The sequence below is a fragment of the Streptomyces sp. TP-A0874 genome, assembly GCF_001748085.1.
Lineage (GTDB): Bacteria > Actinomycetota > Actinomycetes > Streptomycetales > Streptomycetaceae > Streptomyces.
Map to the genome: position 1 here is coordinate 114,421 of NZ_BBZK01000010.1, position 115,343 is coordinate 229,763.

93 protein-coding genes, 3 tRNA genes, 3 pseudogenes and 1 riboswitch (2 of these 100 only partly in view) are annotated in these 115,343 nt (G+C 72.5%); of the genes and pseudogenes, 60 read left to right on the plus strand and 39 right to left on the minus strand.

The features are described from left to right. Positions 1-513, plus strand: the 3' end of a protein-coding gene (locus BGP73_RS17790; protein WP_069816080.1) for a gephyrin-like molybdotransferase receptor GlpR. Its footprint begins 780 nt before the window's first position; only the last 513 of its 1,293 coding nucleotides appear in the window; its start codon lies beyond the left edge, outside the window; the stop codon is at positions 511-513. A 77-nt stretch (positions 514-590) separates the two neighbouring features. Continuing rightward, positions 591-664, plus strand: a tRNA-Ala gene (locus BGP73_RS17795). 334 nt (positions 665-998) lie between these two features. Here the strand turns inward: BGP73_RS17795 and BGP73_RS17800 are convergent. Then, positions 999-1,934 (minus strand): LysR family transcriptional regulator, encoded by a 936-nt coding sequence (locus BGP73_RS17800; RefSeq protein ID WP_069816082.1) that lies wholly within the window; start codon positions 1,932-1,934, stop codon positions 999-1,001. A 95-nt stretch (positions 1,935-2,029) separates the two neighbouring features. Between BGP73_RS17800 and BGP73_RS17805 the strand changes: the two genes are divergently transcribed. Then, positions 2,030-3,187 carry a nuclear transport factor 2 family protein gene (locus tag BGP73_RS17805; protein ID WP_069816084.1) on the plus strand — a complete coding sequence of 386 codons (1,158 nt, stop codon included), beginning with the start codon at positions 2,030-2,032 and terminating at the stop codon, positions 3,185-3,187. A gap of 225 nt (positions 3,188-3,412) precedes the next feature. Here the strand turns inward: BGP73_RS17805 and BGP73_RS17810 are convergent, their stop codons facing one another. Beyond that, a complete protein-coding gene (locus BGP73_RS17810) occupies positions 3,413-4,471 on the minus strand; it encodes a bifunctional NAD(P)H-dependent oxidoreductase/GNAT family N-acetyltransferase (protein ID WP_069816086.1) in 1,059 nt (352 codons plus the stop codon). 30 nt (positions 4,472-4,501) lie between these two features. On the opposite strand from BGP73_RS17810, the gene BGP73_RS17815 reads away from it, so the two are divergent. Together BGP73_RS17815 and BGP73_RS17820 are read left to right on the plus strand one after the other, a co-directional pair. Beyond that, entirely contained in the window at positions 4,502-5,020 is a 519-nt protein-coding gene (locus BGP73_RS17815; protein ID WP_069816088.1) for a MarR family winged helix-turn-helix transcriptional regulator, read from the plus strand. 423 nt (positions 5,021-5,443) lie between these two features. Beyond that, the gene (locus tag BGP73_RS17820; RefSeq protein WP_069816090.1) at positions 5,444-6,331 is read left to right on the plus strand and encodes a putative RNA methyltransferase; all 888 of its coding nucleotides are present in this window, start codon (positions 5,444-5,446) and stop codon (positions 6,329-6,331) included. Between the two features lie 72 nt (positions 6,332-6,403). Here BGP73_RS17820 and BGP73_RS17825 read toward each other — a convergent pair whose 3' ends face one another. Both BGP73_RS17825 and BGP73_RS17830 read right to left on the minus strand, forming a co-directional pair. Beyond that, complete coding sequence (locus tag BGP73_RS17825; protein WP_069816092.1) at positions 6,404-7,111, minus strand: ABC transporter ATP-binding protein; 708 nt, start codon at positions 7,109-7,111, stop codon at positions 6,404-6,406. Further along, entirely contained in the window at positions 7,108-8,205 is a 1,098-nt protein-coding gene (locus BGP73_RS17830; RefSeq protein WP_069816094.1) for an ABC transporter permease, read from the minus strand. Before BGP73_RS17830 ends, BGP73_RS17825 begins: the two co-directional genes overlap by 4 nt. Positions 8,206-8,475: 270 nt before the next feature. On the opposite strand from BGP73_RS17830, the gene BGP73_RS17835 reads away from it, so the two are divergent. Then, positions 8,476-9,819 carry a sensor histidine kinase gene (locus BGP73_RS17835; protein WP_069816096.1) on the plus strand — a complete coding sequence of 448 codons (1,344 nt, stop codon included), beginning with the start codon at positions 8,476-8,478 and terminating at the stop codon, positions 9,817-9,819. Further along, positions 9,816-10,454, plus strand: a complete 639-nt coding sequence (locus BGP73_RS17840) for a response regulator (RefSeq protein WP_069816098.1) — start codon at positions 9,816-9,818, stop codon at positions 10,452-10,454. The genes BGP73_RS17835 and BGP73_RS17840 overlap by 4 nt, the downstream gene beginning before the upstream one ends. 48 nt (positions 10,455-10,502) lie before the next feature. Here the strand turns inward: BGP73_RS17840 and trxA are convergent, their stop codons facing one another. Next, positions 10,503-10,910, minus strand: coding sequence for a thioredoxin (trxA, locus tag BGP73_RS17845; RefSeq protein WP_069816100.1), 408 nt, complete (start codon positions 10,908-10,910; stop codon positions 10,503-10,505). 211 nt (positions 10,911-11,121) lie between these two features. Here trxA and BGP73_RS17850 point away from each other — a divergent pair, with 211 nt between their 5' ends. Continuing rightward, entirely contained in the window at positions 11,122-12,597 is a 1,476-nt protein-coding gene (locus tag BGP73_RS17850; protein ID WP_069816102.1) for a dihydrolipoyl dehydrogenase family protein, read from the plus strand. A 19-nt stretch (positions 12,598-12,616) separates the two neighbouring features. Here BGP73_RS17850 and BGP73_RS17855 read toward each other — a convergent pair whose 3' ends face one another. Beyond that, positions 12,617-13,129, minus strand: a complete 513-nt coding sequence (locus BGP73_RS17855) for a GNAT family N-acetyltransferase (RefSeq protein ID WP_374701161.1) — start codon at positions 13,127-13,129, stop codon at positions 12,617-12,619. A 60-nt stretch (positions 13,130-13,189) separates the two neighbouring features. Between BGP73_RS17855 and BGP73_RS17860 the strand changes: the two genes are divergently transcribed. Together BGP73_RS17860 and BGP73_RS17865 are read left to right on the plus strand one after the other, a co-directional pair. Beyond that, positions 13,190-13,984, plus strand: coding sequence for an exodeoxyribonuclease III (locus tag BGP73_RS17860; RefSeq protein ID WP_069816104.1), 795 nt, complete (start codon positions 13,190-13,192; stop codon positions 13,982-13,984). A gap of 91 nt (positions 13,985-14,075) precedes the next feature. Beyond that, a pseudogene (locus BGP73_RS17865) lies at positions 14,076-14,780 on the plus strand (XRE family transcriptional regulator); the annotation flags it as partial. 537 nt (positions 14,781-15,317) lie between these two features. Here the strand turns inward: BGP73_RS17865 and BGP73_RS17870 are convergent. After that, positions 15,318-16,184, minus strand: a complete 867-nt coding sequence (locus BGP73_RS17870) for a MerR family transcriptional regulator (protein WP_069816106.1) — start codon at positions 16,182-16,184, stop codon at positions 15,318-15,320. Between the two features lie 157 nt (positions 16,185-16,341). Here BGP73_RS17870 and BGP73_RS17875 point away from each other — a divergent pair, with 157 nt between their 5' ends. The 4 genes from BGP73_RS17875 to BGP73_RS17890 all read left to right on the plus strand — a co-directional run bounded on the left by BGP73_RS17875 (position 16,342) and on the right by BGP73_RS17890 (position 20,073). After that, positions 16,342-17,883 carry a flavin-containing monooxygenase gene (locus BGP73_RS17875; protein ID WP_069816108.1) on the plus strand — a complete coding sequence of 514 codons (1,542 nt, stop codon included), beginning with the start codon at positions 16,342-16,344 and terminating at the stop codon, positions 17,881-17,883. Then, positions 17,883-18,887, plus strand: a complete 1,005-nt coding sequence (locus tag BGP73_RS17880; protein WP_069816110.1) for an alpha/beta fold hydrolase — start codon at positions 17,883-17,885, stop codon at positions 18,885-18,887. The genes BGP73_RS17875 and BGP73_RS17880 overlap by 1 nt, the downstream gene beginning before the upstream one ends. Continuing rightward, entirely contained in the window at positions 18,884-19,777 is an 894-nt protein-coding gene (locus BGP73_RS17885; RefSeq protein WP_069816112.1) for an SDR family oxidoreductase, read from the plus strand. Before BGP73_RS17880 ends, BGP73_RS17885 begins: the two co-directional genes overlap by 4 nt. 104 nt (positions 19,778-19,881) lie before the next feature. Beyond that, entirely contained in the window at positions 19,882-20,073 is a 192-nt protein-coding gene (locus BGP73_RS17890; protein WP_139134582.1) for a hypothetical protein, read from the plus strand. Positions 20,074-20,211: 138 nt separating this feature from the next. Here the strand turns inward: BGP73_RS17890 and BGP73_RS17895 are convergent, their stop codons facing one another. Beyond that, complete coding sequence (locus tag BGP73_RS17895) at positions 20,212-23,505, minus strand: S41 family peptidase (protein WP_069816116.1); 3,294 nt, start codon at positions 23,503-23,505, stop codon at positions 20,212-20,214. Positions 23,506-23,736: 231 nt separating this feature from the next. On the opposite strand from BGP73_RS17895, the pseudogene BGP73_RS23995 reads away from it, so the two are divergent. The 5 genes and pseudogenes from BGP73_RS23995 to BGP73_RS17920 all read left to right on the plus strand — a co-directional run bounded on the left by BGP73_RS23995 (position 23,737) and on the right by BGP73_RS17920 (position 28,940). Continuing rightward, positions 23,737-24,830 (plus strand): annotated as a pseudogene (locus tag BGP73_RS23995) (energy-coupling factor ABC transporter permease). Between the two features lie 2 nt (positions 24,831-24,832). Continuing rightward, entirely contained in the window at positions 24,833-25,597 is a 765-nt protein-coding gene (gene cbiQ, locus BGP73_RS17905; protein WP_069816122.1) for a cobalt ECF transporter T component CbiQ, read from the plus strand. Then, complete coding sequence (locus BGP73_RS17910) at positions 25,582-26,358, plus strand: energy-coupling factor ABC transporter ATP-binding protein (protein ID WP_069816124.1); 777 nt, start codon at positions 25,582-25,584, stop codon at positions 26,356-26,358. The genes cbiQ and BGP73_RS17910 overlap by 16 nt, the downstream gene beginning before the upstream one ends. A gap of 173 nt (positions 26,359-26,531) precedes the next feature. After that, on the plus strand, positions 26,532-27,695 hold the full coding sequence (locus BGP73_RS17915; protein ID WP_069816319.1) for a serine hydrolase domain-containing protein: 1,164 nt from the start codon (positions 26,532-26,534) through the stop codon (positions 27,693-27,695). Between the two features lie 447 nt (positions 27,696-28,142). Continuing rightward, positions 28,143-28,940 (plus strand): SDR family NAD(P)-dependent oxidoreductase, encoded by a 798-nt coding sequence (locus BGP73_RS17920; RefSeq protein WP_069816320.1) that lies wholly within the window; start codon positions 28,143-28,145, stop codon positions 28,938-28,940. Positions 28,941-28,971: 31 nt separating this feature from the next. Here BGP73_RS17920 and BGP73_RS17925 read toward each other — a convergent pair whose 3' ends face one another. The 3 genes from BGP73_RS17925 to BGP73_RS17935 all read right to left on the minus strand — a co-directional run bounded on the left by BGP73_RS17925 (position 28,972) and on the right by BGP73_RS17935 (position 33,207). Beyond that, a complete protein-coding gene (locus BGP73_RS17925; protein WP_069816126.1) occupies positions 28,972-29,457 on the minus strand; it encodes a YbaK/EbsC family protein in 486 nt (161 codons plus the stop codon). 86 nt (positions 29,458-29,543) lie between these two features. Beyond that, positions 29,544-31,217, minus strand: coding sequence for a penicillin-binding transpeptidase domain-containing protein (locus BGP73_RS17930; protein WP_069816128.1), 1,674 nt, complete (start codon positions 31,215-31,217; stop codon positions 29,544-29,546). A gap of 211 nt (positions 31,218-31,428) precedes the next feature. Further along, the gene (locus BGP73_RS17935; protein WP_069816130.1) at positions 31,429-33,207 is read right to left on the minus strand and encodes a dolichyl-phosphate-mannose--protein mannosyltransferase; all 1,779 of its coding nucleotides are present in this window, start codon (positions 33,205-33,207) and stop codon (positions 31,429-31,431) included. Between the two features lie 123 nt (positions 33,208-33,330). Here BGP73_RS17935 and rsmI point away from each other — a divergent pair, with 123 nt between their 5' ends. Beyond that, positions 33,331-34,182 (plus strand): 16S rRNA (cytidine(1402)-2'-O)-methyltransferase, encoded by an 852-nt coding sequence (rsmI, locus tag BGP73_RS17940; protein ID WP_069816132.1) that lies wholly within the window; start codon positions 33,331-33,333, stop codon positions 34,180-34,182. 74 nt (positions 34,183-34,256) lie between these two features. Here the strand turns inward: rsmI and BGP73_RS23650 are convergent. Next, a pseudogene (locus tag BGP73_RS23650) lies at positions 34,257-34,468 on the minus strand (RNA-guided endonuclease TnpB family protein); the annotation flags it as partial. A 36-nt stretch (positions 34,469-34,504) separates the two neighbouring features. Between BGP73_RS23650 and BGP73_RS17945 the strand changes: the two are divergent. From BGP73_RS17945 to BGP73_RS17995, 11 genes are all read left to right on the plus strand, one after another. Continuing rightward, positions 34,505-35,044, plus strand: a complete 540-nt coding sequence (locus BGP73_RS17945) for a hypothetical protein (protein WP_374701162.1) — start codon at positions 34,505-34,507, stop codon at positions 35,042-35,044. Positions 35,045-35,108: 64 nt separating this feature from the next. Further along, positions 35,109-36,035, plus strand: a complete 927-nt coding sequence (locus BGP73_RS17950; protein ID WP_079127634.1) for a TatD family hydrolase — start codon at positions 35,109-35,111, stop codon at positions 36,033-36,035. A 125-nt stretch (positions 36,036-36,160) separates the two neighbouring features. Beyond that, positions 36,161-37,144, plus strand: a complete 984-nt coding sequence (gene rsmA, locus BGP73_RS17955; protein WP_079127654.1) for a 16S rRNA (adenine(1518)-N(6)/adenine(1519)-N(6))-dimethyltransferase RsmA — start codon at positions 36,161-36,163, stop codon at positions 37,142-37,144. Next, a complete protein-coding gene (locus BGP73_RS17960) occupies positions 37,141-38,172 on the plus strand; it encodes a 4-(cytidine 5'-diphospho)-2-C-methyl-D-erythritol kinase (RefSeq protein ID WP_244501252.1) in 1,032 nt (343 codons plus the stop codon). Before rsmA ends, BGP73_RS17960 begins: the two co-directional genes overlap by 4 nt. A 114-nt stretch (positions 38,173-38,286) precedes the next feature. Continuing rightward, on the plus strand, positions 38,287-40,104 hold the full coding sequence (locus tag BGP73_RS17965) for an ABC-F family ATP-binding cassette domain-containing protein (protein WP_069816134.1): 1,818 nt from the start codon (positions 38,287-38,289) through the stop codon (positions 40,102-40,104). Between the two features lie 329 nt (positions 40,105-40,433). After that, a complete protein-coding gene (locus BGP73_RS17970; RefSeq protein ID WP_107474074.1) occupies positions 40,434-42,464 on the plus strand; it encodes an outer membrane protein assembly factor BamB family protein in 2,031 nt (676 codons plus the stop codon). 199 nt (positions 42,465-42,663) lie between these two features. Further along, on the plus strand, positions 42,664-43,353 hold the full coding sequence (locus tag BGP73_RS17975; protein ID WP_069816138.1) for a response regulator transcription factor: 690 nt from the start codon (positions 42,664-42,666) through the stop codon (positions 43,351-43,353). Between the two features lie 55 nt (positions 43,354-43,408). After that, on the plus strand, positions 43,409-44,470 hold the full coding sequence (gene galT, locus BGP73_RS17980; protein ID WP_069816140.1) for a galactose-1-phosphate uridylyltransferase: 1,062 nt from the start codon (positions 43,409-43,411) through the stop codon (positions 44,468-44,470). Further along, complete coding sequence (gene galE / locus BGP73_RS17985) at positions 44,467-45,492, plus strand: UDP-glucose 4-epimerase GalE (protein ID WP_069816142.1); 1,026 nt, start codon at positions 44,467-44,469, stop codon at positions 45,490-45,492. Before galT ends, galE begins: the two co-directional genes overlap by 4 nt. After that, on the plus strand, positions 45,489-46,640 hold the full coding sequence (gene galK, locus BGP73_RS17990) for a galactokinase (RefSeq protein WP_244501253.1): 1,152 nt from the start codon (positions 45,489-45,491) through the stop codon (positions 46,638-46,640). The genes galE and galK overlap by 4 nt, the downstream gene beginning before the upstream one ends. Before the next feature lie 458 nt (positions 46,641-47,098). Beyond that, positions 47,099-47,821 (plus strand): response regulator transcription factor, encoded by a 723-nt coding sequence (locus tag BGP73_RS17995; RefSeq protein ID WP_069816144.1) that lies wholly within the window; start codon positions 47,099-47,101, stop codon positions 47,819-47,821. Between the two features lie 83 nt (positions 47,822-47,904). Here BGP73_RS17995 and BGP73_RS18000 read toward each other — a convergent pair whose 3' ends face one another. Next, the gene (locus tag BGP73_RS18000) at positions 47,905-48,402 is read right to left on the minus strand and encodes a MarR family winged helix-turn-helix transcriptional regulator (protein ID WP_069816146.1); all 498 of its coding nucleotides are present in this window, start codon (positions 48,400-48,402) and stop codon (positions 47,905-47,907) included. Between the two features lie 130 nt (positions 48,403-48,532). Here BGP73_RS18000 and BGP73_RS18005 point away from each other — a divergent pair, with 130 nt between their 5' ends. Together BGP73_RS18005 and BGP73_RS18010 are read left to right on the plus strand one after the other, a co-directional pair. Further along, on the plus strand, positions 48,533-49,345 hold the full coding sequence (locus BGP73_RS18005; protein WP_069816148.1) for a trans-aconitate 2-methyltransferase: 813 nt from the start codon (positions 48,533-48,535) through the stop codon (positions 49,343-49,345). Continuing rightward, positions 49,342-49,707, plus strand: coding sequence for a VOC family protein (locus BGP73_RS18010; RefSeq protein WP_069816150.1), 366 nt, complete (start codon positions 49,342-49,344; stop codon positions 49,705-49,707). Before BGP73_RS18005 ends, BGP73_RS18010 begins: the two co-directional genes overlap by 4 nt. Before the next feature lie 146 nt (positions 49,708-49,853). Here BGP73_RS18010 and BGP73_RS18015 read toward each other — a convergent pair whose 3' ends face one another. Continuing rightward, entirely contained in the window at positions 49,854-50,546 is a 693-nt protein-coding gene (locus tag BGP73_RS18015; protein ID WP_069816330.1) for a TetR/AcrR family transcriptional regulator, read from the minus strand. Beyond that, the gene (locus tag BGP73_RS18020; RefSeq protein ID WP_069816151.1) at positions 50,546-51,541 is read right to left on the minus strand and encodes an acyl-CoA desaturase; all 996 of its coding nucleotides are present in this window, start codon (positions 51,539-51,541) and stop codon (positions 50,546-50,548) included. Before BGP73_RS18020 ends, BGP73_RS18015 begins: the two co-directional genes overlap by 1 nt. 462 nt (positions 51,542-52,003) lie before the next feature. On the opposite strand from BGP73_RS18020, the gene ppc reads away from it, so the two are divergent. Beyond that, on the plus strand, positions 52,004-54,682 hold the full coding sequence (ppc, locus tag BGP73_RS18025; RefSeq protein ID WP_069816332.1) for a phosphoenolpyruvate carboxylase: 2,679 nt from the start codon (positions 52,004-52,006) through the stop codon (positions 54,680-54,682). Between the two features lie 80 nt (positions 54,683-54,762). Here ppc and BGP73_RS18030 read toward each other — a convergent pair whose 3' ends face one another. From BGP73_RS18030 to BGP73_RS18055, 6 genes are all read right to left on the minus strand, one after another. Beyond that, positions 54,763-55,284: a hypothetical protein gene (locus BGP73_RS18030; RefSeq protein WP_069816152.1), complete on the minus strand. Its 522-nt coding sequence runs from the start codon at positions 55,282-55,284 to the stop codon at positions 54,763-54,765. A 132-nt stretch (positions 55,285-55,416) separates the two neighbouring features. Further along, the gene (gene pth, locus BGP73_RS18035) at positions 55,417-56,007 is read right to left on the minus strand and encodes an aminoacyl-tRNA hydrolase (protein ID WP_069816154.1); all 591 of its coding nucleotides are present in this window, start codon (positions 56,005-56,007) and stop codon (positions 55,417-55,419) included. A 160-nt stretch (positions 56,008-56,167) separates the two neighbouring features. Continuing rightward, the gene (locus BGP73_RS18040) at positions 56,168-56,755 is read right to left on the minus strand and encodes a 50S ribosomal protein L25/general stress protein Ctc (protein WP_069816156.1); all 588 of its coding nucleotides are present in this window, start codon (positions 56,753-56,755) and stop codon (positions 56,168-56,170) included. Positions 56,756-57,017: 262 nt separating this feature from the next. After that, complete coding sequence (locus tag BGP73_RS18045) at positions 57,018-57,995, minus strand: ribose-phosphate diphosphokinase (protein ID WP_069816158.1); 978 nt, start codon at positions 57,993-57,995, stop codon at positions 57,018-57,020. Positions 57,996-58,076: 81 nt separating this feature from the next. Beyond that, positions 58,077-59,531 (minus strand): bifunctional UDP-N-acetylglucosamine diphosphorylase/glucosamine-1-phosphate N-acetyltransferase GlmU, encoded by a 1,455-nt coding sequence (glmU, locus tag BGP73_RS18050; RefSeq protein ID WP_079127637.1) that lies wholly within the window; start codon positions 59,529-59,531, stop codon positions 58,077-58,079. 143 nt (positions 59,532-59,674) lie between these two features. After that, positions 59,675-59,746: transfer RNA gene (locus tag BGP73_RS18055), tRNA-Gln, on the minus strand. A 275-nt stretch (positions 59,747-60,021) separates the two neighbouring features. On the opposite strand from BGP73_RS18055, the gene BGP73_RS18060 reads away from it, so the two are divergent. Continuing rightward, positions 60,022-61,455: a sensor histidine kinase gene (locus tag BGP73_RS18060; protein WP_069816162.1), complete on the plus strand. Its 1,434-nt coding sequence runs from the start codon at positions 60,022-60,024 to the stop codon at positions 61,453-61,455. Positions 61,456-61,585: 130 nt separating this feature from the next. Here the strand turns inward: BGP73_RS18060 and BGP73_RS18065 are convergent, their stop codons facing one another. Then, positions 61,586-62,116: an SUKH-3 domain-containing protein gene (locus BGP73_RS18065; RefSeq protein ID WP_069816164.1), complete on the minus strand. Its 531-nt coding sequence runs from the start codon at positions 62,114-62,116 to the stop codon at positions 61,586-61,588. A gap of 1 nt (position 62,117) precedes the next feature. Continuing rightward, positions 62,118-62,660, minus strand: a complete 543-nt coding sequence (locus BGP73_RS18070) for a YwqJ-related putative deaminase (protein WP_069816334.1) — start codon at positions 62,658-62,660, stop codon at positions 62,118-62,120. 350 nt (positions 62,661-63,010) lie between these two features. On the opposite strand from BGP73_RS18070, the gene BGP73_RS18075 reads away from it, so the two are divergent. Next, on the plus strand, positions 63,011-63,985 hold the full coding sequence (locus BGP73_RS18075; RefSeq protein ID WP_069816166.1) for an SMI1/KNR4 family protein: 975 nt from the start codon (positions 63,011-63,013) through the stop codon (positions 63,983-63,985). 7 nt (positions 63,986-63,992) lie between these two features. Further along, a complete protein-coding gene (locus BGP73_RS18080) occupies positions 63,993-66,260 on the plus strand; it encodes an SUKH-4 family immunity protein (RefSeq protein WP_069816168.1) in 2,268 nt (755 codons plus the stop codon). Between the two features lie 104 nt (positions 66,261-66,364). Here BGP73_RS18080 and BGP73_RS18085 read toward each other — a convergent pair whose 3' ends face one another. Further along, a complete protein-coding gene (locus BGP73_RS18085; protein WP_069816170.1) occupies positions 66,365-66,583 on the minus strand; it encodes a hypothetical protein in 219 nt (72 codons plus the stop codon). A 236-nt stretch (positions 66,584-66,819) separates the two neighbouring features. Here BGP73_RS18085 and BGP73_RS18090 point away from each other — a divergent pair, with 236 nt between their 5' ends. Continuing rightward, entirely contained in the window at positions 66,820-67,752 is a 933-nt protein-coding gene (locus tag BGP73_RS18090; protein ID WP_069816172.1) for a hypothetical protein, read from the plus strand. 26 nt (positions 67,753-67,778) lie between these two features. Here BGP73_RS18090 and mfd read toward each other — a convergent pair whose 3' ends face one another. The 3 genes from mfd to BGP73_RS18105 all read right to left on the minus strand — a co-directional run bounded on the left by mfd (position 67,779) and on the right by BGP73_RS18105 (position 75,188). After that, complete coding sequence (gene mfd, locus BGP73_RS18095; RefSeq protein ID WP_069816174.1) at positions 67,779-71,321, minus strand: transcription-repair coupling factor; 3,543 nt, start codon at positions 71,319-71,321, stop codon at positions 67,779-67,781. Between the two features lie 508 nt (positions 71,322-71,829). Beyond that, the gene (locus BGP73_RS18100; RefSeq protein WP_069816175.1) at positions 71,830-74,403 is read right to left on the minus strand and encodes an ABC transporter permease; all 2,574 of its coding nucleotides are present in this window, start codon (positions 74,401-74,403) and stop codon (positions 71,830-71,832) included. After that, positions 74,400-75,188 (minus strand): ABC transporter ATP-binding protein, encoded by a 789-nt coding sequence (locus BGP73_RS18105; RefSeq protein ID WP_069816177.1) that lies wholly within the window; start codon positions 75,186-75,188, stop codon positions 74,400-74,402. The genes BGP73_RS18100 and BGP73_RS18105 overlap by 4 nt, the downstream gene beginning before the upstream one ends. A 371-nt stretch (positions 75,189-75,559) precedes the next feature. On the opposite strand from BGP73_RS18105, the gene BGP73_RS18110 reads away from it, so the two are divergent. From BGP73_RS18110 to BGP73_RS18155, 10 genes are all read left to right on the plus strand, one after another. Beyond that, positions 75,560-76,237 (plus strand): SurA N-terminal domain-containing protein, encoded by a 678-nt coding sequence (locus BGP73_RS18110; protein ID WP_079127638.1) that lies wholly within the window; start codon positions 75,560-75,562, stop codon positions 76,235-76,237. A 94-nt stretch (positions 76,238-76,331) separates the two neighbouring features. Beyond that, on the plus strand, positions 76,332-77,330 hold the full coding sequence (locus BGP73_RS18115) for a nucleoside triphosphate pyrophosphohydrolase (RefSeq protein WP_069816179.1): 999 nt from the start codon (positions 76,332-76,334) through the stop codon (positions 77,328-77,330). A 28-nt stretch (positions 77,331-77,358) separates the two neighbouring features. Then, positions 77,359-77,802, plus strand: coding sequence for a DUF6479 family protein (locus tag BGP73_RS18120; RefSeq protein WP_069816181.1), 444 nt, complete (start codon positions 77,359-77,361; stop codon positions 77,800-77,802). A 548-nt stretch (positions 77,803-78,350) separates the two neighbouring features. Then, positions 78,351-79,604 carry a cytochrome P450 family protein gene (locus BGP73_RS18125; RefSeq protein ID WP_069816183.1) on the plus strand — a complete coding sequence of 418 codons (1,254 nt, stop codon included), beginning with the start codon at positions 78,351-78,353 and terminating at the stop codon, positions 79,602-79,604. Positions 79,605-79,749: 145 nt separating this feature from the next. Beyond that, a complete protein-coding gene (locus tag BGP73_RS18130; RefSeq protein WP_069816184.1) occupies positions 79,750-80,703 on the plus strand; it encodes a LysM peptidoglycan-binding domain-containing protein in 954 nt (317 codons plus the stop codon). Between the two features lie 478 nt (positions 80,704-81,181). Next, a riboswitch (cyclic di-AMP (ydaO/yuaA leader) is annotated at positions 81,182-81,391 on the plus strand. 2 nt (positions 81,392-81,393) lie between these two features. Next, on the plus strand, positions 81,394-82,041 hold the full coding sequence (locus BGP73_RS18135) for a LysM peptidoglycan-binding domain-containing protein (RefSeq protein ID WP_069816186.1): 648 nt from the start codon (positions 81,394-81,396) through the stop codon (positions 82,039-82,041). Between the two features lie 406 nt (positions 82,042-82,447). Next, positions 82,448-83,734, plus strand: coding sequence for a phosphopyruvate hydratase (gene eno / locus BGP73_RS18140; RefSeq protein WP_170837872.1), 1,287 nt, complete (start codon positions 82,448-82,450; stop codon positions 83,732-83,734). Between the two features lie 97 nt (positions 83,735-83,831). Then, positions 83,832-84,290, plus strand: coding sequence for an FtsB family cell division protein (locus tag BGP73_RS18145; RefSeq protein ID WP_079127639.1), 459 nt, complete (start codon positions 83,832-83,834; stop codon positions 84,288-84,290). A 14-nt stretch (positions 84,291-84,304) separates the two neighbouring features. Beyond that, positions 84,305-84,892 (plus strand): DUF501 domain-containing protein, encoded by a 588-nt coding sequence (locus BGP73_RS18150; protein ID WP_069816188.1) that lies wholly within the window; start codon positions 84,305-84,307, stop codon positions 84,890-84,892. After that, complete coding sequence (locus BGP73_RS18155) at positions 84,889-85,842, plus strand: Ppx/GppA phosphatase family protein (RefSeq protein ID WP_069816190.1); 954 nt, start codon at positions 84,889-84,891, stop codon at positions 85,840-85,842. The genes BGP73_RS18150 and BGP73_RS18155 overlap by 4 nt, the downstream gene beginning before the upstream one ends. Before the next feature lie 37 nt (positions 85,843-85,879). On the opposite strand, the gene BGP73_RS22275 is transcribed toward BGP73_RS18155, so the two are convergent. Further along, a complete protein-coding gene (locus BGP73_RS22275) occupies positions 85,880-86,050 on the minus strand; it encodes a type II toxin-antitoxin system RelE family toxin (RefSeq protein WP_079127655.1) in 171 nt (56 codons plus the stop codon). 424 nt (positions 86,051-86,474) lie between these two features. Here BGP73_RS22275 and BGP73_RS18165 point away from each other — a divergent pair, with 424 nt between their 5' ends. Next, positions 86,475-87,872 carry an NAD(P)/FAD-dependent oxidoreductase gene (locus BGP73_RS18165; protein WP_079127640.1) on the plus strand — a complete coding sequence of 466 codons (1,398 nt, stop codon included), beginning with the start codon at positions 86,475-86,477 and terminating at the stop codon, positions 87,870-87,872. A 225-nt stretch (positions 87,873-88,097) separates the two neighbouring features. Continuing rightward, positions 88,098-89,474, plus strand: a complete 1,377-nt coding sequence (locus BGP73_RS18170) for an SAM-dependent methyltransferase (RefSeq protein WP_069816340.1) — start codon at positions 88,098-88,100, stop codon at positions 89,472-89,474. Positions 89,475-89,629: 155 nt separating this feature from the next. Here BGP73_RS18170 and BGP73_RS18175 read toward each other — a convergent pair whose 3' ends face one another. Beyond that, positions 89,630-92,185: an ABC transporter permease gene (locus BGP73_RS18175; protein WP_069816196.1), complete on the minus strand. Its 2,556-nt coding sequence runs from the start codon at positions 92,183-92,185 to the stop codon at positions 89,630-89,632. Positions 92,186-92,262: 77 nt separating this feature from the next. Further along, on the minus strand, positions 92,263-93,045 hold the full coding sequence (locus tag BGP73_RS18180) for an ABC transporter ATP-binding protein (RefSeq protein ID WP_069816198.1): 783 nt from the start codon (positions 93,043-93,045) through the stop codon (positions 92,263-92,265). 418 nt (positions 93,046-93,463) lie between these two features. Here BGP73_RS18180 and BGP73_RS18185 point away from each other — a divergent pair. Further along, a tRNA-Leu gene (locus BGP73_RS18185) sits at positions 93,464-93,549 on the plus strand. Positions 93,550-94,138: 589 nt separating this feature from the next. Next, positions 94,139-94,780 (plus strand): nucleotidyltransferase domain-containing protein, encoded by a 642-nt coding sequence (locus BGP73_RS18190; protein ID WP_069816199.1) that lies wholly within the window; start codon positions 94,139-94,141, stop codon positions 94,778-94,780. 710 nt (positions 94,781-95,490) lie between these two features. On the opposite strand, the gene BGP73_RS18200 is transcribed toward BGP73_RS18190, so the two are convergent. Next, on the minus strand, positions 95,491-96,666 hold the full coding sequence (locus BGP73_RS18200) for a UDP-N-acetylglucosamine--N-acetylmuramyl-(pentapeptide) pyrophosphoryl-undecaprenol N-acetylglucosamine transferase (protein WP_069816201.1): 1,176 nt from the start codon (positions 96,664-96,666) through the stop codon (positions 95,491-95,493). A 121-nt stretch (positions 96,667-96,787) separates the two neighbouring features. Between BGP73_RS18200 and BGP73_RS18205 the strand changes: the two genes are divergently transcribed. The 3 genes from BGP73_RS18205 to BGP73_RS18215 all read left to right on the plus strand — a co-directional run bounded on the left by BGP73_RS18205 (position 96,788) and on the right by BGP73_RS18215 (position 100,019). After that, positions 96,788-98,221, plus strand: a complete 1,434-nt coding sequence (locus BGP73_RS18205; protein ID WP_244501254.1) for a hypothetical protein — start codon at positions 96,788-96,790, stop codon at positions 98,219-98,221. 358 nt (positions 98,222-98,579) lie between these two features. Then, complete coding sequence (locus BGP73_RS18210) at positions 98,580-99,479, plus strand: Bax inhibitor-1/YccA family protein (RefSeq protein ID WP_069816202.1); 900 nt, start codon at positions 98,580-98,582, stop codon at positions 99,477-99,479. 204 nt (positions 99,480-99,683) lie between these two features. Then, the gene (locus BGP73_RS18215) at positions 99,684-100,019 is read left to right on the plus strand and encodes a hypothetical protein (RefSeq protein WP_069816203.1); all 336 of its coding nucleotides are present in this window, start codon (positions 99,684-99,686) and stop codon (positions 100,017-100,019) included. 81 nt (positions 100,020-100,100) lie between these two features. Here BGP73_RS18215 and BGP73_RS18220 read toward each other — a convergent pair whose 3' ends face one another. The 3 genes from BGP73_RS18220 to BGP73_RS18230 all read right to left on the minus strand — a co-directional run bounded on the left by BGP73_RS18220 (position 100,101) and on the right by BGP73_RS18230 (position 103,652). Further along, positions 100,101-100,949 carry a hypothetical protein gene (locus tag BGP73_RS18220; protein ID WP_069816205.1) on the minus strand — a complete coding sequence of 283 codons (849 nt, stop codon included), beginning with the start codon at positions 100,947-100,949 and terminating at the stop codon, positions 100,101-100,103. A 220-nt stretch (positions 100,950-101,169) separates the two neighbouring features. After that, a complete protein-coding gene (locus tag BGP73_RS18225; protein WP_069816207.1) occupies positions 101,170-102,390 on the minus strand; it encodes an acetyl-CoA C-acetyltransferase in 1,221 nt (406 codons plus the stop codon). Positions 102,391-102,500: 110 nt separating this feature from the next. Next, entirely contained in the window at positions 102,501-103,652 is a 1,152-nt protein-coding gene (locus BGP73_RS18230) for an SGNH/GDSL hydrolase family protein (RefSeq protein ID WP_170837873.1), read from the minus strand. A 176-nt stretch (positions 103,653-103,828) separates the two neighbouring features. Between BGP73_RS18230 and BGP73_RS18235 the strand changes: the two genes are divergently transcribed. Further along, complete coding sequence (locus BGP73_RS18235; protein WP_069816209.1) at positions 103,829-105,217, plus strand: cystathionine beta-synthase; 1,389 nt, start codon at positions 103,829-103,831, stop codon at positions 105,215-105,217. Positions 105,218-105,284: 67 nt separating this feature from the next. Here the strand turns inward: BGP73_RS18235 and BGP73_RS18240 are convergent, their stop codons facing one another. Next, positions 105,285-105,698, minus strand: coding sequence for a hypothetical protein (locus BGP73_RS18240; protein WP_069816211.1), 414 nt, complete (start codon positions 105,696-105,698; stop codon positions 105,285-105,287). A 216-nt stretch (positions 105,699-105,914) separates the two neighbouring features. Continuing rightward, positions 105,915-106,088, minus strand: coding sequence for a hypothetical protein (locus BGP73_RS23170; RefSeq protein ID WP_170837874.1), 174 nt, complete (start codon positions 106,086-106,088; stop codon positions 105,915-105,917). A 420-nt stretch (positions 106,089-106,508) separates the two neighbouring features. Between BGP73_RS23170 and BGP73_RS18245 the strand changes: the two genes are divergently transcribed. Further along, entirely contained in the window at positions 106,509-107,393 is an 885-nt protein-coding gene (locus tag BGP73_RS18245; RefSeq protein WP_069816213.1) for a MurR/RpiR family transcriptional regulator, read from the plus strand. 48 nt (positions 107,394-107,441) lie between these two features. Here BGP73_RS18245 and BGP73_RS18250 read toward each other — a convergent pair whose 3' ends face one another. The 3 genes from BGP73_RS18250 to BGP73_RS18260 all read right to left on the minus strand — a co-directional run bounded on the left by BGP73_RS18250 (position 107,442) and on the right by BGP73_RS18260 (position 111,909). Then, positions 107,442-108,923 carry an MFS transporter gene (locus tag BGP73_RS18250; RefSeq protein WP_069816215.1) on the minus strand — a complete coding sequence of 494 codons (1,482 nt, stop codon included), beginning with the start codon at positions 108,921-108,923 and terminating at the stop codon, positions 107,442-107,444. Between the two features lie 233 nt (positions 108,924-109,156). Next, positions 109,157-110,518, minus strand: coding sequence for an APC family permease (locus tag BGP73_RS18255; protein ID WP_069816217.1), 1,362 nt, complete (start codon positions 110,516-110,518; stop codon positions 109,157-109,159). Between the two features lie 26 nt (positions 110,519-110,544). Continuing rightward, entirely contained in the window at positions 110,545-111,909 is a 1,365-nt protein-coding gene (locus tag BGP73_RS18260) for a diaminopimelate decarboxylase (protein WP_069816219.1), read from the minus strand. A gap of 263 nt (positions 111,910-112,172) precedes the next feature. Between BGP73_RS18260 and hutU the strand changes: the two genes are divergently transcribed. The 3 genes in view from hutU to BGP73_RS18275 are tightly spaced (at most 53 nt apart) and all read left to right on the plus strand, a layout consistent with a single transcriptional unit that may run on beyond the window. After that, on the plus strand, positions 112,173-113,876 hold the full coding sequence (gene hutU / locus BGP73_RS18265; RefSeq protein WP_069816221.1) for a urocanate hydratase: 1,704 nt from the start codon (positions 112,173-112,175) through the stop codon (positions 113,874-113,876). 53 nt (positions 113,877-113,929) lie between these two features. Then, complete coding sequence (locus tag BGP73_RS18270; protein ID WP_107474081.1) at positions 113,930-115,117, plus strand: allantoate amidohydrolase; 1,188 nt, start codon at positions 113,930-113,932, stop codon at positions 115,115-115,117. Next, a protein-coding gene (locus BGP73_RS18275) for a formimidoylglutamate deiminase (RefSeq protein ID WP_069816224.1) crosses the window boundary here: on the plus strand, positions 115,108-115,343 show its 5' end (the start). 1,123 nt of this gene lie beyond the right edge of the window; 236 of the gene's 1,359 nt are visible here — the first part of the coding sequence; its start codon is at positions 115,108-115,110; its stop codon lies beyond the right edge, outside the window. Before BGP73_RS18270 ends, BGP73_RS18275 begins: the two co-directional genes overlap by 10 nt.

Consider the following 115,343-nt stretch of genomic DNA (forward strand, 5'->3'; position numbering starts at 1 on the left):
CGCGTCCAGCGCGGCGCGCGCCAGCAGCGGCCCGCCGCCGCGGAGAGCCGCTCGGCCGAGAAGTCGTCCGACCGCAAGGTCGAGCCGCCGGCCCCCGAGCCGCAGCAGCCGGCGCCCGAGCCGACCTCCCCGGAGACCGCCGGCCGTCGGGCCCTGGTCGAGGAGACCGACCACGCCGAGTGGGTGGACCAGCAGCGCTACAGGGGCGGTGAGGGGGAGAGCTGGGAACCGGTGCCGGTGCCGCTGCCGACCTACGTGACGGCCCCCGTCGCCCCCCGCGCCGCCGGACCGCTCGACCTCGAAGCACCCGACGCCTGGAGTTCGGGGCGAGCCACCGCGCCGGAGGCCGCGGCCGCCGAGGCCCGCCCGGAGCCCGTCCAGCCGGCCGCGCCCGAAACGCCGGCGCCCCGGGCCGTTCGGCGCCCCGCGGCCCGCCGCATCCGTGAGCGCGGCCGCACGCCGCTGTTCGACCAGTACGCCGAGGAGGACCGCCCGCGGGCGGCGAACGAGTGAGTCCTTCTCGGGCTGACCAGCGGGAGAACGGATTTCCAAGCAACCCGGCGGAGGTGCTAGAGTTTCACTCGCTGCAAGGGCCTGTGGCGCAGTCTGGTAGCGCACCTCGTTCGCATCGAGGGGGTCTGGGGTTCAAATCCCCACAGGTCCACGCACGACTCTCCTTGAGTTGACTCAGAGAGTTCACGAGATCCCGTCGATCATCAGATCGGTCGGGATCTTCGTCGTTGTCAGTGTCCTTCGAGACCGTCCGGGGCGGTGGAGGGCGGCCTGGGACTCGTGCGCATGCGGGGTAGGTGTCCTCCCCGACCTCTTGAGTGAGGCTCTCCCGACCCTTGGCCGGGGCGGCATCCGCGAAGCGCACTTCCCAGTGGCCGTCTGCTGCCGGTGGTGCGACGCGGTCGCCGCGGCCTGCGGTCGGACGGTGCCCCGCGGGTACGGTCCGGTCCTGCTCGGCCCGCGCTGCGGTGGTGAGGACCAAGCCCTCACCGTCTCCGCGGTGCGGGAGCAGTCGTGTGAGCGGCTTGGGCCGGACCGGCAGAGGTGAAGGCGGTGGCGATCCGGTCGAGCAGGGGCGCTGCCCGGGGATGGGGCTCCCGGCGTGGGGTGATCGCGTAGATGCCGCGGGTCGGGGGATCCACGAGGCCGACGGCGGTGACGTCGGGCCGCAGCGCGCAGGCCAGCACCCCGGGCACCAGCGCGACGGCGTGACCGGTCGCGACCAGGGCCAGCTTGCCGAGCAGATCGGCCGCGGCGAGGTCGATGCGGGCGCTCACCCCGGCCCGGGCGGCGTGCTGGCGGAGGAGCGCTGCCGAGCCGTCGTTGTCCTCGACCCAGGTCTGGTCGGCCAGCTCCTGAACGGGCACCGGACCGCGTCCGGCCAGCGGGTGGCCGACCGGCAGTACGACGACCATCTCGTCCAGGCCGAGGAACCGGCGTTCGACGCGGGGGTCCATGGGTAGCCCCGGCGGGGCGTCGGTGACGACGGCGGCATCGAGATCGCCGGCGATCGCCCGGCTGTGCAGTTGTGCGCTCAGACCGGGGAGCAGGCTCCACCGGATGGTTCCCGACTGCTTCAGCAGGTCCTGGACCGCCCGTGGCACGATCCCCGCGGCGAGAGAGGGCGTAGCGCCGATGGCGAGCGGTCGATGGGACGCCCCCTCGCGAACGTCCCGTGCGGCGCGGACGGCCCGGTCGGCCTCGTTGAGCGTGGCCAGGGCGTGGCGCCGGAACACCTCGCCGGCCGGTGTCGGGTGAACCCCACGCGCATGGCGCTCCACCAACGGCACGCCGAGTTGCCGCTCCAACCCGGTGATCTGCCGGGAGACAGCCGACTGCGTGTGGTGGAGTTCGGTCGCCGCCGCCGAGAGCGACCCGAGCCGGCACACGGTCACGAAGGTCCGCCACACAGTCAGGTCCATGGCGGCAGTATGCCCAGCCGGTATGCGAGTTGGGCAGACCTCGCCTGCGAAATCTGCGCTTGTCGCATCCGTCGCGGTGCACCACCGTGGCGCGTATGACCACACCGCACACGATCGCCGTCCTCGGCCTGGGGCGGATGGGCCGCGCGATCGCGACACGACTGGCTGCCCAGGACTGGGACGTCGTCGGCTGGACGCGATCCGGGCGTATACCAGCAGCCGTCAGGGCGGCCGGCGACCCGAAAGAGGCCGTGGCCCAGGCCGACCTCGTACTCCTGGCCCTGTTCGACGGCCCGGCCTGCAGCCAGGTCCTCGAGGATGTCCGTGATTCGCTGCGAACGAACGCGGTCGTACTGAACACCAGCACCGTCTCCCCCGCCGAAGCGGCGGAGACGGCCCGACGACTCGGCTCGTCCTACGTCCACGCGCCCGTGCTCGGCTCGGTGCCGGTGGTCTCCGCCGGCGCCCTGCAGATCCTTGCCGCTGCCGAGCAGGCGGCGTTCGATCGAGCCCGCCCGGTGATGGAAACGCTGGGCGCCGTCCGGTTGGTGGATGACGCCGCCACCGCCGCCGCGCTCAAGCTGATCGCCAACCACAGCCTCGCCGGCTCGGTCCTCGCGCTGCGTGACTCACTACGGCAGGCCGACGCCCTGGGCCTGCCCCGCACGCAGGTGCTGGACGTCCTCGAGCTTGGCCAACTGGGCGGGCTCGTGGCCCGCAAGCGCCTCTTCCTCGCCGACGAACCGCAGGCTGCCACCCCTGAGTTCACGGTCGGCGCGCTGGCCAAGGACATGGCTCTGCTGGCCACCGCGTCCAACTCCCCGCTGGGCGGCGCAGCCGGCCTGGCCGGCACCCCTGCCGGTCCCGAGGCGGACATCGCGGCCGCCGCCACGGCCCCCGCCGTGGCGGAAGCCGTGCTCGAACCGCTCAGCGCCTACATCCGCGGCCACGCCACCGGCGACCCCGCCCACTTCCGTGACGCGTTCCTGCCGACCGCCCATATCGAAGGGCTCCGCGACGGCGCGTTCGTTTCGTGGCCCCTGGACGAGTACTGCGCTCTCTTCCCCGGGCAGCCGGCCCGGGACGAACCGGCCCGCTCACGCCGCGTCGACACCGTCGAGGTCCACGGCACCGTGGCGACCGCGACCATGACGCTCTCGCACGGCGCGGACACGTTCACCGACGTCTTCCTGCTGGTCCGCGCCGACTACGGCTGGCGCATCGCCAACAAGGCGTACCACCGGCACCCCTGAGGGGGCGGAAACGAACCGGCCGTTCACGGTTGGTCCGGGGAGGGTTGAGGAGATCCCGACCGATCTTCCCGGTCGGTCGGGACCTTCGCCGCTCGCGGGCCTTCGGGACCGGACGGCGGTGTTTCCGGATGCCGCCTGGGGAAGCCGTCAGGGACCGCGGCCCTCGTTCAGCGGAGACTTCCCGCCCGGTGCCCGTAGTCGCCCGACTGCGGGCACCAGGCGCTCTCAGCGGGAAGGGGTTTTGGCGAGGTGGACCACGCCGTCGTCCGTGGGCGCGGGCAGCGGTGTGTACCCGGCGCTCTTGTAAAGGGCGAGGTTCTGGCTGCTGGCGGCGCCGGTGGACAGGAGGATCCGTCGGCACCCCTCGCCGGCTGACTCGGCCGTGCGCAGCAGCCATCGGCCCAGTCCGAGCCCGCGCAGGTCGGGGACGACGGCGAGCCGCCCCACCTCCAGGTCGGCGCCGTGGCGACGGGTCCGCACCATCCCGAGGAGCCGCCCGTCCCGCCACAGGCCCGTCGCCTGCCATTCGGCCAGCCAGTCGCGCACCTCCTCCGGCGACTCGTGCAGGGGCGGTATCGCCAGGGTGCCGTTGGCGATCGCCTCGTCGGCCCAGCAGCAGCGCTGCACCACCGTCACCTCGGGCGCGTCGTCCGGGTGTAGTCGCCGTGCGTACGAGCCCGGGACAGGCCCCGGGACCGCGGAGGCGCGCTCCCGGAGCGGAGCCAGCGCGTGGGCGACCCGCACGAGTTCCGCGAGCACTCCCTCGGCTGCCTCGGCGAGGGGGGCGGCGGGCTGGAAGCGGCCCTCCTCCAGCACCTCCCCGATCCGGATCGCGACGGTCGCGCCGAGGGGGACGAGGCGGAGGGTGGTCACCACCTGCTTGGCGTGCTGGACGGCTCTGGTGCCGGCCGAGGTGTTGCCGTAGCTGACGAAGCCGACCGGCTTCCAGGCCCACTCGGGGCCCAGGTAGTCCAGTGCGTTCTTCAGCGTCGCCGGCATCCCGTAGTTGTATTCCGGGGTCACGATGATGAAGCCGTCGGCCTCGCCGACGATCGCGCTCCACCGCCGGGTGTGCTCATTGCGGTAGACGCCTGACGAGGGGTGCTCCTCCTCGTCCAGGAAGGGCAGTCGGAGGTCGCCGAGGGCCAGTGGCACGAGGTCCACGTCGAGCGTGCGGGCGCTCGGTGCGAGCGTCTCGGCCAGCCACTCGCCGACGGCCGGGCCGAGTGCGCCGGGGCGGGTGCTGCAGACCAGTACGAGAACGCGCGATCGTTTCGTTGACATGGAAACGAAGCTAGCTGGTAGGTTGATTACATGTCAACGAAATCCTCGGATGGTGCTACCCGCTGGCTCGCGCCTGGGGAGGAGCGCGCCTGGCGGGCGTACCGCCGCATGGTGATCGCCGTTCAGGCCCGCACCGCGCAGGACCTGGCCGAGGTCGGCTTGTCCGAGCCCGACTACGAGGTGCTCAGCACCCTCTCGGAGCGCTCCGACGGCACCAGCGGCCTGCGTGAGCAGGCGGCCAAGATGGGGTGGTCCCGCAGCCGGCTGTCCCGCCACGCCACCCGTATGGAGGCGCGCGGACTCATTCGCCGTGCACCGGATCCGGCTGATGGCAGGGGCTGTTTCCTGGTGCTCACCGAGAAGGGGCTGGACACGCTCCGGCAGGCCGCCCCCGCCCATGTCGCTTCGGTACGACGCCACTTCGTCGACCGGCTCGACCCTCAGGAACTCGCGGTTCTCGGTCGCATCGCCGACAGGCTCGCGGGCGGGCCGGAGGAATCCCGCGATGCGCCGGCGCCTCGGTCGGGCGGTGCGGCAGGAGGCCGCTGATTCTGCCGCACGGGCGGCGGTGGTGGCCCCGGGGTCTCGGCGGGCGCCCGTCTTGGCCGAGGTGCCACCGAGGTCCGGGATGGCCGGCCGAGGCTGTGTCCACGCGCTGGCGCGCTTTCCGGCGGTCCGGCGGGCTTGAGCGTGCGGTCGCGGCTTGTGAACCCTCGTCCCGCCCCTGTGGACCCGGCCGCACCCCGTCCCCGCGGGCTCGGCTGCCCTCTGCGCCCGGTGGAGTCCGACCAGACCCGCCTGGCGCACCCGAGGCGGCTATCGTTCAAGGCTCGGCGAGCGATCTCGTGCCGGCTCCGCACGGACGCGTACCGCGCGACGCGCCCGCGCATCGAAAGCGATCGGGGCCCGCTCGGAGAACCGCTCGTCGGCCGACCTGGACCGAAGCCGCCGAACCGAGGAAGAACGCAAGCCATGCCCGCCCCAGAGCGCACCGCCGGACCCGACCCCTGGAGCACGCTTCTGGACGTACTGGTGTGCCCGCTGTGCGGTGGGCGGCTGGCGACCTCCGGCGGGTCGCTGCGCTGCCCGGCCGGCCACACCTTCGACATCGCCCGGCAGGGCTATGTCAGCCTGCTCAGCGGAGGCTCCCGGGCGGCCGGAGCCGACACCGCCGCGATGGTGCGGGCACGGGCGGAGTTCCTGGACTCGGGCCACTTCGCGCCGCTGGCCCGGCTGCTGGCCGAACGCACCGCCGCGTTCTGCCCCGCGGGCGGCACCGTGCTGGAGGCCGGGGTGGGCACCGGCCACCACCTCGCCGCGGTCCTGGACGCGCTCCCCCGCGCCGTCGGGCTCGGCCTGGACTCCTCGAAGTTCGCGCTCCGGCTGGCCGCGCGGGCGCATCCACGACTGGGCGCGGCCAGTTGGGACCTGTGGCAGCCGCTGCCGGTCCGCAGCGGGTCGGTCGATGTGCTGCTGAACGTCTTCGCGCCCCGCAACGGCGAGGAGTTCCACCGGGTGCTGCGGCCGTCCGGTGCCCTGCTGGTCGTCACACCGACCGCCCGGCACCTGGACGAACTGCGGCAGCCGGTGGGGTTGCTGTCGGTCGACGCGACGAAGGAGGCCAGGCTCCACCGCACCCTCTCCCAGCACTTCCGGCGGACGGGGACGGAGGTCGAGGAGGCCGTCGTGGGGCTGGACGAGCCGGCCGAGGTGGAGAACCTGGTGGCCATGGGGCCCACCGCGCGCCATCTCGCCGCTGAGGAGTTGCACCGGCGGGTGGCCGGGTTGGACCTGCCCGTGCGGGTCACCCTCTCCTTCCGGCTGTCGGTCTACCGACCGCTGGTGCGATCGGAGCAGTGAGCCCGGACAACCGTCCTCGAAGCAGGTGAGCCCAGCCCGGTGAGCCCAGCCCGGTGAGCCCGGGCCCCGCGCTCACCGGCCCGGCGGTGGCCCGCCCGCCGGGACCGGCTGCGGCAGGGTGAGCCGGCCGTCCCGCACCTCCGCCACCTGGTCGGCCGCCGCGAGGTGGGAGGCATCGTGCGTCACCAGCACGGTGGCGGTGCCGCGCTGCCGGGTCAGCGAGGTCAGCAGCGCCATGACGGCGGCTCCGCGTTCCTGGTCCAGGGCGCTGGTCGGCTCGTCCACCAGCAGTACCGCCGGGTCGTTCATCAACGCCCGCGCGATGTTGACCCGCTGCCGCTCGCCGCCCGAGAGCTGGTGCGGGCGGCGGTGCGCGCGGTGGGCGAGGCCGACCGCCCCCAGGAGTTCCGCGGCTCGCTCCCGCGCCGCGCGGGCGGGCCGGCCGTCGAGATGGGCCATGGCCCGCAGCTGCTCTTCGGCGGTCAGCGAGGGCAGCAGGTTGGCCTGCTGGAAGACGATGCCGATCCGCTGCCGGCGGAGCGCGGCCAGCTCGGCCCGCGACAGACCGGCGGTGTCCCTGCCGTCGAGGACGACCCGGCCCCGGTCCGGGCGGACCAGCGTCGCCGCCACCGCCAGCAGACTGGACTTACCGGATCCGGACGGTCCGACGACGGCGGTGGTGGTGCCGGCCGGGACGGTCAGGCTGACCTCGTCCAGCGCGGTCAGCCGGGAGTCGCCGTCCGGGTAGGTGAGGGTGATGTCGGTCAGTTCCAGGCTCATCGAGTGCTCCCCAGAGCGGTCAGCGGGTCGACGGAGGTGACACGGCGCACGGCCAGCCCGGCACCGACGGCGCCCAGCGCGATCATGGTCAGTGCCGGCAGCAGGATGGTCGCCGGCTCCAGCAGGAACGGCACCCGGCCGCCGACCAGCGCCCCCGCGCCGACCGCGATCGCCGTACCGGTCCCCGTGCCGAGGAGGAGCAGGACGAGCGCCTGCCCCAGTGCGTCGCGGAGCAGGTAGCCGGTGGACGATCCCAGCGCCTTCAACACCGCGATGTCCGCGCTCCGCTGGATGGTCCAGACGGTGAAGAAGGCGCCGATGACCAGCGCGGAGATGGCGAAGAGGAAGCCGCGCATCAGTTGGAGGGAGCTGTTCTCGGCGGCGAAGGAGCCGATGGCCTGCAGGGCGTCCTCGCGGGTGACGGTGTGGGTGCCCAGCCGGGCGTCCGCGGCCGCGAGTTCGCTGCTCGGCGTGCCGGGCTCGGTGTCCAGGGCGATCACCGTGGCCTGCGGGGGCCGCTCCGCGTCCGCCGGCCGCCCGCCACCGGACAGCCGCTGCCAGTCGCCGAGGTCGGTCCAGACCACCGGGGTGTGGCTGTACGAGGCCTGGCCGGCCACCGCCGCCACCCGCAACGGCTCTCCGGCGACGGTGAGCGAGTCGCCGGGGCCCACCCCCAGTTCGTCGGCGGCCGCCCCCGAGAGCACCGTCTCCCCGGCGGCGACCGGCGCCGGGGAGAGGCCGGACCCGGGCCGTACGCCGAAGGCCGAGACCGCCGAGCCCCGTCCGTCCGCCGTCTCCGCCCGGGCGCCCAGGATGCCCAGCGGCTCCGCGGCCTTCACTCCGGGCACATCGCCCCACCGCTGCCAGGCCGCCTCGCCCACCCGGGACTCGGCGAAGGACACCTTCTCTCCGTCGGCGGCGGCGAAGGCGAGACGGTCGGCGGGCAGCCCGGTGATCGCCGAGGTGTTCTCCCGGCCCAGGCCGGCCGTCAGACCGGACAGCAGCCCCACGAGCACGGTGATCAACGTGATCACCGTGCCCATCAGGGCGAAGCGTCCCTTCGCGAACCGCAGGTCCCGCCAGGCGACGAACACGGGCCGTGCTCCTTCCCGTCCGTTCGGTGGGGCGGCCCCGACCGGCTGCCCCACCACCGCCGGGCTGCTCCCGGCGCTCGACCTCCAACCTCGCCGAAACCGGTCCGCCGCCGCATCGGGCCGCGGATCGCTTCGAAACGGCCGAAGAGTCCACCCGGATCTCCACCTTTCGGCCGATGCGGCACCCGGAACCCGGCCACCGGGCACCTCCGCGCGGGGGGAGGTCCGGTCCGCGGCCCCGGAAGCCCCCGCCGCCGTTAGCCTGGAAGCATCGTGAAGCGTTCCCCCATCCCCGTCCCGCGGCTGCTCGCCGGCTGCCTCCACCTGCTGGTGGCGGCGCTGCTGGCGCTCACCGCCGCCCGGGCCGTCGTCACCGGCGCCCCGGGGGCCCGGGCCGTGGTCGCCACGGCGCTCGCGGTGGCCGCCGGCTACGCCCTCGGTCCCGCGCTGCCCGCGGTGCGGCGGCGGCCCGCGGCGGCGGGGCTCTGGTTGGCCGGGGTGCTGCTCGGCTGGCTGGCGCTGCTCTGCCTCACTCCGGACGGGATCTGGCTCGCCTTCCCGCTCTTCTTCGTCCAGCTCCACCTCCTGCCGCGCCGCTGGGGCGTCGCGGCCGTCGTGTCGACCACCGTCGCGGCGGTGGCCGGTTTCGCCTGGCACCGGGGCGGGCTGAGCGCGGGCACCGCCCTCGGTCCCGCGCTGGGCGCGGCCGTGGCCGTCGCCGTGGTACTGGGCTACCAGGCGCTGTACCGGGAGAGTGAGCGCCGCCGCCGCCTCATCGCGGAGCTGACGGCCGCCCGCACGGACCTGGCGGCCGCCGATCGGGCCGCCGGGGTGCTGGCCGAGCGGGAGCGGCTCGCCCGGGAGATCCACGACACGCTCGCCCAGGGGCTCTCCAGCATCCAACTGCTCCTCCTGGCCGCCGAGCGGGAACTCGGCCGACCGGCGGGTCCCCCGGCCGCCCCGGGAGACACGGCGGCAACCGGGACCCGGCCCGGCGTCGAAGCGACGGCCGGGGAGCCGCGGCCGGAGCCCCCGGCCCGGCCGGGCGTGGCGCTCCAGCACATCCAGCGTGCCCGCCGGGCGGCGCTCGACGGGCTCGCCGAGGCCCGCCGCTTCGTACGCGACTGGACGCCGCCCGACCTGGAGGCCGGCGGGCTGCTCCCGGCGCTGGAACGGCTGTGCGCCCAGGTCGCCGACTCCTCGGGGCTGACGGTGCTCTGCCACGTCTCCGGGACCCCGACACAACTTCCGGCGCCGCACGAGACCGCCCTGCTCCGGATCGCCCAGTCCGCGCTGGCCAACACCGTGCAGCACGCCGAGGCCACCCGCGCCGAGCTGACCCTCAGCTACATGGGCACCGAGGTGGCGCTGGACGTGGTCGACGACGGGCGCGGTTTCGCACCGCAGGCCCTCGCCCCGCCCGGGGACGGCCCCGGTGAAGGCGGCTTCGGTCTCGCCACGATGCGGGCCAGGGCCCGCGCCCTGCACGGCGTGCTCGCCGTCGAGTCCGCCCCCGGCGAGGGCACGGCGGTGGCCGTCACACTCCCCTGCGCCCCGGCCGAGACCGCGGCTGGCTCCGGGGCCCCCGCCGCACCCACCGGAGCCTCCCGGTGAGCGGGGAGCGGCCGATCCGCCTGCTGCTCGCCGACGACCACCCGGTGGTCCGGGCCGGGCTGCGGGCCGTGCTGCAGACCGAGCCGGACTTCGAGGTCGTCGAGGAGGCGGAGACCGCGGAAAGGGCCGTCGAGCTCGCCGCCGAACTGGCGGTCGACGTCGTCCTGATGGACCTGCAGTTCGGTGCGGGGATGCACGGCTCCCAGGCCACGGCGGCGATCACCGGCAGACCCGGGTCGCCCCGGGTGCTCGTCCTCACCACCTACGACACGGACGCGGACATCCTCGCCGCGATCGAGGCGGGCGCCACCGGCTACCTGCTGAAGGACGCGCCGCCGGAGGAGTTGGCCGCGGCCGTCCGAACGGCCGCGGCCGGCAAGTCCGCGCTCGCCCCGGCGGTGGCGCTCCGACTGATGGACCGGGTCCGCACCCCCACCGCGGCGCTGAGCAGACGGGAGACGGAGGTACTGCAGCTGGTCGCCGAGGGGTTGTCCAACCAGCAGATCAGCCAGCGGCTCTTCCTCAGCCAGGCCACCGTGAAGTCCCACCTTGCGCACGTCTACACCAAGCTGGGGGTGGACTCCCGCACCGCCGCGGTGGCGACCGCCACCGCCCGCGGGCTGATCCGCCGCTGACCCGCGCGGACCGACAGCCGGGAACCCGCGCGGAGCGACATCCGGCAGTCAGGCCGGCGGCTGTTCGGGTGACCCGCCGTCCTGCCCCTGCCCGGCCTGCTGCTCGGCCACCGACTTGTGCACCTCGGCCATGTCGAGCTCACGGGCCTGCCCGATGACGTCCTCAAGCGCCGCCGCGGGTAGCGCACCGGGCTGGGCGAAGACCGCCACGTTCTCCCGCACGATCATCAGGGTCGGGATGGAGCGGATGTCGAAGGCCCCGGCCAGCTCCGGCTGCGCCTCCGTGTCGACCTTGGCGAAGACGAGGTCCGAGTGGCGCCCGGCCGCCTCCTCGTAGACCGGGGCGAACTGCCGGCACGGCCCGCACCACTCGGCCCAGAAGTCGATCAGCACGAAGTCGTTGCTGGAGACGACGTCGTCGAAGTTGTCCTTGGTCAGCTCTACGGTGTTCGTCATGGCTACCTGCTTTTCGGGGGAGACGTTCGGTCGGAGTGTCCGCGCGGGGAAATCGGGCGCCCGCACGACGAGAGAGAGCCTGTCCGTATTCAGATGATCCATGTGGCCGGGGCGGCGAAGCGTTGGAAGGATGGCTGACAGTGGCTAGCGCTGCCACCGCCCCTCCGGCCCCGACACCAGCGTTCCGTGCTCGATCTGAGAGGCAGAGCCGATGAACCGGACCTCGGACCAAGCCGCGCAGAACCCCTCTGAGGAACCGTACGACGTCATCGTGCTCGGCGCCGGTCCGGTCGGTGAGAACGTCGCCGAGCGGACCGCGGCCGCCGGGCTGTCCACCGTCATCGTGGAGGACGAGTTGGTGGGCGGCGAATGCTCGTACTGGGCCTGTATGCCGAGCAAGGCCCTGCTGCGCTCCGGCGCGGCGCTGTCCGACGCGCGCGCCGTGGGGGGTGCGAAGGAGGCGGTGACGGCGGCGCTCGACGACGCGGCCGTCCTGCGGCGCCGTGACGGCTTCGCCTCCCACTGGCGGGACGACTCCCAGGTCAGCTGGCTGGACTCGGCCGGCATCGAACTGGTCCGCGGCCGCGGACGGCTCGACGGTGCGCGCCGGGTCGCCGTGGAGGCCCCGGACGGCAGGCACCGGCTGCTGGTCGCCCGGCAGGCGGTGGCCGTCTGCACGGGCAGCCGGGCCGCCCTCCCGCCGCTGCCGGGGCTGGACGCCGCCCGTCCCTGGACCAGCCGCGAGGCGACCTCCGCGAAGGAGGTCCCGGTCCGGCTGGCCATCGTGGGCGGCGGGGTGGTCGGCGCCGAGATGGCCACGGCCTGGCGGTCGCTCGGCTCGGCGGTGACCATGCTGGTGCGGGGCGACGGGCTGCTGCCCCGGATGGAGCCGTTCGCCGGGGAACTCGTCTCCGAGGCGCTGACCGAGGCCGGGGCGGAGATCCGCACCGGTGTCTCGGTGACCGGAGTCCGGCGGGAGGCGGCCGCCGGCGGCCCGGTGAGCGTGCTGCTCGACGACGGGGAGCAGCTCGTGGCCGACGAGGTGCTCTTCGCCACCGGCAGGGCACCGCACACCGACGACCTGGGGCTGGAGAGCATCGGGCTGACCCCCGGCAGCTGGCTGGAGGTGGACGAGTCCTGCCTCGTCACCGCGGTTCCGGGCGGCTGGCTCTACGCCGTCGGGGACGTCAACCACCGTGCACTCGTCACCCACCAGGGGAAGTACCAGGCGCGGATCGCCGGAGCGGTGATCGGGGCGAGGGCCCACGGGGTGCCGCTGCCCGAGGAGGAACCCTGGGGCGCCTACCAGGCGACCGCGGATTCGGCCGCCGTGCCGCAGGTGGTGTTCAGCGAGCCCGAGGTGGCCTCCGTCGGGCTGACGGCGGCGGAGGCCGAGCGGCGCGGGCTGCGGGTGCGGGTCGTCGACCAGGACCTCGGCTCGGTGGCCGGGGCGGCGCTCTACGCCGACGGCTACCGCGGACGGGCCCGGCTGGTGGTCGACCTCGACCGGGGGACGGTGGCGGGAGCGACCTTCGTCGGCCGGGGCGTGGCCGAGCTGCTCCACTCGGCGACGGTGGCGGTGGCCGGCGAGGTGCTCCTGGCCCGGCTCTGGCACGCGGTCCCGTCCTTCCCCACGATCAGCGAGGTCTGGCTGCGGCTGCTGGAGGGCTACCGGGACGGCAAGTGAGGCCGCCGCCGCCCCCGACTCAGGGCCCGGCCGGCCGGGAGACCGGTGGGGCGACCAGCGGCTTGGCGAAGCAGCGGCTCTCCTCCTCGTAGCGGTAGTAGCCGAACTTCGGGGCGGGGACGTAACCGGAGGAGACGTAGAGGGAGATCGCCTCGGGCTGCTTGGTACCCGTCTCCAACACCATCCGCAGCCGACCGGCGCGCAGCGCGCTCTCCTCCAGCAGCGCCAGCAGCCGGCGCGCCAGCCCCCGGCCGCGCGCCTCGGGCACCACGTACATCCGCTTGAGCTCGGCGTCGCCGTCGCTGTAGCCCTCGTCGTTGCGCTCCTGGCGGCGCCAGCCACCGGTGGCCACCGGCACCCCGTCGTCGTAGGCGATCAGGAACAGCCCGCGGGGCGGATCGAACTGTGCGGCGTCCATCTCGGTGAAGTCCGGGTCGCCGTAGCGCTCGGCGTACTCGAGCTGCACCCGGTCGTTCAGTTTCCGGGCGTCGGGGTGGTCGTAGCTCGTGGTACGAATCTCCATGACCGTCATCGTATGGGCCCGATGTCCCCGGGGCGGAGCGGGATCTCCGGCGGCCGGTAGGGTGCCGGGATGCTCCAAGTGTCGACTGTGAACGTGAACGGCCTCCGCGCGGCCGCCAAGAAGGGCTTCGTGGAGTGGTTGGCCGCCACCCCGGCCGAGGTGGTCTGCCTCCAGGAGGTGCGGGCCGAGCCGCACCAGCTGCCGGCGGAGGTCCGGGAGCCGGAGGGCTGGCACACCAGGCACGCGCCGGCGGCGGCCAAGGGTCGCGCCGGGGTCTCGGTCTACACCCGGCGGGAGCCGGAGCGGACCCAGGTGGGTTTCGGGTCGACGGAGTTCGACGGCAGCGGCCGTTACCTGGAGGTCGACCTGCCGGGGGTCACGGTCGCCAGTCTCTATCTGCCGTCCGGCGAGGTCGGCACCGAGCGGCAGGCGGAGAAGGAACGCTTCATGGCGGAGTTCCTCCCCTACCTGAAGGAGCTGCGGGAGCGGGCCGCCGCCGACGGCCGGGAGGTGCTGGTCTGCGGCGACTGGAACATCGCCCACCAGGAGGTCGACCTGAAGAACTGGAAGGCGAACCGGAAGAACGCGGGCTTCCTGCCGGAGGAGCGGGAATGGCTCTCCCGGGTGTTCGAGGAGGGGGAGTACGTCGACGTGGTGCGGCGACTGCACCCCGAGGTCGCGGGGCCGTACTCGTGGTGGTCCTACCGGGGTAAGGCCTTCGACAACGACAGCGGATGGCGTATCGACTACCACGTGGCGACCCGGGGCCTGGCCGAGCGGGCCGTGAAGGCTGAGGTCGAGCGGGCACCCAGCTACGACCTGCGGTGGTCGGACCACGCTCCGGTGACCGTGGCGTACCTCTGACGTACCGGTTCGCGGCCTGCCCCGGGCACAAGGCGCCGCAGCGGGCCGCGAACCGGCCGCGCCCGGGGTGCCACGAGGGGCGGTCACCTTGATAGGGCCTGAGCTGGTCGTCGTGCAGCAACAACTCGACAACCCTCGACTGTGGTCAGTGACGTCCCGGCTGATGACGTTGTACGCCAAGACGTTCCCGGGCAACGACGGGTCCAAGGCTGTTCACTGGTACCGCATGGCTGCCAGGGCAGCCGACGAGTCCGGAGACGAGCAGACACGCGTGTGGGTTCGTGGACGGGCCGCCATCGCTCTCGGCTATGAAGGCGCCTCTCCAGGAGTCGCGGATGCGCTCGCGGACCAGGCGATGCAGATCAGCGAACGGCCCTCTCTCGGATTGTTGAACGCCGCCATGGGCCGGGCGCACTCCGCCGCTCTCCGGGGTGATCGCGCCACCGCCCTCGCCATGCTGGATCACGCGCGACGCATCCTTGACCAGGTCGCCTCGGCCGAGCAGACCTCGGACTACGCCGGGCCCTGGTGGCGGATGAACGTCTTCGTGTCGCTTCTCCTCGCCCGCCTGGGGGATGAGCGGGGCGCTGTGGAGGCGCAGGATGCGGCGCGGCGCGAATTGCCCGCTGAACTGCCCCGTTTCGCTACGCACCTGGAGATGCGCCGGGGCCTCATGCTGGCCCGGTCCGGCGACAAGTCCGGCGGGGAGGCGTACGCACAGCGGGCGATGGACGCCCTTCCGCCGGAGAAGCACTCCCTCACCCTGCGCATGCTCATGGACGAGGTGCGGGCGTAACTGATGCCCCCCGGTGGGCGGACCACGCTCCGCCTGACGATCGCCTACAGCTGACGTCAGGGCCGTCTCACGACTCCCGGCCCGCTCACTGGAGGAGACCGCCGTGTCCGAGACTACCCAGCTCCGTCTGCTCCCCTGGCCCGCCCCCGAACGGGGGCCCGGCGTACCTCTCGACAGACGCCCTGAACGGCTTTCTGTCGACGCTGGCGGACGGCCTGGAGGAGGAACAACTTGTCACCGCGGAAGCCGTGTCGGAGTTCTCGGCGGAGATGCTGGACGCCGGCCGACGACTGTCGCCGGACGAGTGCGCGTACGTGACGCGACGCCTGGCGGAATGTCTTCGAGACGCCCTCCGCGTGGCCCGGTCGCGGGCGGATCGACTGCCGGCGGCGAGGAGTCGGACATGAATCCGGAGATTTCGACCACTGCATGACCCTTGCCCACCTTGATTGTCCGACGCTTGCGCCGGGCTGCGACCTGCGGTCGGGACCGGGCGCGGGTCACGCTCTCCACGGGCCGGCCGCTGGGCGGAGATCCTTACGAACGGGGCTGCCGGGGCTCCTCCTCGGCGGTCCGCGGGCCGGTGGCGGGGGGCTGCGCGCGCTCCCGGGGCCAGAAGGTCAACTCGCCGCGGATCCGGCGCTCCATGGCCATCGAGAGTTCGGCGTCCAGGACGGCCCGGGCGATCGGCCTGAGACGTTCGACGGTCTCGCCGAGACGGGCCAACTCCTCGGTGCTGAGCGGCGCCGCGGGCTCGGCGCCGGGTGGTGCCGCGGTGGTGGTCGAAGGCGCCTGGTCGAGGATGTCGGCCAGTACGTGGGTGCGGAAGAGGTCGGTGAAGATCCTCGCGAGGGCTTCGGTGTGGGTGCGGACCTCGCGGGCGGCGGCGAGCACCGCGGAGAGCGGCACGCCCTCCGCGACCAGTGCGCTGGAGGCGTCCAGTAGCCGTCTGCTGACGTGGACCATCCGGTCGCCCTCCAGGGCGAGGTAGCCGATGTCGAACGAGGCGGCCAGGTTCGCCGCGGTGATCTGCTCGCCGAAGCGGTCGGCGAGGTCCTCGGGGGACAGCCTGACCGGGGTCTCCTCCGACCACGGGACGAGCGCGTCACCCTGTAGTTCGAGGAGTTCGCCGACGCCGCGTCCACTCTCGAAGGTCATGAGCAGGTCGGCGATGCCGCTCAACGTGTGACCCCGGTCGAGGAGTGCGGCGATGGTCCGGAGCCGGGAGAGGTGGTGGCTGCCGTACCAGGCGATCCGGCCTTCGCGGCGAGGTGGCGGGAGGAGTCTGCGCTCCCGGTAGAAGCGCAGGGTGCGGACGGTGATGCCGGCGGCCTCGGCCAGCTCGGCGGTCCGGTACTCGCGGGCCGCGCCTGTCGGCGTCCCGGCCGTCTCGTCTCTCGTCACACCGGAAGGGTAGGCGCGGCCGCTCTCGGCCCGAGCCGACCGGTGGCCACTCGCCTCCGCCCCACCCCTACCGGTGAGTACGTTCCTGGCCTACCCTCCAGACCGTGCCAGTGATTACTGGCGCGATCTCTTTCTTCCAGGCTCGGGAGGCGTGGCTATGGCCGAATGGCGCAGTGCACACGAGCATGTGCGGGTGGCGGTGATCGGCTCCGGCTTCGGCGGCCTGGGGGCCGCGGTCCGTCTGCGCCGGGCCGGCGTCACCGACTTCGTCGTGCTGGAGCGGGCCGAGGCGGTGGGGGGCACCTGGCGCGACAACAGCTATCCCGGCTGCGCCTGTGACGTGCCGTCACACCTGTACTCCTTCTCCTTCGCGCCGAACGCCGAGTGGCCGCGGAGCTTTTCCGGGCAGCCGCACATCCGGGCGTACCTGGAGCGGATCGCTGACGTCTTCGGACTGCGGCCGCACATCAGGTTCGGCGCGGAGGTGATCAGCGCCCGCTGGGACACGGCCCGGCTGTGCTGGGAGATCGAAACGCCGAGCGGGACGCTCACCGCCGACATGGTGATATCGGCGACCGGCCCGCTCTCCGACCCCAGGATTCCCGACATCCCGGGGCTGAGCGGCTTCCCGGGCGAGGTCTGGCACTCCGCGCGTTGGAACCACGACTACGGCCTCGGGGGCAAACGGGTCGCCCTGATCGGCACCGGGGCGTCCGCCATCCAGATCGCGCCGGCCATCCAGCCTGAGGTACGCAGCCTGACGCTGTTCCAGCGCACCCCGGCCTGGGTTCTGCCGCGACTGGACCGGAGGATCTCCAGGGCCGAACGCTGGCTGCACGACAGGGTGCCGGTGAGCGGCACGCTCCGTCGCGGACTGCTGTGGGGCGTGCGCGAGTTGCAGGTGCAGGCGTTCACCAAGCGACCCGGCCAGCTCGGTGCGATCGAGAAGCTCGCCGGGGCCCATATGCGCCGGGTGATCAAGGACCCCGTGCTACGGGCGAAGCTCACCCCGGACTACCGGATCGGCTGCAAACGCATCCTGCTGTCCAACAGCTACTACCCGGCGCTGGCCAGGCCCAACGTCGAGGTGGTCGACTCCGGCCTGGCCGAAGTCCGCGGCTCCACCCTGGTCGCTGCGGACGGGACGCGGACCGAGGCCGACGCCGTCATCTTCGGAACGGGCTTCCAGGTCACCGACGTGCCGATCGCCCACCGGATCGTCGGAGCCGACGGCGCCACGCTCGCCGAGGAGTGGCGGAACGGCATGTCGGCGCTGCGCGGGAGCAGCGTTCCGGGGTTCCCCAACCTCGTCACGGTGATCGGTCCCAACACCGGGCTCGGCAACAGCTCGATGGTCCTGATCATCGAAGCCCAACTGAACTACGCCATGGACCTCCTGCGGCAGTTGGACGCCCTGGGCGGGAAGGCCGCCCTCGACGCCCGGCGGTCCGCCACCGAGGTCTGGAACCGGAGGCTCCAGCAGCGGATGGAGCGCACGGTGTGGAACACCGGCGGGTGTGACAGCTGGTACCTGGACGCGGCGGGCCGCAACACGACCGTCTGGCCCGGCACCACCCGCGAGTTCCGCAACGCGACCAGCCGGATCCGCCTCGCGGAGTACGAGGTGCTCCGTGCCCGCGGCGACGCCGAACCGGAAGCCCCGGTCGCCGGGGCCGGCAGCGAGGGCGGTGCCGTCTGATGCCGGGGCGGGGCAGGGAAGAGGCGGCCCGGCGGCAGCGTGCCGTGGCCCGGAGGGCCGGGCGGTACGCGCCGCCGCTCCCGGAGCGGGTGGAGCGGGTCGCCTCGGCCGACGGCACCCGGATCCACGTCGAGGTGTACGGCCCGGACGGGGCACCGGCCGTCGTCCTGGCCCACGGCTGGACCTGCTCGACCGCCTTCTGGGCGGCGGTGGTGCGGGAGTTGGCGGCGGAGTACCGGGTGGTCTGCTACGACCAGCGGGGGCACGGCCGCAGCCAGGCTTCCGCGACCGGCCGCTACAGCACCCGGCTCCTCGCCGACGATCTGGAAGCGGTGCTCCGCGTGATCCTGGCCGACGGGCAACGGGCGGTCGTCGCGGGGCACTCCATGGGCGGGATGACCCTGATGGCCGCCGCCGGTCGGCCGGTCATGGCGGAGCACGTCGCCGCGGCGGTGCTCTGCAACACGGGCAGTTCCGAACTGCTCGCCCAGTCGGTGGTGGTTCCGCTGCCCGCTGGCCGGGTCCGCACGGCGGCACATCGGGCGCTGCTCGGTTCACGTCTGCCGCTGGGGCCGGTCACCGCTCTCTCCCGAGCCCTGCTCAAGCGGGCGACGATGGGCCCGGGGGCCACCCGGGAGCAGGTGGAGACCTGCGCCCGCATCGTGCACGCCTGCCCGCGCGGCGTCCGCGCCGGCTGGGCGAGGCAGGTGCTGGCCGAACTGGACGTGGACTCTGCCGTTCCACGGCTGACGATGCCGACGGCGGTGGTCACCGGCACCGCGGACCGACTGACTCCGCCGCCGCTCTCGGATCGACTGATGGCGGCCCTGCCCGACTGCGTCGGGCTCACCACCCTGCCCGGGCTGGGCCATATGACGCCGATCGAGGCACCGGAAGTGATCGCCGGGCTCATCCGTGAGTTGGCGGCCGAACACCTCGCCGGCCCACCCGGATTGGCGGCCGAAGCCGGCGACGAGCCGACTGAACCGAAGGAGTCAGCATGAGGACGGGTGGAAAACTCGACGGCCGGGTGGTCGTCATCACCGGCGCGGCGCGCGGGATAGGGGCACTGCTGGCCGGCCGACTGGCCGCCGGTGGAGCGCGGATCGCCCTGCTCGGCCTGGAACCGGCGGAGCTGCGCCGGGTCTCGGAGTCGCTGCCGACCGAGTCGGCCCACTGGCAGGTCGACGTCACCGACGAGCAGGCCCTGGCGCGGGTGGCCGCCGAGGTCGAGGAGCACTTCGGCCGGGTGGACGCCGTGGTGGCGAACGCCGGAGTGGCCGCCGGCGGGCGCTTCGTGGACTCGGCGGCCTCGGTCTGGAACCGCGTCGTCCAGGTGAACCTGCTGGGCAGCGCCAACACCGCCCGAGCCTTTCTCCCCATGCTGCTGGAGAGCCGGGGCTATCTGCTGCAGATAGCCTCGCTCGCCGCCCTCACCCCGGCGCCGCTGATGTCGGCGTACTGCGCATCGAAGTCGGGCGTCGAGACGTTCGCCCACTGCCTGCGCGCCGAGCTGGGCCACCGCGGCGTCGGGGTCGGGGTCGCCTACCTGAGCTGGACCGACACCGACATGGTGCGGGGGGCGGACGAGGACGAGGTGATGCGGGAGCTGCGTTCCCGACTGCCGTGGCCCGCCAGCCGCACCTACCCGGCGGGGCTGGCCGTCGCCCGCATCGCGAGGGGCGTCGAACGTCGGTCGGCCCGCGTCCACATGCCGTGGTGGCTGCGCGGGGCGCAGATCGCGCGTGGCTTCTCGCCCACCGTCATGGCGCTGGTGGGGCGGTACGAGATGCCGAGGGTCGACCGGCGTTTGGCGGCGGTCGGCATGCGGACCGGGCTGATCGGCGCCGGCGGCGCGGCGGACGACCGGGCCGGGAGCGAGAAGGGCGACTGACGGACGGTGCCGTCAACCCCCGGGCGGGGGCAGAACACCTGAAATGCGGAGAACCCCGGCCCGTGGGAGCCTGCTTGGAGGAGTACTGCTTCCCGTCTCTCACGATGGAGTCAGCACCTATGGGCATCCAGGAGCAGTTCAAGCGGAAGGCGCGGCGCCTTGAGGAGAAGGCCAGGAAGCGCATGGAGGAGGACGCCGAGAAGGAGTTCGGGGGCGGGCAGGGAGCGGAGGACGGGCGGGCAGGAGAGTCCGGTCGGCGTCGGGACGAGGGCGGCAAGGGGCGTCCCGAGGGGTGACCGCGGGCGGGGAGCCGCTGGGCTGAGCCGATGCGGTGGCGGGGGACGTGGCCGGGAGTCCACGTCCCCCGCCACCGTGTCGGCTCAGCCCCTTCCGCCCGGCGGCGGCCGGGCGGAAGGGGCTGCTCCCGGGTGGTGTCACCCCTGCCGCCGTGGCGGTAGGGGCGGGCGGCTGCGGTCGGGCACGTCCGAGTAATCGGGCGGCCTGGCCGCCGGATGCCGCTCCAGGAGTTCGAGGGCGAGTTGCACGGCGTCGTCCATCTGCCGGTGCCGGCCCTCGGCCCAGTCCAGTGGGGTGCGGTCGATCTCCAGGTCCGGTTCCACCCCGTGGTTCTCGACGTCCCACCCGTAGTGCTCGAACCAGGCGGCGTTCATCGGCACGGTGATGACCGTGCCGTCGACCAGCCGGTGCCGACCGGTCATCCCGACCACCCCGCCCCAGGTGCGGAGGCCGACCACCGGTCCGATGCCGAGCAGCTTGAAGGCCGCCGTGATCATGTCCCCGTCGGAGGAGGTCATCTCGTCGGCCAAGGCGACGATCGGGCCGCAGGGGGCGTTGGAGGCGTAGGAGACCGGCTGGGCGTTGCGGGTCAGGTCCCAGCCCAGGATGGTGCGGGTCAGCTTCTCGATGACCAGCTCGCTGATGTTCCCGCCGGCATTGCCCCGGACATCGACGATCAGCGCGGGACGGGACATCTCCATCCGCAGGTCCCGGTTGAACTGGGCCCATCCCGAGCCGCCCATGTCCGGGATGTGGAGGTAGCCGCACCGGCCGCCGCTGAGTTCGCGCACCACCTGCCGACGCTTGGCCACCCAGTCCTGGTAGCGCAGCGGCCGTTCGTCGATCAGCGGCACGACCGCCACCCGGCGGGAGCGCGCCGGGCCGTCGGGTGGCTCGAAGGTCAGCTCGACGGTGCTGCCGCCGGCCGCGGAGAGCAGCGCCGAGGGCCCGGCGACGGAGGGGACCGGTCTGCCGTCCACATGGGTGAGCACCGCGCCGTCCCGGATGCCGGAACCGGCCAGCGGGGAGCGGGCGCGGGAGTCGGAGGACTCGCCGGGCAGGATCCGGCGCACCGCCCAGCGGCCGTCCTTGGCGCGGGTGAAATCGGCGCCCAGCAGACCGATCGGACGCTGGTAGTGCGGCGGCCCCTCGTTGCGGCGAGCGGGGACGACATAGGCGTGCGAGGTGCCGAGTTCGCCCATCACCTCCCGCAGCAGGTCGGCGAACTCGTCGGGGGAGGCCACCCGTTCGACCAGTGGGCGGTACTGCTCCAGTACGCCCTCCCAGTCCACGCCGCACATCCGCGGTTCCCAGAAGTAGGCGCGGACGATCCGGCCCGCCTCCGCGTACGCCTGCCGCCACTCGGCCTCCGGGTCGACCTGGTGCTGGATGCGCCGCAGGTCGATGAAGACGGAGGTGTCCGCGTCCCCGGGTTCGGTGGCCGGGATGGCTCGCAGTTCACCGTCGTCGTTGACCACGAGCCGGGTCCCGTCGCCGCTGACCGCGAACGAGTCCAGATGGGCGAGGAGTTCGGTGCGCTTGGCCTTCGTCACGTCGAAGTGCTCCAGCGTGGGCTGCCCCGAGGTGTCCGCCGGGTTGGCGAAGGTCTCACCGAGCGCGCCGGAGATCGGCCAGCGCAACCACACCAGTCCGCCTCCGGCGACCGGCCGCAGTGAGGAGTACTTCGACGCGGCGACCGGGAAGGGGGTGACCCGGCTCGCCAGGCCCTCCTCCTCGACGAGCACCGACCGCTGTGCGACCCCGCCGCCGTCGACCGCCCCGTCCGTGGCGAAGGCCGGCCGGGTCTCGTCCGGGTCGAGGACGCCCGCCGCCGTCCGGCCCTCCGCGGACAGCGCGAAGGGGGAGGGGGTGGCCGAGGACAGGGGCACGAGGTAGGGGCGGCAGCCCAGCGGGAAGGAGAGGTCGCCGGTGTGCACGTCGTAGACCGGGTCGAAGCCGCGCCAGGAGAGGAAGGCCAGGTAGCGGCCGTCGCGGGTGAAGACCGGCTGTTCGTCCTCGAAGCGGCCGTTGGTGACGTCGATGACCGTCTGGTCCATCAGTCTGGCCAGTTTGATCTGGCGCAGTGAGCGCCCGACGCCGGGGTGCGACCAGGTGATCCAGGCCGAGTCGGGGGAGAAGGCGAGGTCGCGCACCGGGCCGTTCTCCGAGCGGATCAGCTCCAGCGTCTCGCCCTCGCCCTCCTCGGTGGCGTCCACGATCAGCAGTCGCCCGTCGTGGGTGGCGACGGCCAGCAGTTCGCCGTCGGGTGAGGACAGGAGCTGGTGCACCCGCCCCAGCCGGCCGGCGGCGATCCGCTGCGGGGCCCGGCCGCCGCTGGCCCGCGGCAGGTCGGCGATCTCGATGGCGTCCTCGCCCGGCGCGTCGGTGACGTAGGCGACCCGGCCGGTGTTGTTCAGCATCTCCGGGCGCCGGACGCGTACCCCCGGGGTGTCGGTGATGGTGCGGGCCGGGCCGTCCCGGTGGGTCAGCCAGTAGAGGCTGCCGCGTACGCACACCGCGCTGGCCCGGCCGGTGGTGTCCACGGTCAGTCCGTTGATGTGCGCGGCGGCGGGCACCTGATAGGAGCGGCGGCCGTTGCGCGGCCCCGCGGTCCGCACCTCCAGCCGCCGCGGGCGGCCGGCCGGGCCGAAGTCCTCGACCAGCCAGAGGTCGCCCGCGCACTGGTAGACCACCCGGTTGCCGTCGGTGGCGGCGTGCCGGGCGTAGAAGGCGTCGTGGTCGGTGTGCCGGCGCAGGTCGGAGCCGTCGGGCAGGCAGGAGTAGAGGTTGCCGATGCCCTCGTGGTCGGAGAGGAAGGCGATCCGGCCGTCGACGAACATCGGGCTGTCCAGGTGGCCCTTCAGCTCCGGCAGCAGTCTGGTGCCGTGCAGGAACAGCCGGCCGGTGGCCCCTCCCCGGTAGCGCTTCCAGGCGGCTGGTTCGTGCGGCGGCTTCCCCGCGAGCAGCAGGGACATGTGCCGGCCGTCGAGGTCGGCGGTCGCGATGTGGGAGACCGGCCCCCAGGGCAGTCGGCTGCCGGGGCTCCCGTCGGTGGGCACGCTGTAGGCCCAGGAGAAGTAGGAGAAGGGCTGGCCGTGGGAGGCCACGGCGAGGATGTCGCCGTCGGGTGACCAGCCGCAGACCCGGGTGTCGGTGCTCCCCCAGTAGGTGAGTCGGCGGATCGGCCCGCCGTCGACCGGGGCGAGGTGGATCTCGGGGTCGAGGCTGCGCCAGGTGGTGAAGGCGATCTGCCGGCCGTCGGGGGAGAAGCGGGGGTGGCCGACCCTGGTCCGGTCGGCCGTCACCCGCCAGGCCCGCTCGGGGGAGGCGCCCGCCCCGGCCAGCGGAGCGATCCACAGATCGTCCTCGGTCACGAAGCAGAGCAGGTCACCGTGGAGGTGCGGGAACCGGAGATACGCGCCGTCGTTCACGCATCCATGGTTCGGCCGCGTGGGGAGCCCGGCAACTCGTGGTGGAGCCGGGAGCGAGCGGCGGAGCGGGGTGGCGGCTCGCGGAAGGGGGCCGAGCCCTGTCCTGGCGGACCCGCGGGTGAGGCCGCACAAGAAGCACGAGTGCAATGACACACGAGGCGCTCTTGCAACCGTGATGCAATTAGCTTCACCATGGGTCGACACCCAGCGACGCAGAAGCGGAGCCCCGCCATGCATGTACCCGACGGATTCTTCAACGCCCCGATCTCCGTGGCCACCGGAGTCGTCGCGGCGGCGGCGGTCGTCGTCTCGCTCCGCGGGGCGCGACGCGAACTCGACGAGCGGACCGCGCCACTGGCCGGTCTGGTCGCCGCGTTCGTCTTCGCCGTGCAGATGCTGAACTTCCCGGTGGCCGGAGGGACGAGCGGCCATCTCCTCGGCGGCGCACTCGCGGCGATACTCGTCGGCCCCTACACGGGGGTGCTCTGCGTCAGCGTGGTGCTGCTCATGCAGGGCCTGCTCTTCGCCGACGGCGGGCTCACCGCGCTCGGCGTCAACATCACCCTGATGGGCGTGGTCACGGTGGTGGTCTCCTACGGCCTCTTCCGCGGGCTGCTGCGGCTGCTGCCGGAGGGCCGCCGCTCGGTCACCTCGGCCTCCTTCGTCGCGGCGTTGATCTCGGTGCCCGTCGCGGCCGTGGTGTTCACCGGCCTCTACGCCCTGGGCGGCACCACCGAAGTCGCACTCGGCAAGGTGTTCGGAGCCATGGTCGGGGTGCACATCCTGATCGGCATCGGTGAAGCGGTGATCACCGCGGCCACCGTGGGGGCGGTCATCGCCGTCCGGCCCGACCTGGTGCACGGTGCCCGCGGCATGCTGCCGGCACCGCCCCTGACCACCAGCGGCACCGGCCGCACCAGCAGCGAGGAGGCGACCGCCTGATGTCCGCCAACGACCCCACCGCCACCACGGCGCCCCCCGCCCGAAGCGGCGGACGGCTGTGGATCGTCGGACTCCTCGCCGCGCTGTTCTTCGCCGGCGGACTCAGCTACTACGCCTCCGCGAGCCCGGACGGGCTGGAGAAGGTCGCCGCCGACCACGGCATCGACCGGATGGAGAAGGAGCACGCCGCCGAGGGCTCCCCGCTCGCCGACTACGAACTGAGCAGCGTCGGCAACAGCAGGCTCTCCGGCGGGCTGGCCGGGGTGATCGGGGTCGGCGCCACGCTGGCCGTCGGCTCCGGCCTCTTCTGGGTCGTCCGGCGGCGCCCCGCTCGTCAAGCGGAGGGCGCCCCGCTGACCGGGGGCGCCACCGGCCAGGGCTGAGCGTGGGTTCGGGCCATGCCCGGGCGCTCTACCTGCCCGGCACCTCGGCGGTGCACCGCCTCCCCGCGCACTGCAAGATCGTGGCCGGCCTCTGCTTCGTGCTGCTCGTCGTCTCCACGCCGCGCGAGGCGGTCTGGGCCTTCGGCGTCTACGCGCTCCTGCTGGCCGGGGTCGCCGCGGTCAGCCGGGTGCCGGCGGGCTTGCTGCTGCGCCGGCTGCTGATCGAGGTGCCGTTCGTGCTCTTCGCGGTCCTGCTGCCCTTCGTCGCCGAGGGGGAGCGCACCGAGGTGCTGGGGGTGGGGCTGTCCGTCCCCGGACTCTGGGGGGCCTGGAACATCCTGGCCAAGGGGACGCTCGGGGTCGCCGTCTCCGTGCTGCTCGCCTCGACCACCGAACTCCGCTCGCTCCTGCTCGGCCTGCAACGCCTGCGGATGCCACCGCTGCTGGTGCAGATCGCCTCCTTCATGATCCGGTACGGGGATGTGATCGTGGACGAGATGCGCCGGATGCGCATCGCCCGCGCCTCGCGTGGCTTCACCGCCCGCGGCATCCGGCACTGGGGTGTGCTGGCCAAGTCGGCCGGCGCCCTGTTCATCCGCTGCTACGAGCGGGGCGAGCGAGTCCACCTCGCGATGGCCAGCCGCGGCTACCGCGGCACCATGCCGCTGATCGACGAAGTGGGCGCCGGCACCGCGCAATGGACCCGCGCTGCCCTGCTCCCGACCGCCGCGGCGGGGGTCTGCCTGATGGGATGGCTCACACTGTGACCGAAACCGACACCCCAGCACTGGAGATCGAGGGTCTCGCCTACGCCTACCCGGACGGGCGGCAGGCCCTCTTCGGGGTCGACCTCACCCTCCGCAGGGGCGAGCGGGTCGCGCTGCTCGGCCCCAACGGAGCCGGCAAGACCACCCTTGTCCTCCACCTCAACGGGATCCTCCGGGCCGGGGCGGGCGCCGTACGGATCGGCGGGCTCCCGGTCACCGAAGAGCACCTCGCCGAGGTGCGGCGGCGCGTCGGCATCGTCTTCCAGGACCCGGACGACCAACTGTTCATGCCGACCGTCCGGGAGGACGTCGCCTTCGGCCCGGCCACGGCCGGGATGCGCGGCGTGGAACTGGAGGCCCGCGTCACCCGGGCGCTGGAGCAGGTAGGCCTGGCGGACCTCGCCGACCGTCCGCCGCACCACCTCTCCTTCGGCCAGCGCCGCCGGGTGGCCGTGGCGACCGTACTCGCCATGGAGCCGGAGGTCCTCGTCCTCGACGAGCCGTCCTCCAACCTCGACCCGGCCTCGCGGCGGGAACTCGCCGACGTGCTCCGGAGCCTGGACATCACCGTCCTGATGGTCACCCACGACCTGCCCTACGCCTTGGAGTTGTGCCCCCGCTCGGTGGTGCTCAGCGCCGGTGTGATCGCGGCGGACGGAGGCACCCAGGAGCTGATGTGCGACCCGGAACTGATGCGCTCCCACCGGTTGGAGCTCCCCTTCGGCTTCGACCCGGGCTCCGTCACCGTCCCGGTCCACTGACGGCGGTAGGGGCCGGCCGGGTTGTGCGGACGGCGGGCACCGAACGGTGCAGCACCGGTCCCTCCGCCAGTAGCACCTGGATCTCCGGGCCGCCCCGCCGCACCGGCCGGACAGGCCACCAGGCACCATGGGGAACGCGTTAACGGCACGTTCGGCGGGAGAAACAGCAAGTGGTGGACGTTCACGGCACGGTGGTGGACGGCTTCGAGCCGGTCCGGGAAGCCTTCGTCCGCAACTTCGAGCAGCGGGGCGAGCACGGCGCGGCCGTCTCCGTCTACCACGCCGGGGCGAAGGTGGTCGACCTCTGGGGCGGCACCGCGGAACCTGAGGGCGCCGAACCTTGGGCCGAGGACACCGCGCAGATCGTCCGCTCGGTCGGCAAGGGGATCGCCGCCAGCGTCCCGCTCCTGCTCCACCAGCGCGGACAGCTCGACCTGGACGCCCCCGTGCGCAGGTACTGGCCGGAGTTCAAGCAGCACGGCAAGGAACGGGTGCTGATCCGGCAGCTCCTCTCGCACAGCGCCGGTCTGCCGGTGCTCGACACCCCGCTCAGCCCCGACCAGGCGATGGACGGGGTGAGCGGCCCGCGCGCCCTTGAGGCCCAGCAGCCCGCCTGGGAGCCCGGCAGCCAGCACGGGTACCACGCCCAGACCTACAGCTGGCTGCTCGGTGAACTCACCCTCCGCGCCACCGGCCGCACCATCGGACGGTGGATCGCCGAGGAGATCGCTCGACCGCTCGGCCTGGACCTGTGGATAGGGCTGCCACCGGAGGAGCGGCACCGCGTGGGCCGGATAGCCGAACTCGAAACACCGGCTCCGGCACCCGGCCAGGGTCTGCGGCTCCGTCCCAAGCCGGCCGTGGTCGAGGCGTACCGCGACCCGGGGTCGCTCACCCGCCGGGCCTTCGGCGCGATCGACCCGCTGCCGGACGAGAACACCCCGGCCTACCAGGCCGCCGAACTCGCCGCCTCCTCCGCGGTCGCCACCGCACGCGCGCTGGCCGGCTTCTACGCGGCGCTGATCGGCCCGGTGCCCGGCGGCGGCCCGCTCTTCGCACCGGCCACCCTGGCCCTCGCCCGCTCGGAGGAGACCGTGGGACCGGACCGGGTCCTGGTGGTCAACACCCGTTTCGGACTCGGTTACATGCTGCACGGCACCGCGTCCCCGCTCCTGGGCCCCGGCTCCTTCGGACATCCGGGCCGCGGCGGCTCCCTGGCCTTCGCCGACCCGGAGTCCGGCACCGGCTTCGGCTACGTCACCAACACCCTGCACCGCAACGTCACGGCCGACCCCCGGGCGCAGTCGCTGGTGCGGGCGCTCCGCCGCTGCCTCTAGCGCCGCGGCAGGCAAGGTTCGCCGGTCGCGACGCCCGGCACGCTCCCCCCGAGCTCTTCGAGCAGGGGGCCCCAGCTCGCTGCGTTGCCCGAAAGCCCCGGTAGGTCCAGCACAAGGACTTCCGGCCGCCTTGCGATCACACGCACCGGACGCCGTTCCTTGACGGGCGAACCTCGCCTGACGCGGCACTGGTACCGCCTCAGACGGCGTTCGCCCGCGAACGAGACGACCCGTTCGCTCCGACTGGCGGTCACGGCGAAGCCACAGCCCTTAGGCTGCCCACGGGGGCGGGCCTGGCCTCTTGGAGCCGAATCTGAGTCGCGTGGTGAGGAGTTCGGGGTGACGGAAGCGGTGGGACGGACGGTCGCGGGTTCGGCGGGAGCGGTACCTGAGCAGGGGCCGCGGGCGGCCGGGCGGCCGGCGGCCCGGCGGTTCGACGGCTACGGCGTGCTGATCACCGGCGCCGGGCGCGGTATCGGCGAGGCCACAGCCCGGCGGCTGGCCGCCGAGGGCGCACGGGTGCTGGTCACCGATGTGGACGGCGGGCGCGCCGAGGCGTCGGCGGCCCGCGTCCGGGAGGCGACCGGCGGTACCGCCGAGCCGCTCGTCTGCGACGTGGCCGACGAGGAGTCGGTCGAGGGGGCCGTGGCGTTCGCCGTGGAGCGGTTCGGTTCGCTCGAGGTACTCGTCAACAACGCGCTGTCCTGCACCCCGGAGCCCGCGCTGCCGGAGGAGGTGCGGTACGAGAACTGGTACCGGGACCTGGAGATCACCCTCACCGGCGCGTTCCGCTGCTCCCGAGCGGCGCTGCCGCACCTGGCCGCGGCCGGCGGCCGGGGGACGATCGTCAACATCGGGTCGGTCAACGGCGAGCAGGACTTCGGCAACCACGCCTACAGCGCGGCCAAGGCGGGCCTCGCCAGCCTGACCCGCACCCTCGCCGTGCAGAGCGCCGAACGCGGCGTCCGGGTCAACCTCATCGCGCCCGGCACCGTCTCCACACCCAACTGGGCCGGGCGGGAGGCCGATCTGGAGCGCGCCGCGAAGCTCTATCCGCTGGGTCGGGTCGGGCTGCCGGACGACATCGCCGCGGCGGTCGCCTTCCTCGCCTCCACCGACGCCTCCTGGGTCACCGGCATCACCCTGCCGGTGGACGGCGGTCTGCTGGTCAGCAACCTCGGTCTGCGCAGGGTCCTGTCGACCGACGGTGCTCCGTCGACCGGCAGCGTGCCCCCGACCGACTGACCCCGCTCGCGCGCGGTGGCCGGCCGGTGCCTCAGCCGGCGGCCTCGCGCACATCGACCAGTTCCCCACCGGCGTGGTCGACGAGCGACTTCGGGGCGAGCGGGAAGACCGTGTCCGGGGTGCCGGCGGCCGCCCACACGGTCTCGTGGTCGAGCAGCCGGCGGTCGGCGAGGACCCGGGTCTTCGTCCGGTGCCCGAAGGGCGGCACGCCGCCGATCGCGTAGCCCGTGGTCTCCCGCACCAGCTCGGCGCTGGCGCGCCGGACCCGCTGGGCGCCCAACTCGCCGCGGACCAGCTCCGGGTCGACCCGGGAGGCGCCGTCCAGGAGGACGACCACCGGCTCACCGTCGGCCTCGAAGACCAGCGACTTGACGATCTGGCTCAGTTCGCAGCCGATCGCCTCCGCCGCCTGGACCGCCGTGCGGGTGCCGTCGGGGAAGCGCCGCACCTCGACGTCGAGGCCCAACTCGGAGAGCGCGGCGGCGAAGCGGGGGTGCGCGATGTCGGTAGTCGTCATGAGCAGAGGCTAACCGCGATCCCTCCTGGACCGTAGGCTGCCCGCAGGGCGGGGAGAGCCGCGCCCGCCGGCAGCCTACGGCGGGCTCAGCCGCCCGCGCGGAGGATCTCCGCCACGATCGGGCCGGCGGTCTCCCCGCCGTGCCCGCCCTGCGGAACCACGCCCGCCACGGCGAGGTCGTCGCGGTAGGCGGTGAACCAGCCGTTGGGCTTCTCCTGCCCGTCGACCTCCGCCGAGCCGGTCTTCGCGCCGATGTCGCCGCTGAGTCCGGCCATCGCCTGAGCGGCGGTGCCCGAGGTGGCGGTGAGCCGCATCAGGTCCCGCAGCTGCTGGGAGATGCCCGGCTTCATGGCCCGCGGGGCCTGCGCCAGCCGCCGGTTGTCGACGGACTGCGGCACGATCACCGGCTGGTGGAAGGTGCCGGTGGTCGCCGTCGCGGCGACCGAGGCCATGTTCAGCGGGTTCATCCGGACCCCGCCCTGGCCGATCAGCGAGGCCCCCATCTGGGCCTGCTGCTGCACCGGCACGCTGCCGTCGAAGGTCGGCACACCGGTCTGCCAGTCGAGGCCCAGCCCGAAGACGTCGCGGGCCTCCTTGGTGAGGTCGTCGTCGGAGAGCTCCGGGGCCTGGGAGATGAACGCCGTGTTGCAGGACCGGGCGAAGCTCTGCGCGAAGGTGCCGCCCGAGATCTCGAACTTGTCGTCGTTGTGGAACTTCCAGTGCCCGTAGGTGAAGTACTTCGGGCAGGGGTGCTGCTCGGCGGGGGAGGCCAGGCCCTTCTCCATCAGCATGGCCGCGGTCACCACCTTCATCGTGGAACCGGGCGCCAGCGAGCCCTGCAACGCGGAGTTGAAGCCCTCGGCGGGGGAGTTGGCGACCGCCAGGATCTCCCCGGTGCTGGCCTTGAGCGCCACCACGGAGGCCTTCGAGCGCTTGTTCACGGCCTGTTCGGCGACGGTCTGGAGGCGTGCGTCCAGCGTCGTGCGGAGCGTCCCCGGCACTCCCTTGGAGAGCACCTTGAGCGTCTCGTCGGGCCGCTCCGCCGCCTTCTCGTCGGCGGCTCCGTCCTTCTTCCCGGACTTCCCCTCGCCGCGGGAGATCCACAACTCCACCCCGGCGGTGCCGTCGGTCTTGTCCCCGTAGCGTTCCCGCAGGCTGTTCAGGATGCCGGCGAGCGCGGGGTGCTCCTCGGGGGTCAGCTCGACCCCGTTGCGGTCCACCGCCTTGATCGGCGGCGCCTCGGCCTCACCGGTCTTCAGGGTGTCCCCGTCCTCGAGCCCCGGGTGCACCACCGACGGCTGCCAGTCCACCAGCGCCGCGCCGGTGGACTTGTCCCGCTCCACGGTGAGTTCGGAGTCGTAGGTCCAGGTGGTGCGCTGCTCCTCGTAGACGACGTCGGCGGTCACCGAGAACGGCACCTTCCGGCCCTTCGGAGTTCCGGCCTCCAGCGCCACCTTCTCGATGTGCGCCTCGTCGCGGTATCCGGTGAGCGCGGCTTTCGCCGCCGCTGTGTCGTCGGTGAGGGCAGCGGCCTCACCGAGATCGCCGGCGGCCCAGGAGCGTAGGAAATCGGCCGCGGTGGTCTTGACTTCGGCCGCGCTCGGCGGCCCTGTCCTGACTTTCACGGTCTCGGCGCCCGAGGTCTTCTCGCCGGTTTTTCCGGCCCCTTCGCCGATGAGGTTGAAGACCCCGTAACCGGCGGCTCCCGCCACTGCCGTCAGAACGCCGCCGACAATCGCGACTTTCGCGCCTTTGCGCATCGCAATACCCCTGGTCGCTGATCCCTGAGGGCTGTCCCTTGAACCCCGGCGGGTGCACGGCGTCAGATGCGGTGCGCTGATCCGTCAGGGATTACGGGACAATCCTTACTCACCCGATCAAGAGCGAGATGCCGCGCACTCTACAGCCTTTCGTCCCACGGCCGTTCGGGGCCATGGGGAAGCAGGGGGGTATTCCGCCGCGGTGCGGCGGTCAGATCCAGGTGCTCAGCCACATGCGGTCCCGCCAGGAGTCGATGGGGATGCTCTGCCCGCTGTAGATCGGATAGAAGTAGACGAAATTCCAGATGATCAGCAGGACCAGGGCGCCGGCCCCAATGGCGCCGACCACCCGGCGGCGTTCCGAGGAACCCGGCGGGCCCAGAATCGCCCCGATCATCATCGTCACCGCGAGACAGAGGAACGGCACGAACACCACCGCGTAGAAAAGGAAGATCGTGCGTTCCTGGTAGAGGAACCACGGCAGCCACCCGGCCGCCAGCCCGCAGAGCACCGCCCCCGCCCGCCAGTCCCGGGCGAAGCCCCAGCGGTAGAGCAGGTACAGCACCGCGAGGCAGCCGGCCCACCACAGCAGCGGTGTCCCCAGGGCCAGGACCTCGCGGGCGCACCCCTCGGCGGCGTCCGCCGGGCAGCCGTCCCGCCCGGCCTTCGGCGACTCGTAGAAGTACGAGACCGGGCGGCCGAGTACCAGCCAGCTCCAGGGGTTCGACTGGTAGGTGTGCGGCGAGGTGAGCCCGACGTGGAACTCGTAGACCGCGTGCTGGTAGTGCCACAGGCTCCGCAGCGCCTCCGGTACCACGCTCCAGGCGCTCTCCCTGCCGTTCGCCCACTGCCGGAAGTAGCCGCCCTGGGTGGCGAACCAGCCGGCCCAGGAGGCGACGTAGGTGACCACCGCCACCGGGATGAGGGAGAGGAACGCCGGGAGGACGTCCCGCCGGAGCGTCGAACGCACCGGCCGCCGGGCCCCGGCCGTGCGGCGCGCCCCCACGTCCCACAGGACGGTGAGGAGGCCGAAGGCGGCCAGCACGTACAGGCCGTTCCACTTGGTCGCGCAGGCCAGCCCCAGGCAGAGTCCGGCCGCCAGCCGCCAGGGCCGGGCCCCCAGCCGCGTCCGGTCACCGACGAGGGGGTCGGGCCGCACCTCACCCTCGCCGCGCTCCGAATCGCCGACCGGGCGCTCCCGGCTCGCCCGCTCCAGCGCCGACGCCAGCCCGGCCCGCGCCTTGTCGCGGTCGACCAGCAGGCACCCGAAGGCCGCCAGCAACCAGAAGCCGAGCACCAGGTCGAGCAGCGCGGTCCGGCTCATCACGAAGTGCAGCCCGTCCACCGCGAGCAGGGCTCCGGCCAGGCAGCCGAGCGCGGTGGACCGGAACAGCCGGCGGCCGATCCGGCAGAGGAGCAGCACCGAGAGGGTGCCGAGCAGCGCCGTCATGAACCGCCAGCCGAACGGCGTCAGGCCGAACAGCCACTCACCGACCGCGATCGTCCACTTGCCGACCGGCGGATGGACGACGTAGCTGGCCTCCGGGCTGAGCAGGATCTGCTGCGGGTCGCCCAGCAGCGCGTCGTTGGCCTCCTTCGACCAGGTGCCCTCGTACCCGTACCGCAGCAGCGACCAGGCGTCCTTGGCGTAGTAGGTCTCGTCGAATATCACCGCCTCCGGACTACCCAGCCGCCAGAAGCGGAGCACCCCGGCGAACAGCGCGACGAGCAGCGGCCCGCCCCAGGCGGACCAGTGGGCCAGCTTCCGCGCCAGTGCCGGATCCATGCCGAGCGAGGTCCACACCCTGGCCCCGGGGGCCCGGAAGGGCGGCACCAGCCGGCTGCGGACATCGGTCCGCTGCGGCGCCAGGTAGCCGAAGCGGCGTAGTCGCAGCTGCCAGGCGGTCGGCTCGACTTCGGCCCCGGGGGCCGCGGAGCCACCGTCCGGTTGCGGGTCACGCCGGGGTTCGGTAGCGGTGTCACTCGTCACCGCGCCATCGTAAGGAACCGGCCCGCCGCTGTGCCCGGCCCCGGGTGGCCGGAGCCGGTGAGGTGCGGGCCCGCACCTCACCGGTGGGGTCGGCGGGCGGCCGGAGCCTGCGAGGATGGCCGGGTGACTGGAACGCTGGTACTCGCGGGAACCCCCATCGGCGACGTCGCGGACGCCCCGCCGCGGCTGGCTGAGGAGCTGGCGGCGGCCGACGTTGTCGCGGCCGAGGACACCCGCCGGCTGCGCCGGCTCACGCAGGCGCTCGGGGTACGGCCGGCGGGGCGGGTCGTCTCCTACTTCGAGGGCAACGAGACCGCCCGCACACCCGAGCTGGTCGAGGCGCTCACCGGCGGCTCACGGGTGCTGCTCGTGACCGACGCCGGGATGCCGTCGGTCTCCGACCCCGGCTACCGACTGGTGGCCGCCGCCGTGGACGCCGGGGTCAGGGTGACCGCGGTGCCCGGCCCGTCCGCGGTGCTCACCGCGCTCGCGCTGTCCGGACTGCCGGTCGACCGCTTCTGCTTCGAGGGCTTCCTGCCCCGCAAGGCCGGTGAGCGGCTCGGGCGGCTGCGGGAGGTCGCCGCGGAGCGCCGCACCCTGGTCTACTTCGAGGCCCCGCACCGCCTTCGGGACACCCTCGCGGCGATGGCCGAGGTGTTCGGCGGTGAGCGCCGGGCCGCCGTCTGCCGGGAGCTGACCAAGACCTACGAGGAGGTGCGGCGCGGACCGCTGGCCGAGCTGGTGGGCTGGGCGGCCGAGGGGGTGCGCGGCGAGATCACCGTCGTCGTGGCCGGTGCGGAGGAGGCGGGGCCGGAGCAGCTCGACCCCGCGGAGCTGGCCCGCCGGGTAGCGGTGCGGGAGGAGGCGGGGGAGCGGCGCAAGGAGGCCATCGCAGCCGTCGCCTCGGCCGCGGGTCTGCCCAAGCGGGAGGTTTTCGACGCGGTGGTGGCGGCGAAGAACGCCGAACGGCGGTAGCCCGCCGGGGAGCGGTGCCGACCGAGCGGGCGATGGCCGTACCCGCGTGAAGAGGACCATCCGCAGGTAACGGGCTATCGTGATAAATGCCTGCGGACAAGGGGGGCTGGCTCGACTTCTCTCCCTCCTGCCGGAGGGGGTGCAGCGGTCGCCCGCTGGGGTCCCCGCTTCACCGCCGACTGCCCGTCCGGAAGGACTCCCGTTGAGGTCTCACACCGTCCCCACAGGCAGACGCCGCCAGCCCGGCGGCCGGAGTGCCGCGTGCCGCGTTCACGTCGCGGTCATGCTCTGAAGGCCCGGGTATCCACGAAGGAGAGACCCGATGAGTGAATCCGCACGCTCCTCGCACGACGACCCCCCTCTCCCGCCGGACGAGTCCGGACTCAGTGAGCTGCCACCCGTTCACGAAGCGTATTCGTTCGCCTGCATGCGGTGCGGACACGGCTGGGAAGAGGAGTACGAGATCGAGCACGGCCGGGACGACGCGGGCCATCCGACCGTGGTCTACAAGGCGCGCGGCATCCGGGTGCCCTCGCCGCTGAGCCAGCCGCACTGCAGCAAGTGCGGGGGGAATGTCGTACGGATCATGCGGCCGGGACGGGTCGACTCCGCGCGTCCGGACCTGCACACCGGGTTGTCCTACGACGTGCCGCCGGCCGCCCGCCGACAGACCCGGGAGCGGGCGCCGGCCGCCGCGAAGCACCCGGTCGGGACCGGCGGCAGGCAGCGGGCCGGTGCGGAGGGCGGCCCCGGGAAAGCCGAGGGCGGTGCCCGCCGGGCGGCCGTCCGAGCGCGCCACCGCCGGCGGACCCACCACTGGCACCTGTCGGACCTGCTGCGCCTCTTCCGCCGCAGGCGCTGACCCCGCCCGCCGGCGGAGCCTCCGCCCCGCCGACCGCAGGAGGGGCCGCCGTAGGATCCCGTCCATGGCGACGACGACCTCATCCCAGGGCCCGGGCGGCGACCGCAGGAGCGCTTCCGCCCCCAAGGAGGCCCCTCCGCTTCCCGAGCCGCTGCGCGTGCCGGTCGCCGACTCCCACACCCACCTCGACATGCAGTCCGGCACGGTCGAGGAGGCGCTGGAGAAGGCGGCCGCGGTCGGGGTGACGACCCTCATCCAGGTGGGCTGCGACGTCGCCGGCTCCCGCTGGGCCGCCCAGACCGCCGCCACCCACCAGAACGTGTGGGCAGCCGTCGCCCTGCACCCCAACGAAGCCCCCCGGATCGTCCACGGCGACCCCGACGGCTGGTCCCGGCAGTCGGCCAGGGCGCCCGGCGGCGAGGCCGCCCTGGAGGCCGCCCTCGCCGAGATCGACGCGCTCGCTGCGCTGCCGGGGGTCCGCGCGGTCGGCGAGACCGGGATGGACACCTTCCGCACCGGGCCCGAGGGCCTGGCCGCACAGGAGCGCTCCTTCCGACGCCATATCGACATCGCCAAGCGGCACGACCTGGCGCTGGTCATCCACGACCGGGAGGCGCACCAGGACGTGCTGCGCGTCCTGGAGGAGGAGGGCGCGCCCAGCACGGTCGTCTTCCACTGCTTCTCCGGCGACGCCGAGATGGCCAGGACCTGCGCCGACCGGGGCTACCACATGTCGTTCGCCGGCAACGTCACCTTCAAGAACGCCCAGCCGCTGCGGGACGCGCTCGCCATCGCACCGCTCGACCTGCTGCTCGTGGAGACGGACGCGCCCTTCCTCACGCCGGTGCCGTACCGCGGCCGACCCAACGCCCCCTACCTGATCCCGGTCACGCTCCGGGCCATGGCCGAGGTCAAGAAGGTCGCCGAGGACGAACTGGCGAGCGCCGTGGCGGCCAACACCGCCCGCGCCTTCGGCTACGGACCCGGCTGACCGGCGGCCCGGTCACCGGGTCCGGGCCGGGCGCTCCAGGGCCGCCGACCGCTCCGGGCGCGGGGCCTCCCAGCCGGTCGAGCCGAACGCCGCGCGCCAGGTCGTAAGCTTCCCCCGTGAGCACCATGCCCGTCACCGATCCCGTACCCGACGGGTCCGGCCCGCTACTGGGCCCCGCCGAGGTCCGCGAGCTGGCCGCCGCGCTGGGCGTGCGGCCCACCAAGCAGCGCGGCCAGAACTTCGTCATCGACGCCAACACCGTGCGCCGGATCGTCCGCACCGCCGAGGTGCGCCCCGACGACACGGTCGTCGAGATCGGCCCGGGGCTCGGGTCGCTGACCCTCGCCCTGCTCGAGGTGGCCGACCGGGTCGTCGCCGTCGAGATCGACGACGTGCTCGCCGCTGCCCTGCCGACCACGGTCGGTGCCCGCCTGCCGGAGCGCGCCGACCGGTTCACGGTGGTGCACTCCGACGCGATGCGGATCAGCGGGCTGCCCGGACCGGCGCCGACCGCCCTGGTGGCGAACCTCCCGTACAACGTGGCCGTGCCGGTACTGCTGCACATGCTGGCGGGGTTCCCCAGCATCGAGCGGACGCTGGTGATGGTGCAGGCCGAGGTCGCCGACCGGCTGGCCGCGGCACCCGGCTCGAAGGTCTACGGGGTGCCGTCGGTGAAGGCCGCCTGGTACGCGGAGGTCAAACGGGCGGGGGCCATCGGCCGCAACGTCTTCTGGCCCGCCCCGAACGTCGACTCCGGCCTGGTCTCGCTGGTTCGGCGACGGGAACCGGTCGCGACGCGGGCCCGCCGGGAGGATGTCTTCGCGGTGGTCGACGCGGCCTTCGCGCAGCGCCGCAAGACGCTCCGGGCGGCGCTGGCCGGCTGGGCCGGCTCGGCAGCCGCGGCCGAGGCCGCGCTGCGGGCCGCGGGTGTCTCGCCGAGCGCCCGGGGGGAGTCCCTGACCGTCGAGGAGTTCGCGGCGATCGCGGAGGCCGCCGGGCCCGGAACGGCGGGCCGGCCGCCGGCGGCGGCGAGCACGCCCGCGCCGCAGGACGGCGCACGCCAACCGGGCCGGGGCGCAGCCGCCGGCCCGCGGAAGGAGTCCCCGTGACCAGCGACACCAGCACCGGCGTCGACGCGGTGCCCGCCCCGGCGACCGCCACCGCGGTGACCGTGCGGGTACCGGCCAAGGTCAACGTCCAGCTCGCCGTCGGAGGGCTGCGGGCGGACGGCTTCCACGACCTGGCCAACGTCTTCCTCGCGGTGAGCCTCCACGACGAGGTCACGGCCGCCCCGGCCGAAGAACTGCGGATCACCGCCTCCGGACCGGACGCCCCCCTGCTGCCGACGGACCGCGCCAACCTGGCCGCCCGGGCGGCCGAACTCCTCGCCGACCGGTACGGCATCGAGCCCCGCGTCCACCTGCACATCGCCAAGGACATCCCGGTCGCCGGCGGGATGGCCGGCGGCAGCGCCGACGCGGCCGCCGCCCTCGTCGCCTGCGACGCGCTCTGGGGGACCGGCGCCAGCCGGGCGGAACTCCTCGAACTCTGCGCGGTGCTCGGCAGCGACGTGCCCTTCAGCCTGGTCGGCGGCGCGGCTCTGGGGCGCGGCCGGGGAGAGCTGCTCACCCCGCTGGAGACCGCCGGCACCTTCCACTGGGTCTTCGCGGTCGCCGACGGCGGCCTGTCCACCCCGGCCGTCTACCGGGAGTGCGACCGGCTGCGGCTCGCCTCCGGCCGGGGCGCCACCGTCGCCGAGCTCCCCGACCCCGAGCCGTCCCCCGGACTGCTGGAGGCGCTGCGCACCGGCGAGGTGCGGGCGCTGGCCGCCGCGCTGACCGAGGGCGGCTCCAGCAACGACCTCCAGGCGGCCGCGCTCTCCCTCCGCCCCTCGCTCAGCCGCACGCTGGCCGCCGGCGAGGAGGCCGGGGCGCTGGCGGCGGTCGTCTCCGGCTCCGGGCCCACCACGGCCTTCCTCGTCGAGGACGGGCCGGGCGCGGAGGCCGTCGCCGGCGCGTTGCGGGACTCCGGCCTCTGCCGCAGCGCCCGGACGGCGCTCGGACCGGTGGCCGGCGCCCGGGTGGTGCCGCTCGGCGGAGGGGCGCCCGGCGCCGGAGCGGCGGCCGGCCTGCCGTAGCGGCGGGGGCGGACCTGTGGGCCGCCGCCCGCGGCGCACCGGCCGGCCCCGGGCGGCGACTACCCTGGAAGGTCGATCGACAGCGCCCGCCGCGGCGCGGAAGCAGGAGCGCAGGTGGCCATCAATCTCGCCAATCTGGAAGCCGTCAGCAAGGTGTACGGGACGCGTGCGCTGCTCGACGGTGTCTCCCTCGGGGTCAGTGAGGGAGATCGGATCGGCGTCGTTGGCCGCAACGGCGACGGCAAGACCACCCTGATCCGCCTGCTCGCCCGGGTCGAGGAGCCCGACAGCGGCCGGGCCACCCACGCCGGCGGCCTCCGCCTCGGGGTCCTCACCCAGCACGACTCGCTCGACCCGGCCGCCACCGTGCGGCACGAGGTCATCGGTGATCTCGCGGACCACGAGTGGGCCGGAGACGCCCGGATCCGCGACATCCTCACCGGTCTCTTCGGCGGTCTCGGCCTGCCCGGCTTCCCGCAGGGCCTCGACACGGTCATCGGCCCGCTGTCCGGCGGTGAGCGCCGGCGGATCGCGCTCGCCAAGCTCCTCATCGCCGAACAGGACCTGATCGTTCTCGACGAGCCGACGAACCACCTCGACGTCGAGGGCATCACCTGGCTCGCCGGCCACCTCCGCGCCCGTCGCTCGGCGCTGGTCGTCGTCACACACGACCGCTGGTTCCTCGACCAGGTGGCCACCCGGATGTGGGACGTGCAGCGGGGAGCGGTCCACGAGTACGAGGGCGGCTACTCCGACTACGTTTTCGCGAGGGCCGAGCGAGAGCGCATCGCCGCCGCGGAGGAGAGTAAGCGGCAGAACCTGATGCGCAAGGAGCTGGCCTGGCTGCGCCGGGGCGCCCCGGCGCGGACCAGTAAGCCGCGCTTCCGGATCGAGGCGGCCAACGAGCTCATCGCGGACGTCCCGCCGCCCCGGGACAGCGCGGAGCTGATGAAGTTCGCCAACTCCCGCCTGGGGAAGACGGTCTTCGACCTGGAGGACGTCACGATCCAGGTGGGGGCGCGGAAGCTGGTCGAGCACCTCACCTGGCAGCTCGGCCCCGGAGACCGGATCGGCCTGGTCGGCGTCAACGGCTCGGGCAAGACCTCGCTGCTGCGGGCGATGTCGCAGGCCGCCGACAGCGGTGGCGAGCGGCAGCCGGCCGCCGGCCGGGTCACCGTCGGCAGGACGGTCCGGCTCGGCTACCTCTCCCAGGAGGTGGCCGAACTCGCCGCCGACTGGCGCGTCCTGGAGGCCGTGGAGCGGGTGCGGCAGCGCGTCGACCTCGGCAAGGGCCGGGAGATGACCGCCTCGCAGCTGTGTGAACGGTTCGGCTTCGGCAAGGAGAAGCAGTGGACCCCGGTCGGCGACCTGTCCGGTGGTGAGCGGCGTCGGCTGCAGCTGCTGCGGCTGCTGATGGACGAGCCGAACGTGCTCTTCCTCGACGAGCCGACCAACGACCTGGACATCGAGACCCTGGCTCAGCTGGAGGACCTGCTCGACGGCTGGCCGGGCTCGCTCGTCGTCATCAGCCACGACCGCTACTTCGTGGAGCGGACCACCGACCGGGTCTACGCCCTGCTCGGTGACGCCCGGCTGCGGATGCTGCCGCGCGGTATCGACGAGTACCTGGAACGCCGCGCGGCCATGGCGGAGGACGCGGCCCCGGCGGCTCCGAAGCCCGCTGCCGAGCCCCGGCAGCGTCCGGCCGGCGTCCCAGGCTCCAAGGACGCGCGCGCCGCCAAGAAGGAACTCCAGCGCATCGAACGCCGGTTGGACCGGATCTCCGAGGGGGAGTCCCGGTTGCACGCGGAGATCGCGGCCAACGCCACCGACTTCGAACGGGTGGCGAAGTGGGACGCCGAGCTGCGCGAGTTGGCCGCCGAACGGGATGAGCTCGAAACTCGCTGGCTGGAACTGGCGGAAACCGGCTGAGCCCTGACTCTCCGGCGCCTCACCGCGGTCACGCCGCCCGCCGCCGGACCGGGATGCCCGGGGGCGGATTCCGCCCGGTGGACCTGCTTGCAGGGACCCGCGGTTCTCCTCGGTCGGCAACGGCCGCGTCACGGAGCGGTCTCAGGTGCTCGATAGCCCTGCGGCTGCCCGCTGACTGTCATACGACCGAGTGATACAAAGAACTCCCGCGCGACTTGCCGTTGACCAGCGGGAATCGGCTCCGATCCACTCCAACCCGGAGGTCGCCGGCTTTCGGGAGAGCGGGGGAGGCAGGTCGGACCACGTACCCGCGTTGATGAGGAACACTGATGTCTCAGCCGCCCCAGCCGCCCAACCAGCCGCCGCAGGGCGGCCATGGAGGGCAGCAGGAACCGTCGTACGGATACCCCCCTCAGCAGCCGCCGGCGCAGACGCCGCCGGCCGGCCCGCACTACGAGCCGACCCAGGTCGCGATGGAGCCGGTCGACTCCGGGGAGCAGCCGAAGCCGCCGGAGGGGGGCGTGCACGCCGAGCCGACCCAGGTCGCGATGGCCGCCCCGGGCGGGCCCACGCCGCCGCCGGGGCCGCCGCCGGGTCAGCCCGCGCAGCCCAATCAGCCCGCGCAGCCCAGTCAGCCCGCGCAGCCCAGTCAGCCCGCGCCGCCGGGGCAGCCGCCTCAGGCGCCGTCGTACGGCTACCCGGGCACTCCGCCCGGGGGGCAGCCGGGTGGGGCGCCCGCCTACGGCTACCCGGGTACCCCGCCGGGGCAGCCGCCTCAGGCGCCGTCGTACGGCTACCCGGGCACTCCGCCCGGGGGGCAGCCGGGTCAGGCGCCCTCCTACGGCTACCCCGGCCCCAACCAGCCCCCGCCCGGTGGCCCGTACGGCCACCAGCCGCCCGGGGGGTACCCGCCGCAGGGGCCGTACCCGGGTATGCCGCCGGCCGGCGGTGGGAAGCAGTCCACCAACAAGATGCTGGCGATAGTCGGCGCCGTCGTGGCGCTGCTGCTGGTCATCGGCGGTGGCGTCTACTTCGTGACGCAGCACGTCGGTGACGACGGCGGTAAGAACGACGCCCGCAACTCCGACGGGAACGAGGCGAAGGGCGGTGGCGGCGGCAGCGAGGAGGAGCCGGGCACCGATCCCACCGGCAAGCCGGCGAACACCCGGGGCAAGCTGCTCTTCGAGCTGGAGCGGCCGAAGCTGGACGACGTGACCCGGGTCTCGGGCCTGTGGGTGACCGACAAGGTCTTCGCCACCGGCTCGCTCAACTCCGTCGTGGGCTACGACAAGAGCAGCGGCGAGAAGAAGTGGACCGTGCCGCTCGACGGCGAGCTGTGCTGGTCCTCCAAGCACGCCACGGCCGACCACAAGACCGCCGTGCTGTTCAACGACAAGTCGGATGACAAGCGTTGCACCCAGGTGGCGCTGATCGACCTCAACACCGGTAAGAAGGAGTGGCAGGTCGAGTCCAAGCAGGGGGACCGGGCGGTCGTCTTCGATGAGGTCACCGTCGGGGACGGCGTCGTGGCCGCCGGCGGACTGCGGGGCGGTGCCGCCTGGTCGGTCGCGGACGGCAAGTCGCTGTGGAGCCCGGACGAGACCTCCGACTGCTACGACACCGGCTACGGCGGTGGCGCGGCCCTGGTGGCGGTCCGCCGGTGCGGCTCACTCGGCAACAACGCCACGATGGAGGTCCAGAAGCTCGATCCGAAGTCGGGCAAGCCGAAGTTCACCTACCGGGTGCCGGACGGGATCGAGTACGTCTACGTGGCCTCCACCGATCCGCTGGTGATCGGGTTCGACGCCGGCAGCACCTATGACGTGACGGACTTCGTCGCCCTCGACGACAAGGGCAAGGAGCGCAGCCGCATCTCCACGGAGGGCGGGAAGTTCGAGCCCGACTGCGGGGCGACCGATGTCGAGAACTGCAAGATGCTGGCCGTCGGCAACGACAAGCTCTACCTGCCGACCAAGTCCCACCCCGGAGACGGCGAGTACGCGGACGCCAACGAGATCGTCGCCTTCGACCTGGGCACCGGGAAGCAGAAGGGGCAGGCGCTCTCCGGCGACCACGGCACCATGACGCCGGTGACGATGGAGGGGGACACCCTCATCGCCTACCAGGAGGGTGACTACGACACCGGTGGCCGGGTCCTGGGCATCGACCCCAAGACCTACAAGACGACGGTGTACCTGGAGAACCCGGACACCACCGTGAGCGTGGAGCGCAGCTTCCGCCCGGAGCTGAACGTCGAACTCCACTATCAGGGCGGGCGGTTGTACATGGCCCAGAACCTGATGTCGGAGGACGACTCCGGTATCTACAAGTACCTGGGGCTGGTGTTCGGGGCCGAGTGACCCGCCGCAGCCGGCGGACGGTCCTGAGGGGCCCGGGGGGAGTGGACGACTCCGCCCGGGCCCCGGGCGGTTCCGCGCCCGGGGCCCGGCCGCACGCCGGCGCACGACTCGGAGTTCTTCGCGCCAACCGGCGTGCGGAGGCCGGCTGGGCGTGTAGCTTCGGGGCTAAGGGCCGGGCCTGGTGGGAAACGGGGGACTCATGGGCGTGCGGCTGGTGGTGGTCGACGACCACCGGCTACTGGCTGAGGCGCTCGCCTCGGCGCTGCGGCTGCGGGGCCACCGGGTGCTCGCCGCGACGGCGCCGAGCGCCGGGGCCGCGGAGCTGGTGGTGCGCCGGACGCCGGAGGTGTGCCTGCTGGGGACCGGAGACCCGACCCGGCCGGGCGCGTTCGAGTCGATCGAGCGGATAAAGCGGGAACGTCCGCAGGTCGCCGTGGTGGTCGTGGGGCCGGTGCCGAGTCCGCACGGGATAGCGGCCGCCTTCGCCGCCGGAGCCTCCGGCTACGTGCGGCAGGACGAGCGGATCGACGGTGTGGAGCGGGCGGTGCTCAGGGCCAGGGCCGGGGAGACGGCGATCGCCCCGCAGTTGCTGCGGCGCGCCTTCACCGAACTGCTCAACCCGGAGGAGCCGAGCGACGAGGCCACCCGCATCCTCCGGTCGCTGACCCGCCGTGAGGCCGAGGTGCTGTTGCGGATCACCGAGGGCGAGAACACCCGGCTGATCGCGGCGGGGATGGGGGTGGCGCAGAGCACGGCGCGCACCCATGTGCAGCGGGTGCTCACCAAACTCGGCGTGGGGACGCGACTGGAGGCGGCCGCGCTGGCGGCCCGGGCCGGGATCGTGGAGCGCTGGGAACGGCCGGCCGTCCGGAGGCCGACCCGGCCTTGACCCCCGATGTTTGATCATGCTTAATTGCGTTTGATTCTGTTTGGGGTGGGTTGGTGTGAAGAAGACGGTGACCCGGCTCGCGGACGGCCGTGAGCTCCTCTACTACGACTCCCGCACCGACACCGTGCGGGACGCCGTGGACCGCCGCCCGTTGGATGCCGCCCGCACGGTCTCCGAGATCCGTCGTGATCCGCTGCTGGGGGACCATGTGGCCGTCGCCTCCCACCGCCAGGGGCGGACGTACCACCCGCCGGCCGACGCCTGCCCGCTCTGCCCCTCCCGGGAGGGCCGGCTCAGCGAGATCCCGGCGGACGACTACGAGGTCGTGGTCTTCGAGAACCGCTTCCCCTCGCTCGCCGGCGACACCGGGCGCTGCGAGGTGGTCTGCTTCACCGCCGACCACGAGGCGTCCTTCGCCGATCTCAGCGAGGAGCAGGCCGCGCTCGTCCTGGCGGCCTGGACCGACCGCACCGCGGAGCTCGCCCGGCTCCCGGCCGTGCGGCAGGTCTACTGCTTCGAGAACCGCGGCGCCGAGATCGGCGTGACCCTCGGCCACCCGCACGGCCAGATCTACGGCTACCCGTTCGTCACACCGCGCACCGAGGCGATGCTGCGCTCGCTCGCCGAGCACGCCGCCCGCACCGGTGGCAGGAACCTCTTCGACGAGGTCCTGGCCGAGGAGCGGTCCAAGGCCGACCGAGTCGTGCTGGAGGGCGAGCACTGGACGGCCTTCGTGCCGCGCGCCGCCCGCTGGCCCTACGAGGTGCACCTCTACCCCCACCGGCGGGTCCCCGACCTGCCGGCCCTGGGGGCGGAGGCGCGCGAGGAGTTCCCCCGGGTCTACCTGGAGCTGCTGAGGCGTTTCGACCGGATCTTCGACGCCGCCGGGTCGGCCACGCCGTATGTCTCCGGCTGGCACCAGGCGCCGTTCGGCGACTGGGCGGAGGGCGGCCCGGCGCGCGGTGACTTCGCCCTCCACCTCGAACTGTTCACCGTCCGGCGTACGGCGGGAAAACTGAAGTTCCTGGCGGGTTCGGAATCCGGTATGAGCGTGTGGATCAACGACGTACCGCCGGAGACGGCGGCCGAGCGACTGCGGGAGGTGGCGAGCCGGTGACCCGAGGGGCCACGGCAGAGCCGAAGAAGTACCTGGTCACCGGTGGGGCCGGGTACGTGGGCGGGGTGGTGGCCCAACATCTGCTGGAGGCCGGCCACCGGGTGGTGGTGCTCGACGACCTGTCCACCGGCCACCTCGCCGGGGTCCCGGCCGGGGCCGAGTTCGTGGAGGGACGGGTGCAGGAGGCCGCCCGGCTGTTGGACGGAACCTTCGCGGGCGTGCTCCACTTCGCGGCCTCCTCCCAGGTCGGAGAGTCGGTCGAGGAACCGGGAAAGTACTGGCGGAACAACGCCGGCGGCACCCTGGACCTGCTGGAGGCGATGCGGGGAGCGGGCGTGCCGAGACTGGTGTTCTCCTCCACCGCCGCCACCTACGGCGAGCCGCGGAACGTGCCGATCAGCGAGACCGCCCCGACCGCCCCCACCAGTCCGTACGGAGCCTCCAAGCTCGCCGTCGACCACATGATCGGCGGAGTGTGCGCCGCCCACGGGCTGGCCGCGGTCTCACTGCGCTATTTCAACGTCGCCGGTGCCTACCGCCCGGTAGGCGGCCCGGACGGCCCGCTGCTGGGGGAGCGGCACGACCCCGAGTCGCACCTCATCCCCCTCGTCCTCCAGGTGGCCCTCGGTCGGCGGGAGGCCGTCTCGGTCTTCGGCGACGACTACCCCACGCCGGACGGCACCTGCGTCCGGGACTACATCCACGTCGCGGATCTGGCCGAGGCCCATCTGCTGGCCCTGGAAGCGACCAGTCCCGGCGAACACCTGGTGTGCAACCTCGGCAACGGCAGCGGCTTCTCGGTCCGCGAGGTGATCCGGACCGCCCGCGCGGTGACCGGTCACCCGATCCCGGAGAGGGCCGCTCCGCGCCGGGCGGGCGATCCGGCCGTGCTGGTCGCCTCCGCGGAGTTGGCCCGCCGGCGGCTGGGATGGCGGCCGAGCCGTACCGAACTGGCCGGTATCGTCGCCGACGCCTGGGAGTTCGCCCGGCGGCAGGACGGCTGGAAGGGACCCGAGCGGTGACGGCCGAGCGGGTGTCCGCAGCCTTCCGGGAACTGTACGGGACCGCCCCCGAGGGGGTGTGGGCGGCACCCGGCCGGGTGAACCTGATCGGGGAGCACACCGACTACAACGACGGCTTCGTGTTGCCGCTCGCCCTGCCGCAAACCGCTCGGGCGGCCGTCGCCCGGCGCGCCGACGGCCTGCTGCGGCTGCACTCCTCGGACGTGCCCGGCGGGCCGGTGGAGCTGAGCCTCGACCGGCTCGGGGGGCGGCCCGACCGGGGCTGGGCCGGCTACCCGGCCGGTGTCGTCTGGGCGCTGCGGGAAGCCGGCCATCCGGTCACCGGGGCTGATGTGCACATCGAGTCGACCGTGCCGACCGGGGCCGGGCTGTCCTCCTCGGCGGCGTTGGAGATCGCCACCGCCCTGGCCCTGAGCGACCTCTTCGGGCTCGGGCTGTCCCGGCTGGAGTTGGCCCGGCTGGGCCAGCGGGCCGAGAACACCTTCGTCGGGGTGCCCTGCGGGATCATGGACCAGACCGCCTCGGCCTGCTGCACCCGGGGCCACGTGCTGCACCTCGACACCCGGGAGCTGACCAGCCGCCAGGTGCCCTTCGACCTCGCCGCCGCCGGGATGCGGCTGCTGGTGATCGACACCCGGGTCCGGCACGCGCTCGCGGACGGGGCGTACGCGGCCCGGCGGGCGAGCTGCGAGGAGGGGGCGCGCGCCCTGGGCGTGCCCGCCCTCCGCGATGTCGACTCCGCTGAGCTGCGGTCCGCGCTGGGACGGCTGGCGGACGGGACGGTGCGGCGCCGGGTACGCCATGTGGTCACCGAGAACCAGCGTGTGGCGGAGACCGTCGCCCGTCTGGAGGCGGGTGCGATCCGGGCCATCGGCCCGCTGCTGAACGAGGGGCACGCCTCCTGCCGGGACGACTTCGAGGTGTCCTGTCCGGAGTTGGACCTGGCGGTGGGTGCGGCCGGCCGGGCCGGGGCGCTCGGCGCGCGGATGACCGGTGCCGGCTTCGGCGGCTCGGCCGTCGCGCTGGTCGAGGAGGAAGACGCCGGGCGGGTGGCCGAGGCGGTTGCCGAGGCGTTCGCGACGGCCGGCCACCGCGAGCCGCGGGTCTTCTCGGCGGTCCCCTCGGCGGGGGCGCGGCGGCTGCTGTGAGAGCCGTGAACCGCCGTCCTCTTTCGCCGAACCCCGTGCCCGCCGTCGCGGCGTCCCCTTAGGCTGTGGGTTTCCTCGGAAGGGACGCGCGCGGCCGGCGGTTGAGGCGGGCGGTGGAGCGGACCGTTTCCGGGGCCGAGTTCCGCGGCAGGGCATCGGGTGGGGACCTGGTGCCGGTCCGGGCAGGGTCCGCCCGTTGCGGCGGCCTCCGGCGTGGGTGATCGCAAGGCAGGTCGGAAGTCCTGGTTGGGGAGCCATCGGGGCTTTCGTCAGGGCGGCGAGCATCCGCGACGGGAGTCGCGAGGGGGCGGGCCCCGCCGGACGCGGCACAAGCCCGGCCGTGGCTGTGAAGTCGTCGGGGAGGGACCGGGCGAGCGGGGCGGACCGGGCAGGTCCGGGGGGCGCTGGAGCTTTCCCCGGGGCGCCCGGCCGTCGGCAGCCCGGCGAGTGGGGGCGCTGTGAGACGTATCCGGGTGCTGGTGGTCGACGACCACCGGGTCTTCGCCGAGTCGCTGGCGGCGGCGATGGGTACCGAGCCGGACGTGGAGGTGGTGGCGACCACCGGCAGCGCCTCGGCGGCGCTGCGCTGCCTGGACCGCGCGCAGGTCGAGGGGCGCGGAGTCGACGTGGTGCTGGTCGACGCGGATCTCGGAGTCCGCGCACCCGGCGGGCCGGGTGCGCGGATGACCTGGCCCGACGGCGCCGCGGACGGCGTCTCGCTCGTGGCCCAGGCCCTGGGAGGCCACCCCGGGGTGCGGCTGGTGATCCTCGCCGACCGGGACGACCCGCAGCGGGCCGCCGCCGCACTGCAGGCCGGGGCCCGGGGGTGGGTCGCCAAGGACTCCTCGCTCTCCCGGCTGCTGGCGGTGGTCCGCGGCGTGCTGCGAGACGAGACCCATCTGCCGCCGGCGCTGCTGACCGGGGTGCTGGGAGAGCTCTCGACGGCCCGCAGGAGCCGGACCGAGAGCGAGCGGCTGGTCGAGTCGCTGACCCCCCGGGAGCTGGAGGTGCTGCGCTGTCTGGTGGCCGGGCTGGGGCGGAAGAGCGTCGCCGAGCGCCTCTTCCTCTCCCCGCACACCGTCCGCACACACACCCAGAACGTCCTGGGGAAGCTGGGCGTCCACTCGACCCTGGCGGCGGTGGCGGTGGCCCGCAGGGCCGGGGTCGAGCCGGCTGACTGAGCCCGTGGCCGGGTCCCTCCCAGGAAGCGCGCGCGGCGCCCGGAGCGGGGCTGCGTCCCCGCGGGTCTCCCCGGTGGGCCGGCTCAGTTGGGTGTGTTGTCGAACGGGGCGGTGAGCCGGCGCAGCAGGCCCGCCAGCTCCCGGTGCTGGGGTGCCGTGAGTTCGGCGAGGATGGCGCGCTCCTGTTCCAGCAGTTCGGCGAGGGCCCGGTCGGCGCGCTCCCGTCCGCTGTCGGTGAGCCGTACCAGCACCCCGCGTCGGTCGTTCGGATCCGGCAACCGTTCGACGAGGTCCTTCTTGGTGAGCCGGTCGATGCGGTTGGTCATGGTGCCGGAGGTGACCAGGGTCTGGGTGAGCAGCTGACCCGGGGAGAGCTGGTAGGGCGGCCCGGCCCTACGCAGAGCGGTCAGTACGTCGAACTCCCAGGTCTCCAACCCGTGCTCGGAGAAGGCCAGCCGCCGCGCCCGGTCGAGGTGGCGGGCGAGCCGACTGACTCGGCTCAGCACTTCCAGCGGCTCGACATCGAGGTCCGGGCGTTCCCGGCGCCACGCTGCGACCAGTCGATCGACCTCGTCCTGCATGGAACCAGTGTAATAGGTCTGTCGACGTGAAGTCTCTTGACATCAAGATGCATTCCGGGGGACGGTGTCGGCACAGCGATTCCGCTTCTGGTGCACACCTGCCGCGCACCACCGTCCAAAGGGGTTCCACGTGCAGACGCCGATCTGGGATCCGCAGCAGTACCTCCGCCACTCCCGCCATCGGACCCGGCCCTTCCACGACCTCCTCGCCCGGGTGCCCCGGCTGCCCTCCGAGGACCGGGCGCCGCGCATCGCCGACCTCGGCTGCGGGCCGGGCAACGTCACCGTGCTGCTCGCCGACCGCTGGCCGACGGCCCGGATCACCGGATTCGACAACTCCGCGGAGATGCTGGAGCAGGCCGCCGAGTACGCGGGCGCCACCCCCGGGGGCGGCAGCATCGACTTCCGCTCTGCCGACCTCGCTGACTGGACCCCGCAGGAGCGTTACGACCTGATCGTCACCAGCGCCACCCTCCAGTGGGTGCCCGGGCACACCGCCTTCTTCCCCGCCTGGATCGACGCCCTGACGCCCGGCGGCACCTTCGCCCTGCAGGTGCCGAGCAACTTCTCCGCACCGACCCATGTGCTGCTCGGTGAACTCTGGGACTCCCCCCGGTGGCGGGAACGGCTCCCGGACCGGCGGCGCCAGGTGGACGTCCCTGACTCGGCGGAGTACCTGGACCGACTCGCCGACCTGGGCTGTGAGACCGACGTCTGGGAGACCACCTACCTGCAGCTCCTCCAGGGAGAGGAACCCGTCTTCGACTGGGTCAAGGGCACCGCCCTGCGGCCGGTGCTGACGGCGCTCGCCGACGACGAGAAGGCCCGGGAGGAGTTCCTGGCCGAGTACCGCGAGCGTCTACGCAAGGCGTATCCGGCCGGCCAGCACGGCACGGTCCTCCCCTTCCGGCGGATCTTCGCGGTCGGGCGGAGGTCGGCATGAGCCTGCGAGCGGTCGACCACGTGCTCCTCGCCGCTCCGCCCGGCTGCGAGGAGGAGTTGCGGGCGTACTACGGAGGGGTGCTCGGCATGACGGAGATCCCGAAACCGCCGGTGCTCGCCGCCAGGGGCGGGTGCTGGTTCCAGGCGGGGGACGTCCAGTTGCACCTGGGGGTGGAGCACGGGTTCCGTCCGCCGAGGAAGGCGCACCCGGGGCTGCTGGTCACCGGTATCGAGGCCTTCGCCGCCCGACTGGAGGCGGCCGGGGCCCTGGTGGTCTGGGACGGCGATATGCCCGGTCACCGCCGCTTCTACTCGGAGGACCCGGTGGGCAACCGGCTGGAGTTCCTCGAGCCCACCGGCTGAGGACCCCGGCGACCCAGGCGTCCCCGCTCGCCGAGGGGCCCCGGCGGCGGAGCCGCCTCGGGGGAGCGGTGACGAAAGCCGCCCCGGCCCCGGACTGCGCATGGTCCGGGGCCGGGGCTCCCCGCCCGGTGACGTCACGGCCGGAGTCAGTTCTTGCGGTGACCGATCAGCCGCGGCTTCTGCTCCAGCCCGTCCAGGCCGTGCCAGGCGAGGTTCACCAGATGGGCGACGACCTCGGGCTTCTTGGGCTTCCGGGCGTCCAACCACCACTGCCCGGTCAGCGCGACCATTCCGACCAGCGCCTGTGCGTAGAGCGGGGCGAGCTTCGGATCGAAGCCGCGGGACTTGAACTCCAGGCCGAGGATGTCCTCGACCTGGGTCGCGATGTCGTTGATCAGGGAGGCGAAGGAGCCCGTGGACTGGGCGACGGGGGAGTCCCGGACCAGGATCCGGAAACCGTCGGTGCAGTGGTCGATGTAGTCGAGCAGGGCGAACGCCGCCTGCTCGCACAACTCCCGTGGATGGCCGGCGGTCAGCGCCCCGGTCACCATGTCCAGCAGAGTGCGCATCTCCCGGTCGACCACGACCGCGTACAGCCCCTCCTTGCCGCCGAAGTGCTCGTACACCACCGGCTTGGAGACCCCGGCCTTGGCCGCTATCTCCTCCACCGAGGTGCCCTCGAAGCCCTTCTCCGCGAAGAGCGTGCGGCCGATGGTCAGCAGCTGCTCGCGCCGTTCCTTCCCGGTCATCCGGACCCGGCGGCTCCGTCTGCCTCCCGGGGTCGCCGTCTTCTTGCTCTTCTCGCCGTCGTTCTTTCCGTCGCTCGCCACGCGGTCAATCATGCCGCCTTCGCGGGAGCCGGTTCACTCCCCTCCGACCTGCGGCGGGAGGCGATCCGGGCGGCGCTGGGCCAGCGCACGTCGTGGGCCCAACCGAGCAGTTCGAACCAGCGGATGATCCGGGCGCTGGAGTCGATCTGTCCGCGCATCACCCCGTGCCGGGCCGAGGTCGGGTCCGCGTGGTGCAGGTTGTGCCAGGACTCGCCGCAGGAGAGCACCGCCAGCCACCAGACGTTGCCGGAGCGGTCCCGGGACTTGAAGGGCCGCTTGCCGACGGCGTGGCAGATCGAGTTGATCGACCAGGTCACGTGGTGCAGCAGGGCCACCCGGACCAGTGAGCCCCAGAAGAAGGCGGAGAGCGCCCCCTGCCAGGACCAGGTCACCAGTCCGCCGACCAGGGGCGGGAGGAGCAGGGAGAGCGTCGTCCAGACCAGGAAGGTGCGGGAGACCAGCCGGAGCGCCGGGTCCTTGATCAGGTCGGGGGCGTACTTCTGCTGCGGAGTCTGCTCTTCGTCGAACATCCATGCGATATGGGCCCACCACAGGCCCTTCAGCAGCGCCGGGACCGTCTCGCCGAACCGCCAGGGGGAGTGCGGGTCGCCCTCGGCGTCGGAGAACTTGTGGTGCTTGCGGTGGTCGGCCACCCAGCGCACCAGCGGGCCCTCGACGGCCATCGACCCCGCGATGGCCAGGGCGATCCGCAGCGGTCGCCTGGCCTTGAAGGAGCCGTGGGTGAAGTGGCGGTGGAAGCCGATCGTGATGCCGTGGCACCCCAGGAAGTACATGAAGACCATCAGGCCCAGATCCAGCCAGCTCACCCCCCACCCCCAGGCCAGCGGGATCGCCGCGACCAGCGCGACGAACGGCACTGTGATGAACAGCAGGAGGGCGATCTGCTCGATGGACCTCTTGTTGTCGCCGCCGAGGGTGGCGGAGGGCGGTGGTGCTTCGGAAGGCCGGGTCGGGCCCTCGAGTACATCGGGGCTTGGGGTCATAGAAGGTCCCTCATTGTGCTGGGGTTCATGGTCCGTGGAGCCGCTCTGGTTGGTTACGCCTCCGTAACCTACGGCATCGTAAGTATGGGCAGGGCGCGGTGCACGGTCAACAGGGCTGTGGACAACGGGTGCTTTCCGCCGGCGGTGGGCTGTTCAGGTGCCTGCCCGGTGGCGTCCGGAGTGTCGTCCCCCCCGCGGTCGACCGGACCACGGCCGGCCGCACCCGCCCGGCCGTGCCGCCGACCGGAACCGACGGGGCGTCAGGGAAGTCGCCCCTTATCCTGGTGACCGCCGGACAGCGCGGTCCGCACCCGCCCGAATGTGCTATCCACGCAAGGAGCCGCACCTGTGAGCAGTGCCGACACCCCACTGACCTCCGGCACGGGCGAACGCCCGGACCCGGCTGTCGACTCCGGGGCAGCACCCTACGAGCCCAGCGACAACGCCCCGCTCCGCGCCGACATCCGGCGCCTGGGCGACCTGCTGGGCCAGACCCTCGTCCGGCAGGAGGGCCCGGCCCTCCTGGATCTCGTGGAACGGGTCCGCGCACTCACCCGTACGGACGGGGAGGCCGCGGCCGAACTCCTCCGCGAGACCGACCTGCCGACCGCGGCCAAGCTGGTCCGGGCCTTCTCCACCTACTTCCACCTCGCCAACGTCACCGAGCAGGTGCACCGCGGCATGGACCTGCGGGCCCGCCGCGCCGCCGAGGGCGGGCTGCTGGCCCGTACGGCCGACCGGCTGAAGGAGACCGATCCCCAGCACCTGCGCGAGATGGTCCGCCACCTCAACGTGCGGCCGGTGTTCACCGCCCACCCCACCGAGGCGGCCCGCCGCAGCGTGCTGAACAAGCTCCGCCGGATCGCGGCGCTGCTGGACTCCCCGGCCGCCGCCGGCGACCGGCGCCGGACCGACCTGCGACTCGCCGAGAACATCGACCTCATCTGGCAGACGGACGAACTCCGCGTCGTCCGGCCCGAACCGGCCGACGAGGCCCGCAACGCCATCTACTACCTCGACGAACTCCACGCCGGCGCCGTCGGCGACGTCCTGGAGGACCTCGCCGCGGAGCTGGACCGCGTCGGCGCACCACTGCCGGCCGACACCCGCCCGCTCACCTTCGGCACCTGGATCGGCGGTGACCGCGACGGCAACCCCAACGTGACCCCCGAGGCCACCCGGGAGGTGTTGATCCTCCAGCACGAGCACGGCATCACCGACGCCCTGGAGCTCATCGACCAGTTGCGCGGCCTGCTCTCAAACTCCATCCGCTACACCGGCGCCACCGACGAACTGCTCGACTCGCTCGGCACCGACATCGAGCGGCTCCCCGAGATCAGCCCGCGCTACAAGCGGCTCAACGCCGAGGAGCCCTACCGGCTCAAGGCGACCTGCATCCGGCAGAAGCTGCTGCACACCCGGGAGCGGCTGGCCAAGGGCACCCCGCACCAGCCCGGCCGCGACTACCTGGGCACCGGCGAACTGCTCCGGGACCTCACGCTCATCCAGGAGTCCCTCCGCGTCCACCGCGGCGGCCTGTTCTCCGACGGCCACCTCGAACGCACCATCCGCACCCTCGCCGCCTTCGGTCTGCAACTGGCCACCATGGACGTGCGGGAGCACGCCGACGCCCACCACCACGCCCTGGGGCAGCTCTTCGACCGCCTGGGCGAGGAGTCCTGGCGGTACGTCGACATGCCCCGGGAGTACCGCTGCAAGCTGCTGGCCAAGGAGCTCCGCTCCCGCCGGCCGCTCGCCCCCACCCCGGCCCCGCTCGACGCCGCCGGACAGAAGACGCTGGGCGTCTTCCGGACCATCGGCGACGCCCTGGAGCGGTTCGGCCCCGAGGTCGTCGAGTCGTACATCATCTCGATGTGCCAGGGCGCCGACGACGTCTTCGCCGCCGCGGTCCTCGCCCGCGAGGCCGGCCTCCTCGACCTGCACGCCGGCTGGGCCAAGATCGGCATCGTGCCGCTGCTGGAGACCACCGAGGAGCTCCGGGAGGCCGACCGCATCCTCGACGAGATGTTGGCCGACCCGTCCTACCGGCGGCTGGTCGCGCTGCGCGGAGACGTCCAGGAGGTCATGCTCGGCTACTCCGACTCCTCGAAGTTCGGCGGGATCACCACCTCGCAGTGGGAGATCCACCGCGCCCAGCGCCGCCTGCGCGACGTCGCCCACCGGTACGGGGTGCGGCTGCGGCTGTTCCACGGCCGCGGCGGCACCGTCGGCCGCGGCGGCGGTCCCACCCACGACGCGATCCTCGCCCAGCCCTGGGGCACCCTGGAAGGCGAGATCAAGGTCACCGAGCAGGGCGAGGTGATCTCCGACAAGTACCTGGTGCCGTCCCTGGCGAGGGAGAACCTCGAACTGACGGTGGCCGCCACCCTCCAGGCCTCCGCCCTGCACACCGCCCCGCGCCAGTCCGACGAGGCGCTGGCCCGCTGGGACGCCACCATGGACACCATCTCCGAGGCCGCCCACACCGCCTACCGGCAGCTGGTCGAGGACCCTGACCTGCCCGCCTATTTTTTCGCCTCCACCCCGGTCGACCAGCTCGCCGAACTCCACCTCGGCTCCCGCCCCTCCCGCCGCCCCGACACCGGCGCCGGGCTCGACGGGCTGCGGGCCATCCCCTGGGTGTTCGGCTGGACCCAGTCCCGGCAGATCGTCCCCGGCTGGTACGGCGTCGGCTCGGGGTTGCGGGCCGCCCGTGAGGCCGGACTCGACACCGCCCTGGAGGAGATGACCGGTCGCTGGCACTTCTTCCGCAACTTCCTCTCCAACGTCGAGATGACGCTGGCCAAGACCGACCTGCGGATCGCCCGCCACTACGTCGACACCCTGGTGCCGGCCGAGCTGCGGCACATCTTCGAACTCATCGAGGCCGAGCACGCCCGCACCGTTGAGGAGGTGCTCCGCATCACCGGCGGCCGGCGGCTGCTCGACTCCAACCCGCTGCTCCAGCAGACCCTGCAGATCCGGGACGCCTACCTCGACCCCATCTCCTACCTCCAGGTCGCCCTACTCGACCGGCAGCGGAAGGCGGCGGCCGCCGGTGAGGAGCCGGACCCGCTGCTCGCCAGGGCACTGCTGCTCACCGTCAACGGTGTGGCGGCCGGGCTGCGCAACACCGGCTGAGCCGGCACGGTCCGGGGCGCCGCCGAACACCGGCGGGTGCCTCGGACCGGGCTTCCGGCCGGAGAGGGACGTGAACGGCCTCAGAGCGCGACGAACGCCGCGGCCAGCAGCACACCGCCGGACAGGCCGACCGTCCAGGCGGTACGCGGCATACGCAGCCCTCCGGCCACCACCAGCGCCGCCAGCAGCAGGGAGCCGGCCAGCGGGATCCAGGCGTAGAGCACCCCGGCGAAACCGGTCCGGACGACCTCGTCGGTGCCCGGCTTCACCGCCACCGGCAGGCTCTCACCCTCCGGCCGGGCGACGGCCTTGTCTATCGAGACCCGCAGCCGGTCCGATCCGGTCGCCTCGTCCGGCTCGAACGGTCCGGTGCACCGGTCGCTCGTGCAGCGCTGGACGGCCATCGTGCCCCGCTCCCGGCCCTCGGTCAGCATCACGTGCTGCGCGGTGTCCCAGGAGGCCCAGACCCCGCCGGCGAGCAGCAGCAGCGCCACACCCGCCATCAGCAGGTTCTTGCCGAGCAGGAGCAGGCCGAACCCGCTCTCCGCGGCACGTCTCGTGCGACTGCGCTTCCGCTTGTTCCTGCTTCCGGTCCCGGCCATGACCGGGATCCTTGGCCATCGGTTACCGATCGGTCAACCGACGGGACGCGCCTGACGCCCTATCGGGGCCGGCCACGGGCGGCCGCACGGCCACGGCGCCAGGCCCCGACCGCGGCCGGACCGGAGCGCCTGTCAGGAGTTGTACGTGCCCTGCGCCCGCTCCAGACCCTCCTCGACGAGGCTCTCCACGGCGTCCGCCGCCCGGTCCACCAGGTAGTCGAGTTCCTTGCGCTCCGCGGCCGAGAAGTCCTTCAACACGAACGCGGCGACGTCCATCCGGCCCGGCGGCCGGCCGATGCCGAACCGCACCCGGTAATACTCCGGGCCCAGCGACTTCGTCATCGACTTCAGACCGTTGTGCCCGTTGTCGCCGCCACCGAGCTTGAGCCGCAGCTGCCCGTAACCGATGTCCAGCTCGTCGTGGACCGCCACGATGCGGTCGACCGGCAGCTTGTAGTAGTCGCGCAGCGCCGTCACCGGGCCGCCCGAGAGGTTCATGTAAGTCATCGGTTTGGCGAGGATCACCCGGCGGCCGGCCGGGCCGGGCGGGCCGATCCTGCCCTCGGCGACCTGTGCCCGGGCCTTGTGCGAGGTGAAGCGGGCGCTCATCCGGGCGGCCAGCAGGTCGGCCACCATGAAGCCGACGTTGTGCCGGTTCGCCGCGTACTGGGGGCCGGGGTTGCCGAGACCGGCGATGAGCCAGGGGGTGTCCGGATCGCTCAAGGTGCGCTCTTCTCCTCGGATCGGAAGGTGCCGGGTCGACGCGGGTTCGGGGGAGGCGTCCGTCGAGAAGGGCCGTCGGCCTTCGGTCCCGGACGCGTCCGCCCGCCGTCCCACTCCCCCGGGGAGCGGGACGGCGGGCGGAAGGCGGACTCGGGGGCGGTCAGCCCTCGGCGCCCTCGCCCTCGCCCTCCTCGGCCTCGACGGCCTCGGTCTGGGCGGCGATGACCTGGAGCAGCACGCTCTCCTCGTCCTGGGCCAGCGAGGTGCCCGCGGGCAGCTTGACGTCCTTGGCCTGGACCGAGTCACCGGCGGACAGGCCCTCGATGGAGACGGTGAAGGACTCGGGGATGTTGGTCGCCTCGGCCTCGACCGTCAGGGTGTCGAGCATGTGCTCCATGATGTTGCCGCCCGGAGCCAGCTCGCCCTCGGTGTAGAACGGCACCTCGACGACGACCTTCTCGCCCTTCTTCACACCGAGCAGGTCGACGTGGACCAGGAAGCCGCGGATGGCCTCGCGCTGGACGGCCTTGGGGATCACCAGCTGGCTCTTGCCCTCGATGTCGAGGTCGATGAGGGCGTTGGAGCTCTTGAGCGCCATCATCAGGTCGTAGCTGGGCAGGGTCACGTGGACCGGGTCGCCGCCGTGGCCGTAGATGACGGCCGGCACCCGCTCCTCGCGGCGGACGCGGCGGGCGGCACCCTTGCCGAACTCCTGGCGGAGCTGAGCGGAAATCTTGTAATCGGCCATGGCTGCACTCCTCGTTTCAGCGCATCCTGCGGGATCGCTGTTGGGGATCCGACGGGCGTCACCCGGCCCACGACGGACCTACTACGAAGAGCGCGTCGATAACGGACCGCCGCACCGAAGAGTGCGGCCTCCCTCGCCGAGCAACTCCAGAAGTCTACCCGGCGGGGGAGGCGGCCACGAAATCGCCCGCGATGGGCGCTACGTCACTCCCGGCGGCGGCCTCTGAGCGTGGTCGCCCCGGACGCCACCGCGGTGCGGACGGTCAGGCGTCCTCCTCGAACAGGCTGGTGACCGAGCCGTCCTGGAAGACCTCGCGCACCGCCCGGGCGATCGTCGGGGCCATCGACAGCACCGTCAGCTTGTCCAGCTCCAGCTCGCCCGGGGTGGGCAGGGTGTTGGTCAGGATGAACTCGCTCACCTTCGAGTTCTTCAACCGGTCCGGGGCGGGCCCGGAGAGCACACCGTGCGTGGCCGCCACGATCACGTCCTCGGCGCCGTTGCCGTACAGCGCGTCGGCCGCGGCGCAGATCGTGCCACCCGTGTCGATCATGTCGTCGACCAGGACGCAGACCCGGCCCCGCACATCGCCGACCACCTCGTGGACCGTGACCTGGTTCGCCACGTCCTTGTCCCGCCGCTTGTGGACGATGGCCAGCGGCGCGCCGAGCCGGTCGCACCAGCGGTCGGCCACCCGGACCCGGCCGGCGTCCGGGGAGACCACCGTGAGCTTCTCCCGGTCCACCTTGGCGCCGACGTAGTCGGCCAGCACGGGCAGGGCGAAGAGGTGGTCCACCGGGCCGTCGAAGTAGCCCTGGATCTGGTCGGTGTGCAGGTCCACGGTGAGGATCCGGTCGGCTCCGGCGGCCGTCAGCAGATCCGCGATCAGGCGCGCCGAGATGGGCTCCCGACCACGGTGCTTCTTGTCCTGGCGGGCGTAGCCGTAGAACGGCACGATCACGGTGATGCTGCGCGCCGAGGCGCGCTTCAGCGCATCGATCATGATCAGCTGTTCCATGATCCACTTGTTGATGGGGGCCGTGTGGCTCTGGATCAGGAAGCAGTCGGCGCCGCGGGCCGACTCCTGGTAGCGGACGTAGATCTCACCGTTGGCGAAGTCGAAGGACTTGGTGGGGACCAGGTCGACACCGAGCTGGTCGGCGACCTCCTCGGCCAGATCGGGGTGGGCGCGGCCGGAGAAGAGCATCAACTTCTTCTCGCCGGTCGTCTTGATCCCGGTCACAACAACTGTCTCCTTGTTTCTGCCTTGCCTGCTTCGGCTGGGTTCCTCACCGCGCGCTCCGCGCGGTGGTCCTCTGAACGGTCACTTCCGCCCCTCCGTCTCCTCGTGGGAGGCCGCCGCCTGGGCGGCGGCGCTCCCCGGGCGCTTCCGAGCGACCCAGCCCTCGATGTTCCGCTGCTGGCCGCGGGCGACCGCCAGCGAACCCGAGGGCACGTCCCTGGTGATGACGGAGCCGGCGGCGGTGTACACGCCGTCCCCGACCTGGACGGGCGCCACGAACATGTTGTCCGCGCCCGTCCGGCAGTGGGAGCCGATGGTGGTCCGGTGCTTGCTCACACCGTCGTAGTTCACGAAGACGCTCGCCGCGCCGATGTTGGTGTGCTCCCCGACGGTCGCGTCACCCACGTACGACAGGTGCGGCACCTTGGAGCCCTCGCCGATCTCGGCGTTCTTCATCTCCACGTAGGCGCCGGTCTTCGTCCTGGGACCCAGCTTGGTCCCGGGGCGCAGGTAGGCGTACGGGCCGACGCTCGCCCCGGCGCCGATCTCCGCGCCCACCGCGACCGTGTTCGCGATCCTGGCGTCCTCGCCGACCGCGGTGTCGGTCAGGGTGCAGCCGGGGCCCACCTCGCAACCGGTGGCCAGGTGCGTCGCACCGTGGAGCTGGGTCCCGGGGTGGACCACGGCGTCCGGTTCGAAGGTCACCGTGACGTCCAGCCAGGTGGTCGACGGGTCGACGACCGTCACCCCGTCCGTCATCGCCGCGTTGAGCAGCCGTTCGTTGAGTAGCCTGCGGGCCTCGGCGAGCTGCACCCGGTTGTTGATCCCGAGGATCTCGCGGTGGTCGCCGGCGACGGCCGCGCCGACCCGGTGGCCGGCCTCCCGCAGGATGCCGAGCACATCGGTGAGGTACTCCTCGCCCTGGCTGTTGTCGGTACGTAGCTTGCCGAGCGCGTCGGCGAGCAGTTGTCCGTCGAAGGCGAAGACCCCCGAGTTGATCTCGCGTACCGCCCGCTCCGCCTCGGTGGCGTCCTTGTGCTCCACGATCGCGGTGACGGCCCCGCCCACCGGATCCCGCACGATGCGTCCGTATCCGGTGGCGTCGGGCACCTCTGCGCTCAACACGGTCACCGCGTTGCCCTCCGCCACATGGCTCTCCGAGAGCCGCCGCAGCGTCTCGCCGGTGAGCAGCGGGGTGTCGCCGCAGACCACGACGACCGTCCCGTCGACGGCGGTGCCGGCGGCCGAGAGCTCGTCCAGGGCCATGCGCACGGCGTGCCCGGTGCCGTTCTGCTCGTGCTGGACGGCGGTGCGGACACCGGGGTCGATGTCGGCCAGGTGCGCGGTGACCTGCTCGCGGGCGTGCCCCACCACCACGACCAGTTGCTCGGGGCCCAGGTCGCGGGCTGCCGCGACGACGTGGCCGACGAGCGAACGGCCGGCCAGGGTGTGCAGGACCTTGGGGGTTGACGACCGCATACGGGTCCCCTCACCCGCTGCGAGAACGACGACGGCTGCCGGGCGGTTGGCGCTCACGGGATGCCCTTCGGCTTCGGGTGACGGACACCCGAAGGATACCGGTGCCCTTTTGACCGGAAACGCGGGCGGGGTCGGTAGAAGTGGGAAAAGCCCGAACCGGGGCCGGGGGAACCGGGGTTGCGCCACCGGTCGAGAGAGAGCTCCGCCGCCAGGACTCGAACCCGGACTTACTGGACCAAAACCAGGAGTGCTGCCGATTACACCACGGCGGATCGCTCTGTACCCGATCCGTCTGCCGGTGGCTGCCGGATCGAGCGGTACCACTATGCCGCAACACCGGCCCGGGACGCGACGGTGCTTCGCCGAAACACCCGCTCGACCACCCCGCGGCAGCCGTGCCGGCACGGTGGGTGACGAACGCCCTCCGGAACGCGGGCGGATCCGCCCCGCAGCCCGCTGCGTCCGCTGCCGTGCACTGATCCACCAGCGGTTACGCGACAGGCATCGGGCCCACCGGGGGCGACGGGGCAGCCCTTAGGCTGGCCCCATGACGACAGCGGGGGAGACGGAGGCGGCGGGCGCGCGCCCCGCGCCGACCGGTCCGTGGTGGTGGTCGCGACGGCGGAGCATGTTCCTCGACCTCCTGCTGACGGTCGTCTCCGTCCTGGAGTGCGCCGAACAGGGACTGTCCTTCGCCGACGAGGCCCGCATCCCGGTGCCGGTCGCGGTGGCGCTGGGGGTGCTCGCCGGAGCGACCATGCTGCTGCGGCGGCGGCTGCCGGTCGCGGTGGTCCTGGTCTCGGTGGCGGTCACCCCGGCGGGCATGGGCTTCCTGCTGAGCGTCGTCGGGCTCTACACCCTCGCCGCCTCCCCGGAGGTGCCGCGCCGGATCATCGTCCTGCTCACCGGTATGTCGCTCGGAGGGACGCTGCTGGTCACCTCGATCCGCTTCGACCAGGGACTCCAGCAGGAGGACCTGGGCACCCCCGCCTGGGCGTCGCTGCCGGTCTCGCTGCTGGTGTCGTTCGGCGCGACCGCGCCACCGGTGTTCCTCGGCCTCTACGTGGCGGCCCGCCGACGGCTGGTGGAGAGCCTCCGGGAGCGGGCCGACGGACTGGAGCGGGAGCTCTCGCTGCTGGCCGAGCGGGCCGAGGAACGGGCCGAGTGGGCCCGTAGCGAGGAGCGGACCCGGATAGCCCGGGACATGCACGACGTGGTGGCCCACCGGGTGAGCCTGATGGTGGTGCACGCGACGGCGCTCCAGGCGGTGGCGGTCAAGGACCCGGACCGGGCGGCGAAGAACGCCGGTCTCGTGGCGGACATGGGGCGGCAGGCGCTGACCGAACTGCGCGAGATGCTCGGGGTGCTGCGGGCCAAGCCGGGGCAGGACGACCCGCCCGGCCAGGCGGGCGCGGCAGTGCGGTCCGGCGGCGTGCCGTCCTCGGCCCAGGACCCCGCGGCCGTCCCGGAGCGCCCCGGGGCCGGGGCGGGCGGGCGAACGGCCCCGCTGCCGGGCGCGCGGTCACCGGTCGGGGCGGTCGGAAGCGGCGCCGCCCCCGACGGGGGCCGATCGGCGCCCGTGGCCGAAGGGCCCACGCTCGGAGAGCTGGAGACGCTCCTCGATCAGTCCCGCACCGCCGGGATGTCCGTGGAACTGCTGGTCGAGGGGGAGGGGCGGAGCTACCCGCCGTCGGTCGAGCAGACGGCCTACCGGGTGGTCCAGGAAGCGCTAACCAATGTGCACAAGCACGCCTCGGGGGCCAGGACCAGGGTCCGGGTGGCGCACCGGGAGGCCGAGATCGCGGTGCTCGTCGAGAACGAGCCCTCGGGCGGTGGATCGGACGCCGGTCTGCCGAGCGGAGGCAACGGACTGCTGGGGATGAAGGAGCGGGTGGCGGTGTTGGGGGGCGGCTTCGTCTACGGGCCGACCGAGAGCGGTGGTTTCCGGGTGTCGGCGGTGCTGCCGGACCGCTCCCGCTGACAGCGGTCCGTACCGCGTGCCCTGGCCCGCACCTCCCCGCGGGCCTCCGCGGACCGCTTCCGGCCGGTGTCCGAGGGGGCCGATGGGTGAGCCGGGCCCCGGATCAACCGCTGACCAACCGCGCCCCGGATCAACCACCCACCGGGCTGAGCCGGACGGGGCAGCAGCCGGTGAGCAGCCGGGTGAGCGCCTCCTCGACGTCCCGGCCGAGATACCAGTCCCCGGTGTGGTCGAGGCTGTAGACCCGGCCGTCGCTGTCCATGGCCAGCGCGGCCCGGCCTCCGCCCGGACCGTCCGGGCCCGGGGCCTCCTCGCCGAGCGGGCAGATGTCCGTCCCCAGCGCGCGGCCGAGGTCGGCGAAGGTGCGGGCGAGGTGCAGACCGCACAACGGGTCGATGAGCAGTTCCGTCGGCGCGATCTCGCGGCCCGGTCCCGGGGCGGCCACCCGCAGTCCGCCGAACGCGGCCCAGGCCTCGACGGCCGCGGGCAGGATGGTGTGCCGGTGGCCGGCCGGCGAGACGTACCCGTGGAGGGTGTCCGCCCAGATCTCCGCCTGCCGTATGTCCCGCCGTCCGGGGTGCCAGCCGGCTCGGTGCAGGGCCTCCCGGACGGTGTCGGGGAAGTGGCGCTCGGAGAGGGGCGGTCGGCCCGGGTTCGGCACCTCAGGCTCCTCGCGGGGTCGGCTCGGCCGGGTCCACCGGGCGTACTCCGAAGTGCCGGAGCAGCGGTTCGCAGGAACGGCACGGTGGAGCGTAACCGCCGTGCCGCGGGTCGCCGTCCTCCCGGATGTGCCGGGCGGTGAGCTTCGCGTTCCGGAGCGCCCGGCGGGCGTCGGCCGGGCTCAACGGCCTGCGGGCGGCGCGCTTGCCCCGGGCCCGGTCCACGGTGGTCAGGTAGCGGGAGAGCAGGACGGCTTCGGGGCACCGGCCGAGGGAACGCTCGCGCTGCTCGGTGGGGAGGGCGTCGAGGAACTCCCGGACCAGCGGGTGGAGCTCCGGCGGCCGGTCGGTGCGCCCGGCGGTGGCGGTGAGGGTCTCCCCGCCCACCGAGAGGGCGGCGCCCACAGCGGGCAGGATGCCGTCCCTGCGGTGCCGGAGAACCGGGGGGCCCGGGTCACCCGCGGTGACGTCCGGGACCCCACCCCCGTCCTGCCGGGGTACATCACCCGGCGTGGCCTCTCCGACCTGCTCTGCTGTGTTCCTGATCACGCTTCCCCTCCGGTGCGGTCCCCCGGTCGCGCGGCAAAGCCTGCCAAACGTGCAGGTGATCTGGAAGCTAGCAGCCCCTTACGGGTGCGTCGTAGTGGTGGGCCCATCTTCCCAAGATGCTCTGAAAATATGACGTAGCGTAATCGTATCTCGGCTGCCCGGCCGTGGTTCCGTACCATCCGTCAACGACCGCGGAGGGCGGCGAGTCACTTTCCGTAGCGCGGCGCCGGCCCGCGCTCCGCCCTCCTCCCCCGTGAGCTGCGGGAAGTCCTCCACGGCGAGGCATCCGGCCCGGCGGCAGCGCATAGGGTGTGCGCAGTACGCAGACGCAGCAGGGGGCAACCGCCATGACGACAGGTCGGCTCGGTCAGCAGGCCTCGCCACCGAATGCGGCCTATGCCGGGCAGGTCGTGCACTTCCCGGACCCGGTCCGTGTGACCAGATACCCGAAAGGAGTATCGGTCGACGCCGACGGATACCCGGACTTCTCGCCGTACGCCAGAGCGGCGGCACAGATCGCCGACCCGCCGGACGGCTTCGGCGTCGACGAACTCCGGCTCACCGACTACGTGTCGGCCAACGCGGCGCTCCACGCCGACGGCCACGAACTCTGGGAGAGCCTCCCGCCGGTGGCCACGCCGCACGGCTGGACCTGGCACCACGTCCCCGACAGCCGCCGGATGGAGCTGATACCGGTCGAGGTGAAGGCGCTGCTGCGCCACCACGGCGGCCTGGCCACCGCACCGGTGGACCAGGGCAAGCGAGGCACCCGGCCGCTCCAGGAGACCCGTCCGGTCCACTTCAAGCTCCCCAGGGGCACGTCCCTCTCGGAAGCGCGGGTCGCCGAGGCCGAGGAGAGCCTCGGTTACCGGCTCCCCGACGCGTACCGCTCGTTCCTGAAGGCGGCCGGCGGCTGCGCCCCCGTCGGCCTCGGGCTCGACGCCGAACTCGGCCTCCTGGTCGACCAGCCCTTCTTCACACTGCGCGACGAAGCGGCCGTCAACGACCTGGTCTACGTCAACAAGTGCCTCCGCGACCACCTGACCAAGGACTACCTGGGGGTCGCCTTCGTCCAGGGCGGGATCCTCGCGGTCAAGGTGAAGGGGCAGGCGGTCGGTTCGGTGTGGTTCTGCGCCTACGACGACGCCCGGGACCGCGACGGCGCCTCCACCCAGGAACGCGTCGAGCAGCTGCTGCTGCCCTGCGGAGAGGACTTCGACGTCTTCCTCAAGCGGCTGGTGGGCAGCCCCCCGGAGCTGGAGACGGTGGCGAACCTGATGGTGGACGGCGGCTTCGCGCACGTCGTCCCGGTGGAGGGATGAGGCGGCGATGGTGACCTTCGCGCAGGCACAGGAGCAGGGCGAACGGTGGATCAACGCCGAGGTGCCCGCCGAACACCGCCGCGAGGTCCGGGTGCGGGAGTTCGACCTGGGCTTCGTGGTCTGGGCCGAGGACCGCGCCGACGGCCCGGCCACCGGCGGTGGGCGCTCGCTGCTGGTGGTAGCGGGGGACAGCGGTGACACCACGCTCTGGCCGGACCTGCCGGTGAGCGATGTCATCCGGGCCTACCGGGAGTGGTACGGAGCCCCTCAGGGCGAGGACGACCGGGCGGAGCCGGAACCGCCGCGCCGAGTGGATCTGGAGGCCACCTCCTTCCTGCTGACTCCGCCCCAGTGGCTGCAGGACGCCGCCGACAAGATGGGCATCCCGGACCACCGCCCGACCGGCCCGGCGGCCCCGGCTTCCGAGCCGACCGGCGGCCCCGGCGAGGCGGACACCGACGGCACCCCGTGGGCCGGCACCGACACCTCGGGAGGGGGCGACGACAGCGACCGGTCCGTCGGTCTGCCCCAGACCGTCTTCGCCGCACCGCTGGTGGAGCACGGGGACGAGCCGGCCCCGGCCGGCGACAGCTCCGAGGCCAAGACCCAGCTGATGTCCAGCGGCAGCGCACTGCCCCCGACGGCCATCGCCCCGGCCATGGACCTGCCGGGGCCGGGCACCCCGCCACCCGGCGCCGCCGACATCGCCGCCGAGGCCACCGCCCGCGGGCCCGGCCCGGGGCCGAACACCCCACCGCCGCCCGGGGTCCCCGGGCCACCGGGCTCCGGACCGGGCGCCCCGGGGGTGCCCGCGCCCGGCTATCCGCCCCAGCCGGCAGCCGGCCCGGACGGGCCGCCCGGCGCCCCCGGCGCCGGTCCCGGCACACCTCCCCCGCCTTCGCCTCCTCCTCCGCCCGGCGGGGGTCCGGGGGGCGGCGGGGTGCACCACGCACCCACGATGCTGGCCGACACCAACGGCTCGGGCCTGCCCGGCGCCGGCGGCGGGCCGGGGACCCCGCCGCCACCGGGGCCGCCCGGTGTCCCCGGTGCCGGCCCCGGCACACCTCCTCCGCCTCCGCCTCCACCGCCGGCCGGTGGGGGAACGGGCGGCGGGATGCACCACGCCGCCACGATGCTCGCCGGATCGGGCACCGGCGGTCACCCCGGCCCGCCGGGACCGCCGGGACCGCCGGGTGCCCCCGGCGGCATGGCCCCCGGTGCCCCCGGGATGCCGCCTGCCGGAGGGCAGGTTCCCCCCGGCTACGGCTACCCGCAGGCCCAGCCCGGCGGGCCGGCCATGGTCGGACCCGGCTACATGGCCGTCCTCCGCTACCGGGCGCAGGACGGTTCCGAGCAGCAGGTGATCCGGCGCTCCGCGCCCGGCACACCACACCCCGAGTGGCAGATCCTGCACGAGCTGCGCGCCATGAACGTGCCGCCCCAGCAGGTGCTGGAACTCCACACCGAACTGGAGTCCTGCGACCTGCCGGGCGGCTACTGCGCTCGGATGGTGCGCGAGACCTGGCCCCAGGTGCGCATCAGCCACACGGCTCCATACGGCGCCGACCACGCCAGCCGCCAGCAGGGGGTACGCCACCTCGTCGAGCACCAGGGTGAACTGCACCAGGTCGCGGACGGGCCGGCACGCCCCGCGCCGAACCGGGTGCCGCTGCCGCACCCGAGCCAGGTGCCGCCGGTGCCGCCGGTTCCGGTCGAGGGCATCGCCCACGAGCTGCTGCAGGGCTTCGGTCCGCAGGGCGTCTTCCGGTTCGACCAGCGGGCGGTCTCCCGGCAGGGGGTGCCGGAGATCGTCGCGCAGCTCCTCGTCTGGGCCGGGCTGCCGGTGGACTTCGGGCCGTTCTTCTGGGCGCAGGCCCAGCCCGGCCGCCCGGTGCCCACGCTCGCCGAACTCGCCGCCGAACGCGGTGTGCGTCCCGCCGCCGACGCCGGCTCCTACCTGGTCATGGGCAACGACTACGGCCGGCAGCTCTGTGTGCAGTACGGCACGGCGCACATCGTGGCGGTACCGCTCGAAGGGGTGGACGGGCAGCCCGCGCCGACGCAGTTCGTCAACTCGGGGCTGCCGGAGTTCACCCGCTGCCTCGGGCTGCTCGGTCGGATGTGGCGGCTGCGGTTCGGGCTCACCCCTGAGCAGGCGGGCCGCTGGACGGTCGATTTCCAGGCCCAGCTGGCCTCGCTCGACCCGCCGGCGCTCGCCTCGCCGGAGAACTGGTGGGCGGTGCTGCTGGAGCAGATGTGGGACGGGTTGTTCTGATCCGGTCGGCCGGCTGAGGGCCGACCAGGGTGGAGCCGGGTTCGCCGCGTGACGCGCGGGGACCCGGCTCCGTGCGCTGGTCCGTCAGGGGTGTCGGGCGGACCTCAGCGCTCCTCGTACTTGGCCAGTGCCAAGCCCAGGCCGAAGAACGTGGGTGCCCATTCGCCCACGAAGATTCCCCAACGGTCGGCTCTGTCCGTGCTTGCCGACTCCCCCTTCAGCGAGCCGGCCCAGGAGAGGAAGGCCAGCCCGATCGACGCCACGGCCGCCGTGTAGGCGTGGTCACTGCGCAGTCCCATGTCGTGCAGCTTCTTGATCACCATGGAAACCCCTGAGGTCTTGGCTTCTGCGGACCCTTCGACCGTCCTGGAGGTCCGCGGCGTTCGCCACAGCATGCCGCCGAACGGATGAGGCAGGGGCCGCCGCGACCCGGGAGGGAGCGGAGTCGGGGCTTTGGCGTATGTATGGCGGAGTGTCGCATTGTGTGTGTTTCATTCGCATCCAGGATGATGTGCTACCGAAGTGTGATCTCCACCTACCGGGCTAAAGGGGCTTGAGGATGAGTGCGAGTGGGTCCGCGGCACGCTACGACTTCGCCGTCGCACGTGGCCGGGAGCGCGGCTACCGGCCCGAACAGGTCGACCGCGCCGTCACCGGGCTGGCCACCGAGCGGGACGAGGCATGGGAGCGGGCGGCTCGCCTCACGCTGCTGGCCAAGGAGATGGAGGAGGAGCTGGAGCGGCTGCGGGAGCAGGCCGAACGGGCGGCCCCGCAGACCTACCGGGAGCTCGGCCCCCGCGCCCAGGAGCTGCTGGCGATGGCCGAGGCCGAAGCAGCCGACCTCCGCGCCGCCGCCGAGGCCACCGCGGACGAACTGCGGAGCGTCGAGGAGGAACGCGGTCACACGCTGCGGCAGAGCGCCCGCGGGCACGCGAAGCAGGTGCTGGCCGAGGCCGACCGCTGGGCCGAGGAGCATGTGACCGGTGCTCGTCGGGAGGCGGAGCAGCTGATCGGCACGGCTCGCACCGAGGCCGAGGAACTCACCAACGAGGCGGCCGTCGGTCTGCGGGAGTCCCGGGAGCAGGCCGCCACGATCCTCGCCGACCAGGAGACGGAGCTGGCCCGGTGGCGGGAACGGGCCGACCAGGAGTTCGCCGAGGCCGAGACGGCGGGGGACGCCCGCGTGACCGAGCTGGGTGAGCGGGCGGAACGCCTGCTCACCGAGGCCCGCGCCGCACACGGGCAGGCGGAGGAGATCGCGGCGCGCCTGCGGTCCCAGGCGGAGGCGGAGGCGGCGGAGATCCTCGCACTGGCCCGCTCCCGGGCACAGGCCACCGAGCGGGAGACCGACCGGGTCCTCCGGGAACACGCGGACCGCGCCGACGAGGTCAGCTCGCAGCTGGAGCACGTCCGCGCGACCCTCGCCACGCTCACCGGCAGGGGGATGAACACCGTCCCCGGCCCGGCCGCGCCCCCCGGCTCAGAGGACTGAGCCGCAGGACGGGCCGCGGCGGGAGATCAGGACACGATGGTCGTGAGGAACTCGCCGGTCCACGCCAGCAGCTCCCGGCCCACCAGAGGCTTGCCGCCGATCCTGGCCGTCGCCGGACGTGGCACCAGCAGCTGCCGGGTGGCCGGCTTGAGGACCGCCCGGGGATGCAGCCGCTTCAGCCGCAACTCCTGGGACTCACGCAGTTCCACCGGGCCGAAGCGGATGTTGGAGCCCTGCAGGGTGATGTCGGTGACGCCGCAGGACCGTGCCAGCACCCGCAGCCCGGCCACCAGCAGCAGGTTCTCCACCGGCTCCGGCAGCTTGCCGTAGCGGTCGGTCAGCTCCTCCCGGACCGCGGCGATCTCCGCCTCCGAGGCCGCCGCGGCGATCGAGCGGTAGGCCTGCAGCCGCAGCCGCTCACCCGGCGCGTAGTCGTGCGGGATGTGCGCGTCCACCGGAAGTTCGATCTTCACCTCCAGCGGCGGCTCCTCCTCGCTCTCCCCTTCCAGCGCCGCCCGGTAGTCGGCGACCGCCTCGCCCACCATCCGCACGTACAGGTCGAAGCCGACCCCGGCGATGTGGCCGGACTGCTCGCCGCCCAGCAGGTTGCCCGCGCCCCGGATCTCCAGGTCCTTCATCGCCACGTACATGCCCGCACCCATCTCGGTGTGCTGGGCGATGGTGGCCAGCCGTTCGTGGGCGGTCTCGGTGAGCGGCTTCTCCGGCGGGTAGAGGAAGTAGGCGTAGCCGCGGTCCCGCCCCCGGCCGACCCGGCCGCGCAGCTGGTGCAGTTGGGAGAGGCCGAAGTTGTCGCCCCGCTCCACGATCAGCGTGTTGGCGTTGGAGATGTCGATGCCGTTCTCCACGATCGTGGTGGCGACCAGCACGTCGTACTTCTTCTCCCAGAAGTCCACCACCACGCGTTCCAGCGCCGACTCCGACATCTGCCCGTGCGCGATGGCGATCCGCGCCTCCGGCACGATCTGCCGCAGCCGGGCCGCCGCACGCTCGATCGACTCGACCCGGTTGTGGATGTAGAAGACCTGCCCCTCCCGCAGCAGCTCCCGGCGGACGGCCGCGCCGATCTGCTTCTCCTCGTAGGGGCCGACGAAGGTCAGCACCGGGTGCCGCTCCTCCGGCGGGGTGGTGATCGTCGACATCTCCCGGATACCGGTGACCGCCATCTCCAGGGTGCGCGGGATGGGGGTGGCGGACATGGTCAGCACGTCCACGTTGGCGCGGAGCTTCTTGAGCTGTTCCTTGTGCTCGACGCCGAAACGCTGCTCCTCGTCGACGATGACCAGTCCCAGCTCCTTGAACTTCGTCTCGGAGGAGAACAGCCGGTGGGTGCCGATGACCACGTCCACCGAGCCCTCCCGGAGCCCCTCCAACACCGCCTTCGCCTCGCTGTCCGACTGGAACCGGGAGAGCGCCCTCACCACCACCGGGTACTGCGCGTACCGCTCGGAGAAGGTGCTGAAGTGCTGCTGGACCAGGAGCGTGGTGGGCACCAGGACGGCCACCTGCTTGCCGTCCTGGACGGCCTTGAACGCCGCCCGGACGGCGATCTCGGTCTTGCCGTAGCCGACGTCGCCGCAGATCAGCCGGTCCATCGGGACCGACTTCTCCATGTCGTCCTTCACCTCCGCGATGGTGGTGAGCTGGTCGGGTGTCTCGGCGTACGGGAAGGCGTCCTCCAGCTCCCGCTGCCAGGGCGAGTCGGCGGCGAAGGCGTGACCGGGGGCGGCCATCCGCGCCGAGTAGAGCTTGATCAGGTCAGCGGCGATCTCCTTGACGGCCTTCTTCGCCCGCGCCTTGGTCTTCGTCCAGTCCGCGCCGCCGAGCCGGTGCAGGGTCGGGGCCTCACCGCCGACGTACTTGGTGACCTGCTCCAACTGGTCGGTCGGCACGAACAACCGGTCGCCGGGCTGGCCGCGCTTGGCCGGCGCGTACTCCACCAGCAGATACTCGCGGGTCGCACCCTGCACCGTGCGCTGCACCATCTCGATGTAGCGGCCGACGCCGTGCTGCTCGTGGACGATGAAGTCACCGGTCTGCAGGGTCAGCGGGTCGATCGTCTTGCGGCGCCGGGCCGGCATCCGGCCGATCTCCTTGCCGGCCGTCCGCTGGCCCGAGAGGTCGGTCTCGGTGAGCACGGCGAGCCGCAGCCCCGGAGCGACGAAGCCGTGCTCCAGCGAGCCGCAGGAGACATGCACTACGGAGGGGGTGAGCGTGCCGAGGTCGCTGTCGAGCCGGGCCGGGACCCCCTCGCCGCCCAGCACCTCGACGGTACGGCTCGCGGTGCCGTGGCCCTCGGTGACGTAGACCGTGCGCCAGCCGTCGGAGAGCCAGCCCTTGGTGTCGGCGAGCGCCCGGGCGGTGTCGCCGCGGTAGGTCTCGGGGGCGCGCAGGCCGAGCGTCAGGGTGTCGCCGTCCTCCTCCAGGTCCTGGTCCGCGGCGAACGGGCTGACCGACCACCACATCATGCCGAGTTCCCGGGCACGCTCCCGGACCTCGGCGATGCCGCGCAGCGAGGCCGCGCCCAGGTCGATGGGGGCCTGCCCGCCGTCCGCGCTGGCCGCCCAGGAGGCGTGCAGGAACTCCTGGCTGGTGGCGACCAGGTCGGCGGCCCGGGTGCGCACCCGCTCCGGATCGCAGACCACCGCCATGCTCCCCTGGGGCAGCACGTCGAGCAGCAGCTCCATCTCGTCGACCAGCACCGGGGCCAGGGACTCCATGCCGTCCACGGCGATGCCCTCGGCGATCCGGCCCAGCAGGTCGCCCAACTCGGGATGCTCCTCGGCGAGAGCCGCGGCCCGCCGCCGCACCTCCTCGGTGAGCAGCAGCTCCCGGCACGGTGGGGCCCAGAGCCCGTGCTCGGCCACTTCCAGGGAACGCTGGTCGGCCACCTTGAAGTAGCGGATCTCCTCGACCTCGTCGCCCCAGAACTCCACCCGGACGGGGTGTTCCTCGGTGGGCGGGAAGACATCGAGGATGCCGCCGCGGACCGCGAAGTCCCCGCGCTTCTCGACCATCTCGACGCGGGCGTAGGCCGCGGCGGCGAGCGCTTCCACGACCTCCTGGAGGTCGGCGCTCTGCCCGCCGGCCAGACTCACCGGTCGGAGTTCGCCGAGCCCCTTCACCTGGGGCTGGAGCACCGCGCGCACCGGGGCGACCACCACGCTCACCGGCCCGGTGGCGGGGTTGTCGGGGTCCTCAAGACTCGGGTGGCTCAGCCGGCGCAGGACGGCGAGCCGCCGTCCGACGGTGTCCGAACGCGGCGAGAGCCGCTCGTGCGGGAGGGTCTCCCAGGACGGGTACTCCACCACCATCTCGGGCGGCAGCAGCGAGCGCAGCGCCTCGGCGAGGTCCTCGGCCTCCCGGCCGGTGGCGGTGACGGCCAGCACCGGCCGCCCGGCGGACCGGGCGAGGGCGGCGACGGCGAACGGGCGGGCGGCCGGCGGGCCCACCAGGTCGAGATGCGAACGGTTACCCTCCGAAGCGGCTCGGACCGCCTCGGCGAGCCCGGGCTCATCGGCGACGACATCGAGCAGACCGTGCAGGCTCATGTGGGCGGCAATCCATCCTGGTGACAACGCGAACCACCCGACAACGTCCTCGCCCGCTGCGGCGGGACGGCGGACGGCCGGGTCCTGAAGCGCCCGGCCGGCGGTCTCAGCCGCGCCGGTCGTGGCACTGGAATCCAGAATACGTCGCGCGCGGTCTGGGGGTGCGGGGGCGCTGGTCGGTGCGGGGGCGGGGGCCGGAGTGGGTGGGGGTGCCGCGACCGTCTATTTACGGGGCCCTGCGGCGGAGCTGATCAACCTCGGGGCGTCGAGCCCCGCAAATACACGGCAGCGTCTCGGCACCCCCACCCACTCCGGCCCCACCCCTCCCGCTGGCAGTCAGCAGCCGCCCTGTCCTTCGGTCTGGCCGACCCCTCCCGTTGCCGGTCGGGGGTTGCCGTGTCTCTGCTGGTCTGGCTGTGGCCCTTCCGGCCTTCAGCGCCCGCTGCCGTTGCTTCCACGGCGCCGCCCCCGTCCGCTCAGCGGACAGGGGCGGCGGGGTGTACGGAACTCACTCGGTGGCGATGGCGTTCAGCACGTTCATCCGGCCTGCTCGGTACGCCGGCACCAGCGCGGCCACCAGGCCGACCACCGCGGAGCCGGCGAAGACCGCGATGATCGTCGGCCAGGGGATGTCCAGCACCTCCAGGCCCTCCAGGGCCAGCAGCCGCTGGGCCGCCGTGCCCCAGCCCATCCCCAGGCCGAGACCGAGCAGGGCGCCGAAGAGGGCGATGACCACCGACTCCAACCGGATCATGCGGCGCAGCTGGCGACGGGACAGACCGATGGCCCGCATCAGGCCGATCTCCCGGGTGCGCTCCACCACGGAGAGCGCCAGGGTGTTCACCACGCCCAGGACGGCCACGATGATCGCCAGGGCGAGCAGACCGTAGACCATGTTGAGAAGCTGGCCGATCTGGTCCTGCAGCAGTTCCTTGTACTCGACCTGGTCCCGCGCCTGGTACTGCGGGTACTCCGCGAGCTGCGACTTCAGCGCGGCGAAGGCCTGCTCGGACTTGCCGTCCTCGGCCTTGGCGAACATCAGTACGTTCAGCGGCATCCGGTCGGCCGGCAGGTACTGCCGGACGGTCTCGATGCTCGTGTACATCGAGCCCCGGTCGACGTTCCGGTCGTCCGGAGTGATCGCCTTGACCCGGAGCTGGGCGGTCTGGCCGCCGGTGAAGGCGACCCCGATCCGGTCCCCGAGGGCGAGGCCGTGCTTCTTCGCGAAGCCCTCGTCGACGGAGATGCCGTCCTTCTGGTAGGCGTCCGACAGCTTGCCCTCGACCGTCTCCACCCGGACGTCCTCGGCGTACGAAGGGCTGGCGGCGGTCAGGTGCTCCTTCGCGGACCAGCCGTCCGGGGTGGTCAGCGTGACGTCCACCCACTTGTAGTCGGTGACCCGCTCCAGACCGGGCGTCTCCCGGATCTTCTGCTCCACCTGCGGGTTGATCGGTTGGAAGGAGTCCGACTGGACGATGAAGTCGGCGCCGACCGTCCGGTCGAGTTCCTCGGTGGCCGAGGCGACCATGGAGGACCCCACGACCGACAGGCTGGCGACCAGCGCGAGGCCGATCATCAGCGCCGCTCCGGTGGCGCCGGTACGACGCGGGTTGCGCAGCGCGTTCCGCTCCGCCAGGCGGCCGACCGAGCCGAACACCCGCAGCAGCACGGCGCTGAGCACCCGCACCACGAAGCCGGCGAGCAGCGGGCCGAGGGCCACGAACCCGATGAGGCTGAGCAGGATGCCGAGCGCCAGGTACTGCGAGCCCTCAGCGGCCTCGTCGGCCCGGCCGGCGGCCACCAGCCCGGCCGCACCCGCGAGGGTCAGCAGCGCCCCGAGCACGGCCCTGAGCCGGCCGGTCCTGCTGCGGGCCGGCACCCCGGTGTCCCGGAGCGCGGCCATCGGCGAGATCTTGCCGGCCCGGCGGGCGGGCAGGTAGGCGGCGACCACCGTGACCACGATGCCGAGCGCCAGCCCGACGACCGGGGTGGTCGCCTTGATGGTCAGGTCGGCCGTGCTGAGCTTCATGCCGGCCTGCCCCATGAGCTTCATCAGCCCCACGGCCAGGCCCACGCCCAGGCCGACACCGACGACCGACCCGACGATCCCCAGCAGCAGCGCCTCGATGAGCACCGAGCGGTTCACCTGCCGGCGGCTGGAGCCGATGGCCCGCATCAGCCCGATCTCCCGGGTCCGCTGGGCCACCAGCATGGAGAAGGTGTTGACGATCAGGAATATGCCGACCAGCAGGGCGATGCCGGCGAAGCCGAGCAGCGCGTACTTCAGCACATCGAGGAAGGAGCCGATGTCGTTCTGGTTCTCGGCGGAGGTCTCGGCGGCGGTGGCCACCTTGTAGTCGTCGCCCAGCGCCTCGCTCACGCTCTTCTTCAGCTGCTCGTGGCTGACGCCCTGCTCGGCGGTGAGCGCGATGCTGGAGTACGCGTCGGCGGAGCCGAGCAGCTTCTGCTGGGCGGTCGCGGTGTCGAAGAAGACGATCGCGGCGCCCGGGTTGGTGGTCTGGAAGGCGGCGATGCCGGAGATCCTGGCGGTCCAGTCGCCGGTCACGGCGATGGTGCGGAGCTTGTCGCCCACCTTCAGGTGATGCTTCTCGGCCGTGTCGGCGTCCAGCATCACCTCGCCGGCGCTGCGAGGAGCGCGGCCCGAGGTGATGTCCATCGACTTCGCCGACTCGCTGTTCCAGTTGCCGGCGATGGTCGGAGCACCGGTGGACGGGCTCAGGTTGTTGTTGTCCCCGTCGACGATGGTGACGCCCATGCTCTCGGCCATGCCGACGGCGCGCTGCACCCCCGCGGTGCCGCGCAGTTCGGTCACGGCGGAGGCGGGGACGGTCTCCGGCTTGCCGGTCGCCGGTACCTCCTCGCCGCCCTTGGCCTGCTTCGGGGAGACCGTGACATCGGCGGCGGTGTCGGCGAACAGCTTGTCGAAGGTGGTGTTCATGGTGTCCGTGAACACCAGCGTGCCGCAGACGAAGGCCACCGACAGCACCACCGCGATCGCGGAGAGCGCCATCCGCCCCTTGTGCGCCAGGAAGTTGCGCACCGAGGTCCTGAAGATGGTCACGAGACTCTCCCGCGAGCGTCGAAGGCCTTCATCCGGTCCAGCACGGTCTCGGCGCTGGGCTCGTACATCTCGTCGACGATGCGGCCGTCGGCGAGGAAGACGACGCGGTCGGCGTAGCCGGCGGCCACCGGGTCGTGGGTGACCATGACGATGGTCTGACCCAGTTCGTCCACGGACCGGCGGAGGAAGCCGAGCACCTCGGCGCCGGCCCGGGAGTCGAGGTTCCCGGTCGGCTCGTCACCGAAGATGATCTCGGGTCGGGCCGCCAGGGCGCGGGCGACGGCGACGCGCTGCTGCTGGCCGCCGGAGAGTTCGGTGGGGCGGTGCTTGAGGCGGCCGGAGAGGCCGACCGTGTCCACCACCTGGTCGAGCCAGGCCTGGTCGGGCTTGCGGCCGGCGATGTCCATCGGGAGGGTGATGTTCTCCAGGGCGTTCAGGGTGGGCAGCAGGTTGAACGCCTGGAAGATGAACCCGATCCGGTCCCGGCGGAGCTGGGTGAGCTTCTTCTCCCGCAGCCCGGTGATCTCGGTCTCGTCGATGAATATCTCGCCCGAGGTGACGCTGTCGAGCCCGGCGAGGCAGTGCATCAGGGTGGACTTGCCCGAACCGGACGGTCCCATGATCGCGGTGAACCGACCGCGGGCGATGTCCACGTCGACGCCGTCGAGCGCCATGACCCTGGTCTCGCCCGAGCCGTAGGCCTTGACCACCTGACGGGCCCGAGCGGCGATGGCCGCATGTCCATCACTCCCCCCGGCCTTGGGCGCTTGCACAGCCGTTGTCACGCTATTTCTCCTCATACAGAAGTCCGGGGCCGACAGCCCGATACCCAGCCTGCTGGTTTTCCGCAGAGCGCTACCGAACGGCGCGCGGTACGGCGTTGTCGGTGAAGCCGGCCTTCCCCCCCGGGAGGCCAGCCGGCGCTTTCGATGCCACAAGCCTACGGAAACGGTCGGCCCGCTCCCCTCATCCGGTGGTACGAACCCCGGGTGGGGGCCCGTGCGGAAGGTCCCCTAAGGGCTGCTCCTGGCATGCACCTGATCCCGGCCGCCCGAAGTCTTGGCGGAACCAGTAGCTACGATCCCGCCTAGTCCCTAACATCGATCAACGATTGGTCGATGCACCGCCGCAGAAATTGCTCGCCAGGAGGCTTCAGATGCCGCGTTCCACCGGGGGACTTCCTCCGTTCGCCACCAAGAGTCGGGGGATCGGGCTCACCGCCGCCGCGGTGCTCCTCGCCTCGCCGCTCCTCACGGCCTGCGGTGGCGAAGGCGCTTCGCAGAGCGGGGCCGCGGCCGTGGTCGGCGGTGAGCGGATCGCCGTCTCCGAACTCCAGGCCCAGGTGCAGGACATCCGCGACGCCCAGCGCGCCAGTGACCAGTCCGAGCAGCTGATGAAGGGGACCGGCCAGCTCAACCGGGCAACCCTGCACAGCATGATCTTCAACCGGGTGCTGGAGCAGGCCGCCGAGGACGCCGGCGTGACCGTCACCCGCGCCGACGTCGAGGAGAGCAGGGAACTGGCGGAGCGAGGCGCGGGCGGTGCCAAGCGGCTCCGCCAGATCTGGCTCCAGCAGTACTCCATCGCCCCCAACCAGGTGGACCAGACGATCCGCAACCAGGTGCTCATGGAGAAGCTGACCACGGCGCTCGGCGTCGACGGCCGGACCCAGAGCGGACAGGCGAAGGTCATCGCCACCGTCCAGCAGACCTCGAAGAAACTGGCCATCGAGGTCAACCCCCGCTACGGCGCCTGGGACAACGAGCAGGTGCAGCTCGGCAACATCGAGCAGCCCTGGGTGAAGAAGGACGACGCGGAGCGGGAAGAAGCCTGAGGCTCCGCTCCTCCCGAATCGGAGTCCGCACTACCCGGTAGTGCGGACTCCGTACTTTTCACCACGCGCCGGCGGTCTGGGTTACGTTCGACCCGTGAATGCCTCCGCCACGGCCCAGGTGCCACCGTCCGGCCGCATCGTGCTGCTCACCACCAGCCACCGGGTCGCTCCGGGACTGCTCTCCTGGCCCGCCTGGCAGCTGCTGCACGGCGCCGACCGGGTGGTCTGCGCCGACCCCGACCACCCCCAGCTCCCCTACCTGCGGGAGGCCGGCGTCCAGGTCGAGGAGGCGGACCCCTCCGCCGAGCAGCTGGTGGCCGACTGCGCCGCCACCGGCTCCGAAGGCCGCACGGTGGTGGTCCTCGCCGCCGGAACGGGCGGCGGCCCACTCACCGACGGGCTCGCCCGACTCGCCGGATCCGGCAGGGTCTCGATGCCGGAGCTGGAGCTGCTGCCCGCCTCCTACGACCTGCCCGGTGCCCGGCTGATCGACCTCGTGCAGGTCATGGACACCATCCGCGCCGAGTGTCCCTGGAGCAGCACCCAGACCAGCGAGAGCCTCATCCGCTACGCACTCGAAGAGGTGTACGAACTCGCCGAGGCGGTCGAGGAGGGGGACCGCAGGGCGCTCTGCGAGGAACTGGGGGACGTTCTGCTCCAGGTGGTCTTCCACGCCAGGATCGCGGAGGAGGACCCGGAGGAGCCGTTCTCCGTCGACGACGTGGCCGGCGCCATCGTGGACAAGCTCATCCGCCGCCACCCGCACGTCTTCGGCGAGGAGAGCGCCGACACGGCCGAGGAGGTCAGGGAGCACTGGCTCCGGACCAAGGCCGAGGAGAAGCGGCGCGAGTCGGTGACGGAGGGCGTTCCCCTCAGGCAGCCGGCGCTGGCGCTCGCCGCGAAACTCGCGGGGCGGGCGCGCACCGCGGGCCTGGACGTCCCGCCGCCGGTGGAAGCGGACGAGGGCGTGGGCCGGGACCTGCTGGAACTGGCGATACGGGCGGAGCGGAGCGGGGTCGATCCGGAGGCGGCGCTGCGCGCCACCGCCCGCGCCTATCGGGACGCCATCCGGGAGTCCGAGCGCTCCGATTGACCGGACCGACCACGGGTACCCGGCGGCCATGTACGAGCTGAGCTGGGAAACCTTCGCGGCGGAACGGTCCCTGCTGATCGGCATCGCCCCCTTCATCCTGGGCATCCTGATCGTGGCCGCGCTGATCGGCGCGGTGGCCTACGGCCGGCGGATCAGGAGCCGTGAGCCCCTGCCGCGGCGCGAGCCGCAGAAGCGGGCCGGCTCCTGGCAGACCCGGGACGAGTACGGGCACACCACCCCGCCGGACCACGGCCCCGGGCACCAGGAGGCGGAGGGTGAGGGAGAGATCACCGAGCCGCCGAAGATGCACTCCCACGAGATGCACCCCAACGGCAGGCGCCACATGCCCTACGAGTTCGGCCGCACCGAGGAGATCCCGGAAGAAGAGGAAGGCCACGACTCCCGCTCCGAGGGCCCCCCGCCCGAGCGCCCCAAATGGCACCGCGGCGGCAGCAGTCACGGCACCGGCTGACCAGCCCCTGGAAGAGCCCGTAGCCCACACCCCATGACCGGAGGGTCGACCGGCAGGGGAACCCGAAGGCGAGAAGGTGACCGCAGGGTCAGAGGCGACCCGGTGGTCGCCAGACGACGGAAAGGTAGCTGCCAACGGGAGGGGCGGAGGCCAGCCCCGTCACGAAAACTGACCGCGAGGTCGGCGCCGGCGGGAGGGGCGGAGGCCAGCCCGGTCACGAAAACTGACCGTGAGGTCGGCGCCGGCGGGAGGGGCGGAGGCCAGCCCGGTCACGAAAACTGACCGTGAGGTCGGCGCCGGCGGGAGGGGGTGGGGCCGGAGTGGGTGGGGGTGCCGAGACGCTGCCGTGTATTTGCGGGGCTCAATGACCTGAGGTGGATAGGCTCAGCCGCACGGCCCCGTAAATAGACGGTCGCGGCACCCCCACCCGCGCAGGACCCACCCCCGCACCACCCACCGACGAGCCCGCACCACCCACCCCGCACCCCCGCACCACCCACCCCGCACCGCCCGACCACCAGAACGACCGCCCCGGATACGGTGCTCAGGTGTCTCCGCAGTCGTGCCCCCGCACCCCGCCCGCCCTCTTCACCTGGCAGTTCGCCACCGACCCCTATCCGACCTACGCCTGGCTGCGAGAGCACAGCCCGGTGCACCGCACGGTCCTCCCGAGCGGTGTCGAGGCCTGGCTGGTGACCCGGTACTCCGACGCCAGGCAGGCCCTCGCGGACGCCAGGCTCTCCAAGAACCCCGCGCACCACAGCGAGGCCGCCCACGCCAAGGGCAAGGTCGGGATCCCCGGCGAGCGCGGCGCCGATCTGATGACGCACCTGCTGAACATCGATCCGCCGGACCACACCCGGCTCCGCCGGCTGGTCTCGAAGGCGTTCACCCCCCGCCGCGTGGCCGAGTTCGCCCCCCGGGTGCAGGAGTTGGCCGACGGCCTCATCGACGGTTTCGCGGCCCGGGGGACGGCGGACCTGATCCACGAGTTCGCCTTTCCGCTGCCCATCTACGCCATCTGCGACCTGCTCGGGGTCCCAGGGGAGGACCAGGACGACTTCCGGGACTGGGCGGGGATGATGATCCGTCACGGCGGCGGTTCTCGCGGCGGCGTGGCCCGTTCGGTGCGGAAGATGCGCGAATATCTGACCGACCTGATCCACCGCAAGCGCGCCGATCTCGGCGACGACCTCATCTCCGGTCTGATCCGCAGCAGTGACCACGGTGAGCACCTGACGGAGGGCGAGGCGGCCGCGATGGCCTTCATCCTGCTGTTCGCCGGTTTCGAGACCACCGTCAACCTCATCGGCAACGGGAGTTACGCGCTGCTGCGCAACCCGGACCAACGGCAGCGGCTCCAGGAGTCGTTGGCCGCGGGGGAGAGCGCCCTTCTGGAGAGCGCCGTGGAGGAACTGCTGCGATACGACGGCCCGGTGGAGTTGGCCACCTGGCGCTTCGCCACCGAACCGCTCGAACTCGGCGGCCAGCGGATCGGGGTGGGCGAGCCGGTCCTGGTGGTGCTCGCGGCCGCGGACCGGGACCCGGAGCGGTTCGAGCAGCCGGACACCCTGGACCTCGCCCGCCGCGACAACCAGCACCTCGGTTACGGGCACGGCATCCACTACTGCCTCGGCGCCCCGCTGGCCCGGCTGGAGGGGCAGGTGGCCATCGCCACGCTGCTGCGCCGACTGCCCGACCTTCGGGTGGACGCGGACCCGGAGGAACTCCGCTGGCGTGGTGGGCTCATCATGCGCGGACTGCGCACGCTTCCGGTGGCATTCTGTCCGGCAACCCCGTGACCAGCCCGATGAGTTGACCGACATCGCCGTGTGACCTGTGCGTGATCTCCACTACATCGACTTGTGATGCCTCGGAGGTTTCATTACCTTCTACCGACGACTCGACTCAGACAGGCGTCATCGGTCTCTCGAAAGGCGAAAACGCATGCTCTCCGGGAACGGTCGGCACCGCCGCCCCCGTCAGGCTCCGGCTGTCTTCGTCACCGCAGGGGTGACCGGAGCGGGGATCGCTCTTCCGCTGCTGGGAGTGACCAGCGCTGACGCGGCGTCCAGCACCACCTGGGACACGGTCGCCGAGTGCGAGAGCGGTGGGGTGTGGAGCGCCGACACGGGTAACGGCTACTACGGCGGGCTGCAGTTCCCGCAGAGCGTCTGGGAGAAGTACGGAGGCCTCGACTACGCTCCGCGCGCCGATCTCGCCAGCCGCGCCCAGCAGATCGTCATCGCCGAGAAGGTACTCGCCGCAGAGGGGCCGGACGCCTGGCCGAGCTGTGCCGTGAACTCCGGGCTCGACCAGGACGGCATCGTGCCGGAGGTGGACCCCGGAAACCTCGCGGCGGGCCTGCCGGTCGGGTCCGGTTCCTCCGGGGAGGCCGCCGAGCCGTCCGAGGAGGCGGGTGAACCGGCCGGCGATGACGGCGAGGCCGGCTCCGGAAAGACGGCGTCGCCCGGCTCCACCGGTGAAGGGACGCCCAGTGCCGAGCCGGGCACCGGTAAGCACCGCGGGCAGCCCGCCGACGAGGGTGACTCGGGCGACGCCGAGTCCCCCAGCTCCGGAAATCCGGACTCCGAAAGCCCGGATCCCGGGTCCCCGAGCCCCGAGGCTCCCGACGCCGGTGACCCGGACGCAGGCGCGGAGACCGGCGGGGCTGCGGAAACCGGTGGTGCGGGCGCTGGTGACGGCGGGTCGGCTGATGCGGCCCCGGACGAGCAGGACTACACCGTCCGGCCGGGTGACAGCCTGTCGGCGATCGCGGCCGAGCATGCGCTGCCCGGCGGCTGGTCGGAGCTGTACGAGGTGAACAGGTCCTTGGTCGGAGGCGATCCGGATCTGATCCTGCCGGGGCAGAACCTGGACCTGGGCGAAGTCCTCCGCTGACCGCGAGGGTTCGCCCCGCACCCAGTCGGCCCGCCACTTCGAGCGCCCGCGACTCACCGCGTTCGGCCGGCTCTCGGCGCAGCTGCGAGACGGTGGAGCACCGTCGTACCGCCGGTGCTTCTCCGCCCGGGTCGAAGCCGATGTGGCGCCCCTCAGCGACCGACTCGCCGCCGCGCGCGGGTCGTCACCAGGAGGCCGGATCATCATGCCTGGCGGACCGTCACCGGTACCGCCGAGGCTGGTCGGTGCGGAGCTGAGCGGCTCGCCGCCCGGGGCCGGAACGGCGGTCCCACGCACGGCGCGCGATGAACCGTTCGGATGAACTGAGGTTTCTCGGCAGACCGGGCTGGTTTCCGCATCTACCTGCGAAGATGTGATGAGACGTAAGATTTCACGCCAAGTGCGGGGGTATGTCGGTCGTTGGGGCTTCAATGCCGGTGTGCTTAACGTCTTTACCGCTCGCCCTTGCGGGCACCGCCGATCACACACGCCGAATCCTGCCGGTGATCGGAGGAACATCCGTCGCGTAAGCGCCGCAGGCAGGAGCGGGGGACCCAGGTAAGCCGCCGTACGGGCCGCCAGCAGGGACCGTTTCGGCTAGGGGTGAAGCCCAGTGCGTGAGCACTCGGCAGGGCGACTCACAGCCCGAACCCGACAGCTCACCTCGCAGGCGTCGGTGAGGAGACCACCATGCTGCTATCCGGTACGGGCAAGCACCGCCGCCCTCCCAAACCCTCTCGTTTCGCCGCGCGTGCCGGTGTCACCGGCAGCGTGGTGGCCATTCCGCTGATCGGCGCCGGTTCGTCGGCATCGGCGGCCTCCGTGGACACCTGGGACGCCGTCGCCCAGTGCGAGTCCAGTGGGAACTGGAAGATCAACACGGGGAACGGCTACTACGGCGGCCTCCAGTTCGCCCAGTCCAGCTGGGTCGCGGCCGGCGGCACCCGCTACGCGCCGCGCGCCGACCTCGCCACCAAGGACCAGCAGATCTCCGTCGCCGAGCGGCTGCTGGAGATGCAGGGCCCCGGCGCCTGGAGCTGTGCCCAGGCCGGTGGCCTGAGCGCGGACGGTCCGGAGCCGCGGATCGACCCCGAGGGCGACGGCTCCCCGAACGTCAGCCCCGACCCCTGGGAGCACCTGTCCCAGGGCGGCTCGGAGCAGCCGCAGGACGCCGACCACACGGCGACCCACCACACGGTCAGGACCGGCGACACGCTCTCCGAGATCGCGGAGGCGTACGGGGTCGAGGGCGGCTGGCAGCAGCTCTACCGGCTCAACAAGGAGCTCCTGGACGACGCCAACATGATCTTCCCGGGACAGCAGCTGCGGCTGGGTTAGGACAGGGCCGGGCCGGCCCGCCCTCCGAGCCCGGCCCGCAGTGCGGAGCGAACGGCACCGCTGCGCCTCCGTCGGCCCCCCGAAGCGGGAGCCGACGGAGCGGAGAGTGCCGGCTCACGGGCGGACGCCGAGGTGACCGGCGCGCGGGGAAGGGACAGCTCCGCCACCACGCGCCGTTCCGGCGGCCGCTCCGGGGCCACCATCCTGGGCTGAGGGACGTGATCCCCGGTGGGCCACGGCGCCTCGCCGGATCGCCGGGGGTTTCCGGGACAGCCTTCGGAGGCGTCCTTTCGCTCCCAGCGTCCAGCCGGTCGGCAGGGCGAACCGGCCGGGCGGATAGGCTCATCCCGCACAGTCCCCGCAGAGCCACCGGATTCTGCGGTCCAGCGTCACATCCCAGAAGGAGATGCTCGTGCCGTCCATCGACGTCGTCGTAGCCCGGGAAATCCTCGACTCCCGAGGCAATCCCACGGTCGAGGTCGAGGTCGGCCTCGACGATGGCAGCACCGGCCGCGCCGCCGTGCCGTCCGGCGCCTCCACCGGGGCGTTCGAGGCCCTGGAGCTCCGGGACGGGGACAAGGGCCGCTACGGCGGCAAGGGTGTGGAGAAGGCCGTGCTCGCAGTGATCGAGCAGATCGGCCCGGAGCTGGTCGGCTACGACGCCACCGAGCAGCGGCTGATCGACCAGGCGATGTTCGATCTCGACGCCACCCCGGACAAGTCCTCGCTCGGCGCCAACGCCATCCTCGGCGTCTCGCTGGCCGTCGCGCACGCCGCCTCGGAGGCCTCGGACCTGCCGCTCTTCCGCTACCTGGGCGGCCCCAACGCCCACCAGCTGCCGGTGCCGATGATGAACATCCTGAACGGCGGATCGCACGCCGACTCCAACGTGGACATCCAGGAGTTCATGATCGCCCCGATCGGCGCCGAGTCCTTCTCCGAGGCCCTGCGCTGGGGCGCGGAGGCCTACCACACCCTCAAGGGCGTGCTGAAGGAGCGCGGGCTGTCCACCGGGCTGGGCGACGAGGGCGGCTTCGCGCCGAACCTCAACTCCAACCGGGAGGCGCTGGACCTGATCGTCGAGGCGATCCAGAAGGCCGGCTACGTGCCCGGTCAGGACATCGCCCTCGCGCTCGACGTCGCCGCCACCGAGTTCTACAAGGACGGCGGCTACCTCTTCGAAGGCAAGCAGTTCACCGCCGAGGAGATGACCTCCTACTACGCCGAGCTGGTCGACGCCTACCCGCTGGTCTCCATCGAGGACCCGCTGAACGAGGAGGACTGGGACGGCTGGTGGGAACTCACCCAGCGGCTCGGCGAGCGGATCCAGATCGTCGGCGACGACCTCTTCGTCACCAACCCGGAGCGGCTCGCCCGCGGCATCGACAGCGACACCGCCAACGCCCTGCTCGTCAAGGTCAACCAGATCGGCTCGCTCACCGAGACCCTCGACGCCGTCGAGCTGGCCCAGCGCAACGGCTTCAAGTGCATGATGTCCCACCGCTCCGGCGAGACCGAGGACGTCACCATCGCCGACCTGGCCGTCGCCACCAACTGCGGTCAGATCAAGAGCGGTGCGCCGGCGCGCTCCGAGCGGGTCGCCAAGTACAACCAGCTGCTGCGGATCGAGGAGATCCTCGACGACGCCGCGGTGTACGCGGGCCGTTCCGCGTTCCCGCGCTTCGGCAAGTAGCCGCCCGGCCACCTCTCGCGCCCCGTCTGGTGCCCGTCCCCGGCTGCGGTCCCGTACCGTTGCCGGGGACTACTGGCGCAGTGACGAGGGAGGCGGCGTGGCCGGTGAGCGCGGCGGAAGCGCCCTCCGGGGCGGTTCGGGCTTCTCCACCGCCACCCGGCTCAGGGCCTTCGGTGAGGAGGCCGCCGCGCGCGTCTACCGGGCCAGCACCCGGCGGCGGACCCCGCGTCGCGGCCGGCTCACCGGAAGGGCCGCGCTCCTCGCCCTCGTCGTGTGCTCGCTCGTGGTGGCCCTCGCCTATCCGATGCGGCAGTGGATCTCCCAACGCGCGGAGATCGCCAGGCTGGAACGGCAGGCCGAGGAGACGGGCAAGGCGGTCGAGAAGCTGAGGGACGAGAAGCTCCGCTGGCAGGACCCGGCCTACGTCGAACGCCAGGCCCGCGAGCACCTGCACTACGTGCGTCCCGGGGAGATCGGCTACACCCTGCTCAGCCCCGACCGCGAGGACGGCACCCAGCCCGGCCCCGACCCGGCGCGCCCGAACCGAAACGACTGAAGAGACCCGTAGGCATGGACACCCCTCCTCCGAAGACCGCACACACCGCGCCCTCCCCCTGCGACACCGCGGCGGTGCGGGAGCAGCTCGGCCGCACCCCCAGGGGGCTGCGGGCCGTCGCCCACCGCTGCCCCTGCGGGCAGCCGGACGTCGTCGAAACCGCTCCGCGGTTGGAGGACGGCACTCCCTTCCCGACGCTCTACTACCTGACCTGCCCGCGTGCGGCCTCGGCGATCGGCACGCTGGAGGCCGACGGGGTGATGAAGGAGATGACCGCCCGGCTCGCGGAGGATCCCGCTCTGGCGGCCGCGTACCGCGCCGCCCACGAGGACTACATCAAGCGGCGGGACGCGGTGGAGGTGCTCCAGGGCTTCCCCAGCGCCGGCGGGATGCCCGACCGGGTGAAGTGCCTGCACGTCCTGGTGGGGCATTCGCTGGCCGCCGGGCCGGGAGTCAACCCGCTGGGCGACGAGGCCGTCGCGATGCTCCCGCAGTGGTGGCGGAAGGGGCCCTGCGTCGCGCCGTGCGACCACCCCGGCGCCGACCACGGGCAGCCCGGGAACGGCCGGGCGGCCGCCGGTGCGGACGAGGGCGCCGAATGACCCGGGTGGCGGCCGTCGACTGCGGCACCAACTCCATCCGGCTGCTGGTCGCCGATGTCGACCCGGGTGACGGCCGGCTGACCGAACTGGACCGGAGGATGACCATCGTCCGGCTCGGGCAGGGGGTGGACCGCACCGGCAGGCTCGCCCCCGAGGCGCTGGAACGCACCTTCGCGGCCTGCCGGGATTACGCCCGGATCATCGGTGAACTCGGCGCTGAGCGCGTCCGCTTCGTCGCCACCTCGGCCTCCCGGGACGCCGAGAACCGCGATGACTTCGTGCGCGGTGTCGTGGACATCCTCGGGGTCGAGCCGGAGGTGATCAGCGGGGACGAGGAGGCCCAGCTCTCCTTCACCGGAGCCACCGCGGAGCTCGCCGGCAGCGGTCTGGAGCGGCCGTACCTCGTGGTCGACATCGGCGGCGGCTCCACCGAGTTCGTGCTGGGCGACGAGCGGGTGCGGGCGGCACGCTCCACCAACGTGGGCTGCGTCCGGCTGACCGAGCGTCACCTCCTCCGCGACGGCCGGGTGGTGGCGGACCCGACCACGGCCGCGCAGATCGCCGCGATAAGGGCGGACGCGGACGCCGCCCTTGACCTCGCCCAGGAGACCGTCCCACTCGGAGAGTCCCGCACCCTCGTCGGACTGGCCGGCTCGGTCACCACCGTCGCCGCCATGGCCCTCGGGCTCGACTCCTACCGGCCGGAGCGGATCCACCATGCGCGGATCAGCCTCCAGCAGGTGCGCGAGGTCACCGAGGGACTGCTGCGCTCCACCCACGCCCAGCGGGCGGAGATCCCGGTGATGCACCCGGGTCGGGTCGATGTGATCGGCGCCGGGGCCCTGGTGCTGCTGGCCGTGATGGAACGGTCCGGCGCCCGCGAGGTGGTCGCCAGCGAACACGACATCCTCGACGGCATTGCTCATCACGCGGCGAGCGAGGTGCGTTGAGGAGCGGTGGCAGGCGGCGGGGGTGCCGGGCGGGGCGTCACAGGTCGCGGTAGACGTCCCGCTGGTCGCCCACTTTGACGACGAGGACGAGGAGTTGTCCGTTGTCGATCTGGTAGGCGACCCGGTAGCTCCCGACCCGGAGCCCGTAGAGGCCCGACGGGCCGGTGACCTCGCCACCGCCCGGGGCTCGGTGGTGGGGCCGGCCCAGGTGCGGACGTGCTCTCCGGTGCCCGGGGGACGCGGTCTCGCGAGGGGTTCCGGCGGGCGGGGCCGGGTGAGGAAAAAAGCTTTGTGAATCTCTTCACATGAAAACCGGCCCGACTGGAGGCATCTCTTGGCCGGGCGGGGGCGGAACGGCCTCGATCGGCCCCTTCGGAGGTGCTTCCAGAGTCGGTCCGCGGACGGGCGGCGGAGCCCGCGGAATGCCGGCCGGGCTGGAGGATGGGGAGACAAGTGCAGGCCAGAGCGGGTGTCAACGTCCGCCCGGCGGTGTTGGCTCCCCTTCGGTGCCGGGAGAGGGCTGCGGGCGGACCGTGCCGCGTGAAAGAAACCGCGCACTATAGCAGATCTGCGAGGCGGTCTTGTGAAGGGCTGCACGAGCACCCCCCATCCGAGTGCTGGATACTCGAATCATGAGCACCACGGAGCGTCCTCGGATCCTCGTAGTAGGCGGCGGGTACGTCGGCCTGTATGCGGCGCGTCGCATACTGCAGAAGATGCGGTACGGCGAGGCGACCGTCACGGTCGTCGACCCGCGCTCGTACATGACGTACCAGCCCTTCCTTCCCGAAGCTGCCGCGGGCAGCATCTCCCCCCGCCACGTCGTCGTCCCGCTGCGCCGGGTGCTGCCGAAGGCCGAGGTGCTCACCGGCCGGGTCACCGCGATCGACCAGGACAGCCGGGTGGCCACGGTCACTCCGCTGGTGGGCGCGGCCTACGAGATCCCGTTCGACTACCTGGTGGTCGCGATGGGAGCGGTGTCCCGCACCTTCCCCATCCCGGGCCTGGCCGAGAACGGCATCGGAATGAAGGGCGTCGAGGAGGCCATCGGTCTCCGGAACCACGTGCTCGAGCAGCTCGACAAGGCTGACTCGACCATGGATGAGGAGATCCGCCGCAAGGCCCTGACCTTCGTCTTCGTCGGCGGTGGCTTCGCCGGTGCGGAGACCATCGGCGAGGTCGAGGACATGGCCCGGGACGCCGCCAAGTACTACCCGAGCGTCAGGCGCGAGGACATGCGGTTCGTCCTCGTCGACGCAGCGGACCGGATCCTCCCCGAGGTCGGACCCGAACTGGGCGCCTGGGGGCTCGAACACCTGAAGAAGCGCGGCGTCGAGGTCTACCTCAGCACCTCGATGGAGTCCTGCGTCGACGGCCACGTGGTGCTGAAGAACGGCCTCGAGGTGGACGCCAACACCATCGTCTGGACGGCCGGCGTCAAGCCGAACCCGGCGCTCGCCCGCTTCGGACTGCCGCTCGGCCCCAAGGGCCACATCGACACCACCGAGACGCTCCAGGTGCGCGGCAGCGACCACGTCTGGGCCGCCGGCGACAACGCCCAGGTACCCGACCTCGCCAGTGGTGAGGGCGCATGGTGCCCGCCGAACGCCCAGCACGCGCTGCGGCAGGCGAAGGTCCTCGGAGACAACGTGATCTCCGCCCTGCGCGGCTTCCCGCAGCGGACTTACCGGCACGCCAACAAGGGCGCCGTCGCGGGACTCGGCCTGCACAAGGGCGTCGCCATGATCGTGGTCGGCAAGGCCAAGATCAGGATCAGGGGGCGGCTCGCCTGGTACTTCCACCGTGGGTACCACGGCATGGCGGTGCCGACCTGGAACCGGAAGATCCGCGTTCTGGCGGACTGGACCCTCGCCACCTTCCTCAAGCGCGAGGTGGTCTCCCTCGGTGCGATGGAGAACCCCCGCGAGGAGTTCTACGAGGCCGCCCGCCCGGTGGCCGCGGCCGGTGCCACCGCTGTGCCCGTCGGCGCAGGCAACGCCTCCCAGCAGAGGGAGAGGGCCGGGGCCTGACCTCGACCGGCAGCAGAGCCCGAGGGGGCGCCCGCCAACCGTGGTGCGGGCGCCCCCTCGGGCGCTTTCCCGGCCTGGTGCCGTGAGCCCGGGCTTCGCGGATTATGCGCCTTTTGCTCTTCCCTTACGAGTGAAGAGGAGTGTTTTGCTCCGCTGATCGGTATCCCTCTGGGGATGGCACTCAACCGTCGCGCCGTCGCAACTGCCACCACGGAGGTGTACGACATGGCCGACGCCGCTTCGCGGCTCACCGCTCTCGCCCAGGACCTGCTCGGAAGTCCGCTGCCCCTGCGGGTCCGGGCCTGGGACGGCACCGAGCACGGGCCGCCGGGTGCGCCGGTCCTGGTGGTGCGCAACCGGCGTGCCCTGCGGCGGCTCCTCTGGCGGCCCGGAGAGCTGGGACTGGCCCGGGCGTGGGTCGCCGGCGACCTGTCGATCGAGGGCGACCTCTACGAGGCCTTGGACCTGCTCGCCGGGTTGATCTGGGAACGCCCGGCCCACCCCGGAGCCTCCGCCGCGCCCGAGGGGACCGGCCGCTCGCCGGCCGCGGCTGTCCGCCGCCGCGGCCGGCGTCTGGCCAGGAACGCTGCGGCCGTCCGCGATCCCGCCCTGCGCTCCGGCTTCCGGGAGCTGGTGTCCCTGGCCGGCCCCGGGCTGCCTCCCCCGCCGCCTCCGGAGGAGGCCCGCCGCAGCGGGGGCGTGGTGCACAGCCTGCGCCGGGACCGGGCCGCGATCAGCCACCACTACGACGTCGGCAACCGCTTCTACGAACTCGTCCTCGGCCCCTCGATGGTCTACTCCTGTGCCTACTGGGAGGAGACCGCGGATCTGGAGACGGCCCAGCGGGCCAAGCTCGATCTGATCTGCCGGAAGCTGGCGCTCCGGCCCGGCCAGCGGCTGCTGGACGTCGGCTGCGGCTGGGGCTCGATGCTGCTGCACGCGGTGCGTGAGTACGGGGTCAGCGCCGTCGGGGTCACGCTCTCGAGAGAGCAGGCCGTCTACGCTCGCAAGCGGCTCGCCGCGGCCGGACTCACCGACCGGGTGGAGGTGCGCGTCCAGGACTACCGGGAGGTGGCGGACGGGCCCTACGACGCCGTCTCCTCCATCGGCATGGCCGAACACGTCGGCTCCGTCGCCTACCGCGACTACGCCACCGGCCTGTACCGGCTGCTGCGGCCGGGCGGACGGCTGCTCAACCACCAGATCGCCCGCCGCCCCGTGCAGGACGAGGACGCCTACCGCGTCGACGAGTTCATCAACGCCTACGTCTTCCCCGACGGCGAGTTGGCGCCGGTCGGCCGGACCGCCGCGCTGCTGGAGGAGGCGGGGTTCGAGGTGCGGGACGTCGAGGCGCTCCGCGAGCACTACGCCCTGACGCTGCGCCGCTGGGTGGCGAATCTGGAGGAGCACTGGCCGGAGGCGGTCCGCCGCACCTCGCCCGGGAGGGCCAGGGTCTGGCTGCTGTACATGGCCGCCTCCGCACTCGCCTTCGAACGGAACCGCATCGGTGTCAACCAGATCCTCGCCGTGCGCACCCCCGAGGACGGGCGCTCCGGCCTCCCGCTGCGCGCCCGTGAGTGGGCCGCGGCACCGGAGGGCTGAGCGGCAGCCTCGGCCGCCCCATCGCTCCGAGGGGAGCGGCCCGGGCGGCTCCGGCTGAACGGCGGCCGGGCGTCCCCCAGCAGACGACGGCCGGGCCGGCCGTCCCGGAGGGAGGATCCGGGACGGCCGGCCCGGGGCCGGTGGGGACGGCGGAGCTACTCCGCCTTGATCGACTCCAGCATGTTCAGCTTGGCGGCACGCCTGGCCGGCCAGACCGCGGCCAGCACACCGACCAGAGCGGCCAGTCCCAGGAACACTCCGATCCGCTCGTAGGGGATGGCGAGTGAGTAGGTCTCCAGCGATGCGCCGATGGCCGTGCCGGCCGCCCAGGCGAGGAAGATGCCCAGGCCGACTCCGAGCGCCGCGCCGAACAGCGAGATGACCACCGACTCCAGCCGGACCATCCGCTTGACCTTCTTCCGGTCCAGCCCGATCGCCCGCAACATCCCGATCTCGTGCTTCCGCTCGAAGACCGACATGGCCAGTGTGTTCACCACCCCCAGCACGGCGATCAGCACGGCCATCGCCAGCAGCCCGTAGAGCATGTTGAGCATGAGGTTGATCATCTGTCCGACCTCGTCGCTGATGGCGTTCTTGTCCTGGACCTTGATCGCCGGGTTCTTCCCCAGCGCATCGACTATCGTCTCCTCGGCCTCGGCGGACGGGCCGTCCACCATCTTCACCAGCACCTGGGCGTCACTGACGCTGTCCAGGTGGGGGTCGATCACCTTGGTGGGGGCGAGGATCCCCCAGACCATCTGGTTGCCGGTGAAGACACCGGCCACCGAGAGCTTCTCCGAGCGGCCGTCCTGGAAGGTGTAGGAGAAGGTGTCGCCGGTCTTCAGTCCGGCCTCCTCGGCGCTCTCGTGGTCGAGCACCGCCGAGCGTCCGTCCTCCAGACCGGCGAACGACCCGCTTTCGAAGTCCAGGTTGAGCAGTTCGCCGATGCTCGCCGGGTCGACCCCGGTGATGCGCGAGTAGGAGCCGTCGATCTCGCCGTAGGCGTCGCGCCAGGGAGAGCTGGCGGCCACCTCGGGAAGCTCGTCCAGCTTCTCCCGCACCTCGGGGCTGAGGCCGGTGTAGTTGGCCATGCTGATCGAGTAGTCGGACTTCAGCAGCCCGACGGCCATCCTGTTGATCGCTCCCTGCACCGAGGTGGCCACCACCGTCATGGCGGTGATCAGAGTGAGGCCGATCATCAGCGCGGCGGCGGTGGAGGCCGTCCGGCGAGGATTGCGGAGCGCGTTCTTCCGGGCGAGTCTGCCGGCTACCCCGAACCGGTCCAGCAGGGGCGCGGTGGCCGCGATGACCGGACGGGAGATGAGCGGGGTGAGCACGATCACTCCCACCAGCATCAGGCCGGCCCCGCCCGCCATGTACGGCTTACCGTCGCTCTCGGTGGAGGCTCCCAGGAAGACCAGGGCGGCGCCGAGCGCGGTGATGAGGGAGCCGATGGTGTTGCGTACCACCAGGCTGCGGGTGGTGGGGGTGGCGTGCACGCTGTTCATCGCGGCCACCGGCGGCACCTTGGCGGCCCGGCGGCCGGGCAGCCACGCGGAGAGCATCGTCACCAGCACTCCGATGGCGAGCGCGTACAGCCCGGTCGACGGGGCGATGACCAGCGGCCCGTCCGGAAGAGTGGCGCCGGTGGCACCGACGAGTGACCGGAGGCCGACCGCGATGCCGATGCCGAGCAGGAAGCCCAGCACCGCCGCCGCCAGGCCCACCAGGAAGGCCTCGAGCAGCACCGACCGGGTCACCTGGCGCCGGGTGGCTCCGATGGCGCGCAGCAGCGCCAACTCCCTGGTGCGCTGGGAGATCAGCATGGTGAAGGTGTTGGCGATGATGAAGATGCCGACGAAGAGCGCGATGGCGGCGAAGTAGAGCAGCAGCGTCGCCATCTGGCTGGTCTGTTCGGTGATCATCTCGGCCTGCTCGTCGGCGAGCACCTTCCCGGTGACGGCCTGGGTCTCGGCCGGCAGGATCTCCTCGATGGCCGCCTTGAGCCGGGCCTCCGAGGTGCCGGGGGCGGCCTTGACGGTGATCTCGTCGTACTCGGTTGTCTTGCCCAGCAGTTTGCGCGCGGTCTGGTTGTCGAAGAGGACCAGGCTTCCGCCTGCCGCGACGTAGCCGTCGTCGGTGTCGAAGACCCCGCTGACCTCCGGCTGCCGTACCGGGCCGTCCACCGACAGCCGGACCGTGTCACCCACCCGGTAGCCGGTGCGCTCCGCGGTGCGGCTGTCGATCGCCACCTCGTCGTCGGCGGTGGGCGCCTTGCCCTCGGTGAAGGTGTAGCGGAGGTCGCGGCCGTCCGGTCCCGGGTAGTGGTTCCCGCCCTGGGTGTCCCATCCCTGGCCGACGAGTTTGCCCTGCTTGTCGGCGAGGGCGGTGAACCCGGAGACCGAACCGGTGGCGGACTCGGCGCCGGGGAGGTCGGCGATCCGCTTCAGCAGGGCGTCGGTCAGCTTCGGCTTGACGCCGGAGTCGTCGTCCTCCTGCTGGTTGACGGGCGCGGGCGAGCCGGCCTGGTGCCGGACGGCCACCGAGACGTTCTCGAAGCTCTGGGCGGACTTGTTCTGGAAGGCTTGGCCGACGGTGTCGGTGAAGACCAGGGTGCCGGAGACGAAGGCGACGCCGAGCATCACGGCGAGCACGGTCATCAGCAGCCGGGCCTTGTGCGCGAGGACATTGCGCAAGGCGGTGCGGAACATGGTGTTGTCAGTCCTGGGGAGAGATCGGGCGGCCGTCCCTGGACGCGAAGGGCGGCCGGTGGCGGGGGGTCCGGGGCTCAGCTCACCCGTCCCTTGGTGTCGAAGGCCTTCATCCGGTCCAGTACGGTCTCGGCGGTGGGCCCGTACATCTCGTCGACGGTGCGGCCGTCGGCGAGGAAGACGACGCGGTCGGCGTAGCCGGCGGCCACCGGGTCGTGAGTGACCATCACCACGGTCTGCCCCATCTCGCTGACCGAGTTGCGGAGGAAGCCGAGCACCTCGGCGCCGGCCCGGGAGTCGAGGTTCCCGGTGGGCTCGTCGGCGAAGACGATGGCGGGCTTCCCGGCCAGGGCGCGGGCGACGGCGACGCGCTGCTGCTGGCCGCCGGAGAGTTCGGTGGGGCGGTGCTTGAGGCGGCCGGAGAGGCCGACGGTCTCGACCACGTGGTCGAGCCAGGCCTGGTCGGGCTTGCGGCCGGCGATGTCCATCGGGAGGGTGATGTTCTCCAGGGCGTTCAGGGTGGGCAGCAGGTTGAACGCCTGGAAGATGAAGCCGATCTTGTCCCGACGGAGCTGGGTGAGCTGCTTCTCCTTGAGGGAGGTCAGCTCGGTGTCGCCGATCCGCGCGGAGCCGGCGGAGATCGAGTCCAGCCCGGCGAGGCAGTGCATCAGGGTGGACTTACCGGAGCCCGACGGTCCCATGATCGCGGTGAACTCGGCCTGCCCGAAGCCGACGGTGACCCCGTCGAGAGCGAGCACCCGGGTCTCACCCGCGCCGTAGACCTTGGTCAGGTCGGTGGCCCGGGCGGCCAGCGCGGTGGGACGGGCTGCGGTCTGGTCGCCAGGGATGGTGGTGCTCACGGCGGAGGCTCCTGTGTGTCGAGGTGCGGCGGTCAGGCTGCCGGCCGCCGGGGACAACCATCATCCTCCCTGGCTGGAGGGGGTCTGGCATCAGCCCGTACTCCGGTTCGAAAGTAAACCAGCGGGGTATTCTGAGCCGACCGGGTCCTACCTGGGAATGACGGGGGACCCTGAGGCGGAGACGAGTTTCCGTCAATCCCAGAACACCTGCTCGACGAGGCCCGACGGCCCGGGCAGCAGCCTTCTCCACCGCACCTACCTGACGGGCCTTCAGTTGCTCCTAAAATCAGACAACTTCCTTGTGGCTGGGCGCTGTTCATCGAGTGGGGCCCGGATAGGCTCGCTGCTGCGCCCCTGGCGGAGGACCAGTCATCCGCTCCGTTCGGAGGGTCCGGAAGCCGGCCCTCAGGGGGGATCCGCCCGGATGGTGGAATGGCAGACACGGTGAGCTTAAACCTCACTGGCTTTCGGGCCGTGCCGGTTCAAGTCCGGCTCCGGGCACCATCCCCCTCAACCCGGCTGACCTGGGGAAATGGCCTGTTTCCTCAGGTCTTCTCTCCTCGCGTTGGCGCACGGTTGGCGCAGCATCCCGACCATGCCCCGCATGGCCTATGTACAGGCGTCCAAGAACAGACATGGTGAGGTCACCAGCTACCGGGTGCGTTGACGTGCCGGAGGTGCCAGGGCCGGGGAGTTCCAGACCGAGCGTTTCGATGGCGCGGCGGGGGCCGGTGGGGGCAGAATTTCGTTCTCGGCCCTCAGCGGATCGTCGGGCCGAAGGGCGGCTGTGTCGGCATTGAGCAGCCTGTCACCGTAGCCCTGCCGGGCTGCGGGAAGTGCCCCGGGAAGGCGTCGTGAGCGTGGAGCTGGGGATCCACTGACAGCTCGGCACCGCTGGTCGCGATGGCGGGGATGGAGGAAGCCCTGTCGAGATCGAGCTGCTCGTGGGTTGGAGCGAGGGCATCGGCCTGACCTTGACCTTCGTCCGCACCGAAAAGGCCGACGCAGCCCAACTCACCCGCAGGACCCCAGCGACCCGAAGTGATCGGCCACGCTCACGGGGCGCTTCGATCTCACTGACAGGTTCCTTCTGGTGAGCGAGCAACTCCCCAGTGGCGGCATCAAACTGTCTCCCGCCGAGCTCGATGCCCTTGACGCCAGGTGGTCATCCTGCTGGACCCCGAGTGATGTCGCACAGCACCTGTCCGGGATCGCCGCGCCCTGGTGCGTGGCCGCTGGCTGGGCGCTGGACCTGTTCCGCGGCACGCAGACGCGCGAGCACGGGGACATCGAGATCGCGATCCCCACTGCCGACTTCCCCGAGGTTCGCAACCGCTTCCCCGGATACGCCTTCGACGCCGTCAGCAGCGGGCAGATCTGGGAGAACGCCACACCGGACGTGCTGGCCGCCACACACCAGACCTGGCTACGCGATCCAGGCACCGGCAGCTACCTACTCGATGTATTCCGCGAACCCCACGACGGCAAGACCTGGATCTGCCGACACGACGAGACGATCCGGCTTCCCTACAGCGAGATCATCCACCACACCCCAGACGGCATCCCGTACCTGGCGCCTGAACTGGTCCTGCTGTTCAAGGCCGAGCACGCACGCCTCAAGGATCGGGCAGACTTCGACGCGACCCTCCCGCACATGACTTCAGCTCAGCGCACGACACTGGCCGAGTTCCTCGCCCGCGCGCACCCAGGCCATCGCTGGCTCGGGAACCTGTGATCCACCTCAGACAGCTTCGTGGCTGTCGCCCACAAGTTTGACGAGCCGGGAAACGGCGACGCCTCGCGCGTTCCACCTGATGCGTTGACGTCAGCCGCGATCGCCCGACTTGACTTGGTGCAGAGAGTTCCTGTGGGCCGTCGACGTTCCTTCCCGCCGAGGCCCGGCGGATGGCTGCCAGCGCAGCGAGCGCACTCGACCAAGAGCACGTCGACTACCGATGCCACTGGACGACGTTCGGCCCGGTGACAGCGGAGCTGAAAGCGGTTGAGGACCTGGCGGTCACGGGGGATGCCCCGAGGGGTGCTTCGCCGGGCCGACGAGGGGATCCTCTCCCCGAAAGCGCTCAGGAAGTTCGGCAGGCCCAGCGCCGACAACTGGGAAGCTCCAGCCCGTCGTGTGAGGCGGAGCCCCCTGACGAAGGGGCGTCAATCCGTGCTTCGGCAGTGGAAGATCGGTGAGTGCTGGTGCTGCGATCGTGCCGGCCTTCCGGTGCTGTGGATCGGGCCGGTGCGGACCAGCCGGGGAACAGCCGGCCTGACGGCCTGCGAGAGCTGTATCCACCGGCTGGAGGAGCGTGTCGAAGAGCACCGGATGCGGCGGGTCACCAGGCCCGCGACCTGACCGTGCCGGGTGTCGGTCCCCCCCCACGCGCTCCTGGTGAACGTGCCGCCGCCGGCGGCACGTTCATCCATCTACCCGCAGCCCGGTCAGCCGGACGCGGCGGACAGGAGCACGTCCACGAGTCTTTCCGCCGCGTCCGGCCGCCCGTGTGCCCGGGCCGACTCCGCCATCCCGGCACGCCGCGCCGGGTCCGTGAGGAGTGGTCCGAGAGCGTTTCGGAGCCGGTCTGCGGTGACCTCACCGGTGAGCGCTACGGCCGCGCCGGCGTCCTCCAGGTGACGGGCGTTGTGCGCCTGCTCGTTGCCCGCGGACGAGGCGAGCGGCACGAACACGGCCGGCTTGCCCAGGGCGGTGAGCTCCGCGAGGGTGCCGGCACCGCTGCGGGAGACCACGACATCGGCGAGCGCCAGCACGTCGGGGAGCTCCGGGCCGACGAACCCGGTCAGGTGGTACCGGCCCGCCAGTTCCGGTGGGAGCCCGGCCGCGTTGGCGCGCAGTGCCTCCACGTTCGCCGGCCCGCACTGGTGCACCACGTTGGCGCGCTCCAAGAGCCATGGGAGCGCCTCCGCGACGACGTTGTTGATCTGCTGCGCGCCCTGCGCGCCGCCGGTCACGTAGAGCGTGGGGAGCTGCCGGTCGAAGCCGACCAGGCCGAGCGCGGCGACCGCCTTGTCGGCGTGCCCGCTCAGGATCTCCGGCCGCACCGGGTTCCCCGTCACGACCGCCGTGGACCGTACGGCCTCCGGGAGGAGCGGCAGCGTCGACTCCGAGGAAACCGCGATCCGCGCCGCGGACCCGGCCAGCTTCCGGTTCGCCAGCCCGAGCCGCACCGTCTGCTCGTGGAGCACCAGCGGGACCCGACACAGTCGGGCGGCGAGACCGGCTGGGACGGCGACGTACCCGCCGGTCGCGAGCACGACGTCCGGTCGGAAGTCACTCACCGTCTTCCGCGCCTGGGCGACGCCGAGGGGCACCCGCGTCATGTCCTTGATGTTCGCCGGGGACACCATCTTGAGCGGGTTCGCCGACCGGCGGATCTTGCCCGTCGCGACCGTCGTGAAGGCGATGCCCTCAGCCGGCGCGACGCGGGCTTCCAAGCCGTCGGGTGTACCGATCCAGAGGACGTCGAGTGCGCGGTCTTCGGCCGTCAGCCGGGCCTGCAAGGTGCGGACCGCGGTGAGCGCGGGATAGGTGTGGCCGCCTGTCCCTCCCCCGGTGACGATCAGACGGAAGGAGCGCGGGGATCGGGAAACACTGTTCACCCCGCGCAGCCTACTGGCCGCCGCCGGTCGGGGCGCTGCGCCCGGATCCCGGAGCAACGACTCGGCAACGGCGCAACCACCCCGCTGGAGACGGCACGGAGCGGGTGTGAGGGTGGGGCGCATGATGTGTCGCGCCGTCCCGCCCACCCGCGCCGCGGCCTGCGCCGCCCTCCTCGGGCTCGCCCTGCTCACCGGCTGCGGCAGCGGTGAGGCGGGCGGGCCGTCCTCGGGCGGCGGTATTTCGGCGACGGGACTGCCCGACGTGCCCTCGGAGAGCCGGGCGCCGGTGCCGGGTAAGGGGACGAAGGACCCCGACGACATCAACGGTGACGGATACCGCGACCTCAGGGTCTCGATACCCGGCGTCTCGAAGGTCGCGGTGCTCTACGGCTCCGCCGAGGGGCTCGACCTGTCGACCCGGACGCTCCACGGCCCCCGCGCGCTGGGCCTGCCGGTTCCGGCGGACCAGCCGGTCGGGGACGAGGGGTTCGCCCCGGACGCGGTCGCCGACCTCGACGGGGACGGTTTCCCGGACTTCGTCACAACCCTCCAGGAGGACCCCTCCGCGCAGCAGAAGCAGGCGGAGCGTACCGCCGTCCCCTGTGTGACCTGGGGTGGCCCCGAGGGGCCCGCGGCGGCGGAGGGCGGGGCGACACCGCTGCGACCGCCGTCGAGCGTCTCGGCGCACGGCCTGTCGCATGTGACGCGGGGCGACTTCGACGGGGACGGGCACCACGACCTCGTGGCCCGCGCGATGACCGAGTCGGTCATGGGCAAGTCGCCCCTGGTGGTGCTCTACGGCCCGTTCACACGCTCCGGTGAGCCGGCCCGTACCGACACCAGCCCCCCGGTGGAGGACGGCGAACTCGTCGTGGACGACATCGCCCCGTCCGGCGGGGCGCGGGCGACCCCCCTGCTGGTCCACGAGATCAGCGACGGTGAGCAGTCCGGCAACCTCCTCTACTCGGCTGAGCGCGGCCGAGGCCTGTCCTGGGAGGGCAGACGGCTGCGGGAGGGCAACGCCCGCGCCTTCGGCGACTTCGACGGAGACGGGCGGCGCGATGTGGCCGTCGGGGACGACGGCAGCCACAACAACGAGCCCGGCGCCGACTCCACCGACCCGGCGGTCATCGGATCGCTCGACGTGTACCCGGGCGGTGGCGGCGGACCGGTCAAGCACCGGCTGCCCGAAGTGCCCGAGGGCGCGGGCACTTACTACGGCCCCGGCGGGTTCGCCGCCGCGGACCCGGACGGGGACGGCCGCGACGGCATCCTGGTCGCCACGTACGAAGGCGCCGTGCTCATCGAGGACGACCAACGGATCCCGGTGCTCCGCGAAATGAAGGAGGGCCCGGATGAGTGGCGGCATGCCCGGCCCGCCGGGGCCGCCGACTTCGACGGTGACGGAAAGGACGAGCTGGTCCTCAACTGGGCGACCGGCACGATCTTCGGCCTCTACGGTGCGGGCCCCACGCACTGGTGGATCACCGACGGCACGACATCCCGGGACCAGGCCGCCTTCGTGTCCACCGGGCTCGTGCCGAAGAGCCCCTGAACTCCGCGAAGGAGCGGTGGGAGTGGGCCGTCCGGGGCGGTGAGCTACCCCGCAGGGGCGAGTGGACGACACACCCCGCGCCCACTTTCGGCTGCTCGTCGGGGACGGCGCGGCCGGGGCCAGCGGTGGCCTGCCGGGCGGAGGGGCCGGACCGGCGCGTGTCCTGACCCTGCCCGTTCGGCGGTCGTGCCTCGTTCGGCCCGGCCCGCGGCACGGTCCCGGAGGAGCTCCGTACGCCCATCTGAGGACGGGCGATGCCGGAACTTCTCAAAGATCCTCCTAGCGCACTAGGGTGCAACTTTTGCCGACCCATTACTCTTAGCGGTGAGGTCGCGCAGGGCGGCCATGGAGGAGTGAGATGAGGAGCAGCAACCCGGTCTTCTCGCGACGGGGGTTCAGCCGCGACAACGGCTACGCGGGCTTCAACGCGGCGCCTCAGGCCGGGGGACCCGCCGCAGCCCAGGGTGGCAACCCGTACGCAGCCGGAAACCCGTATGCCGCTGGTAACCCTTATGCCCAGGGTGGCCCGCAGAACCTGAGCCCGCACCAAGTACAGCAGCCGTACGGCGCTCCGCCGGCCGGTGCGGTGCACACCGGCCGGATGACGATGGACGACGTCGTCATGCGCACCGGCATGACGCTCGGCACCGTCATCGTGGGCGCGGCCATCGGCTGGATCGCACTGTCCAGCCCCGAAAGGCTCGGACTGGCCATCGGCTGTGCGCTCGTCGCCATGGTCCTCGGCTTCGTCCAGGCCTTCAAGCGCCAGGCCTCGCCGCCGCTGATCCTGGCCTACGCCGCCTTCGAGGGCCTTTTCCTGGGTGGCCTCAGCGGTGCCCTGAACGAGCGGTTCAGCGGCGCTCCGATGCAGGCGGTGCTCGGCACCATGGCGGTCTTCGTCGGTGTGCTGGTCGCCTACAAGACCCGCTTGATCCGGGTCGACCAGCGGTTCGTCCGGTACGTGATGGCCGCCGCGATCGGCTTCGTGCTGCTGTCCATGGTCAACATGCTGTTCGCCGTCTTCGGCGGCGGTGACGGCCTCGGCTTCCGCAGCGGTGGCCTCGGCATCATCTTCGGCATCGTCGGTGTCGTCCTCGGTGCCTGCTTCCTCGCCATGGACTTCAAGCAGGTCGAGGACGGGATCGCCTACGGTGCGCCGCGCGAGGAGTCCTGGCTGGCCGCCTTCGGCCTCACCCTGACCCTGGTGTGGATCTACCTGGAGCTGCTCCGTCTGATCGCGATCCTGCGCGGCGACTGACCACGGCGCCGGATGCCCGGCGAGCAGCCGGTGCGGTCCGGCGGCGGACCGGTAAGCGAAAGCGGACCGGTGAGCGAAAAGGGGCTCGGAGAAGTGTTCTCCGGGCCCCTTTCGCCTGTCCGCGGACCTCTCGGCGGCGGTGGACCGCACGGCGAGCCTGACCGCCGGCCGCTGTGGCGTGGGGCACCCGGATAGGATCGCCGGATGCCCGATGTGAGCCCATTGCTGACCGCCGTCGACCGACTCGCCGACCGGCTGCGCGCCGCTCCGCAGAGCCGGTTGCGGCGCGGGGCGGCCGCCGAGGGTCTGGCGCTGGCCCGGTCGTTGGCGGAGCGGGCGCAGCGGATCGAGTTTCCCGGCCGGGAGCCGCGGCTGATCCCGGACGCCGGGGAGTTGCTGGTGGCTGATCAACTCGCCGTCGCAGGCCACGATCTGGCCGAGGCGCTGCTCACCGGTGAGGTGGTCGGCGAGGAGGCGGAGCGCCAGCTGACCGAGGCGCTGGCCGAGGTGGCGGAGGCGGCGCGCCGCTGCGGGTTGTGAGGTGACGCGTCCGCTGGGGGAGAGGCGGCCCCGGCGGGGGCTCCGGGGCAGGGCCCGGGTGGCCCGTGAGCACTGGTCGGCTCAGAGCGAGGCGACCACCCGGTCGGCGAGCACGTAGACGCTCTCCCGGCCGCAGTCGAAGGTCAGCGTGTAGGCACCGGAGACGCTCGAACCGCCCAGCAGCACCGGGGCGGTTCCCTCGTGCAGCGCCCGGGCCAGTTGCTCGGCCGTCCCATGGTCACCGGGGGTCACGCAGACCGTGGTGCCGTCGGTGAAGACGTAGATGTCGAGGGTGCCCAGCGGACCGGGGCGCACGTCCACCAGCGGAGTGCGGCTCTCGGCCAGCTGCTGGAGGTGGGCGAGGGTCTCCTCCGCGGTGGCGACCGGGGAGGGCTGGTTCGAGGGGTGCGAGGGGTGCCGCCGGCGGGCCGCCGCCAGCTCGGGGGACTCCGCGGGCTCCTCGGGGGCGCCGTACGGTTCCAGGCCCCCTGCGTCGTCCAGCGGCTCGATGCCGATCAGGTCCGCCTGGCGCGGAAGGTACAGCGGGGCGTCCTCGTACCAGTCGGTGCCGGCGAGGCCGGGGGGCTCGCCGTTCTCCCGGGCCTCCTGCGCGGCCCAGAAGGCCCGCGCCTCCGCCAGGTCGCGTTCCCGCTCCTCGGCGAGGGCGTCGGTCACGGCGGCGCGTATCTCGGCCAGATGGTCGTCGGTGAAGTGGATGTCGACGGGGCGCCGCTCGGCGCGGGCCGCCGGCAGCGAGACGGTGTGATCGGTCTTCCTCGCCAGCGAACTGAGCTCTTCGCGCACCGTGGTGAGCTGGCTGCTCAGAGCGGTGAGCTGTCGGCGCAGCCCGTGAGCGGTGTACAGGGCGGCTGCTCCCATGGCCGCGGCGGTGGCGGCGGCCAGCGGCAGGGCAAGGGTCATGGCGCTCACTGACGTACTCCCGATTCGACGGTCCCCGAAATTCCTACCTCAGCCTGGCAAGCTCCGTGAGCGGCCGACAGTGCATAACGTCATGAATCGGTCGGGACTTTCGGCCAGTCGTTTCCAATTCAACCGCTCTGAACTGCGGTAAGGCTCTCCCCCGGGACGAAGGTCACATCCTGGGGGAGATTCGATCACGAACGTGGACCAGGGGTTTCGGGGGAGGCTGTTAGCTCATTCGTTCGATGATCATGGCCATTCCCTGGCCGCCGCCCACGCACATGGTCTCCAGGCCGAACTGCTTGTCGTGGAACTGCAGCGAGTTGATCAGCGTGCAGGTGATCCGGGCCCCGGTCATACCGAAGGGGTGGCCGACGGCGATCGCTCCGCCGTTGACGTTCAGGCGGTCCAGATCCACGCCGAGGTCCTGGTAGGAGGGGATGACCTGGGCCGCGAAGGCCTCGTTGATCTCGACCAGGTCCATGTCGCCGATGGACATGCCGGCCCGGGCCAGCGCCTGCCGGCTCGCCTCGACCGGGCCGTAACCCATGATCTCCGGCGACAGCGCGGAGACGCCGGTGGAGACGATCCGGGCCAGCGGGGTCAGGCCCAGCTCCCGCGCCTTGGTGTCCGACATGATCACCAGTGCGGCGGCGCCGTCGTTCAGCGGGCAGCAGTTGCCGGCGGTGACCCGGCCATCGGGTCGGAAGACCGGCTTCAGCCCCGCCACCCCCTCCATCGTCACCCCGCGGCGCGGGCCGTCGTCGGTGGTCACCACGGTGCCGTCCGGGGCGGTCACCGGGGTGATCTCCCGCTCCCAGAAGCCGTTGTCCAGCGCCTGCTCGGCGAGGTTCTGGGAGCGCACGCCGAACTCGTCCATCTCCTGGCGGCCGACGCCCTTCAGCCGGGCCAGGTTCTCGGCGGTCTGGCCCATCGCGATGTAGGCGTCCGGCAGCTGCCCCTCCGCCCGAGGGTCCCGCCAGTCCGCTCCGACCTGCTCGCTGCGGGCCGCCGTGCGGGCCTCGGCCTCGGCGAAGACCGGGTTGTGGGTGCCGGGCATCCCGTCCGAGGAGCCGTTCGCGTACCGCGAGACCATCTCCACCCCGGCGGAGATGAAGACATCGCCCTCTCCGGCCCGGATCGCGTGCATCGCCATCCGGGAGGTCTGCAAGGAGGAGGAGCAGTAACGGGTGATCGTGCAGCCGGGCAGATGGTCCATGCCCAGCTGCACGGCGACGATCCGGCCGAGGTTGTGGCCCTGCTCGCCACCGGGCAGGCCGCAGCCGAGCATCAGATCGTCGATCTCGCGCGGGTCCAGCTCCGGCACCTTGTCCAGTGCCGCCCGGACGATCCGGGTGGTCAGGTCGTCGGGACGCACCTCCCTCAGCGAGCCCTTGACGGCCCGGCCGATCGGGGAGCGGGCGGCAGAGACGATCACGGCTTCGGGCATCACGGCTCCAGAGGGCGAGAAGGGCAAGGGCTGGATGGGAAGCTACCGCTCCGTAGTGCCGGGGTCACGGTCTCCCGGCTGTGACACGGGCCTCTTTTCTAAGCGGATGCTCAGCTGGCTTCGGGTTCCGCGGTCCCTCCGGTCCGGCCCGCCCTTTCGTCTTCGGGCTCCTCGCCCTCGGCCGGGGCCCGGACCTCTCCGTCCTCCGGCTCCGCCCGGGAGTGCTCGCCGTGGCTCTCCTCCTCGGGCCCGGCGGCCTCCGTCCCGTCCTCCCGGTCGGGCAGCCGCTGCCGTCGCCGCCGCTTGAGCAGCGCCCACGGTGCCCGGCGCCCCACCGGCTCCGCCGCGGCGACCTCGGTACCCCCCTCGGAGGCCGCCTGTGCCGCGGCCTCGACTACCGGAAGGATCCCTTCCCGCCGTGACAGGTCCGGCCGCTCCGGCTCCGGCCAGAGCCCCAGCGAGGCGCAGAGCGTGGGCAGCACCGCCATCGCGGCCGTCGCGTACCCCTCGGCGGAGGGGTGGTAGTTGTCCGGGCCGAACAGCTCGCGCGGATTGGCCTCGAACTCCGGGCCGAGCAGGGCGCCCAGCGAGACGGTACGGCCGCCCTGCTCGACCACCCCGATGGTCTGCGCCGCCGCGAGCTGGCGGCTCAAGCGGCGGGCCACCCAGCGCAGCGGCTGGTAGACGGGTTCGATCGTCCCCAGGTCGGGGCAGGTGCCGACCACCACCTCGCAGTCGGCCGCCCGCAGCCTGCGTACCGCGTCGGAGAGCAGCCGGACCGAACGCGCCGGCGGCATCCGGTGCGTCACGTCGTTGGCGCCGATCATCACCACGCAGACGTCCGGCACCTGCCTCGGGTCCGCCAGCAGCAGGGTGACCTGGCGGTCCAGGTCGTCGGACATCGCGCCCGGCTGTGCCACCACCCGGAGCTCCACCGGACGCTCGGCCAGCGCGGCCAGCCCCGAGGCCAGCAGGGCGCCCGGTGTCTGCCGGGCCCGGTGCACGCCCTGGCCGGCGGCCGTCGAGTCGCCCGCGAAGCCCATCCGCAGCGCCCGCAGGCCGGAGTACCGGGTGAACGAGGCCCCGTAGCGGCCGTCCGCGAACGGCGGTACCGCGTCGGAGCCCCCGACCGTCCGCCGGGCCAGTTGGACCTCGGTGAGCAGCAGCCCGATCGCCGCCCCGCCGATCAGCCCGATTCCGCCCCCGCCGTAGGCCGCCGCGGCGGCGATCCGGCGTGCCACTCTCGCCCGTGACAACGACATCTGTCAGGAACACCTCCCGCTGTCCGCGTCCGTGCACTGATTAGTTGCCCCGTGCGGCCCGGTCCGCAACGCCCCCGTCCGACGGGTGGCTTCCGGCGGGCCGAATAGGCTGGTGGAAACGGGCACTGAACAGCGCCGCCCCCGATCGCGGAGATCCCGCCAAACCAGGAGACAGCGTGCAGTATCGCGATTCGATGATCGAGCTTGTCGGCAACACCCCGCTGGTGCGGCTCGGCCGTGTGACCGAGGGGATTCAGGCGACGGTCCTGGCCAAGGTCGAGTACTTCAACCCCGGTGGGTCGGTGAAGGACCGGATCGCCGTCCGGATGATCGAGGCCGCCGAGCGCTCCGGCGAACTGAAGCCGGGCGGCACCATCGTGGAACCGACCTCCGGCAACACGGGCGTGGGGCTGGCGATCGTGGCCCAGCAGAAGGGCTACAAGTGCGTCTTCGTCTGCCCGGACAAGGTGTCCACCGACAAGATCAACGTACTGCGGGCCTACGGCGCCGAGGTGGTGGTCTGCCCGACCGCCGTGGACCCGGAGCACCCGGACTCGTACTACAACGTCTCCGACCGGCTGGTCCGCGAGACCCCCAACGCCTGGAAGCCGGACCAGTACAGCAACCCCAACAACCCGCTCTCCCACTACCACTCGACCGGCCCGGAGCTGTGGGAGCAGACCGAGGGGAAGATCACCCACTTCGTGGCGGGCGTCGGCACCGGCGGCACGATCAGCGGAACCGGCCGGTACCTGAAGGAGGTCTCCGACGGCCGGGTCAAGGTGATCGGCGCCGACCCGGAGGGCTCGGTCTACTCCGGCGGCTCCGGCCGGCCGTACCTGGTCGAGGGCGTGGGTGAGGACTTCTGGCCGACCGCCTACGACCCGAAGGTGGCCGACGAGATCGTGCCGGTCTCCGACAAGGACTCCTTCCAGATGACCCGGAGGCTCGCGAAGGAGGAGGGCCTGCTGGTCGGCGGCTCCTGCGGGATGGCGGTCGTCGGGGCGCTGAAGGTCGCGGAGCGGCTGGGCCCGGACGACGTGGTGGTGGTGCTGCTCCCGGACAGCGGGCGCGGCTACCTCAGCAAGATCTTCAACGACGAGTGGATGGCCGACTACGGCTTCCTGGAGGACGAGGGTCCGGCGGCCCGGGTCGGCGATGTCCTCCGGTACAAGGAGGGCAACCTGCCGTCCCTCGTCCACATGCACCCGGAGGAGAGCGTCGGCGAGGCGATCGACGTGCTGCGCGAGTACGGGGTCTCCCAGATGCCGATCGTGAAGCCGGGCGCCGGGCACCCGGACGTGATGGCCGCGGAGGTCATCGGCTCGGTCGTGGAACGCGAACTGCTGGACGCCCTGTTCACCCAGCGGGCCACGCTGGGCGACCCGCTGGAGAAGCACATGAGCCCGCCGCTCCCGCAGGTCGGTTCCGGTGAACCGGTGGGCGACCTGATGGCCGTCCTGGAGGGCGCCGACGCGGCGGTCGTCCTGGTGGAGGGGAAGCCGACCGGTGTGGTGAGCCGCCAGGACCTGTTGGCCTACCTCGCCCGCGGCGCGGCGCACTGACGGGGCTTCTGACGGGGGCGCTCGGACCATCCGGTCCGGGCGCCGTTCCAGCCGGGGCTCCCGCGGCTCAGTAGCGCCGCTCGGCCTCGTGCTCGGACCGCTGCTGGCCCGGCCACCGCCGCTTGGCGTGTACGAAGTTCACCCCTGTGATGCCGAGCCAGGTCACGATCAGCCCCAGCAGGTGGCCGTTGGTGGCGCCGATCGCCGACAGCGGTACCGCGAGCACCAGTGAGATGATGCCGAACCCGTAGCGCTCACCGAAGGTGCTGCCTGACACCGGCGGGGGAGCCACCGGCCGGGCACCGCGCGCGACCACCATCTGCTGCTCGGCGATCTGCCGCCGCACCCGGTTGTCCACCGAGCTGTCGAGCTTCTCCAGGAAGGACTCGATCAGCTCCGACTCGTACTCGGGCCCCAGTTCCCTGCGGGCGTGCACAGTCGCCTCGAGTTCCTTCTTGAGCTCTGGTTCACGGGCATCCATGGGCTCGACGGTAGGCGTGCCGGTGGCACCGCGCACTGGGGGTAGCCCCCCGGTGCGCGGTGCCGCGGGCGTCAGGGGCGCCCGTGCCGCCCAGGGCTGCACGCCATGGGGACGGTCCGGCGGCGGGGGCGGAGGAGCGGGCCGCCCACGGGCCGCAGGCGCCCAGCGCCCCGCTCCTCGCCCCAGCCGACGTCGTCGAGCCGGACCTGCCAGCAGTCAGTCGGCGCCCGGCTGTCCGCGGGTGACCTGCTCCCGGAGCTCGACGAGCGCCCGAAGGGCCTGGCTGTACATCTGGATGCTCTTCTCGCTGTGGGTGTCGACGGCGGTCCTGAGCTCGTTGAAGGTCTTGGCGATGACCTCGTCCAGGTCCTTCTCGTTGATGGCGTCCATTCGCTTCTCCTTTTCTGGTGGACGGTCGGGGCCGGGGCTGCGCCGGCCCGAAAGGGGCGGTCCGGCCGGGAAGGCTCGGAGCGACGGCACTTCTCCGCGAACTACAGGGCCGGTCGGCCGCCTCCTCGATCGGTCCGGGCAGTGCGGTCATCGAGCCGTGTGCCGCTGCCCCTGAGTCCTCCCCTCTCGCGCACTCGGGCGTCCCACATTGTGGTCCACGGGCTGGCTCGCTCCGGCGACTGCCCTGGTTGCCGTTCCGGGGCAACCGCTGGCGAAGTCGCGGCCCGGGCAGCCCGGTTGCGCTTCCGGGACGGGGACCGAGCCGCCCGCCCCAGCCGCTTTCCGCATGACTCCATGCAGACTCATGGTTGACTGAATAAATCGCCCGGGGTGGCCGGGCGAGTGAGTGGGAGGGCGGCGATGGCCGGGAACGGCGGCAGTGGACGGGACGACGGCGGGCCGCCAACCGGCGCCGCCGCCCGGCTGCAGAAGCTCTTCGAAGGCCATCGGCTGACGCCGACCCAGCGCAGGATCGCCCACTGCATGGTGCGCCGGGCCTCCGACGCGCCGTTCCTCTCCAGCGTGGAGTTGGCCGAGCTGGCCGGGGTGAGCCAGCCCTCGGTGACCCGCTTCGCCGTGGCGCTGGGTTTCGACGGCTACCCGGCGCTCCGCCGCCATCTGCGGGAGGTGGCGCCGGCCGAAGCCGCCCGGCCCGCCGCGGCGAGCGAGGCCAACTCCTACCAGCAGGCGGTCCGGGCGGAGATCGAGAACCTCCGGCATCTGTCGGCAGCGCTGCTGGCCGACCCGGGACCGATCGAGCGAGCGGCCGGACTGCTCGCCCGTTCCCGGCCGTTGCCGGTGCTGGGGCTGCGCGCCGCCTCGGCCCAGGCGCGCGGTTTCAGCTACTTCGCGGCCAAGGTCCACCCCGATGTGCGGCTGTTGGACGAGAGCGGCAGCATGCTCACCGACCGGATCGACGCCGCCGTGCGGGCCGGGGCGACCGCCCTGCTCTGCTTCGCACTGCCCCGTCATCCCCGCGAGGTCCTGGACGCGCTCGACCAGGCCCGGGCGGCGGGCCTGACCGCGGTCACCGTCGCCGACAGCGCGTTCGCCCCGGTGGCGGCCCACTGCGACCTGCTGTTGCCGGCGGCGGTCGGCACCGGGCTGTCCTTCGACACCGCCTGCGCCCCCATGCTGCTGGGCCGGGTGCTGCTTGAGGCGATGTGCGACGTGCTGCCGGAGGCCCAGGCCCGGCTGGAGGAGTTCGACGTCCGGGCGGCCGAGCGAGGTCTCTTCGCGGAGTGAGCCGGACTCGCCGACGGCCCGGACGTCAGCCGCGGCGGAGGTGGGACATCAGCTGCGGCGCAGCCTCGCTGCCAGGGCGGGGGAGTGGTAGGCGGTGGTCTCGCCGGAGACCCAGGCCGGCAGGTCGGGCGCGGTCGGCCGGGCGCCGCCGAGCCGGTAGACGCCGATCAGGAACAGCCCGCCCACCACGGTGAGCAGCAGCATGATCGCCACCGCCAGGTGGAAGCCGCCCACGACACCCGCCGTCATCGTCAGGTGGAGGAGGATCGGACCCACGAGGAACGCCGCCTCCGAGCGGAGCAGCTCCACCAGGGCGAAGGTGGGCCCGATCTTCGTGGAGAGCACCGAGAGCCCGGCGAGGAAGAGTCCGGGCACCACGCCCGCGCCCGCCCCGTATCCGAGCAGCAGCGCCGCGGGGGGCACCACGAAGAGGACGTTCGTCGGTGAGAGGAGGAGCAGCAGGCCCGCGGCCACGGCGACGCTCAGCAGGCCGGAGAGGGCCAGGTAGGGCGTGAAGCGGGTGGGCAGGACCCGGCGGAAGAGCGCCGCGGCGATGAGCACCCCGATGAGCTGCGGGGCGAACAGGGCACCGATCAGGAGCGGTTGGTAGCGGGGCACCGCCGCGAGGTAGGTCTCGGTCAGCTCCAGCAGGGTGGTGAAGGAGGCCCCGACGAGCATCGCGCCGGCCGTCCCGGTCACCGGCAGGGTGTTGCTGATCGGGCGGACCGGCATCAGCGGCTCGCTCTTGCGGTACTGGCTCACGATGAGGAAGACCCCGAGGAGCAGTCCGACGATCACGGGGCCGACGAAGAGCGGGTGGAGGAAGTAGGAGCGGGTCAGCCAGGAGACGCCGAAGAAGGGCAGCATGGTGGTGCCGAGGGCGAGCGGCATCGCGAGCCAGTCGAAGGCCGAGCCCTGGGCCGGCGGTTCGTTGGGTTCGAAGGAGAGCGCGCCGATGGTCAAGCCGATCGCCGCCAGGGCGGCGATGCCGCCGAACAGCGCCCGCCAGCCGCCCAGCCCGCCCACGACCCCGCCGATCACCGGCCCCAGGGTGACCATCCCGAAGAGTCCCAGGCTGATGACGGCCGCCGTGCTGGGGAGCCGCTCCACGCCGTGCGTGGTGATCAGCGGTGGTAGCGCGGCGACCAGCAGCATCCCGGTGAACAGGCCCTGGAAGAACATGCCGGTGGCGAACAGCGGGATGCCGGTGGCCACCACGGCGAGCAGCGAGCTGATCACGAACCCGCCCTCGCAGACGAGGTAGACCCGCCGGCGCGGCAACCGCTGGATGAGGTCGGCGGCGGCCACCGCTCCGAAGGCGTAGGCGGCGTTGGCCAGTCCGCTGGTGAGTTGTACGTCGAACTGGCTGGCCGCCAGGTCCTTGACGAGCAGCGGGCGCAGCAGGGGGATGGCCGTGGTCAGCACGAGGTAGGGGCAGAGCGCCAGCAGGGCGAGGGCCACGGCCGCCGGATATCTGCCGGCCAGCGGGACCCGGGTGAGGACGGCGGGCACAGCAGGGCGGAACCGCATGGCTGCCTCCGACGCTTGGGTGGACGGGGCCCGCTGGGTGCGGGCGCCCGGCACCGGATCCCGAGGCATCCCGGGCGGTATGTCCGGTACGTCGGTTCAGCGTACGGCGGGGGATGCCGCCGGAGGGTCGGCTGACACGCCCCGGCCCCGGTCCGCGTCCACGGGGCCGGCTCCAGCGGCCGACGCGTGGTGGCGGCCCTCGCCGGGCCGCCACCGCTCGGTCCGCGGGGCCGCTACTCCTTGGCGGCCCGCAGTACCAGCTTGTTCACCCCCCACAGCAGGACGCCGATGCACACCAGCACCCCGGCCCTGATGTAGACCTCGGCCGGGCGCTCGGCCAGCGGGCTGGCCAGCAGCAGCGCGGTGATCGCGCCGAGCACCGGCAGCGCGGTCGGGGTGCGGAAGTGCTGGTGGCCGACCCGGTCCCTGCGGAGTACCAGCACCGCGACGTTCACCACGGCGAAGACGCAGAGCAGCAGGAACGCCGTGGTGTCGCCGAGCCCTTCGATCTCGCCGGTGGAGACCAGGCCGATGGCGAGTGCGGAGGTGAACAGGATGCCGGTGATGGGAGTCTGGCGGCCGGCCAGCACCCTGCCCATGGCGCGCGGCAGGATCCGCTCGTTGGCCATGCCGTAGCAGAGCCGGGAGGCCATCATCAGGTTGATCAGCGCGGAGTTGCTGACCGCGAAGAGGGCGATGAGCGTGAAGAGTTTCGGCGGGAAGTCGGTGCCGCCGGCCTTGACGACCTCCAGCAGCGGCCCGGATGAGCCCTCCAGTACCCGGTAGTCGACCAGGAGTGAGGAGACCAGCGCCACCAGGATGTAGATGGTGCCGGTCACCGCGACGCCGACGAAGATCGCGCGGGGGAAGGTGCGGGTGGGGTCCTTGGTCTCCTCGGCCATGTTGACCGAGTCCTCGAAGCCGACGAAGGCGAAGAAGCCCAGGGCGGTCGCCCCGAGGACGCCGGTCATCAGCGCGAAGCCGCTGCCCTCGGTGTGGAACTCCCCCAGTCGGGACGGCTCGCCGCCGCCGGTGAGGACGGCGTAGGCGCCGATCCCGAGGATGATCAGGAGCCCGGTGAGTTCGACCACGGTCATCACGACGTTGGCCTTCACCGACTCGGAGACGCCGCGGAGGCTCAGCGCCGCGAGCGCCAGGATGAAGAGGACGGCCACCAGGACCGGCGGGACGTCCGCGAACTCCGAGAAGTAGTCGCCACCGAAGGCCCGGGCCGCCGCGCTCGCCGATGACAGGCCCGAGCACATCACCATGAACGCCACGATGAAGGTCAGGAACGGGACCTTGAACGCCTTCTGGGTGTAGAGCGCGGCGCCGGCCGCCTTGGGGTACTTGCCGACCAGCTCCACGTAGGAGGCGGCGGTCAGCAGGGCCACCACGAAACCGATCGCGAACGGCAGCCAGAGCGCACCGCCGACCTTCCCCGCGACCTTGCCGGTGGTCGCGTAGATGCCGGTGCCCAGGATGTCGCCGACGACGAACAGGATCAGCAGTTTCGGGCCGATGGCCCGTTTGAGGGGGGTTCCGCTCTCGCTCTCGGTGGGTGTGGCGGTGGGGGGTGACGCGGGCTTGGTCATACGCGCTGTGTTCTCTCTGTGAGTGCTCACCGCAGCTCGGAGAGCGCGTTCCGCTGCCCACCCCCGCTCTCTGCCACGATCTCGTCGACTGTCTGCGTGGAGCGTACGAGCCCGAAGCGCACGCCACCAGACCCCGTCGGAGCGGTGACGAAACCGTGGACGGCCGGGCGCGGCAGACTGTTGTACGCGAAGTGGTTGGAGAAGTAGTAGGCGCCGGTGTCGAGCAGCGCCACCAGATCGCCCTCGTCGAGCCGTGGCAGCGGCCGGTCCCGGGCGACGAGGTCGCCCGCGAAGCAGCACGGGCCGGCGACGTCCTGCGCCACCGCCGGGCCGGACTTGGGGCGTCCCTCGGCGTCGTACGCGACCACCCGGATGGGCCACGAGGCGGGGGCGAAGACGGTGCGGGTGGCCAGTTGGGCGCCCGCGTGGGTGACCGCGATCGGGCGGCCGCCGGCCGACTTCGCGTACTCCACCCGCGCCAGGGTGAGGCCGTTCTTGGCCAGCAGCGACCGGCCGAACTCGGTGACGATGCCGTACCGGCCGTCGAAGGCGCCGGGCACCTCGGACCGCAGCAGCCGGGCGTACTGGCGGTAGGAGGGGGTGAACTCGTCGGAGTCGAAGTTGACGGGCAGTCCGCCGCCGATGTCGAGGGTGTCGATCTGCCGCCGGCCGGCCGCGGCGTTGATCTCCTCGGCCAGGCCGTAGGTCTCGCGCACCCCGGCGGCCATCAGCTCCAGCGGCATCCCCTGGGAACCGACGTGGGCGTGCAGCCGGGTCAGCCACGGCCGGTCGAGGAAGGCCCGGACCACCCACTCCCGGGCGCCCTCGTCCTGGAGGGCGACGCCGAACTTGGAGGTGGCGGTCGCGGTGCTCATCGCGCCGATGGTGCCCCCGCCGAGCTGGGGGTTGACCCGGACGCCCACCCGGGAGGCCGGCTGCCCGGCGGCGACCAGGGCGTCGATCCGGTCCAGTTCCCTCGGATTGTCGGCGTTGAGGGCGATGCCGAGTTCGAGTGCCGTGCGCAGCTCGGCGGGTGTCTTGGCCGGGGAGTCGAGCAGGATGCGTTCCGCGGGCACCCCGGCCGCCCGGGACTGGGCCAGCTCGCCCGGGCTGGCCACCTCGCAGCCCAGCCCCTCCGCGGCGAGCAGCCGCAGCACCGGGACGAGCGGGGCCGCCTTCACCGCGAAGGCGTGCAGCACCGGGGTGCCCGGCGGGGTGATCTCCTCGAAGGCCGCGCGGAGTCGGGTCGCGCTCTGCCGGATCCCGGCCACGTCGAGCAGTCCGACGACCGGCTCCGCCGCGCCGATCAGCCCGTGTTCCACGGCTGCGCGTACGGCCTGTTCCCGGCGGTGCGCGGACGCCGCTCCGGACGCGTTCTCCTCGAAGGTCATTCTCGTTCCTTTCTTGGCGCCCCGTCTTCGGGAGGGAGGGGAAGCCAGGGGAGCACTCCACCACCCGGCGCCGACGGTGGCCAGACGGAGACGGAGTCACCCGTGTCACTCTCGCGCGTCGCCGCGGCGGTGGCGGCACGCCGCCCTGTTGACTGGCTCTATTCATCGCACGAACATATGCAGTAATTCATTCATCGGGACTTTTCTCCGTGTTCTCTTCCCGGCGGCGCCGGCGAGCCGCCACCCCTCTAGGAGGCAGGGCCATGTCAGGACCGCGACCCGTGCGAGCACCCCGGGGCACCCAGTTGAGCGCGCTGGGCTGGCCGCAGGAGGCGGCCTTGCGGATGCTCCAGAACAACCTCGATCCCGAGGTCGCCGAGCACCCGGACAAGCTCGTCGTCTACGGCGGCACCGGCAAGGCCGCCCGCGACTGGGCCTCCTACGACGCCATGCTCCGCACCCTCCGCACGCTCAAGCAGGACGAGACGATGCTCGTCCAGTCCGGCCGCCCGGTCGGGGTGATGCGCACCCACGAGTGGGCGCCGCGGGTCCTCATCGCCAACTCCCACCTCGTCGGGGACTGGGCGAACTGGGAGGAGTTCCGCCGCCTTGAGGCGCTCGGCCTGACCATGTACGGGCAGATGACCGCCGGTTCCTGGATCTACATCGGCACCCAGGGCATCCTCCAGGGCACCTACGAGACCTTCGCCGCCGTCGCCGCCAAACGCGCCGCCGAAGGGCGCGGGGACGGCGACCTCGCCGGAACCGTCACCCTCACCGCGGGCCTGGGCGGCATGGGGGGCGCCCAGCCGCTGGCCGTCACCATGAACGGCGGGGTGGTCATCTGCGTCGACTGCGACCCGCGGGCCATCTCCCGCCGGATCGAGCACCGCTACCTCGACCGGCGCGCCGACGACCTCGAAGACGCCCTCCGGCTGGCCACCGAGGCGCGCGACCGTCGCGAGCCCCTCTCCATCGGCCTGCTGGGGAACGCCGCCGAGGTCTTCCCCCGGCTGCTGGAGATGGGCGCGCCCATCGACATCGTCACCGACCAGACCAGCGCCCACGACCCGCTGAGCTATCTGCCGGTCGGTGTCGCCTTCGAGGACATGGCCGGCCTCGCCGCGGAGAAGCCCGCCGACTTCACCCAGCGGGCCCGGGAGTCCATGGCCCGCCACGTGGAGGCGATGGTCGGTTTCCAGGACGCGGGCGCCGAGGTCTTCGACTACGGCAACTCCATCCGCGGCGAGGCGCGACTCGCCGGATACCAGCGGGCCTTCGACTTCCCCGGCTTCGTCCCCGCCTACATCCGGCCGCTGTTCTGCGAGGGCAAGGGACCGTTCCGCTGGGCGGCCCTCTCCGGCGACCCGCGGGACATCGCCCGCACCGACCAGGCGATCCTCGACCTCTTCCCGGAGAACGAGTCGCTGGCCCGCTGGATCAGGCTGGCCGGCGAGCGGGTGCACTTCCAGGGACTGCCCGCCCGGATCTGCTGGCTCGGCCACGGCGAGCGGGACCGGGCGGGGGAGCGCTTCAACGACATGGTCGCCACCGGTGAGATCACCGCACCGCTGGCGATCGGGCGCGACCACCTCGACTGCGGCTCGGTGGCCTCGCCGTACCGGGAGACCGAGGCCATGCTGGACGGCTCGGACGCCATCGCGGACTGGCCGATGCTCAACGCCATGGTCAACGTCGCCTCCGGCGCCTCCTGGGTCTCCCTCCACCACGGCGGCGGGGTGGGCATGGGACGCTCCCTCCACGCCGGCCAGGTGACGGTGGCCGACGGCACCCCGCTGGCCGGGGAGAAGATCCGGCGCGTCCTCACCAACGACCCGGGGATGGGTGTGATCCGGCACGTCGACGCCGGCTACGAGTCCGCCGAGACCGTCGCCCGCGACCACGGGGTCCGCATCCCCATGCGGGAGGACGCGGCCGAGTCCGCGCAGGGGAGCGGAGCGGCATGAGCATCCCGGAGCACCGGGCGCCCGCCGCCTCCGGCACCGACACCTTCGGCGGCATGTGGCGGGAGCTGCTGCCCATCGGCCGCCACGCGCCCACCGGTGGCTACCGCCGCTACGCCTGGACGCCCGCGGACCGCGACTGCCGGGCTTGGTTCCAGGACCAGGCGGAGGCGCGCGGCCTGAACTACGAGACCGACCGGAACGGCAACCAGTGGGCCTGGCTCGGCGACCCGGCCGCCGGCGACGCCGTCGTGACCGGCTCCCACCTGGACTCCGTCCCCGACGGTGGGGCCTTCGACGGTCCGCTCGGCGTGGTCTCCGCACTCGCCGCGGTCGACGAACTCCGGGCCCGGGGAGCCGACCTCCGACGGCCGCTGGGCATCGTCAACTTCGGTGACGAGGAGGGCGCCAGATTCGGACTCGCCTGCGTCGGCTCCCGGCTGACCGCCGGCCAGCTCACCGCCGAGCAGGCCCGCGGACTGCGGGACGCCGACGGCACCACCCTCGCGCAGGCGATGGAGCGCGCCGGCCACGATCCCGCGGCGATCGGCCCGGACCCCGAACGCCTAGCCCGGATCGGCGCGTTCGTGGAGCTCCACGTCGAACAGGGCCGTGCCCTGGACCAGACCAGCCACGCCGTGGGCGTGGCCTCGGCCATCTGGCCGCACGGGCGCTGGCGGTTCGACTTCCACGGTGAGGCCAACCACGCGGGCACCACCCGGCTGGCCGACCGCCGCGACCCGATGCTCGGCTACGCCGGCACCGTGCTGGCCGCCCGCGAACAGGCCCGGGTCTTCGGCGCGCTCGCCACCTTCGGCAAGGTCGACGTCCGGCCGGGCGGCGTCAACGCCATCGCCGCGGAGGTCCGCGGCTGGCTGGACTCGCGAGCCCCGGACGAGGAGACGCTGGCCACCCTGGTCGGCGCCATCGAACGCGAGGCGGTCGAACACGCCTCCCGCGAGGGCGTGGAGGTGCGGGTCACCCGCGAATCCTTCACCCCCGTCGTGGAGTTCGCGCACGGTCTGCGGGACCGGCTGGCCGGGTTGCTCGGCGGCGCGCCGATCCTGCCGACCGGGGCCGGCCACGACGCCGGCATCCTCTCGGCCGTCCTCCCCACCGCCATGCTCTTCGTACGGAACCCGACCGGCGTATCCCACTCTCCCCACGAGCACGCCGACGAGGCAGACTGTCTCGCCGGAGTGATCGCTCTCGCGGATGTACTGGAGGGGCTGGCGTGCCGCTGACCACTTACTGGGCGGAGTACGCCTGGACCGGTGGAACCGTCGAACAGGGGGTGGCGATCACCGCCACCGCCGACGGCCGGATCGGGCGGTTGACGGCGGGGGTCACGGCCCCGCCCCCGGGCGCGACCGTGCTGCGCGGCCTCACCGTCCCGGGGCTGGCCAACGCCCACTCGCACGCCTTCCACCGGGCGCTGCGCGGCACCGTCCAGGTCGGCTCCGGCACCTT

Coding starts and splice junctions, on each gene's coding strand:
- BGP73_RS18000 (WP_069816146.1), bottom strand. CDS start 48,402: ATGCAGGACGAGGTCGATCGACTGGTCGCAGCGTGGCGCCGGGAACGC.
- BGP73_RS17850 (WP_069816102.1), top strand. CDS start 11,122: ATGAACCGGACCTCGGACCAAGCCGCGCAGAACCCCTCTGAGGAACCG.
- BGP73_RS18230 (WP_170837873.1), bottom strand. CDS start 103,652: ATGTCGTTGTCACGGGCGAGAGTGGCACGCCGGATCGCCGCCGCGGCG.
- BGP73_RS17825 (WP_069816092.1), bottom strand. CDS start 7,111: ATGAGCCTGGAACTGACCGACATCACCCTCACCTACCCGGACGGCGAC.
- BGP73_RS18250 (WP_069816215.1), bottom strand. CDS start 108,923: ATGCGGTTCCGCCCTGCTGTGCCCGCCGTCCTCACCCGGGTCCCGCTG.
- BGP73_RS18240 (WP_069816211.1), bottom strand. CDS start 105,698: ATGGATGCCCGTGAACCAGAGCTCAAGAAGGAACTCGAGGCGACTGTG.
- BGP73_RS18215 (WP_069816203.1), top strand. CDS start 99,684: ATGCCCGATGTGAGCCCATTGCTGACCGCCGTCGACCGACTCGCCGAC.
- BGP73_RS17910 (WP_069816124.1), top strand. CDS start 25,582: ATGGCTCACACTGTGACCGAAACCGACACCCCAGCACTGGAGATCGAG.
- BGP73_RS18255 (WP_069816217.1), bottom strand. CDS start 110,518: ATGACCAAGCCCGCGTCACCCCCCACCGCCACACCCACCGAGAGCGAG.
- BGP73_RS18135 (WP_069816186.1), top strand. CDS start 81,394: ATGCTGCTATCCGGTACGGGCAAGCACCGCCGCCCTCCCAAACCCTCT.
- BGP73_RS18165 (WP_079127640.1), top strand. CDS start 86,475: ATGAGCACCACGGAGCGTCCTCGGATCCTCGTAGTAGGCGGCGGGTAC.
- BGP73_RS17975 (WP_069816138.1), top strand. CDS start 42,664: ATGGGCGTGCGGCTGGTGGTGGTCGACGACCACCGGCTACTGGCTGAG.
- BGP73_RS17855 (WP_374701161.1), bottom strand. CDS start 13,129: ATGACGGTCATGGAGATTCGTACCACGAGCTACGACCACCCCGACGCC.
- BGP73_RS17890 (WP_139134582.1), top strand. CDS start 19,882: ATGGAGTCAGCACCTATGGGCATCCAGGAGCAGTTCAAGCGGAAGGCG.
- trxA (WP_069816100.1), bottom strand. CDS start 10,910: ATGACGAACACCGTAGAGCTGACCAAGGACAACTTCGACGACGTCGTC.
- BGP73_RS17875 (WP_069816108.1), top strand. CDS start 16,342: ATGGCCGAATGGCGCAGTGCACACGAGCATGTGCGGGTGGCGGTGATC.
- BGP73_RS17815 (WP_069816088.1), top strand. CDS start 4,502: ATGTCAACGAAATCCTCGGATGGTGCTACCCGCTGGCTCGCGCCTGGG.
- BGP73_RS18210 (WP_069816202.1), top strand. CDS start 98,580: ATGAGGAGCAGCAACCCGGTCTTCTCGCGACGGGGGTTCAGCCGCGAC.
- BGP73_RS18155 (WP_069816190.1), top strand. CDS start 84,889: ATGACCCGGGTGGCGGCCGTCGACTGCGGCACCAACTCCATCCGGCTG.
- BGP73_RS18170 (WP_069816340.1), top strand. CDS start 88,098: ATGGCCGACGCCGCTTCGCGGCTCACCGCTCTCGCCCAGGACCTGCTC.
- hutU (WP_069816221.1), top strand. CDS start 112,173: ATGTCAGGACCGCGACCCGTGCGAGCACCCCGGGGCACCCAGTTGAGC.
- BGP73_RS17970 (WP_107474074.1), top strand. CDS start 40,434: ATGTCTCAGCCGCCCCAGCCGCCCAACCAGCCGCCGCAGGGCGGCCAT.
- BGP73_RS18080 (WP_069816168.1), top strand. CDS start 63,993: ATGGTGACCTTCGCGCAGGCACAGGAGCAGGGCGAACGGTGGATCAAC.
- BGP73_RS18020 (WP_069816151.1), bottom strand. CDS start 51,541: ATGACCCCAAGCCCCGATGTACTCGAGGGCCCGACCCGGCCTTCCGAA.
- BGP73_RS18110 (WP_079127638.1), top strand. CDS start 75,560: ATGCCGCGTTCCACCGGGGGACTTCCTCCGTTCGCCACCAAGAGTCGG.
- BGP73_RS18175 (WP_069816196.1), bottom strand. CDS start 92,185: ATGTTCCGCACCGCCTTGCGCAATGTCCTCGCGCACAAGGCCCGGCTG.
- BGP73_RS18205 (WP_244501254.1), top strand. CDS start 96,788: ATGATGTGTCGCGCCGTCCCGCCCACCCGCGCCGCGGCCTGCGCCGCC.
- BGP73_RS17925 (WP_069816126.1), bottom strand. CDS start 29,457: ATGACGACTACCGACATCGCGCACCCCCGCTTCGCCGCCGCGCTCTCC.
- BGP73_RS18260 (WP_069816219.1), bottom strand. CDS start 111,909: ATGACCTTCGAGGAGAACGCGTCCGGAGCGGCGTCCGCGCACCGCCGG.
- BGP73_RS18120 (WP_069816181.1), top strand. CDS start 77,359: ATGTACGAGCTGAGCTGGGAAACCTTCGCGGCGGAACGGTCCCTGCTG.
- BGP73_RS17945 (WP_374701162.1), top strand. CDS start 34,505: ATGAGTGAATCCGCACGCTCCTCGCACGACGACCCCCCTCTCCCGCCG.
- BGP73_RS18245 (WP_069816213.1), top strand. CDS start 106,509: ATGGCCGGGAACGGCGGCAGTGGACGGGACGACGGCGGGCCGCCAACC.
- BGP73_RS18150 (WP_069816188.1), top strand. CDS start 84,305: ATGGACACCCCTCCTCCGAAGACCGCACACACCGCGCCCTCCCCCTGC.
- mfd (WP_069816174.1), bottom strand. CDS start 71,321: ATGAGCCTGCACGGTCTGCTCGATGTCGTCGCCGATGAGCCCGGGCTC.
- BGP73_RS18030 (WP_069816152.1), bottom strand. CDS start 55,284: ATGGCCGGGACCGGAAGCAGGAACAAGCGGAAGCGCAGTCGCACGAGA.
- BGP73_RS17820 (WP_069816090.1), top strand. CDS start 5,444: ATGCCCGCCCCAGAGCGCACCGCCGGACCCGACCCCTGGAGCACGCTT.
- BGP73_RS18225 (WP_069816207.1), bottom strand. CDS start 102,390: ATGCCCGAAGCCGTGATCGTCTCTGCCGCCCGCTCCCCGATCGGCCGG.
- BGP73_RS18010 (WP_069816150.1), top strand. CDS start 49,342: ATGAGCCTGCGAGCGGTCGACCACGTGCTCCTCGCCGCTCCGCCCGGC.
- BGP73_RS18060 (WP_069816162.1), top strand. CDS start 60,022: ATGACGACAGCGGGGGAGACGGAGGCGGCGGGCGCGCGCCCCGCGCCG.
- BGP73_RS18085 (WP_069816170.1), bottom strand. CDS start 66,583: ATGGTGATCAAGAAGCTGCACGACATGGGACTGCGCAGTGACCACGCC.
- BGP73_RS17805 (WP_069816084.1), top strand. CDS start 2,030: ATGACCACACCGCACACGATCGCCGTCCTCGGCCTGGGGCGGATGGGC.
- BGP73_RS18130 (WP_069816184.1), top strand. CDS start 79,750: ATGCTCTCCGGGAACGGTCGGCACCGCCGCCCCCGTCAGGCTCCGGCT.
- BGP73_RS17860 (WP_069816104.1), top strand. CDS start 13,190: ATGCTCCAAGTGTCGACTGTGAACGTGAACGGCCTCCGCGCGGCCGCC.
- BGP73_RS17885 (WP_069816112.1), top strand. CDS start 18,884: ATGAGGACGGGTGGAAAACTCGACGGCCGGGTGGTCGTCATCACCGGC.
- rsmA (WP_079127654.1), top strand. CDS start 36,161: ATGCCCGTCACCGATCCCGTACCCGACGGGTCCGGCCCGCTACTGGGC.
- BGP73_RS17880 (WP_069816110.1), top strand. CDS start 17,883: ATGCCGGGGCGGGGCAGGGAAGAGGCGGCCCGGCGGCAGCGTGCCGTG.
- BGP73_RS17800 (WP_069816082.1), bottom strand. CDS start 1,934: ATGGACCTGACTGTGTGGCGGACCTTCGTGACCGTGTGCCGGCTCGGG.
- eno (WP_170837872.1), top strand. CDS start 82,448: ATGCTCGTGCCGTCCATCGACGTCGTCGTAGCCCGGGAAATCCTCGAC.
- BGP73_RS17930 (WP_069816128.1), bottom strand. CDS start 31,217: ATGCGCAAAGGCGCGAAAGTCGCGATTGTCGGCGGCGTTCTGACGGCA.
- BGP73_RS17950 (WP_079127634.1), top strand. CDS start 35,109: ATGGCGACGACGACCTCATCCCAGGGCCCGGGCGGCGACCGCAGGAGC.
- BGP73_RS17810 (WP_069816086.1), bottom strand. CDS start 4,471: ATGTCAACGAAACGATCGCGCGTTCTCGTACTGGTCTGCAGCACCCGC.
- BGP73_RS18040 (WP_069816156.1), bottom strand. CDS start 56,755: ATGGCCGATTACAAGATTTCCGCTCAGCTCCGCCAGGAGTTCGGCAAG.
- BGP73_RS18270 (WP_107474081.1), top strand. CDS start 113,930: ATGTGGCGGGAGCTGCTGCCCATCGGCCGCCACGCGCCCACCGGTGGC.
- BGP73_RS23170 (WP_170837874.1), bottom strand. CDS start 106,088: ATGGACGCCATCAACGAGAAGGACCTGGACGAGGTCATCGCCAAGACC.
- BGP73_RS18090 (WP_069816172.1), top strand. CDS start 66,820: ATGAGTGCGAGTGGGTCCGCGGCACGCTACGACTTCGCCGTCGCACGT.
- BGP73_RS18075 (WP_069816166.1), top strand. CDS start 63,011: ATGACGACAGGTCGGCTCGGTCAGCAGGCCTCGCCACCGAATGCGGCC.